General features: G+C 43.2%; 108 protein-coding genes and 1 tRNA gene (2 of these 109 running past the window's edge). 74 read left to right on the top strand and 35 right to left on the bottom strand.

All coding sequences use genetic code 11. The features are described from left to right. Positions 1-170, bottom strand: partial view of a hypothetical protein gene (locus C7Y69_RS05395; protein WP_013785205.1) — the 5' portion only. It extends 121 nt beyond the left edge of the window; only the first 170 of its 291 coding nucleotides appear in the window; it begins with the start codon at positions 168-170; its stop codon lies off the left edge, out of view. 245 nt (positions 171-415) lie between these two features. On the opposite strand from C7Y69_RS05395, the gene C7Y69_RS05390 reads away from it, so the two are divergent. The 3 genes from C7Y69_RS05390 (at position 416) to C7Y69_RS05380 (ending at position 2,081) form a co-directional block, all read left to right on the top strand. Beyond that, on the top strand, positions 416-781 hold the full coding sequence (locus tag C7Y69_RS05390) for a DUF3192 domain-containing protein (RefSeq protein WP_013785204.1): 366 nt from the start codon (positions 416-418) through the stop codon (positions 779-781). 141 nt (positions 782-922) lie between these two features. Beyond that, the gene (locus C7Y69_RS05385; protein WP_126872084.1) at positions 923-1,585 is read left to right on the top strand and encodes a GNAT family N-acetyltransferase; all 663 of its coding nucleotides are present in this window, start codon (positions 923-925) and stop codon (positions 1,583-1,585) included. Between the two features lie 67 nt (positions 1,586-1,652). Next, complete coding sequence (locus C7Y69_RS05380) at positions 1,653-2,081, top strand: GFA family protein (protein WP_126872031.1); 429 nt, start codon at positions 1,653-1,655, stop codon at positions 2,079-2,081. A 58-nt stretch (positions 2,082-2,139) separates the two neighbouring features. Here the strand turns inward: C7Y69_RS05380 and C7Y69_RS05375 are convergent, their stop codons facing one another. Next, the gene (locus C7Y69_RS05375; RefSeq protein WP_013785201.1) at positions 2,140-3,396 is read right to left on the bottom strand and encodes a Y-family DNA polymerase; all 1,257 of its coding nucleotides are present in this window, start codon (positions 3,394-3,396) and stop codon (positions 2,140-2,142) included. Continuing rightward, positions 3,396-3,809 (bottom strand): LexA family protein, encoded by a 414-nt coding sequence (locus tag C7Y69_RS05370; protein ID WP_013785200.1) that lies wholly within the window; start codon positions 3,807-3,809, stop codon positions 3,396-3,398. The genes C7Y69_RS05375 and C7Y69_RS05370 overlap by 1 nt, the downstream gene beginning before the upstream one ends. Before the next feature lie 344 nt (positions 3,810-4,153). Here C7Y69_RS05370 and C7Y69_RS21510 point away from each other — a divergent pair, with 344 nt between their 5' ends. Continuing rightward, positions 4,154-4,321 (top strand): hypothetical protein, encoded by a 168-nt coding sequence (locus tag C7Y69_RS21510; RefSeq protein WP_158306774.1) that lies wholly within the window; start codon positions 4,154-4,156, stop codon positions 4,319-4,321. A gap of 570 nt (positions 4,322-4,891) precedes the next feature. On the opposite strand, the gene C7Y69_RS05365 is transcribed toward C7Y69_RS21510, so the two are convergent. Next, a complete protein-coding gene (locus C7Y69_RS05365) occupies positions 4,892-5,197 on the bottom strand; it encodes a DUF3301 domain-containing protein (protein WP_013785197.1) in 306 nt (101 codons plus the stop codon). Between the two features lie 3 nt (positions 5,198-5,200). Then, the gene (locus C7Y69_RS05360) at positions 5,201-6,247 is read right to left on the bottom strand and encodes a DUF3549 family protein (protein ID WP_013785196.1); all 1,047 of its coding nucleotides are present in this window, start codon (positions 6,245-6,247) and stop codon (positions 5,201-5,203) included. A gap of 102 nt (positions 6,248-6,349) precedes the next feature. On the opposite strand from C7Y69_RS05360, the gene C7Y69_RS05355 reads away from it, so the two are divergent. From C7Y69_RS05355 to C7Y69_RS05345, 3 genes are all read left to right on the top strand, one after another. Beyond that, on the top strand, positions 6,350-6,733 hold the full coding sequence (locus C7Y69_RS05355) for a YqcC family protein (protein ID WP_013785195.1): 384 nt from the start codon (positions 6,350-6,352) through the stop codon (positions 6,731-6,733). A gap of 3 nt (positions 6,734-6,736) precedes the next feature. Beyond that, positions 6,737-7,534 (top strand): tRNA pseudouridine(65) synthase TruC, encoded by a 798-nt coding sequence (truC, locus tag C7Y69_RS05350; protein ID WP_013785194.1) that lies wholly within the window; start codon positions 6,737-6,739, stop codon positions 7,532-7,534. A gap of 68 nt (positions 7,535-7,602) precedes the next feature. After that, a complete protein-coding gene (locus tag C7Y69_RS05345; RefSeq protein WP_013785193.1) occupies positions 7,603-8,052 on the top strand; it encodes a flavodoxin in 450 nt (149 codons plus the stop codon). Positions 8,053-8,137: 85 nt separating this feature from the next. Here the strand turns inward: C7Y69_RS05345 and dapD are convergent, their stop codons facing one another. The 3 genes from dapD to map all read right to left on the bottom strand — a co-directional run bounded on the left by dapD (position 8,138) and on the right by map (position 12,888). Next, positions 8,138-8,962, bottom strand: coding sequence for a 2,3,4,5-tetrahydropyridine-2,6-dicarboxylate N-succinyltransferase (dapD, locus tag C7Y69_RS05340; RefSeq protein WP_013785192.1), 825 nt, complete (start codon positions 8,960-8,962; stop codon positions 8,138-8,140). Next, positions 8,959-11,610 carry a [protein-PII] uridylyltransferase gene (glnD, locus tag C7Y69_RS05335; RefSeq protein WP_013785191.1) on the bottom strand — a complete coding sequence of 884 codons (2,652 nt, stop codon included), beginning with the start codon at positions 11,608-11,610 and terminating at the stop codon, positions 8,959-8,961. Before glnD ends, dapD begins: the two co-directional genes overlap by 4 nt. Positions 11,611-12,093: 483 nt before the next feature. Continuing rightward, positions 12,094-12,888 (bottom strand): type I methionyl aminopeptidase, encoded by a 795-nt coding sequence (map, locus tag C7Y69_RS05330; RefSeq protein ID WP_013785190.1) that lies wholly within the window; start codon positions 12,886-12,888, stop codon positions 12,094-12,096. 362 nt (positions 12,889-13,250) lie between these two features. Here map and rpsB point away from each other — a divergent pair, with 362 nt between their 5' ends. The 17 genes from rpsB to tilS all read left to right on the top strand — a co-directional run bounded on the left by rpsB (position 13,251) and on the right by tilS (position 32,852). Beyond that, positions 13,251-13,982, top strand: a complete 732-nt coding sequence (gene rpsB / locus C7Y69_RS05325; protein WP_013785189.1) for a 30S ribosomal protein S2 — start codon at positions 13,251-13,253, stop codon at positions 13,980-13,982. 123 nt (positions 13,983-14,105) lie between these two features. Beyond that, on the top strand, positions 14,106-14,978 hold the full coding sequence (gene tsf / locus C7Y69_RS05320) for a translation elongation factor Ts (RefSeq protein ID WP_013785188.1): 873 nt from the start codon (positions 14,106-14,108) through the stop codon (positions 14,976-14,978). Positions 14,979-15,219: 241 nt separating this feature from the next. Then, positions 15,220-15,957 (top strand): UMP kinase, encoded by a 738-nt coding sequence (pyrH, locus tag C7Y69_RS05315; RefSeq protein ID WP_013785187.1) that lies wholly within the window; start codon positions 15,220-15,222, stop codon positions 15,955-15,957. A gap of 22 nt (positions 15,958-15,979) precedes the next feature. Further along, on the top strand, positions 15,980-16,537 hold the full coding sequence (gene frr, locus C7Y69_RS05310; protein ID WP_013785186.1) for a ribosome recycling factor: 558 nt from the start codon (positions 15,980-15,982) through the stop codon (positions 16,535-16,537). An 8-nt stretch (positions 16,538-16,545) separates the two neighbouring features. Then, a complete protein-coding gene (gene uppS / locus C7Y69_RS05305) occupies positions 16,546-17,328 on the top strand; it encodes a polyprenyl diphosphate synthase (protein ID WP_082604957.1) in 783 nt (260 codons plus the stop codon). A 54-nt stretch (positions 17,329-17,382) separates the two neighbouring features. Further along, positions 17,383-18,246, top strand: coding sequence for a phosphatidate cytidylyltransferase (locus C7Y69_RS05300; RefSeq protein ID WP_126872030.1), 864 nt, complete (start codon positions 17,383-17,385; stop codon positions 18,244-18,246). Next, positions 18,246-19,433 (top strand): 1-deoxy-D-xylulose-5-phosphate reductoisomerase, encoded by a 1,188-nt coding sequence (ispC, locus tag C7Y69_RS05295; protein WP_126872029.1) that lies wholly within the window; start codon positions 18,246-18,248, stop codon positions 19,431-19,433. The genes C7Y69_RS05300 and ispC overlap by 1 nt, the downstream gene beginning before the upstream one ends. Beyond that, positions 19,427-20,779, top strand: coding sequence for a sigma E protease regulator RseP (rseP, locus tag C7Y69_RS05290; protein WP_126872028.1), 1,353 nt, complete (start codon positions 19,427-19,429; stop codon positions 20,777-20,779). The genes ispC and rseP overlap by 7 nt, the downstream gene beginning before the upstream one ends. A 58-nt stretch (positions 20,780-20,837) precedes the next feature. Then, positions 20,838-23,315, top strand: coding sequence for an outer membrane protein assembly factor BamA (bamA, locus tag C7Y69_RS05285; protein WP_126872027.1), 2,478 nt, complete (start codon positions 20,838-20,840; stop codon positions 23,313-23,315). Positions 23,316-23,371: 56 nt separating this feature from the next. Then, a complete protein-coding gene (locus C7Y69_RS05280) occupies positions 23,372-23,887 on the top strand; it encodes an OmpH family outer membrane protein (protein ID WP_013785180.1) in 516 nt (171 codons plus the stop codon). A gap of 174 nt (positions 23,888-24,061) precedes the next feature. Continuing rightward, positions 24,062-24,511 (top strand): 3-hydroxyacyl-ACP dehydratase FabZ, encoded by a 450-nt coding sequence (fabZ, locus tag C7Y69_RS05275; RefSeq protein WP_013785179.1) that lies wholly within the window; start codon positions 24,062-24,064, stop codon positions 24,509-24,511. Position 24,512: 1 nt separating this feature from the next. Then, complete coding sequence (gene lpxA / locus C7Y69_RS05270) at positions 24,513-25,283, top strand: acyl-ACP--UDP-N-acetylglucosamine O-acyltransferase (RefSeq protein WP_126872026.1); 771 nt, start codon at positions 24,513-24,515, stop codon at positions 25,281-25,283. Between the two features lie 15 nt (positions 25,284-25,298). After that, positions 25,299-26,447, top strand: coding sequence for a lipid-A-disaccharide synthase (gene lpxB, locus C7Y69_RS05265; protein WP_013785177.1), 1,149 nt, complete (start codon positions 25,299-25,301; stop codon positions 26,445-26,447). Further along, positions 26,440-27,015 (top strand): ribonuclease HII, encoded by a 576-nt coding sequence (gene rnhB / locus C7Y69_RS05260; RefSeq protein WP_013785176.1) that lies wholly within the window; start codon positions 26,440-26,442, stop codon positions 27,013-27,015. Before lpxB ends, rnhB begins: the two co-directional genes overlap by 8 nt. A gap of 2 nt (positions 27,016-27,017) precedes the next feature. After that, positions 27,018-30,482: a DNA polymerase III subunit alpha gene (dnaE, locus tag C7Y69_RS05255; RefSeq protein ID WP_126872025.1), complete on the top strand. Its 3,465-nt coding sequence runs from the start codon at positions 27,018-27,020 to the stop codon at positions 30,480-30,482. Positions 30,483-30,550: 68 nt separating this feature from the next. Further along, entirely contained in the window at positions 30,551-31,507 is a 957-nt protein-coding gene (accA, locus tag C7Y69_RS05250) for an acetyl-CoA carboxylase carboxyl transferase subunit alpha (RefSeq protein ID WP_013785174.1), read from the top strand. A 31-nt stretch (positions 31,508-31,538) separates the two neighbouring features. Then, entirely contained in the window at positions 31,539-32,852 is a 1,314-nt protein-coding gene (gene tilS, locus C7Y69_RS05245) for a tRNA lysidine(34) synthetase TilS (protein WP_126872024.1), read from the top strand. A 331-nt stretch (positions 32,853-33,183) separates the two neighbouring features. Here the strand turns inward: tilS and C7Y69_RS05240 are convergent, their stop codons facing one another. Then, a complete protein-coding gene (locus tag C7Y69_RS05240; RefSeq protein WP_013785172.1) occupies positions 33,184-34,083 on the bottom strand; it encodes a GGDEF domain-containing protein in 900 nt (299 codons plus the stop codon). 262 nt (positions 34,084-34,345) lie between these two features. Between C7Y69_RS05240 and C7Y69_RS05235 the strand changes: the two genes are divergently transcribed. Next, positions 34,346-36,313 (top strand): cation:proton antiporter, encoded by a 1,968-nt coding sequence (locus C7Y69_RS05235; protein WP_013785171.1) that lies wholly within the window; start codon positions 34,346-34,348, stop codon positions 36,311-36,313. Between the two features lie 93 nt (positions 36,314-36,406). On the opposite strand, the gene C7Y69_RS05230 is transcribed toward C7Y69_RS05235, so the two are convergent. Further along, on the bottom strand, positions 36,407-36,640 hold the full coding sequence (locus C7Y69_RS05230) for a hypothetical protein (protein ID WP_013785170.1): 234 nt from the start codon (positions 36,638-36,640) through the stop codon (positions 36,407-36,409). A gap of 390 nt (positions 36,641-37,030) precedes the next feature. Between C7Y69_RS05230 and tadA the strand changes: the two genes are divergently transcribed. Then, a complete protein-coding gene (gene tadA / locus C7Y69_RS05225) occupies positions 37,031-37,573 on the top strand; it encodes a tRNA adenosine(34) deaminase TadA (protein ID WP_126872023.1) in 543 nt (180 codons plus the stop codon). A gap of 300 nt (positions 37,574-37,873) precedes the next feature. On the opposite strand, the gene mltF is transcribed toward tadA, so the two are convergent. Continuing rightward, the gene (gene mltF, locus C7Y69_RS05220; protein WP_013785168.1) at positions 37,874-39,241 is read right to left on the bottom strand and encodes a membrane-bound lytic murein transglycosylase MltF; all 1,368 of its coding nucleotides are present in this window, start codon (positions 39,239-39,241) and stop codon (positions 37,874-37,876) included. Positions 39,242-39,417: 176 nt separating this feature from the next. Between mltF and purL the strand changes: the two genes are divergently transcribed. Further along, a complete protein-coding gene (purL, locus tag C7Y69_RS05215) occupies positions 39,418-43,317 on the top strand; it encodes a phosphoribosylformylglycinamidine synthase (protein WP_126872022.1) in 3,900 nt (1,299 codons plus the stop codon). 235 nt (positions 43,318-43,552) lie between these two features. Continuing rightward, on the top strand, positions 43,553-43,693 hold the full coding sequence (locus C7Y69_RS21505; protein ID WP_013785166.1) for a hypothetical protein: 141 nt from the start codon (positions 43,553-43,555) through the stop codon (positions 43,691-43,693). Between the two features lie 91 nt (positions 43,694-43,784). On the opposite strand, the gene smrA is transcribed toward C7Y69_RS21505, so the two are convergent. Then, positions 43,785-44,375 carry a DNA endonuclease SmrA gene (smrA, locus tag C7Y69_RS05210; protein WP_126872021.1) on the bottom strand — a complete coding sequence of 197 codons (591 nt, stop codon included), beginning with the start codon at positions 44,373-44,375 and terminating at the stop codon, positions 43,785-43,787. Between the two features lie 307 nt (positions 44,376-44,682). On the opposite strand from smrA, the gene C7Y69_RS05205 reads away from it, so the two are divergent. After that, positions 44,683-45,759: a transporter substrate-binding domain-containing protein gene (locus C7Y69_RS05205; protein ID WP_185864140.1), complete on the top strand. Its 1,077-nt coding sequence runs from the start codon at positions 44,683-44,685 to the stop codon at positions 45,757-45,759. Positions 45,760-45,800: 41 nt separating this feature from the next. On the opposite strand, the gene C7Y69_RS05200 is transcribed toward C7Y69_RS05205, so the two are convergent. Together C7Y69_RS05200 and C7Y69_RS05195 are read right to left on the bottom strand one after the other, a co-directional pair. After that, positions 45,801-45,875: transfer RNA gene (locus tag C7Y69_RS05200), tRNA-Arg, on the bottom strand. A 137-nt stretch (positions 45,876-46,012) separates the two neighbouring features. Then, the gene (locus tag C7Y69_RS05195; RefSeq protein ID WP_260563424.1) at positions 46,013-47,146 is read right to left on the bottom strand and encodes a flagellar assembly protein FlgT; all 1,134 of its coding nucleotides are present in this window, start codon (positions 47,144-47,146) and stop codon (positions 46,013-46,015) included. Positions 47,147-47,501: 355 nt separating this feature from the next. Here C7Y69_RS05195 and C7Y69_RS05190 point away from each other — a divergent pair, with 355 nt between their 5' ends. Further along, entirely contained in the window at positions 47,502-47,954 is a 453-nt protein-coding gene (locus C7Y69_RS05190; protein WP_126872082.1) for an LPP20 family lipoprotein, read from the top strand. A gap of 97 nt (positions 47,955-48,051) precedes the next feature. Here the strand turns inward: C7Y69_RS05190 and flgN are convergent, their stop codons facing one another. From flgN to flgA, 3 genes are all read right to left on the bottom strand, one after another. Further along, on the bottom strand, positions 48,052-48,480 hold the full coding sequence (flgN, locus tag C7Y69_RS05185; RefSeq protein WP_126872018.1) for a flagellar export chaperone FlgN: 429 nt from the start codon (positions 48,478-48,480) through the stop codon (positions 48,052-48,054). Between the two features lie 10 nt (positions 48,481-48,490). After that, complete coding sequence (gene flgM / locus C7Y69_RS05180; RefSeq protein ID WP_126872017.1) at positions 48,491-48,823, bottom strand: flagellar biosynthesis anti-sigma factor FlgM; 333 nt, start codon at positions 48,821-48,823, stop codon at positions 48,491-48,493. A gap of 103 nt (positions 48,824-48,926) precedes the next feature. Further along, positions 48,927-49,649, bottom strand: a complete 723-nt coding sequence (gene flgA, locus C7Y69_RS05175; protein ID WP_013785153.1) for a flagellar basal body P-ring formation chaperone FlgA — start codon at positions 49,647-49,649, stop codon at positions 48,927-48,929. A gap of 208 nt (positions 49,650-49,857) precedes the next feature. On the opposite strand from flgA, the gene C7Y69_RS05170 reads away from it, so the two are divergent. From C7Y69_RS05170 to flgL, 13 genes are all read left to right on the top strand, one after another. After that, positions 49,858-50,787, top strand: coding sequence for a chemotaxis protein CheV (locus C7Y69_RS05170; protein WP_013785152.1), 930 nt, complete (start codon positions 49,858-49,860; stop codon positions 50,785-50,787). Positions 50,788-50,801: 14 nt separating this feature from the next. Then, positions 50,802-51,632: a CheR family methyltransferase gene (locus tag C7Y69_RS05165; RefSeq protein WP_126872016.1), complete on the top strand. Its 831-nt coding sequence runs from the start codon at positions 50,802-50,804 to the stop codon at positions 51,630-51,632. Between the two features lie 178 nt (positions 51,633-51,810). Then, positions 51,811-52,242 (top strand): flagellar basal body rod protein FlgB, encoded by a 432-nt coding sequence (gene flgB / locus C7Y69_RS05160; protein ID WP_013785150.1) that lies wholly within the window; start codon positions 51,811-51,813, stop codon positions 52,240-52,242. 2 nt (positions 52,243-52,244) lie between these two features. After that, positions 52,245-52,667, top strand: a complete 423-nt coding sequence (gene flgC / locus C7Y69_RS05155; RefSeq protein WP_126872015.1) for a flagellar basal body rod protein FlgC — start codon at positions 52,245-52,247, stop codon at positions 52,665-52,667. 31 nt (positions 52,668-52,698) lie between these two features. Continuing rightward, complete coding sequence (gene flgD, locus C7Y69_RS05150; protein WP_013785148.1) at positions 52,699-53,388, top strand: flagellar hook assembly protein FlgD; 690 nt, start codon at positions 52,699-52,701, stop codon at positions 53,386-53,388. A 14-nt stretch (positions 53,389-53,402) separates the two neighbouring features. Beyond that, positions 53,403-54,779, top strand: coding sequence for a flagellar hook protein FlgE (gene flgE / locus C7Y69_RS05145; protein WP_126872014.1), 1,377 nt, complete (start codon positions 53,403-53,405; stop codon positions 54,777-54,779). A 127-nt stretch (positions 54,780-54,906) separates the two neighbouring features. Next, positions 54,907-55,650, top strand: a complete 744-nt coding sequence (locus tag C7Y69_RS05140) for a flagellar basal body rod protein FlgF (protein WP_013785146.1) — start codon at positions 54,907-54,909, stop codon at positions 55,648-55,650. A 48-nt stretch (positions 55,651-55,698) separates the two neighbouring features. Then, positions 55,699-56,487 (top strand): flagellar basal-body rod protein FlgG, encoded by a 789-nt coding sequence (flgG, locus tag C7Y69_RS05135; RefSeq protein WP_013785145.1) that lies wholly within the window; start codon positions 55,699-55,701, stop codon positions 56,485-56,487. An 11-nt stretch (positions 56,488-56,498) separates the two neighbouring features. After that, a complete protein-coding gene (flgH, locus tag C7Y69_RS05130; protein ID WP_126872013.1) occupies positions 56,499-57,179 on the top strand; it encodes a flagellar basal body L-ring protein FlgH in 681 nt (226 codons plus the stop codon). Positions 57,180-57,199: 20 nt separating this feature from the next. Beyond that, on the top strand, positions 57,200-58,312 hold the full coding sequence (locus tag C7Y69_RS05125; RefSeq protein ID WP_057793370.1) for a flagellar basal body P-ring protein FlgI: 1,113 nt from the start codon (positions 57,200-57,202) through the stop codon (positions 58,310-58,312). After that, the gene (flgJ, locus tag C7Y69_RS05120) at positions 58,312-59,262 is read left to right on the top strand and encodes a flagellar assembly peptidoglycan hydrolase FlgJ (protein ID WP_126872012.1); all 951 of its coding nucleotides are present in this window, start codon (positions 58,312-58,314) and stop codon (positions 59,260-59,262) included. The genes C7Y69_RS05125 and flgJ overlap by 1 nt, the downstream gene beginning before the upstream one ends. Before the next feature lie 17 nt (positions 59,263-59,279). Further along, a complete protein-coding gene (flgK, locus tag C7Y69_RS05115; protein ID WP_126872011.1) occupies positions 59,280-61,409 on the top strand; it encodes a flagellar hook-associated protein FlgK in 2,130 nt (709 codons plus the stop codon). A 6-nt stretch (positions 61,410-61,415) separates the two neighbouring features. Further along, the gene (gene flgL, locus C7Y69_RS05110; protein ID WP_126872010.1) at positions 61,416-62,639 is read left to right on the top strand and encodes a flagellar hook-associated protein FlgL; all 1,224 of its coding nucleotides are present in this window, start codon (positions 61,416-61,418) and stop codon (positions 62,637-62,639) included. Here the strand turns inward: flgL and C7Y69_RS05105 are convergent. Then, the gene (locus C7Y69_RS05105) at positions 62,616-63,602 is read right to left on the bottom strand and encodes a hypothetical protein (protein ID WP_126872009.1); all 987 of its coding nucleotides are present in this window, start codon (positions 63,600-63,602) and stop codon (positions 62,616-62,618) included. The two genes, flgL and C7Y69_RS05105, sit on opposite strands and share 24 nt — an antisense overlap. Positions 63,603-63,829: 227 nt before the next feature. Between C7Y69_RS05105 and C7Y69_RS05100 the strand changes: the two genes are divergently transcribed. The 13 genes from C7Y69_RS05100 (at position 63,830) to C7Y69_RS05040 (ending at position 79,114) form a co-directional block, all read left to right on the top strand. Then, positions 63,830-64,681, top strand: coding sequence for a flagellin (locus tag C7Y69_RS05100; protein WP_126872008.1), 852 nt, complete (start codon positions 63,830-63,832; stop codon positions 64,679-64,681). Between the two features lie 660 nt (positions 64,682-65,341). Then, positions 65,342-66,193 (top strand): flagellin, encoded by an 852-nt coding sequence (locus C7Y69_RS05095; RefSeq protein ID WP_126872007.1) that lies wholly within the window; start codon positions 65,342-65,344, stop codon positions 66,191-66,193. 732 nt (positions 66,194-66,925) lie between these two features. Next, positions 66,926-67,765 (top strand): flagellin, encoded by an 840-nt coding sequence (locus C7Y69_RS05090; protein ID WP_126872006.1) that lies wholly within the window; start codon positions 66,926-66,928, stop codon positions 67,763-67,765. A gap of 89 nt (positions 67,766-67,854) precedes the next feature. Next, entirely contained in the window at positions 67,855-68,343 is a 489-nt protein-coding gene (locus tag C7Y69_RS05085) for a flagellar protein FlaG (protein ID WP_126872005.1), read from the top strand. 24 nt (positions 68,344-68,367) lie between these two features. After that, positions 68,368-69,801, top strand: coding sequence for a flagellar filament capping protein FliD (fliD, locus tag C7Y69_RS05080; protein ID WP_126872004.1), 1,434 nt, complete (start codon positions 68,368-68,370; stop codon positions 69,799-69,801). Between the two features lie 18 nt (positions 69,802-69,819). After that, entirely contained in the window at positions 69,820-70,248 is a 429-nt protein-coding gene (fliS, locus tag C7Y69_RS05075) for a flagellar export chaperone FliS (protein WP_126872003.1), read from the top strand. Between the two features lie 74 nt (positions 70,249-70,322). Then, positions 70,323-70,559, top strand: a complete 237-nt coding sequence (locus C7Y69_RS05070) for a hypothetical protein (protein WP_260563423.1) — start codon at positions 70,323-70,325, stop codon at positions 70,557-70,559. A gap of 2 nt (positions 70,560-70,561) precedes the next feature. Then, positions 70,562-73,942: a 6-hydroxymethylpterin diphosphokinase MptE-like protein gene (locus tag C7Y69_RS05065; RefSeq protein ID WP_126872001.1), complete on the top strand. Its 3,381-nt coding sequence runs from the start codon at positions 70,562-70,564 to the stop codon at positions 73,940-73,942. Then, positions 73,943-74,977, top strand: a complete 1,035-nt coding sequence (locus tag C7Y69_RS05060) for a glycosyltransferase family 2 protein (protein WP_126872000.1) — start codon at positions 73,943-73,945, stop codon at positions 74,975-74,977. A gap of 33 nt (positions 74,978-75,010) precedes the next feature. Then, entirely contained in the window at positions 75,011-76,039 is a 1,029-nt protein-coding gene (locus tag C7Y69_RS05055) for a glycosyltransferase family 2 protein (protein ID WP_126871999.1), read from the top strand. A 22-nt stretch (positions 76,040-76,061) separates the two neighbouring features. Beyond that, positions 76,062-76,991: an NAD-dependent epimerase/dehydratase family protein gene (locus tag C7Y69_RS05050; protein WP_126871998.1), complete on the top strand. Its 930-nt coding sequence runs from the start codon at positions 76,062-76,064 to the stop codon at positions 76,989-76,991. A 386-nt stretch (positions 76,992-77,377) separates the two neighbouring features. Continuing rightward, positions 77,378-78,157, top strand: a complete 780-nt coding sequence (locus C7Y69_RS05045; protein ID WP_185864139.1) for a glycosyltransferase — start codon at positions 77,378-77,380, stop codon at positions 78,155-78,157. 6 nt (positions 78,158-78,163) lie between these two features. Continuing rightward, positions 78,164-79,114 (top strand): hypothetical protein, encoded by a 951-nt coding sequence (locus C7Y69_RS05040; protein WP_126871996.1) that lies wholly within the window; start codon positions 78,164-78,166, stop codon positions 79,112-79,114. Positions 79,115-79,164: 50 nt separating this feature from the next. Here C7Y69_RS05040 and C7Y69_RS05035 read toward each other — a convergent pair whose 3' ends face one another. From C7Y69_RS05035 to pseF, 17 genes are all read right to left on the bottom strand, one after another. Continuing rightward, positions 79,165-80,124: a Gfo/Idh/MocA family protein gene (locus C7Y69_RS05035; RefSeq protein WP_126871995.1), complete on the bottom strand. Its 960-nt coding sequence runs from the start codon at positions 80,122-80,124 to the stop codon at positions 79,165-79,167. Continuing rightward, positions 80,121-80,810 (bottom strand): cytidylyltransferase domain-containing protein, encoded by a 690-nt coding sequence (locus C7Y69_RS05030; RefSeq protein WP_126871994.1) that lies wholly within the window; start codon positions 80,808-80,810, stop codon positions 80,121-80,123. Before C7Y69_RS05030 ends, C7Y69_RS05035 begins: the two co-directional genes overlap by 4 nt. After that, positions 80,803-81,849: a class I SAM-dependent methyltransferase gene (locus C7Y69_RS05025; RefSeq protein ID WP_126871993.1), complete on the bottom strand. Its 1,047-nt coding sequence runs from the start codon at positions 81,847-81,849 to the stop codon at positions 80,803-80,805. Before C7Y69_RS05025 ends, C7Y69_RS05030 begins: the two co-directional genes overlap by 8 nt. Next, the gene (locus C7Y69_RS05020) at positions 81,843-82,928 is read right to left on the bottom strand and encodes a hypothetical protein (RefSeq protein ID WP_126871992.1); all 1,086 of its coding nucleotides are present in this window, start codon (positions 82,926-82,928) and stop codon (positions 81,843-81,845) included. Before C7Y69_RS05020 ends, C7Y69_RS05025 begins: the two co-directional genes overlap by 7 nt. Before the next feature lie 9 nt (positions 82,929-82,937). After that, positions 82,938-85,319: an FAD-dependent oxidoreductase gene (locus C7Y69_RS05015; RefSeq protein WP_126871991.1), complete on the bottom strand. Its 2,382-nt coding sequence runs from the start codon at positions 85,317-85,319 to the stop codon at positions 82,938-82,940. Beyond that, a complete protein-coding gene (locus C7Y69_RS05010; protein WP_185864138.1) occupies positions 85,313-86,026 on the bottom strand; it encodes an SDR family oxidoreductase in 714 nt (237 codons plus the stop codon). Before C7Y69_RS05010 ends, C7Y69_RS05015 begins: the two co-directional genes overlap by 7 nt. Before the next feature lie 235 nt (positions 86,027-86,261). After that, a complete protein-coding gene (locus tag C7Y69_RS05005) occupies positions 86,262-87,554 on the bottom strand; it encodes a hypothetical protein (protein ID WP_126871989.1) in 1,293 nt (430 codons plus the stop codon). 73 nt (positions 87,555-87,627) lie between these two features. Continuing rightward, entirely contained in the window at positions 87,628-88,596 is a 969-nt protein-coding gene (locus C7Y69_RS05000) for a GDP-L-fucose synthase family protein (RefSeq protein WP_126871988.1), read from the bottom strand. Positions 88,597-88,598: 2 nt separating this feature from the next. Next, positions 88,599-89,726 carry a GDP-mannose 4,6-dehydratase gene (gene gmd / locus C7Y69_RS04995; protein ID WP_126871987.1) on the bottom strand — a complete coding sequence of 376 codons (1,128 nt, stop codon included), beginning with the start codon at positions 89,724-89,726 and terminating at the stop codon, positions 88,599-88,601. A gap of 110 nt (positions 89,727-89,836) precedes the next feature. Beyond that, on the bottom strand, positions 89,837-91,009 hold the full coding sequence (gene pseC, locus C7Y69_RS04990) for a UDP-4-amino-4,6-dideoxy-N-acetyl-beta-L-altrosamine transaminase (protein ID WP_126871986.1): 1,173 nt from the start codon (positions 91,007-91,009) through the stop codon (positions 89,837-89,839). Next, positions 91,006-92,007, bottom strand: a complete 1,002-nt coding sequence (gene pseB, locus C7Y69_RS04985; protein ID WP_126871985.1) for a UDP-N-acetylglucosamine 4,6-dehydratase (inverting) — start codon at positions 92,005-92,007, stop codon at positions 91,006-91,008. The genes pseC and pseB overlap by 4 nt, the downstream gene beginning before the upstream one ends. 173 nt (positions 92,008-92,180) lie before the next feature. Beyond that, entirely contained in the window at positions 92,181-92,837 is a 657-nt protein-coding gene (locus C7Y69_RS04980; RefSeq protein WP_126871984.1) for an HAD family hydrolase, read from the bottom strand. Positions 92,838-92,846: 9 nt separating this feature from the next. Further along, complete coding sequence (locus C7Y69_RS04975) at positions 92,847-93,776, bottom strand: ATP-grasp domain-containing protein (RefSeq protein WP_126871983.1); 930 nt, start codon at positions 93,774-93,776, stop codon at positions 92,847-92,849. Then, complete coding sequence (locus C7Y69_RS04970; protein ID WP_126871982.1) at positions 93,776-94,699, bottom strand: nucleoside-diphosphate sugar epimerase/dehydratase; 924 nt, start codon at positions 94,697-94,699, stop codon at positions 93,776-93,778. The genes C7Y69_RS04975 and C7Y69_RS04970 overlap by 1 nt, the downstream gene beginning before the upstream one ends. Position 94,700: 1 nt before the next feature. Continuing rightward, positions 94,701-95,750 (bottom strand): pseudaminic acid synthase, encoded by a 1,050-nt coding sequence (gene pseI / locus C7Y69_RS04965; protein WP_126871981.1) that lies wholly within the window; start codon positions 95,748-95,750, stop codon positions 94,701-94,703. Further along, on the bottom strand, positions 95,747-96,826 hold the full coding sequence (gene pseG, locus C7Y69_RS04960) for a UDP-2,4-diacetamido-2,4,6-trideoxy-beta-L-altropyranose hydrolase (protein ID WP_260563422.1): 1,080 nt from the start codon (positions 96,824-96,826) through the stop codon (positions 95,747-95,749). Before pseG ends, pseI begins: the two co-directional genes overlap by 4 nt. Next, a complete protein-coding gene (pseF, locus tag C7Y69_RS04955; protein ID WP_126871980.1) occupies positions 96,823-97,527 on the bottom strand; it encodes a pseudaminic acid cytidylyltransferase in 705 nt (234 codons plus the stop codon). Before pseF ends, pseG begins: the two co-directional genes overlap by 4 nt. Positions 97,528-97,896: 369 nt before the next feature. Here pseF and C7Y69_RS04950 point away from each other — a divergent pair, with 369 nt between their 5' ends. The 18 genes from C7Y69_RS04950 to fliR form a co-directional block, all read left to right on the top strand. Continuing rightward, entirely contained in the window at positions 97,897-98,694 is a 798-nt protein-coding gene (locus C7Y69_RS04950) for a flagellin (RefSeq protein WP_126872080.1), read from the top strand. 155 nt (positions 98,695-98,849) lie between these two features. Then, on the top strand, positions 98,850-100,301 hold the full coding sequence (locus C7Y69_RS04945) for a sigma-54 dependent transcriptional regulator (protein WP_126871979.1): 1,452 nt from the start codon (positions 98,850-98,852) through the stop codon (positions 100,299-100,301). A gap of 132 nt (positions 100,302-100,433) precedes the next feature. Continuing rightward, positions 100,434-101,597 (top strand): sensor histidine kinase, encoded by a 1,164-nt coding sequence (locus tag C7Y69_RS04940; protein WP_126871978.1) that lies wholly within the window; start codon positions 100,434-100,436, stop codon positions 101,595-101,597. Positions 101,598-101,615: 18 nt separating this feature from the next. Continuing rightward, entirely contained in the window at positions 101,616-102,956 is a 1,341-nt protein-coding gene (locus C7Y69_RS04935; RefSeq protein ID WP_126871977.1) for a sigma-54-dependent transcriptional regulator, read from the top strand. Between the two features lie 392 nt (positions 102,957-103,348). After that, the gene (gene fliE / locus C7Y69_RS04930; RefSeq protein WP_013785107.1) at positions 103,349-103,678 is read left to right on the top strand and encodes a flagellar hook-basal body complex protein FliE; all 330 of its coding nucleotides are present in this window, start codon (positions 103,349-103,351) and stop codon (positions 103,676-103,678) included. 12 nt (positions 103,679-103,690) lie between these two features. Further along, positions 103,691-105,385, top strand: coding sequence for a flagellar basal-body MS-ring/collar protein FliF (fliF, locus tag C7Y69_RS04925; protein ID WP_126871976.1), 1,695 nt, complete (start codon positions 103,691-103,693; stop codon positions 105,383-105,385). Positions 105,386-105,398: 13 nt separating this feature from the next. Beyond that, the gene (fliG, locus tag C7Y69_RS04920) at positions 105,399-106,439 is read left to right on the top strand and encodes a flagellar motor switch protein FliG (RefSeq protein ID WP_013785105.1); all 1,041 of its coding nucleotides are present in this window, start codon (positions 105,399-105,401) and stop codon (positions 106,437-106,439) included. 87 nt (positions 106,440-106,526) lie between these two features. Continuing rightward, positions 106,527-107,312: a flagellar assembly protein FliH gene (gene fliH, locus C7Y69_RS04915; RefSeq protein ID WP_126871975.1), complete on the top strand. Its 786-nt coding sequence runs from the start codon at positions 106,527-106,529 to the stop codon at positions 107,310-107,312. Then, a complete protein-coding gene (fliI, locus tag C7Y69_RS04910; protein ID WP_126871974.1) occupies positions 107,305-108,639 on the top strand; it encodes a flagellar protein export ATPase FliI in 1,335 nt (444 codons plus the stop codon). The genes fliH and fliI overlap by 8 nt, the downstream gene beginning before the upstream one ends. A 6-nt stretch (positions 108,640-108,645) precedes the next feature. After that, positions 108,646-109,092, top strand: a complete 447-nt coding sequence (gene fliJ / locus C7Y69_RS04905; protein WP_013785102.1) for a flagellar export protein FliJ — start codon at positions 108,646-108,648, stop codon at positions 109,090-109,092. A gap of 269 nt (positions 109,093-109,361) precedes the next feature. Then, positions 109,362-111,647: a flagellar hook-length control protein FliK gene (locus C7Y69_RS04900; protein WP_126871973.1), complete on the top strand. Its 2,286-nt coding sequence runs from the start codon at positions 109,362-109,364 to the stop codon at positions 111,645-111,647. Positions 111,648-111,797: 150 nt separating this feature from the next. Beyond that, the gene (gene fliL / locus C7Y69_RS04895; RefSeq protein WP_013785100.1) at positions 111,798-112,334 is read left to right on the top strand and encodes a flagellar basal body-associated protein FliL; all 537 of its coding nucleotides are present in this window, start codon (positions 111,798-111,800) and stop codon (positions 112,332-112,334) included. A 13-nt stretch (positions 112,335-112,347) separates the two neighbouring features. Further along, on the top strand, positions 112,348-113,406 hold the full coding sequence (gene fliM / locus C7Y69_RS04890) for a flagellar motor switch protein FliM (RefSeq protein WP_013785099.1): 1,059 nt from the start codon (positions 112,348-112,350) through the stop codon (positions 113,404-113,406). 17 nt (positions 113,407-113,423) lie between these two features. Further along, positions 113,424-113,825 (top strand): flagellar motor switch protein FliN, encoded by a 402-nt coding sequence (gene fliN / locus C7Y69_RS04885; RefSeq protein WP_013785098.1) that lies wholly within the window; start codon positions 113,424-113,426, stop codon positions 113,823-113,825. A gap of 28 nt (positions 113,826-113,853) precedes the next feature. After that, positions 113,854-114,273 (top strand): flagellar biosynthetic protein FliO, encoded by a 420-nt coding sequence (gene fliO, locus C7Y69_RS04880; RefSeq protein WP_013785097.1) that lies wholly within the window; start codon positions 113,854-113,856, stop codon positions 114,271-114,273. Then, the gene (gene fliP / locus C7Y69_RS04875; RefSeq protein WP_013785096.1) at positions 114,266-115,024 is read left to right on the top strand and encodes a flagellar type III secretion system pore protein FliP; all 759 of its coding nucleotides are present in this window, start codon (positions 114,266-114,268) and stop codon (positions 115,022-115,024) included. Before fliO ends, fliP begins: the two co-directional genes overlap by 8 nt. 8 nt (positions 115,025-115,032) lie before the next feature. After that, positions 115,033-115,302, top strand: coding sequence for a flagellar biosynthesis protein FliQ (fliQ, locus tag C7Y69_RS04870; RefSeq protein ID WP_013785095.1), 270 nt, complete (start codon positions 115,033-115,035; stop codon positions 115,300-115,302). Between the two features lies 1 nt (position 115,303). Then, positions 115,304-115,343, top strand: the 5' portion of a protein-coding gene (gene fliR, locus C7Y69_RS04865) for a flagellar biosynthetic protein FliR (protein ID WP_126871972.1). It continues 740 nt past the right edge of the window; 40 of the gene's 780 nt are visible here — the first part of the coding sequence; its start codon is at positions 115,304-115,306; its stop codon lies beyond the right edge, outside the window.

The raw sequence follows: 115,343 nt of genomic DNA, 5'->3' as shown, positions 1-115,343 counted from the left end.
GATGCGCCATTCGCAGCATTAAAATGTTTGATAGCTTCAATAGCCTCTGTTACCGATGCTTTAAAAGGCGCTTTTGCTCTAAGTAGTGCCACAGAAGGCGATGTCCCTTTTTGCACCATTTGCTGACATACAATCATTAATTTCTGCAGATTATTATTTTGCAGTGACATTTCATTCGCCAATAAATTACAAGACGTCCAGCTTATCCACTTAAGCTTGATTTCGCTAGGGTTTTTAACCAATAAATTGTGTCAAACTGACCACTAATTAATATAATAAACCACGTGTTATGAATTTAATAATCACTAAATTTAACTAAAGCTATTAAAATCAGAAGCTTAAACAATTGGTCTCATTCTTGATTACCTAATTGCATATAACAAAACTACAAACGATAAAAATCAGAGGAAATCACATGAAATCGATTATCTTACCACTCGCATTAGCATCATCATTCTTACTTACTGGTTGCGTGGTATCTGTAGGTGGGGGGAGTGATAGCCATTATGGTACTGATGTAGAAGACCGAGAATACAATAACCGCAAACATATCTCGAACCTTGAAACAGGAATGAGCTATGAAAGCGTATTAAGAAAAATGGGGGTGGCTGATTTCAACGAGCTTTATGAAAAGCAAGACGGTACCTATCGCGTATTGTTTTATCGTACTCAAAGAACCATGGGTGATGGCATAACAACGAAAGATGAATGTACGCCAATAGTATTTAAAGATAGTGGCCTAGTAGGGTGGGGTGATAGCGCTTACCACCTAATGAATTAAGAGTAACATTAATTTAACATCTTGGTGTTTTTGCCGTAAAGTGACCATTAATTGGTCACTTTTTGCATTCTGTGACTATTAATTTATAGATTATTGAGGGCTGCACCTATGACAAATGACACACTAACCGACGGCCAAGCGATGAATGCACAAGGGGTCAATGAAGCATTAGAGCCACTTGTGTCATCCCTTGAAGCTATCAAAGCCATTTACCTTGGTGTAGATGATTTGAAGGTTGCTGCTTCTATATTATTTAATGCGTACGTAGATGATCCACTTTTTAGCGACATATTTCAGGCTGAAAAAGAAGGTTATGAGAGTCGGTTGCGCTCTGCTATCAGAGAAGAGTTAAACGCTTTTTGGGTGGCAGAGCAACCTATTGTAGGGCTGTTCGATGGCGAGCGACTACTCGCGGTCGCATGCCTTACCGCGCCAGACGCTGCATTTGGTTCTGGGCGTTACTGGCATTGGCGTTTGCGTATGCTACTTACCGCTGGCCTTTTCGGCACAAAGCAAATGCTAGAAAAAGAAGAAAAAGTTCGCGCACTAGTCCCTGCGGTTAACTTTCATATGCTAAGTTTTATTGCCGTTCACCCTGATTATCAACACCATGGACTAGGTCATACACTATTAGGTGCTATTGACAGCGTAGTGGAAGAAGATGCTAAAAGTGAAGGGGTAGCAGTGTTTGTTACAGTAGCTAAACACAAGCCCTTTTTTAACGACGATAACTATGATGTGGTGGGAGAGCTAAGCCTATCTCACGTAAAAGGCGATGTAATGTTTAGGCGAAAGCCTGCATAAATTGTCATAAAAAATGCGTAAACTGGGTGAGGACTTTACGTTGTTTAATAAATAAGGTGGTATGCAAATGCTAAGTGCGCAAGGAAGTTGCCTGTGCGGGGCTATTACCGTAATGGCGGAGAATATTAACCCTAAATTCACTGTTTGCCATTGTGATTCTTGCAGACAGTGGGGCGGTTCGGCGCTGTTTGCATTACAATGCGGTACGCAGGTCAAATTCGAAGACACGACCTCTAGTGGTAATAACGTTAGCATTCACCGGTCGTCAGATTGGGCTTCTCGCGGTTTTTGTGGCAACTGTGGTACTCATCTATTTTACAAGCTCAATGAGACCGGTGAGTACAATATTCCTGTCGGTATATTTCAAGCACTAGATGGGTTAGAAATGGATATGCAGTACTTCAGCGATCAACGCCCGCACTACTATTGCTTTTCTAATAAAACAAAAGAAATGACCAAGGCTGAAATTCTGGCGTATTTCGCTCAACAGTCTTGAGTTACCAACAGGCAAAGCATGCACCGCTATTAACACGGGAAAGAAGCTATCCGACGTATCAACATTTAATGCGCGGGATCTCTTCCCATCGGGTAGTGGCTCTTTTCGTTAAGAAGTCTCTTTTCATGGCAAAATTTTGTTGAAAGCCCCTAGCCCCAAAATGCATCGTGTTTCTGCCATATCTAGCGTTTGTACTGTCAAGCACTGCCATTAATGCCGAGTTGTCCGTACTGGGTGTAAATAAATCGTCTTGGCGATATTTTTCGTCGCAAATGTCCAACAGACCCACACCCACTTTGTAGTAACGCACGCCTGGAATAAACAGTTTATTGAGCGCATCAGACGCTGCGTGAATAATATGTCGAGTATCATTGGTAGGAACAGCAAAGCTGGAAAGCGCCGACTGCTTAACATATCTGCTATCGTCATGAGGCGAATTTGCCGCAAAGAAGGTGGCGCTGTGAGCGAGTGAGTGTTGAGCGCGTAGTTTTTTAGTGGCTATTTCAGCGTGGGTGGCTAACGCTGCTCTCAATTCATCTTGTGTGGTAACTCTCTTTCCAAAACTACGGGTGCTGTAAATTTCTTTTTTAGCGGGTCTTATCTCATCCCACGTCATTCTTAGTTCACCCTGAAGTTCTCTCACTGTATTTTCTAGCACAATAGAAAAATACTTACGCATTTTAGCGGGGGATTGTTGTGACAGTGTATAGGCATTATTAATACCCATGGCCATCAATCGTTTTTCCAAGCGCCCACCAATACCCCATACATCTGCTACTGCCATGCGGGGTAATAATGCCTGCTTTTCTTGCTGCGTATTAATAACCGCTGAACCTCGAAAGCCGTCCAGCTTTTTTGCAGCGTGATTAGCTGCTTTAGCAAGGGTTGGAGTGGGGCCAAATCCAACGCCCACGGGAAGCTTTACCTCACGCCAAATAGTTTTTCTTATCTCATAGCCTAGGGCCAGCCATTCACTATCATGTAGGCGTGGCGAAAAGCGCATGAAAGCTTCATCAATACTGTATTCGTGCAATTCATCACAGAATTGAGACATGACAGAAAACATTTTTGAAGACACATCGGCATAAAGCTCATAGTTAGACGAGCAAACAACAACCCCTGCTTTTTTTGCTTCCTCTTTCACCTGAAAATAGGGAACGAACTTTTTAAATCCTAATCTTTTGGCAATAGGGCAGGCTGCGACCACGCAGCCATCGTTATTGCTCAACACCATAACGGGTTTGTTTCGCAGATTAGGGTTGTAGATTTTCTCGACCGATGCATACATAGAAGTGACATCTACTAGCGCAAACACTACTCACCTCCTAGTCGACGGGAGAGTTTTTTGTGAAGCCTAATGGAGCGCGTTACCACCCCTTCTATTGAAAATTCATCGCCTTCTTTTAAAAAGTAAGGTTTGTACAAGGGTGATGAAGAACGCAAGCAGCCGTGGCGTTTGTCTACACGCTTACAGACGAACTCACCGTTTAAGGTCGCCACAATAATGCACATGTCAGAAATATCTTCAGCTCTTGAGACAATCAGCAGGTCGCCGTCATGAATGCCATCGTCCATCATCGACTTGCCTTGTGCGTAGCCAATGAAGGTAGCAGCAGGTTTATCAATAAGCAGAGAATCTAGACTCAAGCCTAGTTCGGTATATTCTGCAGCAGGCGACTCGAAGCCTACGATGCCCGCTTGTGCAGTGATAGGAATAAATTTAAGCATACACTTCAAAAATACTGTTTATTTGTACAGTATTTTAGTGGGTTCATACTCATCAATCAATCTCAGTACAGAAAATACTCGTCTTAATGGCGACTGTAATGACCGGCAAAATTCGCAATTGGTCATAATGACGACAAGCTTTGTACGACATTTCCTACAAAAGTGTAGGAAATGTGGGTTTTTTTTCGTGGTTTATATCTAGACTAAAGTCTAACGTTGTTGATTTTTATAGGTTTTTCATTTTCAGATCATATTAACTCCTTATTTTCTCCTTAATTTATTGTAATTCTGCCTAGCGGGAATTCTTGGTAGGGATATTATTAATGGCGTCACAGGGAAACACGATGAGTCAGGATGATTTTAAGGACAACCTTGGACAACTTAAGGAAGAGAATCCCTTAACAGGAGTGAGGGGAGATGGAATAGCAGGAAGCATCACAGGGATGATAAGCGCACCGGACGTGCTGAAATGGAATTGCCAAAGAGACAAGCAAGGAAAGCGCAAGCGATAAGGAATCGCAACAGGAAGTAGAAAGGATTTGGCGAAGGATCGTCATAAAAAGGAAAGATATAGGATATATCGTAAAGGAAAGCTTGGAAGGCTTAAGCAAGGATAGTTTGCGCAGGATGCGCAAGAGCAAGGCAGCTCAGGAACGAACGGACCGCTTAAGGATTGAGCTAGTTGCACAGGATGTGTAATGTAGAAAGGATGAAAGGATAGGAACACTAGCTTTTGCTGGCAAGGAACAGCCTTAGGATGAGGCCCCCACGTGCAGGATAGGTGGGATGCTTAGGATAAATGGAAAGGGATTTACGCAAGGATGGGTAACTCGCACGGGAACACGCGAGAGAAGATGGAAAGGGGCGTATATGGATTTTAATCGGGAAGATTTTAGTCGCAAAGGAACGCAGAGAGGGAAACTCAAAATTCCAGGAAAAGGGGTAGCAGAGAGGCTACCCCTTTTTTTTGCGTAATTTTTGGCGTTGCCACTAAAACGCTCACGTTTAAAGACGCCCATTCCGCTCGGCATAGTCATCTCGTTCATACCTAATACTATAGCGGGCTAACGAATCCGAAGAACTTAATTAACTCTGTGAGGTGGTAAGGTAGTTCTTATAATATGTTTGCCTACTAACTCCACTTCTCCGCTGTATCTGTCTTCACCATTACCGGAAAATTCAAACACAAAGATATTATGCCAATCAGGCTTGCTGTAGTTGAAGGTAATGCGGGTTTTGGCTCTGGCAATACTGAGCAGTTGCAGTTGATTGTTTTTACAGTACTGGCGCAGGTAACTATCAGTAAATTCGGAAATACTTCGTATGCGCCAAAACTGAAAGGCGACAAAGCCTAAGCCCAACCATAAGGTTAATTCAAGAAGTGTCATTCATTACCCCTTAGTTTGTGAAAACAGCGTGCCAATTGCGCTGGCCAGTAAGTCACTGCGTTCTGGGGTTCTTAGTATGCCTAGTACTAATTCACGTAACTGGGGTACTTGAACAAGATCAGAGAAGAAGCCGCGGAATACGTCGCCATTATAGTTTTCTTGGTTATCGACCTCGGCAACCGCTTCAAAAAATAGCAGCAGTAATTTCTCGTCCATTTGCTGAAAATGGCGGGCAGCAATAACACTTAATATATCTAATCGGTTCAATTTCTTAGCTTCAAAGTGAGACACTAATTGCGTATATATAGTGTCGTTTTTGGTCTCACAAGACAAACCCCGTAGCGCGGCTAAACTTATTTCATCACCGTCTAACACTGAAAGCATGCATTGGTTAAGCCGCTCAGATACGTTCGCAACTTCGGCCATTTCCATAAAAGCCCGTTGAAATGGTTCGGCAAAAAGTGAAAAGTTACGCAGCACACTGTCTTGCACTTCTTGAGCGTTTTCCATTGAGTCTAATCTAATGACCACATCCGCAATTGCCTGTAAGGGAATGGTTTGCCAGTCAGCCACCTGCGGCGCTTTCACGTAGGCGATAACATACTGTGCGCTGACGCTAATCGGCTGATTCAGCTTCGCGCGAACCAGTGCATTAAATTGCGCAAGTAATGACTGCGCGGGCACAAATGAATAAGGATTATCTGGCAATGTGTTAGCCGCTTCAGAATCATCAGAAATTGATTGGCCTAGTGCATCGACAATAATTTGCAGAAAATGGTTTCTTGAAGCCGCTACCACTAATCCCTGCTCGTCTAGAGGGAGTTTGATAAACCAAATATAGTGCTGATTTGAGCTATTTTTATTCCAAAAAACAATGCCGAACCACGCATGTTGCTGGCGAGGGAAGGGCGCAACAGTTGAGCCATTCTCAATATCCAAAAACGCCTGATTGTCTAAAGCGGTAAGTCTTCGACCCATATCAAAAACAATATATTCTGTACCTGCATGCAATAAAAATTCGCTGATAGAGTTAATACTGTTTGCGTTCATTTCAGGCGTTCTCACTTCATAAAACTGATTTTAGGGCGCAAAGTTTAGCATATTTTAGTTGCCGACAGGCAAAGGCATTGTTCTTTTAAAGGTGCGAGCGGAATGAGTGCTGCCTCTGGTATACTGCCGTCCAGATCTATACGGCAAACCTTAAACCATGTAATGACGATGAAGTTAATAGAAGAATTCGAGTATCATTTAAATACGCTAGAAACAGCGATGCGCCAAACTAAAACGTGGCCGAACAAATCACCTAGCAAGGCGCAATTAGCCAGTACTGCCCCTTTTGCTATTGATACCCTGTCTTTTTTCGAATGGCTGGCGTATGTTTTTGTGCCTAAATGTCATTACTTAATAGCGATGGGTCAGCTACCAGGGAAGATGGCAATTTCCCCTGCAGCGCATATGTATGCACCAGACTGTCCCGAATCTATCCTAGTTCAGTTGCTTGCACTTGATAAACTTACCGAACGCAATAAGAAGTAATTTATGCCTGAAGAATTTCCATTTACCCAATGTGAAACCCCAAGTGAAAAGGCTGGCAGCAATAGTGTGCAGCCATACCCGCCGCTTAATATTTTATATCAAGATGAGCATATCGTGGCCATTGATAAACCGCCGGGTTTATTAGTGCACAGAAGTCCTATCGACAGGCATGAAACTCGCTTCGCCGTGCAGACATTAAGGGATCAGCTCAACAAGCACGTATTTCCCGCTCACCGACTAGATAGGCCCACATCCGGTGTACTATTGTTTAGTTTTGACAGTAAAACAGCGGCGCTGCTTGGCCAGCAGTTGATGAATAAGCAGGTGCAAAAGCAGTATCACGCTATTGTTCGTGGTTATGTTAAACATTCAGGGCTCATCGATTATGCGCTCAAATATCGTTACGATAAAATTGCCGATAAACATAAGCGCCCGCAGCAGGCACCTCAGCAAGCCACAACGGTATACGAAAGTTTAGCGAACTATGAATTACCTTTCGCCGTAGGTAAATATGAAACCGCCCGCTATTCATTAGTAAAACTTTTGCCCTCGACAGGACGCAAACATCAATTGCGTCGTCATATGGTACATATTAGGCACCCTATTTTGGGAGATACCACCCACGGAGACGGAAAACAGAACAAATTTTTGCAAACACACTTTAGTTTTCAGAATTTGGCCTTAAGTTGTACGCAGATGGGTTTTTATCACCCGATAACCGGAAAGTGGCTATCGGTGTTTGTTAGAATGCATTCAGAAATGCAACGAGTGTTAGATGCGTGGCAAGAATATCAGGTTTAAGGTTTGGGCTAGAAAGTGTGATGCTTAAACGGGAAACCCACACGATTTGAAAAGATAATGAGGAAGTAATGGCGACATTAAAAATTTTTGCAGGTACCGTGTATGGCAATGCGCAACATGTAGCAGAGCAAGTTGAAGAAAATCTTGCAGAGCAAGGTGTAGATTGCGAGCTTGAGAGCGATCCTTCAGTAAGCGACTTTACCGATGCCGACGCTATCTTATTGATTACTTCTACGACTGGCCAAGGCGATGTTCCACCAAACTTAGAATTTGTCTTCTCTGATTTGAAAGACGAGTTTCCATTGCTAAACGACAAGCCTTTTGCTGTTGCTGCGTTAGGTGATAGTAGTTACGGGGAAAGTTTTTGTGGAGCCGGTCGTCAATTCAATGAATTGTTATTAGAGCTGCAAGGTAAAGCAGTAGCCGACATGCTAGAAGTGGATGCCCTTGAGACCCTTGAACCTGAAACCATGGTTATTGAGTGGGTTAACGGTATTAAAGCTCAGTTAGGCGTGTAACGGGGTTCGACAATTATCTCAAAAAATAGAAAAGGGCGCTAGGCGCCCTTTTTTAATGCAAAACGTTTAATACGTGAATACAGACTTATTCAACACCACGTAGTAGGGCATTAATACCTACTTTTGCACGGGTTTTAGCATCTACTTTCTTCACGATAATGGCAGCATATAGGCTGTACTTTCCGTCTGGGCTTGGCATGTTACCTGAAACTACTACAGAGCCCGCAGGTACGCGGCCATAATGTACTTCGCCGGTTTCACGGTCGTAAATACGGGTGCTTTGGCTAATGTAAACGCCCATTGAAATAACTGCGCCTTCTTCAACAATAACACCTTCAACAATTTCAGAACGTGCGCCAATAAAGCAGTTATCTTCAATGATAGTAGGGTTCGCTTGAAGTGGCTCTAAAACACCACCAATGCCTACGCCGCCAGATAAGTGAACGTTCTTACCGATTTGTGCACAAGAACCAACCGTTGCCCATGTATCTACCATGGTGCCTTCATCAACAAATGCACCAATGTTTACGTACGAAGGCATAACAACCGCATTTTTACCAACGAAGGTACCCGTGCGGACTGCAGCAGGAGGCACAATACGCGCGCCATCATTAGCAAATTGTTCAGCAGTATAGTTGCTGTATTTCAAAGGCACTTTGTCGTAGTAACGGCTTTCAGCGCCTTCAATAACGTCGTTGTTGTGGAGGCGGAAGAAAAGCAAAACGGCTTTCTTTAACCACTGATGAACAACCCATTCGCCCGCGATTTTTTCAGCTACACGCGCTTTACCGCTATTAAGCAAAGCAATAGCATCGGCAACGGCTTGTTTCACTTCTGCTGGTGCAGAAGATGGGCTAATGTTGTCGCGGTTTTCGAAGGCGTCTTCAATAATGGCTTTCAATTCATTCATGGTATCGTGATATCTTCAAGTTGATCGAGTTTAAACAAGATACGCTTTTTCAAGCTCACTTGTTGTTCTTGGGTTAATGCTTTGCCAGCATCATTACTGACAATAAATATATCTTCTGCGCGCTCGCCGATAGTAGCAATTTTTGCCAGCTTCAAGGTGACATTAGTATCAACAAAAGCATGGCCAATTTTAGCTAAAATGCCGGGCGCGTCTAGTGCTTCTAACTCAACGAGTGTCGCTTCATCGCTCACACCGAAAAAGCGTACTTTAGTAGGCACGTCTAGCTGTTTCATTTGTCGAGGTAGTTTACGCTTATTTTCGTGTGAACGGCCTGGTTTTTCAAGCTGGGTGCTAATCGCTTTTTCTAGCGATTGAATTCGGGACTCAGATGTTAGCCTGGAACCATCATTTTCAAGCACCAACATACTGTCAAACACATAGCCATCGCGGGTTACGGTAACATGGGCATCGTGAATAGAGCAATTACGACTGTCTAAAACGGAAGCTACTTGTGCAAATAAGGCTTTTCTATCTTTACCGAAAAGAAAAATTTCCGTGCCGCCTTTTGCACTGTTGTCATTGGCTTTAACGAGAAGCTGGTCGCTATCTGGTGTTAGCCAATCATCCTGAGCCTTAACGATTTCTTCGGTATGCCATGCAATTTGGGTGGGCTTGAATCGTACAAAATAGTCATCATCTAACCGCGCCCATAATCCATCAATGGATTCAGAGCTAACCCTGCGTTCGTGCAGAATTTGTTGCGCTTGATATTTGTGAGTAGTCACTCGCTCACTTAATGTTACTTGGCACTGTAACCCGTTATCTAATGCTTTTTGCGTCATTAAATAAAGTTCTCTAAGCAGAGATGCTTTCCAATCATTCCACAAATTATCGTTGGTTGCCCGAATGTCTGCAAGGGTAAGGGTATAAAGTAAATTTAAGTGGTTGTGGCTTCTTACCGCGCCAGCAAATTCACTGATAACGTCTGGATCGTAAATGTCTCTGCGCTGCGCCACTACCGACATTAGCAGGTGGTTTTCCACTAGCCAGCTTATCATGGCCGCGTCGTTCGCCGGTACATCATGCTGTTCACAGAACTTAGCAACATCAATGGCGCCTAGCGTTGAGTGGTCGCCGTTACGACCTTTAGCGATATCGTGAAATATAGCAGCAATATACAATACTTCTGGCTTGTCTAGATTGCGACAGATACGGCCACAGCGTGGAAAATCTTTGTTCTCTTTCGAGAAAAAATAATTCACGTGCTTCACTAAGCGGTGCGTATGTTCATCCACTGTGTAGGCGTGAAACAAATCAAATTGCATCATCCCTACAATGGCATCCCACTCAGGTAAGTAAGCTTGTAAAATGCCGTACTGATGCATAATGTCCCAACCAAAATTAAAAAAGTCGGGTTGTTTTAGCAAGACCATGAGCTTTTCACGGCAAGCGGGGCGCTCAACAAAGTAAGCATTCTCAAATGTACGATGTGCGTTTCTTATTTGGCGAATACAAGTGGTGCTTAAACCTTGAACTTCAGGGGTATTAGTGACCACATTTAAAAAGTCTAAAATGGCTTCTGGCGAAGAAAAAGCATTCTCATGGCGAGGCGAAATCATATTATCGAGTAATTCGAAATCTTCGTTAATAATCGCGGTACGCTGAACACTCTGATTAAGCATGTCATACTTGAACCGTTGCAAAAGCATTTGGTTCAATTCAGAAACTCGGGCAACGGTGCGGAAGAAGTCACGCATCATCTTTTCAACTGAACTTTTTCCTTCTTCTCCATACCCCAGCATGGCGGCAACATCAGGTTGGTAATCAAAAAGAAGGCGGTTTTCACTTCGCCCTGCAACCAAATGTAAGGCACAACGCATTTTCCACAAATGCATTCTACAGGTGATTAATTCGCTGTGTTCTTGCTCGGTAAAGTAGCCGTGCCCCACTAGGTTCCAGCCGTCATATTCTTTAAAGTGTTTTTTTGCCACCCAACCAATAGACTGGATATCCCTTAAACAGCCTGGGTTTTCTTTGATGTTAGGCTCTAGGTTGTACGCTGTACCGTTAAATTTAGCGTGACGTCGCTTTTGTTCATCGTACTTGGCCGAGAAAAACGCTTTACTCGACCAAGAATTTCGCCCGTTTACTTCATCCCACAGCTTTTCAAAAATAGATTCGCTGCCGCAAAGCAATCGACTTTCTACGAGGTTAGTGGCAATGGAAATGTCGTCTTTGGCAAGGCTGACGGTTTCTTTGATGGTACGTACTGACTGACCCACATCAAGCTTAATATCCCAAAGCAGAGTAATAAAACGACTGACTTTTTCTTGGGTGTCGGGCTTAAGGGTTCGTTTGCTCACTATCAGCAAATCAATGTCGGAATAAGGTTGAAGGTGCCCGCGTCCATAGCCACCTACGGCACATAATGCTAATTCACTTTCATTGTCTAAACCGTAGAGGTGCCACAAATGGCACAAAAGGGCATCAACGAATTGTGCACGCCCAGTCACAAGTTGGTTAACAGGAATGCTATCGAATGACGCTTTTATCCATGCATAGCTATCTTCTACACACGACTTGATGGCAACTAAGTCGTCAACCGACGTTATTTGATCAATATTTTTTATTAGGGATTGCAGCGTCAAATTACACCTTCTATGCGTACAGCTTTTTGAACACACTGAACCTTACCATGAAATGAAACGAAATCGCAGTGCCGATTAGTTGCATACCCAAGGCAATATTGTGAATAAATATACGAAAATGTTATAGGTATGCTGCAAGCATAAGATGAAATATGACAGCGCTATTTTCAAGGCGGGCAATAGGACTGATAGCAATAGGGCTGATAGCAATAGGACTGATAGCAATAGGACTGAAAGTAACAGTCAATGCGATAGCTCAGAGGAATAGCGTGGTAACTAGTGTGCTGTCGTTCCTGCTAAAAACCTGTGATGTACATTCGTAACCAACAACGAAAGAAAGGAAAAAAGCATGAAGGCGTAGTAGAAGTATAAAAACATATAGCAACCAAAAAAGTTAAGCTGCTATATGTTTATATAGGCGATTCAAACACTAAATAAAGAGTGCTTATCGAAACTGACCATTATTTGTCAGTGTGCAAAACGTTAACTGTGTGAAATCACTCGCGGAAGGTCTTCTTCGTCACGCAATGTTAATACTTCCACACCGTCTTCGGTAACCAGTAAGGTATGCTCCCATTGTGCACTTAAACTTCTGTCTTTGGTTACTACCGTCCACTGGTCAGGAAGAATTTTTGAGTAACGCTTACCTGCATTCACCATAGGTTCAATGGTGAAGCACATGCCCGCCTCAAGCACATCGCCAGTGCCAGGCTTACCGTAATGCACGATTTGTGGCTCTTCGTGGAAACTCGCGCCAATACCATGACCACAGTACTCGCGCACGATTGAATAGTTATGCGCTTCTGCGTGGGTTTGGCAGATATGACCAATATCGCCCAATGTCATACCCGGTTTTACTTCTTTAATCGCTTTATATAAGCATTCTTGTGTAACTCGGCTTAAACGCTCTGCCATAATCGTTGGCTTTCCAACGGTAAACATCTTAGAAGTATCACCGTGGTAACCATCTTTAATAACAGTGACATCGATATTAATAACGTCACCATCTTTCAATTTTTTGTCCGAGGGGATGCCATGGCAGATGCAATGGTTTACAGACGTACAAATTGATTTAGGGAAAGGCGGGTGACCATAGTTTAATGGCGCAGGAATAGCTTGCTGCTCATTAACAATGTAATCATGACAAATTGTATTTAACTCATCTGTCGTTACACCCTTTTTTACATAGGGTCCAATCATAGTGAGTACATCGGCTGCTAGTTTTCCAGCCACGCGCATTTTTTCGATTTCTTCAGAGGTCTTAATAATTGCTGACACAGCGTCTCTCTATTCGTTTATTTAGGCCGTTACGCTACCGCTTGTAAAATAGGGCAGAGGTTAACGCACAGAATATATCTATATAGGTATATTTTAGCCATTAGGATTGAATGTGTATAGGGGCAGTCTTAAAGAATGCAAGTAATGGCAAAACTGGCAGTAAAACTTGAGTGGGTATGCGTAATATGGTATAAAGCGCGCGCCCTGACGGAATGCCCTTAAAAGCGTTTGGTCAAAAGGGTAAATTAAATTTAATTAAAACACACATATACCAACACTGCGTATCGGGGTGTTCTACTTATTTACTTAGGTGGGATCGATACAATGGGTATATGGAGGCCTAACCCCGAGAGGAAATTAAAATGGCAAATGTTTCAATGCGTGACATGCTGAAAGCCGGTGTGCATTTCGGTCACCAAACTCGTTACTGGAACCCTAAGATGAAACCATACATCTTTGGCGCACGTAACAAAGTTCATATCATCAACCTTGAAAAAACAGTTCCACTTTTCAACAACGCTCTTAACTACCTATCAAGCGTAGCATCTAAGAAAGGGAAAATCCTTTTCGTAGGTACTAAGCGCGCTGCTGGCGATGCGGTAAAAGATGCAGCTGTTAAATGTGACCAGTTTTACGTTAACAAGCGTTGGTTAGGTGGTATGTTGACTAACTGGAAAACAGTTCGTCAATCAATCAAGCGTTTGAAAGAACTTGAGCAGAAAAGCCAAGACGGTACTTTCGAAAAGCTGACCAAAAAAGAAGCCCTAATGCTTCAGCGTGAAATGGAAAAGCTTGAAAACAGCCTTGGCGGTATCAAAGATATGGGCGGCTTGCCAGACGCTATCTTTGTTGTCGATGCAGACCACGAGCACATTGCTATCACAGAAGCACGTAACCTGGGTATTCCAGTTGTTGGTGTTGTGGATACTAACTCTAACCCAGATGGTGTTGATTACATCATTCCTGGTAACGACGATGCAATCCGCGCAGTTCAACTTTACTTGGATGCCGCTGCTAACGCTGTGATTTCTGGTCGCGAAAGCAACCTTGAAGCACAAGCTGAGCAAGACGACTTCGTAGAAGCAGCAGAGTAATTCTGTTCGCTTTACTGTCATATCAAAAGCATATGATAGTGCAACAATACGAAACGTATTGAGAGGGGCGATAACGCCCCTTTTACCTAACCGAATTTATATTTATTGCTGAGGAATTGAAAAATGGCAGTGACTGCAGCACTAGTTAAAGAACTGCGCGAGCGTACAGGCGCAGGTATGCTGGATTGTAAGAAAGCCCTGGTTGAAACGGATGGTGACATTGAGCTAGCCATTGAAAACATGCGTAAATCAGGCCAAGCGAAAGCAGCTAAAAAAGCAGGCCGTATCGCAGCTGAAGGTGTAATCCTTACTAAAGTTCAAGACGGTCGCGCGACTATGCTTGAAATTAACTGTGAAACAGATTTCGTAGCACGTGACGAAGGTTTCCTTAAGTTTGGTAACGAGTTGCTAGAAATAGCAGCAGCGAACAACATCAACGATATCGACACGTTGAATGCGTCTGAACTTAACGGTGCTAAAGTAAGCGACGTTCGTGACACATTAGTGGCGAAAATCGGTGAAAACATCTCTCCTCGTCGCGTTATTAACGTTGAAGGCGATACACTAGGTGCATACGTGCACGGCGGTCGTATCGGCGTAATCTCAATTCTTACTGGTGGCAGCGAAGAGTTGGCTAAAGACATTGCAATGCACGTTGCAGCGGCTAGCCCTCAGTTCGTTAAGCCTGAAAATGTTCCAGCTGAAGTTGTTGAGAAAGAGAAAGAAATCCAAATCGGTATTGCAATGCAGTCTGGTAAGCCAGCTGATATCGCAGAGAAGATGGTTGCAGGCCGCATGAAGAAGTTTACTGGTGAAGTAAGCTTAACTGGTCAGCCTTTCGTTAAAGATCCTTCAATCAGCGTTGCTGAGTTGCTTAAAAACAACTCTGCTGATGTTGTTAACTTCGTACGTTTCGAAGTTGGTGAAGGTATCGAGAAGAAAACCGAAGACTTTGCAGCAGAAGTTGCAGCACAAATGGAAGCGGCCAAGAAATAATTGGGCGTTTATCTTTTGCATTGTGTTAATGTCAGATAAACTACAAGGCACCTCTTCGGAGGTGCTTTTTTATAGCTACTACCCGCGGGTTACGGTTTTGCTAAGGTAAGGTAGAGTGCAAAACGGTAAAATCTTTAAACGCTTACGAAAGCATTTTGTCCTATTCTTTTTACCTGCAAAAGCAGTGTGTAAATAATAGAAAAGCATAAGACAAAATGGGTTTACGAGGACATATCGAATAATGAGTATCACACCGAAATCAGCATATCGACGCATTCTGTTAAAGCTAAGTGGCGAAGCCCTTATGGGTGAAGAAGGCTTTGGCATCGATCCTAAAGTACTTGACCGTATGGCCCAAGAAATCAAAGAACTTGTTGAACTAGGTGTTCAAGTAGGCTTGGTTATTGGTGGCGGAAACTTGTTCCGCGGCGAAGGGCTTGCAAAAGCAGGCATGAACCGCGTTGTAGGCGACCACATGGGTATGCTTGCTACCGTAATGAACGGCTTAGCCATGCGTGATGCACTGCATCGTGCCTTTGTTAATGCGCGTATGATGTCAGCTATTCCTTTGAACGGCGTGTGCGATGCTTACAATTGGGCAGAAGCGATTAGCTTATTAAAATCTGGCCGCGTGGTTATCTTTTCTGCGGGCACTGGCAATCCTTTCTTCACGACCGATTCAGCCGCCTGTCTTCGCGGAATTGAAATTGAAGCCGATGCCGTGCTAAAAGCCACAAAAGTTGATGGCGTTTATAGCGATGATCCGGTTAAGAATCCAGATGCTACTTTGTACGATCAACTTTCTTATCAAGAAGTCCTTGAGAAAGAATTAAAAGTGATGGACCTGTCAGCGTTCACACTTGCTAGAGATCACAGCCTTCCTATTCGTGTATTTAACATGAACGAAGCAGGTTGTTTGAAACGTGTTGTTATGGGTGAGCAAGTTGGCACCCTAATTTGTCACGCTGACAATAGTTAATTAAGAAAATAGGAAATATAACGTGATTGATGAAATTGAATTAGATGCGCAAGAGCGTATGGATAAAAGCATCAGTGCACTTAAAGGCCAGTTTAGCAAAATTCGTACAGGCCGTGCTCATCCAAGCTTATTAGATGGCATTATGGTACCTTACTACGGTACAGATACACCGCTAAAGCAAGTCGCTAACGTCATTGCGGAAGACAGCCGTACATTAGCACTGACGGTTTTTGATAAAAGTGCTATTCAAGCTGTTGAAAAAGCAATTATGCAGGCAGATTTGGGATTAAACCCAATGAGCGCTGGTGGTTCTATTCGAATTCCACTTCCTCCGCTTACCGAAGAGCGTCGTAAAGACCTTATTCGCGTAGTGCGCAATGAAGCAGAAAACGGTCGAGTTTCAATTCGAAACATCCGCCGAGATGCTAACAGCGACGTAAAAGAATTACTTAAAGAGAAAGAAATCAGCGAAGATGAAAGCCGCGCAGCGGAAGAAAATATTCAGTCTTTAACGAATGACTTCATTAAGAAAGTTGACGGCATGCTTGCTGTTAAAGAAAAAGAACTGATGGAAGTGTAACAAGTATTATGATTGGGAAGCGGTCAAACGCAGCCAAAACGACTGATACAGTAGGGCCAGCAACCGTTGCTGGCCCTAAACATGTTGCCATCATTATGGATGGCAATGGTCGTTGGGCGCAAAAGAAAGGGAAAATTCGTACCTTCGGGCACAAGGCAGGTGTTGAGTCTGTTCGAGCAGTGGTGCGCTTTGCTCGTCAAACTGGCATTGATTCTTTAACCTTGTTCGCTTTTTCAAGTGAAAACTGGAAGCGGCCTGAAGAAGAAGTCAGTGTATTGATGGAACTGTTCAATTTAGTATTAAACAGTGAAGCCAAACGACTCCATAAAAATGGCGTTCGCTTAAAAGTTATAGGCGATTTAAGTGCTTTTGATAGCAAGTTGGTTGGAAAAATCCGCAAAGCGGAAGAAATGACTTCTGGTAATAACGATCTTGTCCTCAATATCGCAGCCAATTACGGCGGCAGATGGGACATTGTTAATGCCGCTAGAGAAGTGGCTGAAAAAGTCAAGCAAGGTGAAATGTCGCTTCAAGACATCGATGAGGCAGTTTTTAATCAACATACCTCTACGGCAAGCCTTCCTGAACTCGATCTTCTTATACGCACAGGTGGTGAACACCGAATCAGCAACTTTTTATTATGGCAGTGTGCGTACGCCGAATTATATTTTACCGATGTGCTATGGCCAGACTTCAATGAAGATGTTTTTCAATTAGCCGTAGATGATTTTAATGTTCGCCAACGACGATTCGGTCTTACCGGTGAACAAATTGATACTGCCAGCAGCTAATTCTATGCAGGCAGGCATCAGGGCAGGCCTGAGCACAGGAGCCGAGAGCCAATTATGCTAAAACAAAGAATAATAACAGCGTTAATTCTCGCGCCTTTGGCGCTATTTTCCATACTGTTTCTGCCTATCTTCTGGTTTGAAATTGCGATTTCCGGTGTGGTTGCCATAGGGGCTTATGAATGGGCTAATATGTCCGGCATATGTGAGCGCCCTAAAAAAATACTCTTTATGGCAGCAGCATTCGCTATCTGCATCAGCTTATCTTTTATTGTCGATACCAGCGTTATTTGGTATCAAGGCCAGCTTCACGATTTATATCACGGTATTTTAGGTGTAGCGGTAGTGTGGTGGATAGTGTCTCTATTCATGGTTATAGCCTATCCTAAATACACTAAGTTTTGGCGTGAAAGCCGCAGTGTACGTACCGTGTTCGGCTTACTGACCTTAATTCCAACTTGGGTGGCGGTGATTGCCCTTCGTACCAGCTTGCACGATGTCGACCCCTTTTATGGCGCATCACTTATCTTCTACGTGTTAGGTATTGTGTGGGCAGCAGATATAGGCGCTTTCTTTGTTGGCGTTAAATTTGGTCGCCACAAGCTGCGTCCTAATGTTTCTCCGGGTAAAAGCTTAGAAGGTCTTTTAGGTGGCATTGCTGCTTCATTTGCCATTATCGCTTTTGCTGCATTGCACTATCAAGTTGAGCCTTCTCGTATTTGGTTGCACCTCATTATCGGCGGCGTTACCGTGGCGGTTTCAGCATTAGGTGATCTTAACGAAAGCATGCTAAAACGGTGCGCTGGCATTAAAGATAGTGGAAAAATCTTGCCTGGACACGGCGGGGTTTTAGACAGAATAGATAGCTTAACCGCTGCATTTCCAGTCTTTGCGTTCTGTTATGTAACATGGATGGCGTGATGCAAACCGTTACTGTTTTAGGGGCAACCGGCTCTATTGGTTGCAATACCCTCGATGTTATTAATCGCCACCCTGAAAAATACCGCACCTTTGCCATCACCGGCAATGGCCAGCTTGAATTGCTCATGCAGCAAGCGCAAAAGTGTTGTCCTCGATTCGTAGTAGTGGCTGATGAAGCTAAGTACAAAGAGGCTTGCAGGCTGGCGGCAGAATACAACATTACCGCTGAAATACTTTGCGGCGCTAAAGCATTAGAAGACGTGTCTTGTGCAGCCGAAATCGATACCGTGATGGCTGCCATAGTGGGGGCGGCAGGTTTGCTGCCTACATTAGCGGCGGTAAAAGCGGGCAAAAAGGTATTATTAGCAAATAAAGAAGCGCTAGTGATGTCTGGTGCATTATTTATTGATGCTGCAACACAAAGCGGCGCTGAAATTTTACCTATAGACAGTGAGCATAACGCTATCTTTCAATGTCTCCCTCAAGGTTATGAGTATGGCGAATTGGAGAAGGCGGGTATTAGCAAGATTTTGCTAACAGGCTCAGGGGGACCTTTCAGAGAGCGTGAATTGAGTTCCTTTAATGCTATTACGATTGATGAAGCGAGCAGCCACCCTAATTGGTCTATGGGGCGTAAAATCACGATAGATTCGGCCACTATGATGAACAAGGGGCTTGAGTTTATCGAGGCCTGTTGGTTATTTGGTGCTTCACCAGACGACATTCAAGTGGTGGTCCACCCACAAAGTTTTATTCATTCGATGGTGCAGTATGTAGACGGTTCGGTTATAGCGCAGCTGGGTAACCCAGATATGCGTACCCCCATTGCTTATGGTCTTGCCTACCCATCTCGCATTGATGCTGGTGTTAAGCCATTAGATTTTTCCGATATGGCTAATTTTAGTTTCGAAACGCCGTGTTTCACGCGCTATCCTAATTTAAAACTCGCCATTGATGCATGTAGAGAAGGGCAGGCAGCTACCACCCGTTTAAATGCTGCAAATGAAATAGCGGTTGCCTCTTTTCTAGAGGGGAAAATAGGGTTTACGGATATTGCAGTAGTCAATGAAGAAACCCTAAACAAAATGGAACCAGTAACCGTTTCATCTATCCAACAAATCCTTGAACAGGATACTGCCGCCCGCGCGGCAGCAGACCAAGTCATTAGAGGTAAGTTCACGTGTTAGGATTTTTATGGAGCTTAGGTGCATTTATTGTCGCGTTAGGTATTTTAGTCGCGGTACATGAGTGGGGACACTTCTACATAGCGCGGCGTTGCGGCGTGCAAGTAGAGCGTTTTTCTATTGGTTTTGGCAAGCCGCTTTGGCGTAGAACCAGTAAAACAGGCACTGAGTATGTGATTGCTATGATCCCGCTTGGTGGCTATGTACGCATGCTTGATGGGCGAATTGACGATGTACCCCCAGAATTAGAACACAAAGCGTTTAACCATAAGCCAGTATTGCAGCGCATGGCCATTATTTTTGCTGGGCCTGGCGTGAATTTTATTTTTGCTGTGTTTGCATTGTGGTTGATGTTTTTAATTGGCCTACAAACCGTAAAACCCGTTATTGGTAATATTGAGCCTGAAAGTATTGCTGCTCAAGCAGGTATTGAGAAAGGCGATGAAGTCATTAAAGTAGGCTCCCGTAGTACTCCAGACTGGGAGGCGGTGAACCTTGAAGTGGTGTCTTATATTGGTCAAGAATCAGCGCTAGTTACTGTATTGACCCAAGATAAAACAGAAAAAGAAGTAACATTTACACTTGAGGGTTGGAACTTTGACCCTGATAGCGAGTCTCCTTTAAGCAGTCTAGGAATAACCCCTTTTCGTCCTAATCCAACTTTGGAAGTGGGTTTTGTTGGAGAGGACAGTGCAGCACAAAAGGCTGGTTTGCAACCAGGTGATAAATTACTCGCTTTAAATGGTGATGAATTAACCACGTGGCAGGCATTAGTTGATGTGATTGTTGAAAGCCCTGGAGATTCGGTTGTATTGTCGATTGAAAGGGATGGACAACCCCAGCAACTGCGTGCAACGATAGCGCGCCGCGATACACCAGAAGGGCAAACTGGGTATTTAGGGGTCAGTCCAACGTTTGAAGCTTGGCCTGAAGGGTATGTGTTTACCCATCAATATGGCATAGTAGAGGCCGTTGGAAGAGCGCTAGATAAAACGTGGCGCTTAATGACACTCAGTGTTGAGATGATAGGCAAATTGGTTACCGGCGATGTTTCGGTGAAAAATTTAAGTGGGCCTATATCCATCGCTCAAGGAGCAGGAACCAGTGCCGGTTACGGCTTGGCTTACTTTTTGAGCTTTCTTGCCTTAATCAGTGTGAATTTAGGCATAATTAATTTACTACCCTTGCCCATGCTAGATGGTGGTCACCTGATGTTTTACATCGTGGAATGGCTTACCGGCAAGCCTGTACCTGATGCGGTACAGGAGTGGGGTTACAGAATCGGTGGCGTGCTTCTGTTTATGATAATGGGTATCGCTATTATGAACGATATTGCTCGCATAGCCTGATGAAAGTCAGGAAACATAAAACAGCTAACATAAAACGCGGCCAGGAAAAGAAAAATAGATGAAGTTAAAACAGTTAGTAGCAGCCGGAGCCATTTTTTCCAGTGCTAGCTTTGCCAATGCTGCGGCGCAGAATAGTGAATTCGTTGTAGAAGATATTCGAGTAGAAGGTCTACAACGGGTAGCACTAGGTGCAGCCTTAACCTATTTGCCAGTTCAGGTTGGTGATGAGCTAAATACCTTCCGGGTAACTCAGCTTATCCGTTCTCTGTACTCATCAACGCATTTCGAGAACGTCGAAATTCTGCGTGACGGCAACACATTGGTAGTACGCGTAGCCGAACGGCCCACAATAAGTAACATTATTTTTGAGGGCAACGATGATATTAAAGATGAGCAGCTCCAAGAAAGCTTAGATGGCAATGGCGTACGCTTAGGCGAGCCTTTAGATAAAACCGTTCTAACGTCAATTGAAAATGGCTTGAAAGATTTCTTTTACAGCATTGGTAAATATAACGCTGACGTAACAGCGATTATTACACCGCTTCCTCGAAATCGTGTCGATTTGAAATTACTTTTTGAAGAAGGTGATGCGGCTAAAATTCAACAAATCAACATCGTTGGTAACGAGATTTTTACTGATGCAGAGTTGATGGATCAGTTCGAGCTACAGTTCGATACACCATGGTGGGATTTCTTGTCAGAAACTCGCTATCAGCAACAAACGTTGCAAGGTGATATGGAATCACTACGTAACCACTATTTAGATCGTGGTTACCTCCGCTTTAATGTTGATTCTACACAAGTATCTATGACTCCTGAAAAGTCGGGCATTTACGTTGCAATGAACGTAAGTGAAGGCGAGCAATACACTATTTCAGAAGTGGAACTAGTGGGTGATGTGCTTGGACATGAAGAATATATTCAGCGTGTATTGCCACTTACGCCAGGTGAGCTTTATAACCAAGCTGAAGTGACTTATACAGAAGAGTTTATTAGTAAGTACCTTGGTCGATTTGGTTACGCTTATCCAACAGTGACCACAGTACCAAACATCAACGATGAAGATAAAACGGTTAAGCTGACACTGTCTGTTGACCCTGGTAAACGTATCTACGTTAAACGTATTAAATTCAACGGTAACGTGGTTACTGCTGATAACGTGTTACGTCAGAACGTAAGCCAAATGGAAGGTACATGGTTATCAAATAACTTACTTGAGTCATCCAAGAACCAATTATCTCGTTTGACGTATATGGAAGAGGTTGAGTTTGAAACCATTCGAATTCCAGGCCAAGACGATCAAGTAGACGTTAACTTCAACGTTAAAGAGCAACCTTCTGGCTCATTTAACGCAGGTATCGGTTACGGTGACCAAACCAAGTTAAGCCTTCAAGCGGGTATACAGCAAGATAACTTCTTGGGTACAGGTAAGCGTGTAGGCTTGAACTTAAGTACGGTTTCTTATCAACGTTCAGCACAAATCACGTATAACGACCCGTATTTTACTATTGATGGCATAAGCTTAGGGGGTTCATTAGGGTATAGTGAATTTGATGGCTCAGACTTTAACGTTATCCAGTACAACTCTAAGCAGTGGTCTGTAGGTGCAAATGTCGGTTATCCGATAAATGAATTTAACCGAATCAACTTCGGGCTAACGTACAGCAACGTAGAGCTTTATAACCGTGGTTATTATGAGCAAACGGAACAGTTTTATAATCAGTTCCTTGACGGAGATGATCCTGATGCGCCCATTAAATACCATAGCTATCTTGCCAGCGTAAGTTGGAGTCGTAGTACATTAAACCGTGGTTTATTCCCTACGGCTGGCTCGTCACAGCGTGCCTCATTTAGTATCACTACACCTAATTCAGATGTAAACTACTTCAAAACCTTGTTTGATGGGAAGTGGTATTTCCCACTGTCTAGAAATCAGCGTTGGTCAGTACTTGCAAGAATTAGAATGGGTTACGGTAACGGCTATGGCGATGTAGACGGTAACGAGCAAATATTGCCATTTACCGAAAACTTCACCGCAGGTGGTTCGGATTCACTTCGTGGATTTGAAAACAACACCGTAGGTCCGCGTGGTATCATTCGCTCGCCAAGTGGCTCTTTAACAGGCCCTGATGGCGAAGTGTACCCAACCGACCCTATTGATGATGTAATTACATTATCAAGCCGCAGCCTTGGTGGTAACGCCATGGCACTAGGTGGTCTTGAGTTAATTGTTCCCACACCTTTTGTGGAAGCAGATATGGATAACTCGGTACGAACCAGTCTATTTGTGGATGTGGGCAACGTGTGGGATACTGAGTTCGATTACGACCAATATAAAGACTTTAGTCAATCTAGTACTCAGTATGGTTCATTGGTAGACTATTCTGATTGGTCACTGTATCGTAGTTCTGCTGGTATTTCGGTACAATGGATTTCACCAATGGGACCGATGGTATTTAGCTTCTCAAGAGCTATTCAAGAACGTGAGGGTGATGATGCTAAATTCTTCACCTTTAATATCGGTCAGACATTCTAAAATATTAAACGGGGCCATTGGCACCCAGATAAAAAGATGGATAAAAGGAGTTCCTTTTGAAACAGTTGGTTAAACATATTGTTGCAGGTGCAATGCTTGGTAGCGCACTAGTTAGTACTTCAGTAATGGCAGAGCAAAAAATTGCTGTTGTTGATGTTCAGGGCATTTTTCAAGCTATGCCTCAGGCTGCTGAAATCCAAAACGCCATTCAGGTGGAGTTTAAAGACCGCATCGAAGAAGTTAATCAACTTCAACGTGATGGTCAGTTCTTCGCAGAACGTCTTCAACGCGACGCAGCAACAATGAGCGCTCAAGAAAAGAAAGAGCTTGAGCAAAAAATGTTGGCTGTACGTGAAGAGTTAGCAGAAAAAGCACAACCGCTTAAGCAAAACATTCAGCGTCGTAGCAACGAAGAACAAAACAAATTATTCAGCCTTATCAAGCAAGCAATTGATTCAGTTGCCGCTAAACAAGGTTATGACATTGTACTTAACGCAACGGCAACGCCTTTCGTAAAAGAACAATACGACATGTCAGAGCAAGTATTAGAACAGGTTAGCAAAGTAAACTAAGGCAGAAATGCTTACAGTTTGTCGCTAATTTCATCAGACCAACGCCCGAAAGGGGTTGGTCTGATTTGTTTTTTGCGCCTAACAGCGTATGGTTGCCGCCGTTTTAGTAATTTACGGCGAGTTTGTGACCATGAAACAGTTTTTAGGTCATGCTTGCACTATAGGAGATAGTTTTTGACCACTTCACTCAATACCATAGAAATCCAGGAAATTCTGTCGTTACTTCCTCACAGATACCCGTTCCTGTTGGTTGATCGAGTAACAGACTACGTTCTGGGTGAATCAATTAAAGCGTATAAAAATATCACTTTTAACGAGCCTTGCTTTACCGGGCACTTCCCAGGCCGCCCTATATTTCCAGGCGTGCTGATTCTAGAAGCCATGGCACAAGCCGCGGGCGTTCTTGGTTTTAAGACCATGGGCCAAAATGATAAATTGTATTTATATGCAGGAATTGACAACGCTCGATTTAAGCGTCCTGTTGTACCTGGAGACAAACTAGAGTTTGATGTTGCCTTGGTAAAAGAAAGACGGGGCATCTGGAAGTTTAAAGGCGTTGCAACTGTTGATGGCGAAAATGTATGTGTTGCAGAGTTTATGTGTGCAATGAGAGAGATGACCTAACGTGATCCATCCTACTGCGGTAATTTCAGATAAAGCATCTATTGGCGAAAACGTCACTATTGGTCCATTTTGCGTGATTGATGATGATGTGACGATTGGCGATGGCTGTGTATTGAAGTCCCATGTGGTCGTTCGCGGCACCACCCGCATTGGCAAGAATAATACTTTCTATCAATTTTCATCTATTGGTGAAGATTGCCAAGACAAAAAATATGCTGGTGAACCCACAAATTTAATTATTGGTGATGACAACGAGTTCCGTGAAGGCGTGACTGTGCATCGTGGCACCATTCAAGATAACAGCGAAACTATTATTGGTTCACGATGCTTGTTTATGGTTAATTCACACATTGCCCATGATTGTGTGTTAGGTAATGATATTATTTTAGCCAATAACGTTGCCGTTGCCGGGCATGTTCATATTGATGATTTCGTTATTGTGGGCGGTGCGGTTGGTATTCACCAATTTTGTAAAGTGGGTGCACATGCGTTCTTAGGCGCTGGCGGTATTATTCTTCGCGATACACCTCCTTTTGTGATGGTCAGCGGTACAAAAAATATTCCTCAGGGCATCAACTCTGAAGGTTTACGTCGTCGCGGTTTCGATAAAGATGAAATAATGGCGATTAAACGTGCCTATAAAGTTATTTACCGTGAAGGTAACACGGTGGCCGAAGCGGTAGAGGTTCTTTCTTCGCAAGAAGCAGGTTCTAGCGGTGTTGCACTTATGACTGCGTTTTTAAAGAACGCAGAGCGCGGTATCATTAGATAACATGAGCCCGCTATCATGAGTAAACCTTTGCGTATCGCCATGGTGGCAGGCGAGCCATCAGGCGATGTACTCGCCGCTGGTATGGTTGGCGAATTAAAACGCTTATACCCTGATGCAATTATTGAGGGGATAGGCGGGCCTAATATGCAGGCTCAAGGTTTTCATAGCTTATTTGATATGGAAACCTTATCTGTAATGGGCTTAGTGGAAGTACTGTCCCATTTACCCGCTATTTTAAAAGTCAAAAAAGCGCTGCTCGCCCATTTCTCTAATAACCCGCCTGATATTTTTGTTGGCATAGATGCTCCTGATTTTAACCTTCGGGTAGAAAAAGAACTTAAAGCGAAGGGTATTAAAACCATTCATTACGTTAGCCCAACTATTTGGGCGTGGCGTGAAAAGCGGGTACATAAAATTGCCAAGGCGGCAGGGCGAGTGCTGGGTTTGTTTCCTTTCGAGCAGCAAGTTTATGATAAGTACGATGTACCTTATACCTTTGTTGGTCACACTATGGCAGATAGCATAGCGTTAACACCTGACCAACAAGCGTCTCGCAAAATGCTCAATCTACCTATCGATAAAGCGGTTTTGGCGGTACTACCAGGTTCTCGCCGTGGTGAAGTTGATACGCTTCTGCCTATTTTTATTAAGACGATGGAAAAAATTGCCGCGCAGAGACCGGATATTGAATTTGTGATCCCCGCTGCCAATATGCATCGTCTAGAACAAATTAATAGCATGTTGAAAGAGGCTAAAAACGTAACTGAAAGGCTGCCTATTCACGTTACTGAGGGGACGTCTCGCGATGCCATGATTGCCAGTGATGTCATATTGCTCGCATCTGGCACGGCTACATTAGAAGCTATGCTGTGTAAACGCCCCATGGTAGTGGCGTATAAATTGTCGCCAATAACCTATAAAATTATGCAGCGTTTGTATAAAGCGCCTTTTTTCGCCTTACCTAATTTATTGGCTAATGAAGCGTTAGTACCAGAACTGCTTCAAGACGACGTCAACCCAGACACATTAAGCCAGCAAGCCCTAACTTATTTCGACAGTGACAACACTGACTTAATTTCCCGTTTCACCGACCTCCACCATACGCTAAAATGCAATGCTGATAAAACAGCAGCACAAGCTGTAGTGGAGGAATTGTTTGCATAAGTTAATAGCCGGCGTAGATGAAGTTGGAAGAGGCCCACTTGTTGGGGATGTGGTAACCGCCGCCGTTATACTCGACCCTGCCAACCCCATAGTAGGGTTAACCGACTCTAAAAAGCTCAGCGAAAAAAAACGTATTGCGTTAGCCGCTGAAATAAAAGCGAAAGCGCTTTATTGGCATATAGGGCGCGCCACACCAGAAGAAATCGACACCCTCAATATTCTCCATGCTACCATGTTAGCCATGAAGCGTGCTGTGGAAGGTTTAGCGGTAACGCCAGACTTTGTTCGGGTTGATGGTAATCGATTACCTGATTGGCCTTATGCTGCAGAAGCTGTGGTTAAGGGCGATAGTCTATACGCTGAAATTTCTGCCGCTTCCATCATTGCCAAAGTAGAACGTGACAACGATATGCTGGCATTGGATGAATTACATCCAGAATATGGTTTTGCTGGCCATAAAGGTTATCCTACAAAAGCGCATTTTGAAGCACTCGCCACCCACGGCGTGATTGATGGTTATCGCAAAAGCTTTAAACCAGTTAAGGCACTACTACAAGAGATTCAATAATTATGTCCTCGCCTTTTATTCATTTACGCGTACACAGCGATTACTCCATGATGGATGGGCTTAATAAGGTTAAGCCCATACTTGGCAAAGTATCCGAGTACAACATGCCTGCTGTGGCGATTACCGACCAAATGAATATGTGTGGTTTGGTAAAGTTTTATTCTGGCGCACATGGGCTTGGCATTAAACCTATTATTGGTACCGATTTCTGGGTGACCAATGAAGCCTTCGGCGATGAGCCGTTCCGTCTTACCTTGCTTGCGATGAATAACGAGGGCTATAAGAACATTACGGTTCTTATTTCTAAGGCCTACTTGCGAGGTCACGTTGCGCATAGAGCGGTAATCGATCAAGACTGGCTTATTGAACATGCAGAAGGCGTAATCATACTCTCTGGTGCTCAACTGGGGGATGTTGGTGTTGCACTGACTAAAAATAACACCAGCTTGTTGGCAGAATCATTGGCCTTCTATAAAACCCATTTCCCAGACCGTTTTTATCTTGAGCTAATTCGTACTGGTCGCCCTGGTGAAGAAGATTACTTACATCGCGCGGTAGAATGTGCCGAGCGAGAAGGCTTGCCTGTAGTGGCAACCAATGAAGTGTGCTTCATTAATAAAGAAGGTTTTGACGCGCATGAAATACGAGTATGTATTCATGATGGCTACACCTTAGATGATACTCGCCGACCTAAACGTTACAGCGACCAGCAATATCTTCGTACCAGCGAAGAAATGGTGGAGCTGTTCAGTGATATTCCTGAGGCCATAGAAAATACGGTTGAAATCGCTAAGCGATGCAACGTTACAGTACGATTAGACGAATACTTTTTGCCCCAGTTTCCTACTGGTGGCATGACCACTGAAGATTTCTTAGTCAAAGTGTCGGAAGAAGGGCTTGAGCGCAGGTTAGCGTTTCTGTTTCCTGATGAACAAGTACGGGCAGAAAAACGCCCCGAGTACGACGACAGGCTCCGTATCGAGTTAGAAGTAATCAACCAAATGGGTTTCCCTGGCTACTTCCTTATCGTAATGGAGTTCATTCAGTGGAGTAAGGACAACAATATTCCAGTAGGCCCAGGTCGTGGTTCTGGTGCGGGCTCTCTAGTGGCTTACGCATTAGATATTACCGACCTCGACCCGCTTGAATTCGACTTGCTATTCGAACGATTCCTTAACCCAGAACGGGTATCAATGCCGGATTTCGATGTTGATTTCTGTATGGATAGACGAGATGAAGTTATCGACCACGTTGCCGAGCTTTATGGTCGTCAGGCGGTATCGCAGATTATTACCTTTGGTACCATGGCGGCAAAAGCCGTGGTGCGCGATGTGGGCCGAGTACTAGGTCACCCTTACGGTTTTGTGGACCGTATTTCAAAGCTTATTCCACCAGACCCTGGTATGACCCTTGAAAAAGCGTTTGCTGCCGAGCCTCGTTTGCCCGAAGTGTACGACCAAGACGAGGAGGTTAAAGATCTCATCGATATGGCGCGCATTTTAGAAGGCGTAACGCGAAATGCAGGTAAACACGCTGGTGGTGTAGTTATTGCGCCAACCACTATTACCGATTTTGCGCCGCTATACTGCGACGATGAAGGTAATAACCCTGTTACTCAGTTCGATAAAAACGATGTTGAAACCGCAGGGCTAGTCAAGTTCGACTTCCTTGGATTACGTACGCTAACCATTATCCAGTGGGCCATTGATATGGTGAAGGAAGGGAAGGGTATTGACATTGATATTACCTCTATTCCTTTGGCGGATGCAAAAAGCTTTCGTACCCTGCTAAATGCGGAAACTACCGCGGTGTTCCAGTTGGAATCCCGAGGTATGAAAGAGCTAATAAAACGTCTTAAGCCAGATAGTTTTGAAGATATTATCGCATTGGTAGCCCTATTTAGACCGGGTCCTTTGCAGTCGGGCATGGTAGATAACTTTATCGACCGTAAGCATGGCCGTGAAGCTATTTCTTATCCCGATGCTGAATACCAACACGAATGTTTGCAAGAAATTCTGGAGCCTACCTACGGCATTATCTTGTATCAAGAACAAGTTATGCAAATAGCGCAGGAAATGGCGGGCTATTCCCTAGGTGGCGCCGATTTATTACGTCGAGCTATGGGTAAGAAAAAGCCTGAGGAAATGGCAAAGCAACGTGGCGCGTTCGCAGAAGGGTCGAAGAACAACAACATCGATCCAGACTTGGCGATGAAAATTTTCGACTTGGTAGAAAAATTCGCAGGTTATGGTTTCAACAAATCTCACTCTGCTGCGTATGCTTTGGTGTCTTATCAAACCTTATGGTTAAAAGCCCATTATCCTGCAGAATTCATGGCGGCGGTAATGTCGGCCGATATGGATAACACCGATAAAATCGTTACCTTGGTTGATGAATGCAGTCGAATGGGTCTTGAATTATTACCCCCTGACTTAAATGCAGGTAAGCATAAGTTCACCGTCGATGAAAAAGGCAGAATTGTTTACGGCATTGGCGCCATTAAAGGGGTAGGTGAAGGCCCCATTGAAGCCATTATCGAAGCCAGAGAAAACCAAGGTGCGTTTAAAGATTTATTCGATTTTTGTGCAAAAATTGATATTAAGCGCGTTAATAAACGGGTATTGGAAAAACTAGTACTTGCCGGCGCGTTAGACAATTTAGGGCCTCACAGGGCTGCACTCATGGCATCTTTACCTGATGCTATCGCAGCCGCAGGGCAGCATGCCAAAGCGGAATCCTTTGGGCAGTCAGACATGTTCGGATTGCTAACGACTGAGCCTGATGAAGTAGAGCAAGCTTTTGCCGATGTTCCGTTGTGGCCAGAAAAAGTATGGTTGGAAGGTGAAAAAGATACCTTAGGTTTATACCTTACAGGGCACCCTATTAATCAATACGTAGAAGAAATTAGGCATTACACTGATGGAAGGTTGGTTGACTTAAAACCCACAGGCAAGGAGCAAATGGCGAATGCAGTTGGCCTAGTGCTTGGGGTTAGGGTAATGACCAATAAACGGGGAAGACGCTGGGCTATTGTCACACTTGATGATAAAAGCGCGCGAATAGACGCTCGTTTTTTCCCAGATACCTTCGAACAGTATGAATCTATGCTAGAAACTGACAAAATATTGCTTATAAAGGGACAGGTCAGCTTTGATGATTTCTCTGGGGGCAATACAATCACCGCCCGTGATGTAATGGACATTGTTCAAGCACGGGAGAAAAACGCGAGAGCATTGGCGTTAAATGTTGAGACCCAGTTGCTTGAACCGAAAAAGATTAATCAAATGCAATCTATCTTGCAGGCCTTTAAAGGCGGAAGTTGCCCGGTGCATTTATTAGTAACCCATCCTGATGCTGAAGCACTGATTACGTGCGGTGCACGGTGGTTTGTTACACCAGAAGATCAACTTTTGCACGATCTCAAACAATGTTTGGGAGAAAAAGCCGTTTCAATCCTCTACCATTAATGGGTAGAGTTCGATAGATTGACTATCTCGCGTTGGCATTGACAAGCGCAGTACGAATAGGACATACAATGAGTATACAGTTTTTGGACTTTGAACAGCCGATAGCCGAATTAGAAGCAAAAATTGAAGAGCTTAGGTTAGTAAATCAAGGCGGTGAATTCGATGTTGGTATTGAAGAAGATATTAACAAGCTGCGTGGTAAAAGCGCAGAGCTAACAAAAAAGATTTTTTCTGACTTAGGCGCGTGGCAAGTATCACAACTGGCCCGTCACCCTATGCGCCCTTATACGCTAGATTACATTCCGCGTATTTTTACCGACTTCGATGAATTAGCGGGTGATAGAGCTTTCGCTGACGACAAAGCCATTCTTGGCGGCCCAGCTATGTTAGATGGGCAACCTGTGATGGTGATTGGGCATCAAAAAGGGCGCGACACCAACGAAAAAATTAAACGTAACTTTGGTATGCCTAAACCTGAAGGTTATCGTAAAGCACTCCGTTTGATGAAAATGGCAGAGCGTTTCAATTTACCAATTATTACTTTCATCGATACCCCCGGGGCTTACCCAGGTGTGGGCGCTGAAGAGCGCGGTCAAAGTGAGGCTATCGCGAAAAATCTGTTTGAAATGGCAGAACTTACGGTGCCCATCATTTGTACCGTTATTGGTGAAGGTGGTTCTGGTGGTGCTTTAGCGATAGGTGTGGGTGATCGTGTGAATATGCTTCAGTATTCCACGTACTCGGTTATTTCGCCGGAAGGTTGTGCGTCAATTTTGTGGAAAAGTGCAGAAAAAGCACCATTAGCCGCAGAAGCAATGGGCGTAAGTGCAGGCCAGATTAAAGAGCTTGGCTTAATTAATAGTATTGTTGAAGAGCCGTTAGGCGGCGCTCACCGAGACCATACTAGTATGGCTGCGAACTTAAAAGCCGTGCTTAAACAGCAATTAAGTCAACTTAAGAGCTTAGATACCGCCGACTTGATGGAAGAGCGTTATCAACGCCTTATGTCTTTCGGCTACTGCTAGTTAAACGAAGCGAGTAGAATGAGCCTAGCAAGTGAGTGAGATTGTAAATCACATCTGCGAGTCTATCACCGCAGCACTTGCTGATACTTCATTTAGAGCGCCACCTCTTCTCGTTGTTGCTTACAGCGGAGGGGTGGACTCCTCTTTATTACTTCACGCCTTGCATGTCTTTCGCAAGCAAACTTCTACACCAGTGCATGCCGTTCATATACATCATGGGTTGAGCAATAATGCCGATACGTGGTTACGCCACTGCCAATCTGAATGCGACAAATTATCGATTCCGCTTACGCATTACCACGTTGCCGTTGATAATGGCGCTCGTAAGAGTCTTGAAGCTGAAGCCAGAGATGCACGCTATAAAGTGCTTCATGAGTTTTGCCATACCCACAATGGGGTACTCTTATTAGGACAACACGCTGAAGATCAACTAGAAACTGTACTGTTGCAGTTAAAGCGCGGTGCGGGGCCACAAGGGTTGTCAGGCATGGGAGCGCAACAATGGCGAAATGGGGTACTTACCCTTCGTCCCATGTTAGCACTTCAGAAAAGCGATATTGTTGATGCCGCGAATCGCCTTGATTTGCAGTGGGTCAATGATGAGTCAAATGCCGATGATCGCTACGATCGTAATTTCCTCCGCAATCAGATTATCCCTGCGTTATCTGAGCGATGGCCTCAATTATCCAATACTGCACTAAGAAGTGCCCAGCTATGTGCAGAGCAAACGGCCTTAGTAACAGAGCAGGCTGAAATATATCTTAGTCAGTGCTTAGTGACAGATACTCAGTTAAAAGGCGCAGAGCTGCTTACCTTATCTAAAAACTGGCAACGAGCCGTATTGCGCCAATGGTTTTCAAAACAATCAGCGTTGCTTCCCTCTCAAGCGCAACTAATGCAAATAGAAAATATGCTAATGGCGAAACAAGATGCTGCGCCAGAAGTGTCGTTTTCTTGGGGCAAGCTCGCCAGGTTCAATAATGACCTATACTGGCTATCAAAGCGCAACACTCAAGTACCGCAAGCCATGGACATAACAGATAGTGTCGACACCGAACTGTATTGGTTGAGAGAACCACTAACATTAAGGGTGGTCCATAACGCATTGGGCGCAGTAATGATTAAAACTGGCGTGAAGGGGCTTCGCGTAAAACCCAAAAGTGCACAGGTATCGAAGTTACTTAAAGATTGGTTTAAGCAATGGAAAGTCCCTACGTGGGAGAGAGCCGAAGTGCCTCTACTCTTTTTAGATGATGAGGTGGTTGCGTTGGTCGTAAATCAGAAAGTTGTTACTTTGAACACCATGCCATCGACAATAACCGTTGAACTAGTGAATATAGACTAAAGTCTATATTCGTGAGTAATAAGGTGGCAGAGTCGGCAAATATTTGCCAGTGGGCAAAGATGTGAATTTATTAAATAACCACCGTGCCAAAACACGCTTATTTGCTTAGATATATTTGTTATAGCTAATATATGTTAAAACGCATGCAGCCTCTGCCGCAATAAACACTCAATTAGCTACCAATATTCCGATGAGGTACTTGCCGTAGTTTTTTGCAGGGTGCTAACACTAACATCGCCCCGCTATGAACATCGCCCTCGCTATGACTGCTACTATCGTTTTCATCGAACGCGCAATAAGCGTCATTAACGGGGTATACGACCCCCGTGGCTTAAGCGGCTAAGTAGTTATTTTTACCAGATTGCTTCACTTTGTATAACGCAGCATCGGCGCGGTCAAAAAGCTTACCGGTATCGTCACCCTCACGGTAAATAGCGCCACCTAAACTGCACGATACATTCATGCGTCTTAAGTAACTTGATTGGTTGATACTAAGCTGAATACGCGATGCGGCACATTCTAACTGAAATTGTGTTTGGCAATCTAAAAGGCAGCAGAACTCGTCGCCACCAAATCGAAATGCTTCATCTTCATCTCTTAGTACTTGTTGTAACTGAGACGCTACATGGACTAAAACGTTATCACCTTCTCGGTGACCGTGGCTGTCATTAACCGATTTGAAATTATCTAAGTCTATGACAAGCAATGAAAAGCCTTCCTCGTGACGCTGAGCCCATCCTAACTGACGTATTAGTGCCTGATCGAAGCCTGAGCGATTCCCCAAGCCAGTTAGCACGTCTTTAGTCGTCATCTGGTGTAGGCGTAAAAAAGATTGTGCTTGAGCGACTTGTTTAGCAAATAGTTCATGAAGTTGCTCTAGTGCATTACGTTCAGAAAGGGAAAGCGGTACTGCGAAATAATAATGCGCAGTTGCGGGTTTACCTTCCTGAGAGGTAACACCTGGCAATGGTATCGCCACAAGTGTTGACGATAGTTTGGCATTTCCGTATACCCAACGGGTGTCTAAATCCGATAAGCTTAAACCGGTCAATGAGAAAAAACCATTCAATTGGCGAAAGTAAATTTCACCAAGCTTTTCCAATTCCAACGTAGACAAAATCTCGCTGATGAAGGAGGTTATTTCACTGGCAGATAACGCCTGACCCGTGCTAGCAGGAGGATAAAAATTGTCATGTTGTGTGCTATCGTAGATAGTAGTAGAGAAATCCACGGAAATGCCCCTTTAGCAATACGGAAAAATATACATAAGTGGAAAGTGTCAAAATTTGCCGCTTATGCTAATTTGTTAGTAGGTATTAGCAAGCTTAATGCCAATTCCTGCAATATTGCTTTGCGATATAGGCTATTAAAAATGTAGGGTCGCTAGGGCTGCTGTAATACTTTGATGTTCAGTCGTATTTTAATTTAGATGTGCGTAAGTTTTAACCAGCGCGGAACATTAAAGCCTCAAATTAACGGTAGGGAGATGTGAAGTGAGTGCCGGTTTTTTGAACGTGATCGCGTTAATGTTTATTGCCGTTTGTAGTGTGGCTATTTTTAAGCGCATCCATTTACCGCCAATTTTAGCGTATTTATTTGCAGGTATATTAGCGGGCCCACAGCTCTTTGCGCTTTTCGCTCACCCTCAAGAAATGCATTTGCTGGCTGAAACCGGCATCGTTTTTTTGCTCTTCTCACTAGGGCTGGAATTTTCCCTACCAAAGCTAGTGGCCATGCGCTCATTAGTATTTGGCGTTGGGGGTGGTCAAATGCTGCTGACCACCGCTGTATTTACCAGCATTCCTTATTTATTCGGGTTACCTATCAAAGCTTCCATTATTATTGGTGGAGCGCTGGCACTAAGCTCTACCGCTATAGTCATCAAACAAGCAACTGAAATGGGTATTCTCAATAACAGAAGAACCCAGCTGGCTGTTAGTATTCTGCTATTTCAAGACCTTGCCGTTGTTCCATTCCTTATTGCTATTCCCTTGCTTGCTCAAAGCGGCGAGGTGAGCATTGCGTTTGCCTTAGGTGAAGCCTTGTTAAAAGGTATATTTGTCATCGCGTTTTTAATGTCGGTAGGCAAGTGGGTGTTGCCTTGGGTCTTTAGAGAAATAGCCAAAACCCGCACCGATGAGCTCTTTGTTCTTACCACAATTTTAATCGCGCTATTGGCTGGCGGCCTAACCTATTACTTTGGGTTATCGATGGCGCTAGGGGCTTTCCTTGCGGGAATGATGCTAGGGGAGAGCCAATACAAATACCAACTTGAAGCCGATATTCGCCCCTTTCGCGATATTTTAATGGGATTGTTTTTCGTTACCGTTGGCATGCAGCTCGATATAAATGTGCTGTGGAGTAACTTCTTTACCATTGTTCTTGGCGTTGTTGGGCTGATGATTATCAAAATTCTTATGGTAAGAATGGCCGCTGCGTTTGTGAAAACTAATCCTCTGGATGCATGGTCGGCGGGTATTAAGTTATGTCAAATTGGCGAGTTTAGTTTCGTTATTGCTGCATTGGCGACCACTTATGGTGTGCTTACCACTGGGCAATCTTCTCTCATTGTGAGCATGGGGGTATTGAGCATGGCGCTAACGCCTTGGTTAATGAACAACAGTTTGGTATTTGCAAAGCGTATTGTGGCCAATAAGAGTGAAGACAATGCGCACAATACGTTAATAGTGGATAACGATTTAACCAACCATGTTGTGATTTGTGGCTTTGGCAGGGTGGGGCAATCGGTAGCTCGCATGCTGAAGATGGAAGGCATTGCATTTATAGCGATTGATATGGACCCAGTTCGTGTGCATGAAAGTAGGAACGCTGGTGAGCCAGTGCTGTTTGGCGATGCCAGTAAAAAAGACATTCTTAGTAGCGCCAATGTTGAAAAAGCAAAGCTTATCTTAGTCACCTTTGACCAACCTGATAAAGCAAAACAAGTTATTAGTGGCACCCATCAAATAGATAACACCGCAGATGTTATGGTGCGAACTAAGCGAGACTATCAGTTAGATGGTTTATATTCTGCGGGGGCAAATCAAGTCGTACCCGAGTTGCAAGAAGGTAGTTTGATGCTTATTTCTCAAGTACTGCATTACGCCGGTGTGCCCATGTCTCGAATCTTAAAGCGTGTTCGCGCGGAACGAAAAGGACGCTACGATCACTTGCATGGATTCTACCCAGGGGAAACGACTGAAATTAGCTACGGCACTGAGGATAAACTCGAATTCATACACGCTGTGGTGCTTTCAGAACATGCTGCATGCATGGGAAGCAAAATTAAAGATATCGACTTTGCCAAAATGCGGGTTCGTGTACGGGGATTAAGAAGAAATGGCACCGAGGTAAAAGATCCCGACCATGAAGCTGTGTTGCAACCCCATGATGTGCTGGTTATTGCCGGCAAACCTCGGCGCGTAGAACGCGCTGAGAGAAAACTACTGGAAGGCAGCTAGCCGACAACAGAATGCTTTAGACCGTTCTGATAAAAATTCGAAGTACGAACACGCTTTCAAAAAGGCACTTAGGAAAAGCGTTTTACAAAAAGCCTATGCAACTTTGTCTTTTTCCAAGTCGGCAAACTGTTTTTTCAGGTCGTATTTTTCATCGGTTACAATTTTTTCAAGCACAGAAACCCGTTCTTTGAGTGATGCGATTTCGGCTTCATAAGCTTTCGATGCCTTGTCAGATACTTTATTCGACTTTTTTGTTTTTACTGAGTCTGTGATGCTCACAATAGCCCAAGCGATAATAGCAACAATAGCAATGGCGGTCATATTCATGGAACTTTCCCTTCAGTTTGTTTTGAATTGTTCTGCACTCAGTGTAGGTGAAAAATTGTATTCTTTCCTACAAGCCAAGCTTACAAAGCGACTACGCTAAACCCACTTTTTTCGTTACTATAGCGCTTATAAATACGCTTTTTGGGAAAAAAGTGTAAATAAATACGTAACTGTACATTAAAGCTTTTGAGCTACTTCATATAGAATAAGCCGATGGACAAGTTTGTATTTACGTTATCACTCTGTAATTCGCAAGTATGTCTATAACAAAGATAGCAAGATGGCTGCCATTGTTATAAATTAACTATAAATCAATTGTTTATAGTAATTTCTATTAATTGGATTATGTTGGTGAAAATCTAATTCACAAAAAATTAGTTAAATTAACGAATGAATGACGAAATTAACAACTCTAAACGCATGGTAAAGCATACAAAGTGGATGCAGCACGCCCTTAGCCTAGCGGATAAAGCAGAAGCAATGGGAGAGGTGCCGGTAGGGGCTTGTGTTGTACACAATGGTGAATTAATTGGTGAAGGGTGGAATACGCCTATCACAGATAGCGATCCTTCCGCTCACGCAGAAATGAATGCGGTAAGAATGGCGGCAAAGCACTTACAAAACTACCGTACTACCGATGCCACGCTTTATGTCACTTTAGAGCCATGTTCAATGTGCGCAGGAATGTTGGTTCACGCCAGAATTAAGCGAGTGGTATATGGTGCCAGCGATGCTAAGACTGGGGCGGCAGGGTCAGTGATGAATATTTTGAACCATCCATCACTCAATCATCAGGTAGATGTCATATCAGGGGTGTTGGCCGACGACTGTGCTGATAAGATTTCAGCATTTTTTAAACGTCGTCGAGCGCAGATAAAACTAGATAAAAAAGCCAAACAAGCGGCGCTTAAGAATTGCGGGTCAACTGAGTAAACATCTCACTGGTGACAAACAGTTTGCGGCGTTGTAGTACTTTTTGATGCATTCTTTTTAGCATCACTCTACGTCTATTATTATTTTTCAATTTTATTCCTTTCCTAAATAATTTGTTTCTTTTCATTTTGCCCTCCTTGTTAATACAAATTGGGAAATTGAATAAGGCATGATTTCATTTCATCATTTCATCATTTCATCATTTCTGCACTTATGCCTTAGCTAGCCGAAAAGGCTAGGTACATTCGATATTACTTATCTTAGATGACATCATAATGACAAAATTCAATATGGCGCCAGCTAAATTCTTCCTTGTTCATCTAGCCAAAGAAGACTGTCGTAATATCGGCGAATATTGTCTACATACTGAAGCGCTTCATCGCCCCGAGCGTACCCATAACGTGTTGTTCTGTAGTACTTCTTTTGCCTTAGCTGTGGAAGCCGTTGTTTTACATCTACCCACAAATCTGGATTGCCGCCCTGACGCTCTGTAAGAATTCGGGCATCTTCTAAATGACCTAGGCCAAGGTTATACGCCGCCATTGCCATCCAAGTTCTATCCGGGTCGCCAATTCTTGCAGGAATTCGTCCTAATAAGCTGGCGAAGTAGCGAGAGCCACCGCGAATACTTTGTTCTGCGTCGGTACGATCTTCAACATCCCAGTCATTAGCCGTGTCCATGGTCAGCATCATTAAACCGCGAACGCCAGTACGAGAGATTGCATCAGGATCCCAGTGGCTTTCTTGATAACTCATTGCGGCTAATAGGCGCCAATCCAAATCACCTGCATATTGCTGAAACATACTTTTGTAATCTTTTAACAGCGACTCGGCGGATTGATTAAATGCACGGCTGTCTACGTAGTCAAATTGCCTAATGTGACCAAAATACTTTTCTTCTAATACGGTAAACCACCCTGATTGATGCACGGTACCAAAATATTCAATAATGGCGGCTTTAATAGAATCATCTAATTCAGGGTTTAGCGCCCATGCCATTGGCATTTCTTCTCGTACGGTTAGGCCTACGGCCAAATTAGGGTGTCGTCTTCGTTGCAGCGCAAGACGGTTACTATCTGCAAGGGTATAGGCAATTTCACCTGTAGCCACTTTTTGTAGCAGTTCCTCGGCATCAGAATCTTCTGTAGTGACTAACAGGGATTCACTAGCGCCGTTTAATACTGCAAGTAGCTGCGCTTGACTGCTTCCCGACACTGCTACAACAGGGTCGACAAGGCTATCAAGTTCTCGAGGTCGTGTGGTGCCCGCGCGGTATACCAAGTGTTGCGCAACAGTTTGATATGCAGGACCATAGGTGAAGCGCATCAGTAAGGCATCGGTAACCGCGTCACCTGTGGCCACAATATCTAGGTTGCCTTCAGCAAGTTGCTCTAGCATCGCGTCGTAACTGTAGAAAGGATATAAGTCGAGCGTTACCCCGACATAATCTGAAAAGCCGGCAAGTAATTCATATTCAAAACCTTGCGGACCTTCGGCGCCATTATAATAAGTCGCCGCGCCATAAAGCGTGCCTACCTTTATTGAACCGCGCTCAATTAATGACAACAGAGCGTTCGGAACGGTAGGAGAGCCACAACTTGAAGCGAAAAAGCATAATGCGATAAAAAAAGTTGTTTTTAATCGCTTTTTGTATTGTTGTAACGGCATAAACCTTTTCTTATTGTTGTAAATTGGGTTTTGAGAAAAAAAACTGCAACATAGCCTATGTTGAAGGTTACCAATAGAACATAAATCCTCTATAATCCGCGCCGAAATATTCATCAATTACAGAGGCAACGCGTCCCATTGATGGTCGTTGTTTCTGAACAACCAGGTAAAGCAATATGTTGGTCCTTCGAGGCGCTCCCGCACTATCAGAGTTTCACCAAACTAAACTGATTGCAAAGCTGGGTCAATCCGGCATTAAGGTGAAAAACCTATATAGCGAATATATTCACCTTATCGATTCAGAAGGTGAACTCTCGCAGCAGCAATTAGAAATACTTAAAAAGCTGCTTACCTACGGGCCTGCCCGACAAACCCAAACGCCAACTGGCAATCTCTTCGTGGTAACACCCCGACCAGGCACCATCTCTCCTTGGTCTACCAAAGCAACTGATATCGCAAACAATTGTAGTCTGAACACGATTAATCGTATAGAGCGAGGCTGTGCTTTTTATATAGAAGCAGCGCAACCGCTTAGCGATGCTGACTATAGTCTTCTTGCTACCCACTTGCATGATCGCATGACGGAAACTGTTTTTCCTAATACAGCAGCGGCAGAAGTATTGTTTGCACATACTAAGGCGAAAACCTTTACATCAGTAGCGATACTCGAAGATGGCAAGCAAGCGCTTGTGGATGCCAATATTCAACTTGGTTTAGCACTGGCTGATGATGAAATAGAGTATTTATTCGAAAGCTTTACGCGTTTGGCGCGCAATCCTACCGACGTAGAGCTTTACATGTTTGCGCAAGCGAACTCTGAACATTGCCGCCATAAGATTTTCAACGCCAGTTGGACCATCGACGGTCAAGAGCAAGAAAAATCCTTGTTCAAAATGATCAAGAACACATTTGAAGTGTTACCCGATCATGTTTATTCGGCCTATAAAGACAACGCTGCTGTTATGTCTGGATGGGAAGCAGGGCGTTTCTTCCCGAACCCACAAACTCATCAATATGAATACCATCATGAGAATATCGATATTCTGATGAAGGTAGAAACCCATAACCACCCAACCGCTATTTCACCTTTCCCAGGTGCGGCAACAGGCTCAGGTGGTGAAATTCGTGATGAAGGTGCTACCGGTCGTGGTTCTAAGCCAAAAGCAGGTTTGGGTGGTTTTAGTGTGTCTAACTTACGTATTCCAGGGTTAGAACAGCCGTGGGAAAAAGACTACGGTAAACCACAACGTATCGTGAGCGCGTTAGATATTATGCTAGATGGCCCACTAGGTGGCGCTGCATTTAATAATGAATTTGGTCGTCCGAATTTGCTTGGTTATTTCCGTACCTACGAGCAAGAAGTGAATAGCTTTAATGGCGTTGAAGTACGTGGTTACCACAAGCCTATTATGCTTGCTGGTGGCTTAGGTAATATTCGCCGTGAGCATATTGAAAAAGGCGAAATTACCGTAGGTGCCAAACTTATCGTACTTGGCGGCCCTGCAATGAACATTGGCCTTGGTGGGGGCGCAGCTTCTTCCATGGCATCAGGTCAGTCAAATGAAGATTTAGACTTTGCTTCGGTACAGCGTGAAAACCCAGAAATGGAGCGTCGTTGCCAAGAAGTTATTGATGCGTGCTGGCAGTTAGGTGATAACAATCCTATCCAGTTTATTCACGATGTGGGCGCGGGTGGTTTATCGAACGCGCTGCCTGAATTAGTTAACGATGGCGGACGTGGCGGTAAGTTTGAACTGCGTAATGTATTATCTGACGAACCAGGTATGACACCACTAGAATTATGGTGTAACGAATCACAAGAACGTTACGTGATGTCAGTAGCACCAGAAAACATGCCGGTGTTTGAGGCGATTTGCGCCCGTGAACGCGCACCTTACGTTGTAGTAGGGGAAGCCACTGCTGAACAAGAATTGAATGTAAACGACAGCCAATTCGATAACCAGCCTATAGACATGCCCCTTGATGTGTTACTTGGCAAACCGCCTAAAATGCATCGCGATGTGACAAGTAAACCATTAGAAACCACAAGCTTTAATGAAAGCGACATTACATTGGCCGATGCGGCATCACGTATATTGTCGCTACCTACTGTGGCGGAAAAAACTTTCCTTATTACTATTGGCGATCGCTCGGTAACAGGTTTGGTTAACCGAGATCAAATGGTTGGCCCTTGGCAAGTACCTGTAGCCGATGTGGCGGTTACCGCCACTGCTTTTGATACTTACCACGGTGAAGCCATGGCGATGGGTGAAAGAACCCCCGTTGCCTTGTTATCTCATGGTGCGTCAGCGCGTTTAGCCGTAGGTGAAGCGTTAACCAATATTGCCGCAGCGAACATTGGCGATTTAACCCGTATTAAGCTTTCAGCAAACTGGATGGCAGCGGCAGGTCACCCTGGTGAAGACGCTGGGTTGTATGAAGCGGTAAAGGCCGTGGGTGAAGAGCTTTGTCCTGAATTGGGATTAACCATTCCGGTAGGCAAAGACTCCATGTCGATGAAAACTGCATGGCAAGAGGAAGGCGAAGATAAAGCGGTAACATCACCGTTATCGTTAGTGATTTCTGCTTTCGGTGCAGTAAAAGATATTCGTAAAACGGTCACACCAGAGCTTCGCACCGATAAGGGTGACAGCCAACTATTACTCATCGATTTAGGTGAAGGCAAAAACCGCCTTGGCGCGAGTTGTCTTTCACAAGTGTACGAGCAATTAGGTGATGCTCCTGCAGATGTGGTTTGTGCGCAACGTTTGAAAGCCTTCTTCAATGCGGTACAAACGCTAATAGAGAAACAACTGGTAGTGGCTTACCACGACCGTTCTGATGGTGGACTATTCACCACGGTAGCTGAAATGGCCTTTGCCGGTAAAACCGGTGTAAGTGTTGCGCTAGACGGCATTTCAGGTTCAGAAGCGAGTTCAGACTTATCTGTGTTGTTTAACGAAGAGCTTGGTGGCGTACTTCAAGTGTTAGACAAAGACATAGAGGAGATTAATGCGGTACTCGCGTCTTTCGATTTAACGGATATTAGTCATTACATCGGTACGTTAAATACCACCGACACCATTGAATTTACCCGTGACAACGTGGCAGTGCTAAACGATAGCCGCGTAGCCATGCGTACCACGTGGGCCCAAACCACTTTGGCAATGCAAAAACTTCGCGATAACCCAGTATGTGCTGAACAAGAACATGCCGCTAAGCAAGATGCTGCCGATCCAGGTTTACATGCTGCGCTAACCTATAACGTAAATGAAGATATTGCTGCGCCATATATCGCGAAAGGTGTGCAGCCTAAAGTCGCCATCTTACGTGAACAAGGCGTAAACTCGCACCTTGAAATGGCTGCTGCATTTAATCGCGCTGGTTTTAACGCTGTTGATGTACACATGAGCGATATCTTAGCCGGTAAAGTCACTCTTGATGACTTCGCCGGTTTAGCTGCTTGTGGTGGTTTTTCTTACGGTGATGTACTTGGAGCCGGTGAAGGGTGGGCGAAATCAATCTTGTTCAACGAGCTTGCACGGGATCAATTCGCTGCCTTCTTCGACCGTAACAGTACCTTTAGTTTAGGGGTTTGTAACGGTTGCCAAATGCTGTCTAACTTGAAGTCACTTATTCCTGGTACTGAACATTGGCCGCACTTTGTTGCTAACCAATCGGCACGTTTCGAAGCCCGTGTAGCCATGGTAGAAGTGACTAAATCTGCCTCTGTGTTGTTGCAAGACATGGCCGGTTCACGCATGCCAATTGCTGTATCACACGGTGAAGGGCAAGCAGAGTTTGCAAGCGACAGCGCGCTTTCGTCTGTAGCATCGCAAGTGGCACTTCGTTATGTTGATAACTACGGCCAACCTACTATGCAATACCCAGCTAACCCGAATGGTTCGCCTGAAGGTATCACTGGGCTAACCTCTAGTGATGGACGAAGCACCATAATGATGCCGCACCCTGAGCGCGTGTTCAGAGCGGTGGCAAACTCATGGCGTCCAGACGATTGGCAAGAAGATGGTGCGTGGATGCGCATCTTTAGAAATGCCCGTCGTTTTGTAGGATAAAAACGCGCTTAAGCTTAGTAGAGGTAAGATGTTCTTATCTCTACTTTTTACTTAAATGAGCGTAAAGCGTGTCAATAGATTGGCAAAGTGTCAAAAAATTGTACTGAGGGCTTGTCTTCGATAAGTCACTGATCTATTGTAGTGCAATGCAGGGATTGCAGACAGGTTACAGGAGTTTGTTTTAAGGGTTGTACCAACAAAAAATATTGTTGGTGTTGATAACAAGAGACGACGAATGAATCGTTCATCAAAAGGGTTTGGCTTAACCGGAGTAGCCATAGCGGTTGTGCTGATGTTTGTTACTGCTGTTTTCAGCAGTTCAGCTAAATCTGCCGACGTTACTTCAACGCTAGTTGTGCAGTCTTCAGTTAAGTAGTCTGAAAGTGAAATTCTAACGCCAGTATCTGTTGTCAGATACTGGCGTTAATCACTCAGCTTTACCAATTCATTTTACCTATCTTGCGCTATTAGCCTTTTCTATTTTTCTCTCTGTTGATCAATTTCTGATCGGGATGTTTCTTCAACAATACATACGTAGCTGCAAACCCACCGTGCATAGGCTGCGCCGTGTGGTAGGCAATGACCTCTTCTAACTCAAGCAACCAGTGATTAACAAAGCTTTTCTTGTAAGCAGGAAAAGGTTTACTCTCTTCACCCTTGCCGTGCTTAATCAATAATGCCCTTACACCCCGTTTATGTGAGTCGGTTATCGCTTTGTATAGTGCATCTCTACTTTGCTCAATCGTCATGCCACTGAGAGAAAGGGTTTCTTCTAATGGGTATTTACCCATGCGTAATTTTTTGAACACACCGTCTTGAATACCCGGTTGTTGGAACAAAATGAAATCGTCAGGCTTTACCGGTGTTATCCCTTCTAAGCTTAGCGGGCTTTTCAGCTTTTCCCGTTCACTGCGTTGACGCGCAGCACGCCTCTTTTTTTCAGCTATCGCACTCTCTGTATCATGCAATAACGCTTTATTTGAAGGTTTAATGGGTTTTACATCCTGCATCTCATTAAAGAACGAATGTAAATCATCATTTTTTTTAAAATCAGTCATAGTTTTCTCCCACACTCAGCGAAGCGTTATTTTCATGAATGTATTCGCTACGCCAATACTACTTTTCAACGTTGACCTAAATAAGCACTGTTTTACTAAGAATCAATATGGGGCTGTTTGTTGAATATTCTACTCTCGTATACCATGGGTTTATTCTAAAAGTAGCATCATTTTAAAAGCCAAAATCGAAATAGTTTTTTTTAATTATTGACGACTGAATCTTATACGTAGCTAATTTGACGATGGCTTACTATTAGTGAAAGTGGCTTAAATGCAGTTTAAAAGTAAACAAATCACAAGGACAAGTATGAAAACAATGTGTCGAATAATCACTATCTTAGTGTTTAGCTTGAGTGTCATGCTGCCAAGTATGGCGCAAACCAATGATAATGAGCCAAAACAGGTTATTGCTACGAAGGTCGCGCCGCCGTTTGTCATTAAAAATGAAGACGGTTCTTTTGAAGGTATAAGTATTGCACTTTGGGAACAAATTGCAGAATTAACGTCTACCGATTATGTGTTGACCGAAGCTTCACTGGTTGAGCTGGTGGAGGGAGTAGAAAATGGTCGTTTTGATGCATCTGTTGCTGCGCTTACCGTCAATGCGCAACGAGAATCGGTTATTGATTTTACGCACCCCTTTTATACTACGGGATTAGCTATCGCCGTGCCTAGCGAAGGAAATCGGTGGATGTCAGCCGTTAAAGGTTTTTTCAGCTGGGAATTTTTAGTTGCACTATCAGCTTTGTGCGGGTTGCTACTGGCGGTAGGTGCGTTACTGTGGCTGTTTGAAAGAAAGCGCAACGCCGAGATGTTTGGCGGCTCGACGCAACAAGGCCTTGGTGCTAGCTTTTGGTGGGCGGCGGTGACCATGACCACAGTAGGGTATGGCGATAAGGCCCCTGTTACCTTTGGGGGGAGGGTAATCGGTTTCATTTGGATGTTTGCAGCCATCATTTTAATCAGTAGCTTTACCGCAGCCATTGCCACAAGCCTTACCGTAAGTCAGCTATCTTCAAGTGTTAAAGGGCTTGAGGACCTACCTAATGTGCGGGTGGGCACCTTGGCTAACTCTGCAAGTAGCGCATTTTTACAAAAAGAAAATATCGGATTTAAGCGGCTTGAAAGCGTTGAAGAAGGTTTGTCGCAATTGGCATCAGGCAAGCTAGATGCATTGGTTTACGATAAACCCATTTTACAGTACTTAACTAAAAACAGCTTTGGTGACAGTATTCTTATTTTACCTGAAGTCATTGAGCGTCAGGATTATGCTATTGCACTACCAGAAAACAGTGCGCAAAGAGAAAAGATTAATACTGCGTTACTTAGAGTGATAGAGACTGACGAGTGGCAAGAGATAGTAGACCACTATCTTGGGAAATAGCGTTAGGTAAGATTACATTCCGTGACTGCGGTTAAGATTGATGGCGTCCCCAGCTGGAATCGAACCAACATCTAAGCCTTAGGAGGGCCTTGTTTTATCCATTAAACTATGGGGACCTACAAGGCTATTATACGAACTTAATCCGCGAACGGAACCCTTTGGTTTAAAAACCTTTATCTAAGTTTTGTACCCTGCTATAAAGGGTGAGCGGTTGTTTAGTTCTTCTATGTAATTAGTAGACGCTGTAACCGAACTATCGTTTGATAACGAAATCACTCTCTTGAATATTCGCAATAATACCACTGTCTTTATGAATCAATCTTGCAGTATTGCCATAAGCATTTTCAACAACAAATGCACCGGGGTAAATATGGTACTGCAAATAGGCTTTACCGTGTCTGTCGATAATTTCGCTGGTTTGATAGACAAAAAGCTCATCACCATTTTGTATGCCATTATCGCGGCCCAATGATACTGAAATATGCGAACCGGCAACATTAAGCACTCTGCCAGTCATAGGCTGACAGGCAATAGTCTCGTTAATATCAGCGGTTAACTGCTGCATCTGCTTTCTAATTGCATTGCCGTAATCTGTCCGCCAAAAGGTTGACGAAAATTCGTCTACATCGGTAAACCGGTCAAAAGGCCAATTTGCTTCAGTTATGTAATCTTGCTGCAGCAGCAAGCCGCTATTTATACCGTCGAAAACCTTAATGCTTAGCGAAAAGTAACGGGTGGCTTTTTCTTCTTTCCAGAATGCAATCGAAGAAGGGCGTTGTCTTTCAACACTAACGTCATTAATGCTGCCGATTAAAACAAACTGTGCATTTGATTGTTGTGATAATGCGCGCACATTTTCTTCAAGCCCATTAACTCCCCATCGTGTGGTGTGTGGAGCAATGTACGCTAAATTCAAATTCTGCGCCTGCGCCGACATTTCGGTAGCCAGCTTTCTTGTGACTGCCTCGGAAAAGTTAGGGATTTTTCCTTCAACTAAATGATTGCGGTTTTCTACCATGAAGTAACTGGTGGCAATATTTTTATCATACTCAACTGCGGTACATTGTTTAGCCGCAGGAAAGATATCCGCCCTGACGCTTACGGTAACATAGTCGCTATGCCATACTTCATCAGTGAGTTCGAGATGATCCACTTCACCTGAACTACTAATGGTAATGTCTTCACTTTCAAGTAACCCATTTGTGAGCTGCTGAACACTGCTTATCGAGGCACCTGCGAATAACAATGCTTGTTTGAGGGCTTCTTCTGTGGCGTCTCTACGTGCTTTTTCTTTATTACCGTTCACGATAACTGCTTGGCCTTTGGCTTCATACCAAGCGGCATGGCTTTGCCCTGTTGACACTAAAGCAAGGCAAAACAGCGCCATAAAAAAGGCGACCTTGGCGTATCTAGCTTGATATCTTCTTTTCACAGAAGACACGCTAGTTAACGTTAGTTTAGCGAATGTTTGTATGCCAAGCACAGTCTTGTCCTTTTGTTGCAGTGCGATAAGAGGGCACTACATCAGTTAATTTAAGTCAGTATTCTTTTGTATCAGATTCTTTAATCGGTTTTTTTCGACTTTATGTCAATTTTTGCTCCAACTTATAATAAGCGAAATAGATGCCAATGTTTCAAATTTAAAATTTAGGCGTAAACATTGCTTATCCACTAATAGAAAAATTGAGAATGAGGTTTCTCTAATGGTGTTTTTTGAAAAATTGATTCGTAGCCGAGCATGGATGACGATGGCTTTATTTGCTGCACTAACAGGTTTATCAGGATGTAGTCTATTTGTAGACAAACATGTGGAGTGGGAGACGGTTGAGCCAGACAGTTACCCTGTGCTAAGTGCCGTTGGATATGCCCCAATTATGTCGCAACGGGGTGAAAGCGAAACCGTGAAAACCTTGATGGCAATTAAAGCATCAAAACTAGAGGCTTACAGAGAACTTGCAGAGCAGGTGTACGGACAGCGTATTGAAGGTAATCAATCACTGTCTAGCCTTGTGGTGGATAATGAAACCTTGCGGGCTTCTGTAGAGGGCGTTATTAGAGGGGCTAGGGTAATAAAAAGTTACCCCGTGGGTGAAGACACCTATGCCACCGAACTTGAGCTAGATATGCATCGCGTGTACGACATTTATTTGACGACAGCGAAGCCACAAAGAATAAAAGACATCAAATACTATTAAGTATTTCGATGTATGGCTAAATAGCACCCACAAAAAAGCGCGTATTAAACGCGCTTTTTTGTGCTTTTATTGGGGCTTTCGGTAACGAGTGCATTACTTAGGCGCTAATACCTGAACCTAAACGGCCTGCATTTGGCTTACCTTTCTTATCGTAGGTTAACGACTCTTTAGCGCGAACTTCCAACATCAGATTCCGTAAGTGTGTGAGGCGAAGCTGTCCTTGCTCTACGGCTTTCTGATTGATTTGGGTTTTATACTTACAGTCTTCTAACAGACTTTTCGCATTATCCATTAACCCTTGTTCATCTGCACTAATCGTTTCGTCTGTAGTTTGGCGATATAACGCCTCGACTTTTTGGTCCGTAGATTGAATAGACTCTAGTAATTTAGACTTATCTTCTAAAAGACTCATCAAGGTTTCTGCATCTCGTGAGCTAATTAAATGTAATTCTTTTTCCAGCATCAAGCACAGGCCCTCTAAGTTAGTGACCTGTTGTGATAACGCTGAATAAAGATGACTAGTCATAGAAACCTAATTATTTTTGGCCAAAAATCTCACCCTCAAGCTTAGCGATTTTATTCGCTAACACTTCAGGGTTAACTTTGTATTCACCACTTGATATCGCTTTTTTAAGACGATCGACTTTTTCCTGATTTACAGGCGCTTCAGAACCTTTCTTCTGAACTTGATTCAACTGCTGTGCAGACTGAGTCAAGGATACTGAATCTTGTCGTGGTGCTTGAGCAACAGATGCATTGTTAGACGTCGCTTGTTGCTGTTGCGACTGCTGTGCCTGATTCTGTTGCGAAATTTTTGTATTATCAACGGGTGTTTTGGGTAACCCATTGTTTACATTGTTAATTGCCATAATATTTCTCCACTACCTTTTCGCCTCTGTACAAGTTATCGGCACAAACCTTCTTTTCTTTAGGTTTTTATACAACGAAAACGTAGTTTTTTAGCACGCTGAACTACAAGTGTACCACGACTTCTTGAGCGCTGGCGACTTCCGCTATCACGGGCTTTTGGCTACTGGCATTGAGCACCTTTATGGTATCGCCAATAACACCATCTTGTTGTGCTATTCCAGATGTTTTAACCGCCATCCCACCCAATGATGCACGAATGGTAATTCTATCGCCCTTGCACACAAAGCATAGCATATTTGATTGCACAGCTTGGCCATCAACAATTCGACGTTTCATTCGAGCGCCAATCAATGCATCTACATCAGTAAATGCACTGTATCGAAGACGCTTTATATCCACCGATGCCAACGTCAGATTAGATGCAGAAAGCACAGTGCCAGGGCTAACCGCGCCAGAAGTAACCACAATTTCTTTCGTTCTGGTCACTTGGGCGCTGGTAAACAAGTACCAGTCATTATTTGTGCAACTTACCCGTACCGAAACATACGATTGGTTCAAAGATTCATCAGACGCGTGAAATTGAAATCCGGTTGGACACTGAGGAATATTAATTCTTTCGTCTACTTCAGCAATGCTCACAGCAATATCGGTGTTTTCATCGTGTATACTAAGCGCCGACAGCAGGTATTCTTCTGCGCCCTTATTCACTACATCGTGCATTGTTTCAGCGTAACTGTAAGGCGCTAAAGCAACGGTCACCACAACAGTGAAAAGTGGCAGACGAACTCCTGTAAGCCAAGATTTTACGTTTTTTAAATTTTTCATAGTCACTTTTCGTGTTCACTTACTGAGTTATTGTCTATGCTTATAAGACAAATTAGGTTGAGACAATAACTTGCGTACGTCCGTGATTAAGTTGTACATGCAGCGAAACCGTCATTTTTCTGTCGTTTGACCTGCATACATTTAGTGATATTGTCTATTCTCTTTAGTGAAGGCAATGATCATGCCCAGTATTAAAAAGAGGTGAGATATGTCGGGAATTTTAGACTCGGTTAACCAACGAACCCAATTAGTTGGTCAAAACCGTCTTGAGTTATTGTTGTTCAGGCTTAATGGCCGTCAACGCTTTGGTATCAACGTGTTTAAAGTACGTGAAGTGCTCCAGTGTCCACCACTGACTTCAATGCCAAAGTTGAACTCGTTAGTTCGCGGAGTAGCACATATTCGTGGGCAAACTATTTCTGTCATCGATTTAAGCATGGCGACGGGTGGCAAGCGTATTGAAGATTTATCAAATGCGTTTATCGTTATTGCTGAATACAACCGTTCTGTACAAGGCTTTTTAGTGGGCGCTGTTGAGCGCATCATTAATACCAACTGGGATGCCATCATGCCGCCTCCCCAAGGGACAGGCCGAGCAAGTTACTTAACCGCTGTTACTGAAGTAGAAAACGAATTAATTGAAATTCTCGACGTAGAAAAAATCCTCAATGAAATTTCACCGCTAAATGCAGAAGTAAGCGCAGATGTTGCCGAAGGGCTAACTACGGAAGGTAAGGAAGATAAAATTATCTTCATTGCTGATGATTCAGCTGTGGCAAGAAATCAAGTTAAAAAAGCGCTAACCTCACTTGGGTTAGAAATTGAGCTGGCAAAGAATGGTTTAGAAGCGTTAAACCGCTTGAAGGAAATCGCTGAAGAATATGGTGATATTACCAAGCGAATTGGGGTGCTAGTGTCTGACATAGAAATGCCAGAGATGGACGGTTACACCCTTACGGCGGAAATTAAAAATACACCAGAACTTCAAAAGCTTCATGTTGTACTTCACACATCTTTAAGTGGCGTATTCAATCAAGCCATGGTTCAGAAAGTGGGAGCGGACGACTTTATTGCGAAATTTCACCCCGATGAACTAGCAACAGCAGTTCAGAAGTGGTTAATGACGGATTGTGAATAACGGAGCGGTAGGGGTTGGATAATAAAAGTGTGTCGCCGGCAAGCTATGAAAAGTTTCGGCACTTCCTCGAGAAACAATGTGGAATAGTACTCGGGGAAAACAAGCAATACCTTGTAAGAAGCAGGCTTGCGTCGTTGTTATATAAGCATGACTATGACAGTACTGATGCGCTTATTGATGTAGTAGTAAAAGGTTACGATCGTAACCTTTTACAAAGCGTCATTGATGCGATGACCACAAACGAAACGTTGTGGTTTAGAGATACTTATCCGTTTGAGTTGCTACAACGCGATTTACTTCCTCAACTTGCAACGAAAAATCAAAAGCTAAGAATTTGGAGTGCAGCTTGTTCGTCTGGACAAGAGCCTTATTCTATTGCTATGTCGATATTAGAGTTTCAAAAACAGCGACCCGGATTGCTTAGGCAAGGGGTTGAAATTATAGCCACTGACCTTTCTTCTGAAATGCTCAGCAAGTGTAGCCAAGGGCTATACGATGAACTTTCGCTTGCTAGAGGGTTATCGCCACAACGTAGGGCTATGTTTTTCCAACCTCATGAAAGTGGGCAGATGCAGGTTAAGCCAGAAGTGCGCAACATGGTTTCATTCAGAAGTTTGAATTTGTTAACTTCCTATGCAGCACTTGGCCGCTTCGACATCGTTTTTTGCCGCAATGTGCTGATTTATTTTTCGGCAGATGTGAAACAAAAGATACTGCAACAAATTGCCGGACAGCTGCAACCTGCCGGTGTCCTTTTCCTTGGCGCGTCTGAATCTATCAGTGCGGCAAGCGATACGTATGCCATGATTAAATGTAATCCTGGCTTGTACTATCAAAAGAAATAAATACCTAAAATACTGAATTTATTAAAATATTTAAATTCCCCTCTATTTCTTTTCTCATTTTTATACAGTGCCAATCTTCAGGTTGGCATCTGCCTTGCTAGTAAAATCCTATAACAGATAATTCGTCATTATTTACTGATGGCGTATTTCCGGAATTTCGCAGCGAGGAGTTTTCAATATGGCCATAAATCTCGACAAGTTAGTCGGGTTTCATCAGTCGGCGTTAGCAATACGCACCGACAGGATGGAAGTCATCTCTGGAAACCTAGCGAACGCCAATACCCCTGGTTATAAGGCGAAAGACATCGACTTTAATAAAGCGATGGAGTCAGCCATGAGCGCCCAAGATGGGCAGCACAAATTGGGCGGTGGAAGCTTAGTAAGAACTCACGATAAACACATAGGTGGCGATGTATCGTCGGTTGCATCAAATTTTGAAATGCAATACCGCATACCCACTCAACCGGATACCGGAGACGGCAATACGGTTGAAGTACAGGCAGAACGTAACCGCTTTTTAGATAACGGTTTACGTTACCAAGCCACACTTGAGTTTATTAACGGTAAAGTTAAAGGTATGAAAAAAGCCCTTAGTTCTGGAGGCCAGTAATCATGAGCTTATTTAATGTGATGTCAATTTCCAGTACCGGTATGGAAGCTGAAAATGTTCGTTTAAACACCACCGCTAGTAACATTGCTAACGCGAATTCGGTAAGCAGTAGTTATGACGAAACGTATCGTGCAAGACACCCAGTGTTTGCCGCTGAGTTGCAGCGCGCCATGGGCGACCAAAGCAAGGGTGTGGGTGTTGAAGTTAAGGGAATTGTAGAAAGCGATGCGCCATTGCAAGTGGAGTATGCTCCGCATAACCCAATGGCTGACGAAGAGGGTTATATCTATAAGCCTAACGTCAACATCGTGGAAGAAATGGCAAATATGATGTCGGCATCAAAAGCCTATGAAACCAACGTTCAGGTTGCAGATACCACGAAAAAGATATTTCGTCGGGTTCTGCAGCTAGGGCAAGGGCAATAAGTTGCCGCGTAGGTAATGTGAGGAAAATACTGTGACCACAATTAACAACACTACTGGCCTGAACAACGAACTCTACTGGCAAGAAGAGACGGTTCCGGTTGTCGATGGAACAGAGCAACAGCTTTCGCAAGAAGACTTTTTTGCCATGTTAACCGAGCAATTAGCGAATCAGGATCCTACTAAACCCGTAGATAACGATCAGATGGTGGCGCAAATGACGTCATTCACTATGGCTGATGGTATTTCTCAGTTGAATGATAAATTTGAGTCATTCGCCGCCTCGATGACATCTAACCAGGCATTACAAGCATCTAGCTTGATAGGTCAGAACGTATTGGTGCAGGGCAACGTAGGGCACATGTCTAGCGACGCTGCAGGCGTATCGGGTGTTGTGGTCAATGAGCAAAGTGTACAAAACATGACGATCACTGTTGAAAATCAATACGGTGAAGTGATTAAGACCATTGATGCTGGCACACAAGCCGCTGGCAACATTCAATTTGAATGGGATGGCAAGGATACTCAAGGCAACGATATGCCAGCGGGTGACTACGTAATTAGCGCTACAGGCGAATTAAACGGTGAAGGCGTTCAATTGAATACTGCCATTAACCGTCATGTAGGAAGTGTTAGTTTGGCCGGCAGTGGTCAGGGCGTAATTTTAAATTTAGATGGCGAAGTCAGCATTAGTCTTGATGACGTTATTCAAATCGGCAGTTAGCAGGAGAAAGAAGCATGTCTTTTAATATTGCACTAAGTGGCGTAGCTGCCGCACAAAAAGATTTAGATGTAACCGCGAATAACATCGCAAACGTAAATACGGTTGGCTTTAAAGAGTCTCGCGCTGAATTCGGCGACGTGTACGCCACATCACTATTGGCTGGAAGTAAAACCAAAGTGGGCGACGGTGTTTTGACACAAGATGTGGCCCAGCAGTTTTCGCAAGGTAGCTTGCAGTTCACCAATACTGCACTTGATTTGGCGATTACTGGGAATGGTTTCTTTGCCACCGTGCCTGATGAAACCTCACGAGACTTCTCGTTTACCCGTGCCGGTCAATTCAAGTTAGATGACGACAACTACGTGGTTAACAGTAACGGCGACTTACTTTTAGGTTTCCCTGTTAATTCAGACTCTACCAGTTCATCGGTTGCATTGAGTACTACAGAGCCAGTGCAAATCCCAGATTCATCAGGTTCTCCAGCACAAACCTCAGAAGTTGATATCCGTATGAACTTACCTGCTAGTGAGCAGGGGTTAGATCCAGCCGCATTTGATCCACAAGATCCACTTACCTACAACGCGGCAACCTCGGTAACGGTTTATGACTCACTAGGCGACAGCCACGTGATGACTTATTACTTCGTTAAAGATGTGGCGGCAGACAATGAATGGTATGTGGCGACAGCGGTAGACGATCAACTTACTGATTTAGTGAATTCTACCGGTACTGATTCCGATCCAACTACAGCGGTAAACTCGCTGGGTACTAACACGGGTAACGGCGTTACAGCAGCTAAGCTTGTGTTTTCTCAAGGTGGTGACTTTATTGGTATTGAATCACCAGATGGCATTCAAACTACCGATTACAAGTTAACGACTGAAGCGCTAGGTTCTGCATTATCAAATGGGGCGGATGCGACTCAACAAATAGGGATCGATTTTAACTTAGACCCTTCAAATGCTACCACGGTGGAACCTACGCAATACGCATCAGCATTCGAAGTGACGTCATTAGAGCAAGATGGTTTGCCTGTTGGTCGTTTGACGGGTATTGATATTGGCCCAGACGGCTTGGTTCGAGCGACGTTCTCAAACGGTACGTCAGAACCTATCGTGCGTGTGGCCTTAGTGAGATTTGCTAATGAGCAGGGCTTAACGCAGCAAAGCAGCACTGAGTGGAAAGAAAGTATCCTATCTGGTGAAGCATTGGCGGGTGAAGCGACGACGGGGACTTTCGGTGAAATTAACTCATCAGCCCTTGAACAAGCCAACGTTAACCTAACCACTGAGCTTATCGATATGATTATTGCACAGCGGAACTTCCAGGCTAACTCTCGAGCACTCGAAGTGAATAACTCGCTTAACCAGACTATCCTGAACATCCGATAAACATTGACGTTTAACTAGCAAAAACCGCAACTTTAGTTGCGGTTTTTTTGTATCCACTTCTATTTGTGCATGTTGGCACTGGGATTGCAAAACCTGTATATGGTTTAACCAGAGTCAAAAGTCAGTCATGGACAAACTTCTCTACATTGCTGCCAGTGGTGCATCTCAAGACCTTTTAGGTACTGGGCTTCGTGCCAATAACTTGGCTAACGCGCAAACAACTGGGTTTAGAGCTCAGTTAGAACAGGCAAGGTCAATGCCTGCCTACGGCGAAGGTTTGCCGTCTCGCGTTTTTTCAATGACCGAAAGTCCGTCAAACAACTATGAATCAGGTCCTATGATTCAAACGGGTCGTGATTTAGACGTTGCGATACAAGGCGATGGCTGGTTTGCCGTTCAAGATGACAATGGGCAAGAAGCCTATTCTCGTGACGGTAACTTTAAGCTTGGTGACGACGGTATTTTGACAGATGTGCACAATCGCCCCGTTTTAGGCGATAACGGTCCAATTTTCCTTCCTGTGCCGCTAGATAATTTAGATATCGGTATGGACGGCACGTTGTCAATGAGACAGCTTGGCGCGCCAGAAAATGTAATTGAAGATGTTGGCCGGTTGAAACTGGTTAAGCCGAACTATGCCGATATGGAACGAGGCACTGATGGTTTATTTAGAATGGAAGACGGCACGGTAGCCCCAGCAAGTGCTGGTGTGAAAGTAATGTCTGGCATGTTGGAAGGCTCGAACGTGAATGCCGTTGACGAAATGGTCAATATGATAAGCCTTCAGCGCCACTATGAGCTTCAAGTGAAGATGATGAAGCAAGCTGATGAGCTAGATGCTCGCGGCAACCAATTACTGCGCATTCTATAGAATAGTTAACAATTTTGTTATACGAACTTTAAAGGTTAGGAGGTCGCCATGCACCCAGCATTGTGGATAAGTAAAACAGGTCTTGATGCCGCACAAACAGATGTCGCGGTGGTATCGAACAACCTGGCTAACGCATCAACGGTAGGCTTTAAAAAAGACAGAGCAATTTTTGAAGATTTGCTTTATCAGAATATAAACCAACCTGGTGGCCGCTCATCAGCTGATACCGAATTACCTTCTGGCCTTATGTTAGGTTCTGGTTCAAAGGTGGTATCAACACAAAAAGCACATACCCAAGGCAACTTGCTAACCACGGATAATGCGTTAGATATGTCTATTCAGGGGCGCGGTTATTTTGAAATATTGCAGCCTGACGGCACCATTGCCTACTCAAGAAATGGTCAGTTTTCAATGAACGATCAAGGTCAGATAGTGACTTCTGGCGCGGGTTTTTTACTCCAACCTGAAGTGGCAATTCCAGAGGATGCGCAGCAAATTACCATTTCACAAGACGGTGAAATTAGCGTGTCAATTCGTGGTCAAGCCGAGCCGCAAGTGCTTGGCCAAATGAACCTATCAGACTTCATTAACCCAACTGGCCTTCAGCCTATAGGACAGAACCTCTACGTTGAAACCGCATCAAGTGGCGCACCTATTCAAGGTGTGCCAGGCCTTCAAGGTATAGGCACTATTGCACAAGGTACGCTAGAAACCAGTAACGTGAATGTGACCGAAGAGCTGGTTAATTTGATTGAAAGTCAACGTTTGTACGAGATGAACTCGAAAGTGATTTCGTCGGTGGATCAGATGCTTGGGCAAGTCATTCAGCAACTTTAGTGAGTAATGTTATGCGAATTCTCGGACTCTTTCTTTCAGTGACAATAATGGCAGGTTGTGCAAGCACTAACCAGCCACCGGTTCAAGCAAACGACCCGTCGTTTGCCCCAGTGGTACCTGATTATCCTCGCGAGAAGATTGTAGAAGATGGTTCGCTGTTCCGCTCTTATATGGCTAATAGCTTATACTCAGATATGACGGCTAGACGGGTTGGCGACATTATTACCATTACGTTAAGTGAAAATACCAACGCGAGTAAATCAGCGGGTACATCTACATCAAAAGACACCACGGTTGATTTAGATACAATCACCGGATTAGGCGGGCAAGCGTTAAATATTGGCGGCCAATCTGTTCAGCTTGGCGTTAGTTCTTCAAACGACTTCGCAGGTGATGCCGCAACAAATCAAAGCAATAGTTTATCGGGAAATATCTCGGTCACCGTAGTGGAAGTGCTGCCCAATGACAATTTGGTTATTCGCGGCGAAAAGTGGCTTACCTTAAATCATGGCGATGAATATATTCGTTTAACGGGCATTATTCGCTTATCTGACATTAGCCCCGAAAATGAAGTGCTATCGACCAAAATCGCCAACGCCAGAATTCAGTACAGCGGAACGGGCTCATTTGCCAGTGCGCAAGAGAAAGGCTGGCTAACGAAGTTTTTCACATCATCATGGTGGCCGCTTTAAGCGGGGCTAGGAGAATCATTATGCGTTTGTTTTCAGTGGTACTTATCGCATTAACATTGGTGTTGTCTAACAATGCTAATGCACAACGCATCAAAGACTTGGCAAGTATCCAAGGGGTGAGAAGTAACCAATTAGTAGGTTATGGTCTAGTGGTAGGTTTACCTGGCACCGGCGAGCAAAGTCCTTTCACCGAGCAAAGCTTCCGTACCATGTTAAGTAACTTCGGTATTAGCTTAGACTCCAACACCAAACCGAAAATTAAGAACGTGGCAGCCGTGGCTGTTCACGCAGAATTGCCGGCTTTTACTAAGCCAGGGCAAACCATTGATATTACCGTGTCGTCAGTAGGTGAAGCGAGTAGTTTGCAAGGCGGCACGCTTCTACAAACGTTTCTTCGCGGGGTAGATGGCAAAGTGTATGCAGTAGCGCAAGGTAGCTTGGTAGTGAGTGGCTTTGGTGCTCAAGGTGGCGATGGTTCGCGAATTGTGGTGAATACGCCTACTGTTGGTCGTATTCCAAATGGTGCCATGGTTGAGCAAACCGTACCAAGCGGTTTTGCCAATGGCGATTCATTAACACTGAACTTGCATTACCCTGATTTTTCAACAGCAAAGGCATTAGCTGATGTGATTAATGAGCGATTAGGCGCACAGCCAGAAAAAGGGTATTCCATAGCAACGCCCATTGATGCCGCGTCAGTACGTGTATCAGCGCCACGAGATGTTGGTCAGCGAGTGGGCTTTTTGGCCACACTAGAAAATTTTGAATTCACGCCGGCTGATGCGCCTGCGCGGGTTGTCATCAATAGTCGTACCGGTACGATTGTGATTGGTCGAGACGTGCGTCTACTGCCAGCCGCTATTACCCATGGTGGATTAACGGTGACAATTTCAGAAAACCAACAAGTTACCCAACCTAATGCGTTTGCAGATGGTGAAACGGTGGTAACGACACAGTCGATTGTAGATGTGGATTTATCAGACAGTCGCATGTTTTCTTTTGAACCGGGAGTGACACTTGATCAGCTAGTGCGAGCGGTTAATGAAGTGGGTGCTGCACCTGGTGATTTAATGGCGATTTTAGAAGCATTAAGGCAGGCCGGTGCGTTACATGGTGAATTGGTGATCATCTAATGGAAGCATTCAGCTCAAAAAATCAGCTTGATATGGCACGCAATGTTCACGATCTTGGCAGTATTAATAAAATGCGCGAGGCCATTGCTTCGGGTGATGAAAGTGTATTGCAAGAAGCGGCTGAACAATTTGAAGCCATATTTGTGCAAATGATGCTGAAGTCGATGCGTAAAGCGCAAGACGCCCTAGCAGATGAAGACAGCCCGTTCAATTCTCAACAAGTTAAATTTTATCGCGACATGCACGACCAACAGCTTGCAACCGATTTAACGGCAGGTGGCGGTATGGGGTTGGCTGACATTATCGTTAAACAAATGGGCCAATCCGAAGACAGTTATTTACCTGCCAGCGTTATTCGTAGTGATGGTAACTTGAATTCGTTGAACCGCGACCGTGTTGTCGCTGTAGAGCAAGCGCAAGAAACCGTGCTCGCTTCTGAATCTAAAGGGGTGAAATCAGCCGCAAAAGACAGCATGTTCGATACCCCTGAAGATTTTGTTGAAACTCTGCGCCCCTACGCTGAACAAGTGGCTGAAAAGTACGGTATGGATGCTAAAGCCATTATCGCGCAGGCTGCGGTCGAAACAGGTTGGGGTAAGTTCGTTATTCACAATGCCGACGGTGAAAGTTCGCACAATCTTTTTGGTATTAAAGCGAACTCGAAGTGGGAAGGCGAGCAAGCGGTTGTCGACACACTTGAATTTAATAGCGGTATTCCACAAAAGCAAAAAGCAGCTTTTCGTTCTTATGCGTCATTGGAAGAGGCGGTTAATGACTACGGTCGTTTTATTACCACTCAGCCCCGTTATCAGCAAGCGGTGGAACGAGCCTCAGATGCACACAGTTATACGCGAGAACTACAAAGCGCTGGATATGCTACGGATCCTAACTACGCCAGTAAAATCATGGCGGTTTACCACAGCGATAGGCTTAACGGCTTAATGCCGTAAGAAGAGGGGTTTAATATATGAGCGCAGTTGATTTATTTTCCCTAGCCACCAGTGGTGTAAACGCCAGTAGTAAGCTTTTACAAACTACCAGTAATAATATTGCCAATGTAAATACGCCTGGGTACGTACGTGAACGCACCGAGCTGGTTAACAGTGATGTATTCGGTGTTGAAATCGGAAATACAGAGCGAATTATAAATGTATTTGCGCAAAACCAGCTTCGCCGCGATATAACTTCGGTAGGTGAGCTAGAGGCTTTTTCTTCCAAAACTTCAGCGATTGATACCCTTTTAGCCAGTGAGGCAAACTCTTTATCTAAAGGCATTAGTGACTATTTTGCAGCGGTACAAACTGCCTCAGACGACCCCACAAACTTAGCGTCTCGTGAACAGGTATTAGGGAAATCAGAGTCGCTGTATCAACGTATGAAAACCCTGTCAGATTACATGGTGGAAAAGGAAGAAGAGTTTAACCTTGAAGTCACCTCTTTGGTGAACAGAACCAATAGCTTGATTAGCTCTATTGGCGAACTCAACAAAAACATCGTGATTGCCAAAGGAAACAACACTAGCGACGAACCCAGCGCATTAATGAATAAACGAGATGCCGCCGTCGAAGAGCTTGCCTCTATTATGGCTATCGATGTGAAAGACAGTCAAAGTCAAAACGGTGCGATTACCGTGAATTTGACCACCGGCGAATCGCTAATACTAGAAAACGGTGCATTTAATTTATTTGAAGTGAGCACCAGTGCAGACCTAACCACTAAAGAACTGAAGTTAGAAACAGATTTTGGTTCGCAAACAAAGAACGATGCCACTATTCGTGTTGTAGAAAGTGACTTAGGTGGCAGTTTAGGTGGGTTATTTCGCTACAGAAATGAAGTGCTTGGCAGCGCAATGCGTGATGTAGGCCAGCTTTCTGTTGCTTTTGCTGATGCCGTGAATGCTCAAAATAAGCTGGGAATGGATTTAGATGGTCAGCTAGGCAGTAACATTTTTGATATTCCTACTTTCAGAGGCTTAGAAACAGAGGATACCAGCGGAGACTATCAAGTAGTCGGACAGCTTATAGCTGGAAAGGGCGCAGAGCTCACCGATGCTGATTATCAAATTGAGGTTACTGCAGTAGCGGGTGGTGTTCCCAGCGAGATAGAAGTTACTTTCTTAAACCCAGACGGAACCCCTAAAAAAGATGGCTCTGGAAATGATCTTGTCTATTCAAACTATACGGTGACGAGTGGGTTCAATGAATTACCAGGGGGCATTGAAGTAGAGTTTGGTGGTACAGCAACTTATGCTGTTGGCGATGAATTTTTGATGCGACCTACAAAAACGATTGCATCGTCCATTGAGTTAGCTACCAATAGACCTGAAGATCTGGCGTTCGCTGCTCCGGTAAGAGCACAAGCGGATGCAACAAATTTAGGTAGTGCTAATGTTAGTGCAATAGCAATAACTAACACAGAAGTCGGCGGTGGTACTGAACAATCTGCATTTGACGGTGCAGGTGGAATACATAATTTATCAAGTTCTCCTAGTGGTACTGTTGGAGCACCATCACAAATCGTCTTTACCGCAGAAGATAGTTACCAAGTGCTTGACGGAGAAACCCCTCCAAATGTGATCACAAATGTCACAGGTGCAACTAACTTAAACAATTTATTAGCACAGGCTGAATCTAGCGGGAGCGGCCCCGCTTGGCCTGCAGCGTTTTCGGCACTGGATGACTACCCAGGTTATGACATTAGTTTAGATGGCGTACCTAAAGCAGGTGATAGTTTTACTATTAGTTACAACACTGATGGTTTCAACGACAACAGTAATGCACTTGAGATCGCAGCGTTGCAGAATGAGAACCTCGTGCAAGTGAGCAGTGAATCAACCAACCAGCAACGTACTTTTCAAGATGCCTATGCATCTATGGTAGGGCGGATTGGTGAAGACGCAGCCATGGCTGACATTTCGTTAACTGCAGCAGAGGCAATGAAAACCCAATCAGAAAATTGGTTTGAGTCAGTATCTGGAGTAAGTCTAGATGAAGAGGCGGCAAACCTGGTTAAGTTTCAGCAGTCTTATTCTGCCGCAGCACGAATTTTAAGTACAGCGCAAGAGTTGTTTGATACTATTCTAAGTGCGGCGAGGTAACAGATTATGCGTATATCGACGAGTCAAGTTTACGACCAAAGCATTCGCTCCATTATGGAAAACCAAGAAAATTTGGTTAAAACGCAAGAGCAGTTAGCGACGGGTAAGCGGATCATTACGCCGGCAGACGATCCTGTGGGCGCTGCAAAGGTACTGCGCTTGACCGAAGAGCTTGATGGGCTGACGCAATTTCAACGAAATAATGATTTGGTAACAGGCTCTTTAGAACAGCAAGAAGCAGTGCTAACGAATATTACTAATTCGATTAACCGTGCTAGAACATTAGTCGTTCAAGCAGGCTCGGGTATTCTTGATGACCCTGACAAACGCGCTATCGGGGCTGAGTTAGAACAAATTAAGTTGGAAATATTCGACTTAATGAATACGCAAGATGCCGATGGCAATTACATGTATGCAGGTTATCAATCTGCGAACCAAGCCTTTACCTACAACCCCGCATCATCAGGAAATGCCATTACATTTTCAGGTGATGCAGGTGTAAGTTTTATTCAGTTATCGTCTAGCTCAAAGATACAATCTACCAGCAACGGTTATGAAGTTTTTGAGAACGTACTATCCCGTTTTGATTTCTCAGTAACCGGCAGTACAGTAGCCGATTTACAAAACACAGTGGTAAAAGAACAAGGTACGTTTGATACCTTTTTCAATAAGAATTATGACCCAGTGACCAGTGCTAATAATGACTATCAAGTGGAGTTTTTAGCATCGGGAGAAGCACAGTTAACTAATACAGGCACAGGTGCAGTTGTGGGAACGGTTGGCTACACTTCCGGTAGCCCATTTACTATCAAGGGTATGCAGTTTGAAGCGAGTGCTGCCGTTGGCGATACCATTAATTTTTCTTTGGATGCGCCTGAGAAAAAGAGTATGGCTCAATCGCTTCATGAAATTCAAACCATACTTATGGATAGCACCATTGATGATAGTGCGCTGCAAGAAGCCATTGCCGACTCATTAGTTGGGTTAGATAATGGGTTAGAAAAAATATCTCTAGAACGCGCCTCTATAGGTAGCCGTCTAAATATCGCTGAATCGACTTACGAAAGTAACCTTGATATGGAAATTGCAGCAAAGGCATCCCGTTCATCAATCCAAGATGTTGATTATGCAGAGGCCTCTACGGAATTTGCCAAACAAGAAACGGCACTCAATGCGGCATTGGCTACTTTTCCGCAAGTGTCTAATTTATCCCTGTTTAACTTCATTTAATAGGCTATTCATCCCTGACAATGTAGCAAGATATACTCGGGTTTGGTTATCGATATGATCTGAGTAATAAGAGACATACAGCGTGTCGTCTTGCCATACTAACCCCGGGTAACTATTGTCTCCTTTACTCGGTAAGGTCATCAGAAGTTTCAGCGAATAGTCAGTTGATGAAAGTAACCAAATTGCCGTTGTCAGACTTTTACCATCCCAGTTTCTGCCTGCTACCACATACGTATTTTCGGTAAGTGATAACATAACCGGCCCTCCAACGTACTGTTTCAAATCGTGCCATTTCCAATTGGTATAGGGCGGAGATGAGACACCTAGTTTGGCGCTGAAACTATCAGCATCTCGGCGTACAATCGCCGTTGCTTTATCAGTATCATCAAACAATATATGACTTTCATTTGGGTAGCCAAATGAGTGCTTCTCAAAAGAAATAGCGCCTTTCTTTTGAAGGTAAAGTTGTTTGCGTGGGTTGCCTACATACAAATCAATTCTTTGACTTTTGCGGTTATAGGCAAAACCATAAGCTTTGTCCTTGTTCCATGTGATGCGCCAAAGCCACCAACCGGAATGCCCAAAAAAATGAGGTGTTGACCAAGAATCTCCCGTGGTAGAAAAGTAACTCACCATTTTAGTAGTTACCGCGCCCGTATTTGCGTCTTTGTGCTTAGCGTAGGCTGTGATGATTAACTTTCGTCCATCAAAACAAAATTTTGGATCGCGTAAATCCCAAGAGGGTAGTGCCAGTCGCTGGTAAGTTTTCGCCCCTGAATCAATATTCTCTTTGCAGACAATTACAACGCCATCTGGGCTTATATGGTTCAAGGCTCGTCGATAGCAGCACAGTAGTGATTTGCGACTATTGTCGAAGGGATTTTCGATTAAATCAGTAAACGCGCAGTGCTCACCTTCCGATGAAATTCGCTCAACCGCGTTAATCTTCAAATTTATATTCACGCTAATACCCTTTTAAAAACCGTCTGTTATGTAATTTTAAACGGCAATTTTATACCGCACTACGGCAATTTTTGTAAATAATTCTAAAGGGAACTGCTGTTATGTCGATACAAACACTGAGAGAGCCAGTTCATCATTACCCCTCAGGTATTGGTGACTATTAAAATTGTAATAGCCGGATCCCCGGCAGCCAGCTCACGCTGGACTGAGAGTGTAGGAGAGACTTTATGTCTATGTTCGTCAATACCAATGTTTCCTCATTGAATGCTCAGCGTCAATTATTTGATGTAAGCAATTCTTTGGGTACGTCTTTTGAGCGTCTGTCTTCGGGTTTCCGTATAAACAGTGCTGCAGATGACGCCGCAGGTCTACAAATCACCGACCGAATGACTTCACAAGTTCAAGGTCTTAACCAAGCGGTACGTAACGCTAACGATGCGATCTCACTATCGCAAACTGCTGAAGGTGCGTTGTCTGAAACGACGACTTCTCTTCAACGTATTCGTACACTAGCAATTCAATCACAGAACGGTATCAACAGCTCTGCTGACCGTGTAGCACTTCAAAAAGAAGTATCTGCATTAAGAACTGAAATATCGCGTATTTCAACAACGACTCAGTTCGCTGGTGTAAATATATTGTCAGGTGACTTCTCTGCCAAGTTCTTGGTAGGTGCAAACGCTGGTCAAACGATTTCTGTAAACCTCTCATCGCAACCATTGGCAAATGCTGGTGTTAACGGTTTCAGTGCGACTGGCTTGGGAATTACAGGTGGCACCAATAACGTACTTACCAGTGAAAACGCATCAAGCATGCTAGCTAGTGTAGATACGGCTATTTCAGCGGTAGGTGGCCTTCGTGCTGACCTAGGTGCGCTTCAAAACCGTTTCCAGTCTACTATTCGTAACTTAAGTAACATCTCTGAAAACGTATCTGCGGCACGTTCGCAAATCAAAGATACTGATTTTGCCACAGAGACTGCTAACTTGACCCGTAACCAGATTCTACAGCAGGCGAGCACTACCGTGTTGTCTCAGGCGAATCAGCGTCCACAGGCGGCACTACAGCTTCTAGGTTAATACTCTAGTTGATAATAGTGAGAGAATGGGGCCAGGAGGTAGTGAACCTTTAACCTCAGTTGTTCCACAGTGATTTAATTTCAAAAAGGCCGATTTTTTAATCGGCCTTTTTTTATTTCAGCGAATTAAGTTATTGAACTAAATAGGTTTATCAAAAAGATCAAAAAAACCTAAAGTAAATGGATAACCGGTACGATAACTATAACAAAGGGAAGGTAAACATTACTTCCTCTCTTTAAGACCTATAACAATTAATAAAAGTAATACGTTTATGGTGTTTTAAAGAGTGTTAATTGACTGCTAGGTTTTAGTTATTGTCAGGAGATCAATAGCTTAAAATCATAAAAATTATTTTCATAAAGTTCTAAAGGAAATAGTGAGGTAAGTCGATAAAGAGTTAAGTTTGCTGATTGGGCTGCTGACTGGCGAGAATGAAGCCAGGAGGTAGTGAGAGGTTTGAGGTCTGGAACAACAAACCCGACAGTCAGCAAAAGAGAAGTTTCCTTCTCTGTGTAACAAGCTTCACCGGGAGTGACCCGCTAAAGCGTCAGAATAAAATCCTGACAATTATGTGAAGCACAAGATATGCCAAAATATTTAATTAACTCGCGCAAATAATAAAATCAATAGCGCAAAACTTAAACTGTTAGGAGACCTCTCATGAGTCTATTTGTAAATACTAATGTGTCATCGCTTAATGCGCAGCGCCAGTTGTTTTCAACAGGCAATAACTTAGATACTGCATTTGAACGTTTATCATCTGGTTTTAGAATTAACAGCGCCGCTGATGATGCTGCAGGTCTGCAAATTACTGACCGTATGACCTCGCAAGTTCAAGGCCTAAACCAAGCGGTACGTAATGCAAACGATGCGATTTCATTATCGCAAACTGCTGAAGGCGCAATGCAAGAAACAACGACTGCCTTACAACGAATTCGTACCCTTGCCATCCAATCGCAAAATGGTATTAACTCTTCTGCGGATAGACTTGCGCTTCAAAAAGAAGTGTCGGCACTTCGTACTGAAATTTCACGTATTGCTACCACAACACAGTTTGCTGGCGTAGACGTGCTATCTGGCGCATTTTCAGCTCGCTTCTTAGTTGGCGCCAACGCAGGACAAACCATATCTGTTAACTTGTCGACACAAGCATTGGGCCGCGCAGGCATTGACGGCTTTAGTGCAACAGGTTTGGGGATCACTGGTGGAATTAATGACGTATTAACAGAAACGAATGCATCGGCACTACTTGGGTCAGTGGATAATGCGATATCTGCAATAGGTGGTCTTCGCGCAGACTTGGGTGCGCTTCAAAACCGCTTCCAGTCAACAATCAGAAACTTAAGTAATATTTCTGAGAACGTATCAGCGGCAAGATCACGAATTAAAGATACAGATTTTGCCACCGAAACGGCAGAGTTGAGCCGTAACCAGATTCTTCAACAAGCAAGTACAACTATCCTTGCCCAGGCAAACCAACGTCCACAAGCGGCATTGTCACTACTAGGGTAAGAAGTAAATAAGGCGTTTTAATTGGGAAGGAGTTGAGAGGCCATCCCCTAATGAAGGAATGGCGGCCATTTAAGGCCGCCCCCTTTGATAAAGCGCCGACTAACAGGACTGAGAGTGTAGAAGTGTTGGTTGAGAGGCCAGTTTATCCTACTAAAACCCTGCCAGCCGACTGAAACAGTATTTGCTCAATCTCCTAACGTGAGCAGATTGGCCGAGATTTAATGTCTCGGCCTTTTTTTTATTCTAAGCCGAAACACCCTGCCAAACTAAAATCATTAACTTGAGCAAAATTAATGATTCACAAATACAAATGCACCTTCCATGCCAAGTGTATTCATTTAATATGTCAAACCTACGAATCATTGTTAAACCTAACGATGCCGCATTACCTTCAAAATAAATGTTGTCAGCCAAAATGTGAATCGATTTATCACTAATTGATTAGCATCTGTGTCTATTTAATGGCTAAAAAGACAAAAAGACTTAAAAATAAAAAGATAATTAATTTTTATAAATCAATAGCTTAAATATTCTTTGAATTTATTTGAAAAAAAAATCAAAAAAAATCAAAAAAAAACTAAAGAAGCTAAAGACTTGGCCGATACCTATTGTTGAGGGGTAATGTAATTTACTTTGCAAGAGGAAGTTAGTCGGGAGTAGTGACCCAGCTAATTTGAACTGGAAGGGTTTGATGATAGCACAGGCATCATTGAATCCCTAGGAGGTAATCTAATGTCTTTATTTGTAAATACTAATGTGTCATCAATTAACGCTCAACGTCAGCTTTTTGACGTAAGTGATAAATTGAACACGTCATTTGAGAGATTGTCATCGGGGTTTCGTATCAACAGTGCGGCTGATGATGCTGCTGGTCTTCAAATTTCTGACCGTCTAACGTCCCAAGTTGAAGGTTTGAACCAAGCTGTTCGTAACGCTAACGATGCTATCTCATTATCACAGACTGCTGAAGGTGCGCTAAGCGAAGTAACGTCTAGCTTACAGCGTATTCGTCAATTAGCAGTTCAATCACAAAATGGAATTAACTCTTCAGCTGACCGCTTAGCACTTCAAAAAGAAGTGTCGGCGCTTAGAACTGAAATTTCACGCATTGCGACAGATACGCAGTTCGGAAGTGTAAATTTATTGGATGGAAATTTTTCTGCATCTTTCTTAGTGGGTGCAAACGCGGGCCAAACTATCTCTGTTAATTTATCAAGCGGTAATTTAGGTTCTATCAATGGATTTAGTGCGACTGGATTGGGCATTACTACTAACAGTGTTGCCACAGCTGATGGTGCGTCTTCGCTTCTATCTGACGTAGACGCTGCAATATCAGGTATTGGGGCGGTTCGAGCTGACCTGGGTGCGCTTCAAAACCGTTTCCAATCAACTATTCGTAACCTAAGCAATATCAGTGAGAACTTGTCATCTGCACGTTCTCAGATTCGTGATACAGATTTTGCATCTGAAACTGCAGATCTGACACGTAATCAGATTATTCAGCAGGCATCTATTTCTGTACTAAGTCAAGCAAACCAGCGCCCTCAAACTGCGCTATCTTTGCTTGGATAAGCTATAATTTAATACCTTAGTTGGAATGTAACGGGTGCTTGCTTACTTGCAAGGGCCCGTTTTGTCGTTTCAAAAGGGGGGTGAAATAAGTGGAAATTGTAAATAATCAAACTGGTCAGGCTTTTGCATTAGCTTCTGAGTCAGCACCTGTGTCTAAAGTAGCACCAAACGAGAGCTCAGCGAAAGCGAGCAACGACAGCGAAAACAATAGTGCTGGCCAACAGCAAGCGAACAGTAGTCAAACCAATTCTGCACTAAAAAATGATGTATCTAGTGTACAAAATTTGCCTCAAGGTTCTAATGCTCCGGCCGATAAAGAGTCTGGAATAGAGAATCAAGCTTCGCTAGAGAATGCAGTTCAAGAGGTAGAATCATTCTTGCAAACGCAAAATAGGAATTTGGCGTTTTCTATTGATGACGAAACTAAGCGCTCGGTTGTTACGGTAAAAGATTCTGAGTCTGGTGATGTAATAAGACAAATACCCTCTGAAGAAGTATTAGCGCTTGCTGAACGTATTCAAGATTTGCAGCAAGACGTTGGCGACAGTGTAGGGGTATTTATTAACAATCGCGTCTAGCAACCGTGTTTAACGAGGTAAAGTATGACAATTCAATCATTAGGGGTAGGTTCAGGTTTAGCACTTGACGACCTAGTTCAACAGCTTCTTACTGCTGAACGTCAGCCGAAAGAAGATCGGTTGAATGCAAAAGAAGAACAGATTGAAGCGGAAATCTCAGGCTTAGGTCAGATCAAATCCAAATTTTCTGATTTTAAAGATGCGGTTGATGATCTACGAAGCGATAACGACATTAACGGTCGTGAACCTACGATTACTAATCCTTCTGAAGACGATGATGTACTGTCTGCAGAAGCATCTAATTCGGCCCTTCGTGGCTCGTACGATATTGTGGTTGAGCAATTAGCCCAAGGCAGCCGAATTACTACCGACGATGGTGCGTTTACCGCCAGTTCTGATCCCGTTTTAACGTCGGGAACAGGCTCACTTACGTTTGATGTAGGCGGAAGCGACAGCTTCACGATTGATATTACTGCTGGTACCTCTTTAACCGCGCTCAGAGAAAAAATTAATAACGCAGATGATAACTTCGGTGTAACTGCCAACATTATCGATACCGGCACAGCTGCCGGCCCTCGTTTAGTATTTAGTTCTAGCGAAACGGGTACAGGCAACGATTTGGTGATTACTAATGATAATGGTAACGCGGAGTTAGATAGGCTTTCCACCACTGGTGGTGCAGGTAGCATCGACCCTGCGAACATCGAATCTGCACAAAATGCGATTGCCTATATAGACGGTATCGCGGTTGAAAGTGAATCGAATGAGTTTGAAAATACGATTCAAAACGTGTCTTTTGAAGTTAACGAAATTTCGCCCAAAGACGCTGTTGGCGATTTCCTTTCTACAAAATTAGAGATTGGTTACGACAAAGAAGGCCTCGATAAAAAAATTCGTGATTTCGTAGACAACTATAATAGTTTGATTGACGAAATAGGCGTACTAACAAAATACGGTGAGTCAGAGTTAGAAGATGATGGTGCATTGGCGGGTGATTCGCTACTTCGTGGCATTCAATCAGGCTTAGCCAGCATTGTGGGTGATAGTAACAGCGCATCTGCACTTGGAGGCTTGTTCCAATTAGGTATTGAATTTGATGACGATGGTAAATTAGAAATCGGGACCACTGATTATGGATTGGGGTCAGGTGAAGATCGTCTTGCTGATGCCCTTGAAGATAGCTTTGATGAAATAGCATCGCTATTTACTGATGACGATGAAGGTGTTGCGGTTAGACTTTATGAATTTGCTAATCAATATACCTCATACAGCGGTTTAATTAGCTTACGCGAAACTGCAGCGAAAGATGATAGAGATGATTTGTACGACGAGCGCGAGACGTTGGAACTGAGAATGCTTAGCTATGAAGAAATTCTTCGTGATAAGTATCTAAATTTAGATCAAACTGTCGCTCAGCTAAACCAGACTAGTTCAGCATTACTTGCCTCGCTAGGCTAAGAAGTTTTCGGAGATATTATGGCACTTAAAGGCATAAACGCTTACCGCAAAGGTAACTTAAAACAAGATATAGCATCTGCGGACCCGCATAAGCTGACTCTTATGCTGCTTCAAGGCGCATTAGATCGTATCGCCTACGCCAAAGGTGCAATGGAACGAAAAGAGTTAATTGTTAAAGCTGAGTATATTTCTAAAGCGAGTGCAATCATCATACACCTTCGAGATACGCTTGACGTAGAGGTTGGAGGTGAGGTCGCAGAAAACTTATTTGCACTTTATAACTACATGGTCGAGCGACTCGGTGATGCGCACGTCAATAATGACTTGAAAATGTTAGATGAAGTGTCTAGCCTAATAACTCCTATTCGTGACGCATGGGTGCAGATTCCTGAAGAAGCTAAACAGGAAGCTTACGAAACTCAACGTCAAAAACGTCAAGCTGTGTGAAGCATTCGATACTTAATCACAATAAAACCCCGCTTTTTCTTAAGGTAGTCAATTCCAAGTTGGCTGCCTGTCTCATGTTGAACGGTGAAGAGTTTTCTACAACTGATTTTCAAACACTCATTTCACTCCGCCACAAGGTCGTTACCCGCTTCTTATGCCGTCTTAACTCTGAAGAAAAAAAAGCATTCGCTAAAAAAGAAATATTTATCAATAAAAAGCTCGAAGAGCTGGCGCGTGGTTTGCTTGAGAATGCTAAAGACGACGCCGTCAAATTTTCGAGAGGCCGTACCGCCGTGAAGAAATATAAATAATCATGCTAGATCAAATTCAATTTCACGTTCATCAGGATGAAATACAGCAGCAAGCCATCGAGCACTCGCTAGCTCGAAATATCAAAGAGAATTACAGGCTAAGTCTTGGTGCATTTGAACGTATTATACCTACACTTGCGAAGCTTGCTAAAGAGAGTGAATCAAGAGTATCTACGCTTTTATGCAATAAATTTAGCGAGTTAAATATTGTAAATTATAACAGCGGGAAGGTGCTCTATGGGATGCACCCAAGATCGGATGTACTGCAACATTTAAAGCAATACACTTCAATTTCTCCATCGATAGACTTACCAAGCAATAACACGATCGAGACGACAGCATTGATCTGTTTCGGTCTAGGACTTGGGTATCATATTGAATATATTATCAACAAAGGTGAGCACAAGCACTTAGTCGTGTACGAGCCTAATATTGATTACTTTATTTGCTCTCTATCTAGCATTAATTGGAGAGATATCCTTAAGCAAGCGAAGGATAAAAACATCGCTTTATATCTTCAAATTGGTTCCGATGTGACCCATTTTTCAAAAGATATGATGGAGCTTTCGCATCACGTAGGAGTGAATAAGTTAGTTTTTTATAAGCATTTAAATTTAAATTTATTTAATAGCTTGGAAGCAAAGCTGAATTCAGGTGAGTGGAGCGAAGTAGAGCGTTGGCTACCGAATAGACAAACAAAATCACTAAACGAAAGCTATCTGCCTCTATGGGCACCTTTGCAGCCTCACTGTGAGTCTGATGACGCACTGCTGGATGAAAACAAAAAAAAGGCTAACCTAACAGCGCTAAAAAAGTACTTCCCCAATCTCTATGAAGAGTTTTCACATTACAGACCGCAAAATTGGCGACCTATTGTGGGCGCAGACGGTGCAGTAAGTGTTGTACATATAGAAACTGGCTCATTGTTCTCGAATTCCCCGAAGGATGATGCTGTAACCAGTTTTAGTGCTTTTACCAAAAAACCAAACAAAGATGGCTTACTACTGAGCTATAAAGGAAAAAAGCTAAAGGGTTATTTGCACTATCAGCTCGTTGAAGCCTGTAACGCAATGATTCAGAATATTACTGAAGTGCAGAGTACGCTCCCTGAAAAGGTGAAATCTCTCATTATGTTCGGTGTTGGCATCGGATACTCTGTAGAAGCATTAATGAAAAATCACGATACAGAGATGCTTTTCATTTGTGAACCCAACAAAGATTTTTTTTACGCGTCACTCTATGCTATCGACTGGTCTGAGATAATTCAGTCGTTCGACGAGGGTAAAAAACGTCTTTACCTCAATATTGGTGATGATGGCTCGAATTTAACTAACGACTTGCTTGTTCAATTTCAGTCGGTTGGCCCCTATGTACTTGCGAACACATTCTTTTATCAAGCTTACATCAACGAAAAACTAACGGATGCCGTTGCGCAGTTGCGCGAACAACTCCTTGTTATAATTGCAATGGGTGATTATTTTGACAACGCGAAGTATGGTATAGCACATACGCGTTGGGCTCTTGAAAGTAATATTCCCTTTCTACTATCAGATGAAAAGCGTCGACTGACGTCTAAATTTCTTGATGTGCCAGTATTTATCGTAGGTAATGGCCCTTCTTTAGACGATTTACTTGAAACGCTAAAAGCTGAATGTTCACGCGCAATTGTTATTTCTTGTGGAACAGCATTATACGCGCTTCACAAAAATGGAATAACACCAGATTTTCATGCAGAGATAGAAACAAACCGCTCAACGTTTGATTGGCTATCTCGCATTGATGATACCAACTATCTTCAAAGTATTACGCTATTAAGTTGCAATGGAATACACCCTGATTCTGCACGCTTATTTGGGAATACATTACTTGCATTTAAACAAGGCGAAGCTTCGACAGTTTCTTTTACTGAAGTATATAAAAAACACCCATTTAAACTACTTAATTTTTCTTATCCAACAGTGCTAAATTTTGCAGCCGATTTAGTTACTACGATAGGCTTTAAAGATGTTTACCTATTTGGTACAGACTTAGGTTTTGTAAGCGATGATTACCATCATTCCAAGTCGTCGGGTTACTATGATAATGAAGGTCAAGAGCTCTACAGCTACGCATCTAATCATCAGATATCACTCGTAGTAAAAGGTAACTTTAAGCCATGGGTGAAAACAAAATATGAATTTAAAGTTTCTAAAAACGTTTTAGAGCAGATATTTGCAAGTAAAAGCTCCTATATTTATAACTTGAGTAATGGTGCTCAGATTAAAGGCGCCGAAGCCCTTTTCGCTGATGACGTGCTCATAGTGTCTACAGCAGAACAAAAACAACAAGCCTTATCAAAGATCTCTAGCGATATTTTTTCGCCAGCCGAAAACGAGGTTTTACTTTCGAAGTTCGATGCTCGCTATGATTTGGAGTTTTTATTCGAAGAACTTACCGTTTTGGAAAAATTGTTGGCAAAACCTATTGTCGCTAAGTCCGATATTGAAGAGCTTGTTAGTGAGCAAAGAGAGTTCATCGTATCTTCTTTACTTCGTAATAAGAGCCTAGTTTTTTACTACTTGAATGGAACCTTTAATTACATTAACAGTATTTTTAGTAACCTACTCAATGTCATGGACGAAGAACTTGTTGTAGAAACTGGAAATAGTCTAAGAGAGACTTGGAAAGGGTTTGCAAGTGACTTTTTAACGCTCTTGGAATATTCTCAGTACGAGCTAGATGCTGTTTCTCCGCATACTAGCCTTAGAAGAAATAAAGTGTTAGCAGAGTTGTGGGACAAGACCCCCTTTTCTGTTCAGCACAGAAACCTTACTTTCGTACCAAAAACACGACTAACAGAACTCGCAACAAAAAATACTAATAATTCTTTACCGGTAGTCATTAATTGGGTAGAAAATGATGAACACTCTACTATTGATGCAGATAACACCTGCAACATAGTAAAGTTGAGAGATATAGACAGTATCGCTCCCCCAAGTAAGGGTATTACATTGCTGTCACTCGGTGAAATCAAAGATGACAAAGTACCCTATCAGAATAATTATCTCACCTTATTCGAAGCTGCTATGGTTGCAATGTCAAGTCGAATTAAGGGAGTGATATTTCTGCAAAAAGTTAGCTTCCATCCTTCGCTAGCACAAGATTATTTCGACAAGTTAATTACTCTTAGTCGTGGGTATTTTTGTTACGCAGGTCCTGACTTCCTTATATTGAACCGAACTACTTTGCAAAGTGACAAACTTCTGCTTCCAACCGGAGATCGCCTAGTTTTTATTCCAAGGCTAAAGAAAAATGATTTCAGGAAAGAATCAATATCTCAGGAAGAGTATATAGGCCGAGTAAAAGGAGTGGATAATTTGCTCGACACTCTATCGGAAGAATAAATGGAAGACAAAAAAGTCACCGCATTGCTTACGACGTACAACGCATCGAGCTGGGTAGAAAGCGCGATTGACTCGGTGTTAGCCCAGACACTTTTGAATTTTGACTTCCTCGTTATTGATGATGGTTCCACAGATAGCACAGTCCAAAAGATACAGCAGTATTCTGATTCAAGAATAATACTGATTACCCATGATGAGAACAAAGGCGTTGGATGTCGTTTGGATGAAGCACTTGATCTAGTCAAAACACCTTACATTGCGAAGGTTGACGCTGATGACATTAGTGTGCCGAACAGATTCGAGACACAACTTGAATTTATAGAGAAACATAATGCCGACATCATTAAATCTCATTTTAGCTATTTTTCTGATAATGAAGATGTTGCCGGCTCTTCACGTTTCACTTCATTTAAAAACGACAAAGAACGTGCAATTAATGGAATTGCGAGTCCTGACGATATAAATGTATTCTTACCGCAATGGCCCTGTTTTCCACATACTACATACTTCGCTAAAACCGATGTCATCAAAAGCGTACGCTATCCTCATCTAAGAATGTTTGAAGACTACGTTCTTTTTTTGAGATTGCATAAGCAAGGCGCTCGGTTCGATTGTGTAGAGAAAACGCTAGTTCATATGCGAGTAAGCGATACATCAACAACCGCAACGCTTTCGCAAAGGAACTTTGATGAAGGGCTTGCTGCTGTTATTAACGAAAAAATCGAACGTTTAACAACGTGTGTTAGCGGTAAAGAAGTTTATGTTTTCGGCTCGGGACAAATGGGGCGCTCATTTTGTAAGCACTCAAGTAAGATAAATATAGAGGTTAGCGGCTTTGTTGAGAGAGAAGAAAGTAATAGCTCTATAATGATCGATGTCGCGACGCATATTCCAGTACTATCTCTTAGTCATTTTTTATCGCGAAAAGCGAATAAAGTGTTGATCATAGCTGCGCAACCGGTGCGCGCTGAGATTACTGCTAAGTTAGCGTCCCTGAATATGAAAGAAGGTCTCGATTTTTTTATTTTAGCCTAATGTTCAAGATGCCTTAGAATTCGTGAGAAAAAAGTGAAATTATCAATAATAACTGCAACCTACAACTGCGATAGCTTTCTTGGAGATTGTTTAGATAGCGTCGCAGCTCAAGACGCCATCGAGAATATTGAACACATTATCGTTGATGGTGGTTCTAGTGATTCTACGCTTTCTGTTGCCGCTCGATATCCTCATGTTAGAAAAATTTACTCTAGTCCAGACAGAGGTATCTATCATGCATTCAATCGCGGTGTTGAAATGGCAGAGGGTGATATTATTTACTTTCTTGGAGCTGACGATACTTTGTACGACACTTCTACATTGTCTAAAGTTTTATCTACCTTCTCTAATGATATGGTTGATTATGTATCGACTCGAGTTCGCTGTTTCGATGAAAAAACAGAGCAAGTTTGGTTCACGCATGCGAGCGAGAGCGAGGGTACCAATGTTTGCCATCAAGGTTTCTTCTGCCGCAAAAGCTTGTTTCAAAAAATCGGTCCTTTCAATGAGTGCTTTAGGCTTTATGCCGATAGTTTTTTTATGAAAACGGCAATACGGCAATTTAATGGAATATGCCTTGATGTCATCTCGGCAAATTTCAGGCAGGGAGGAAGTAGCTCGTTAAGTGCTAATAGATCGACATTGCAATTGGAAGCTAAGGCAGTGTCACTATTATTAGGTGAAAGTGCGCCTAGTACAGAACATCAACTAGATTTAAACGTAATTGACTTAAAAGGGTTATTGGAAAAAATCCTGTGCAAAGAAGATAGCCTTGAGCGATATCACGGTATGTCTGTAGCCATTTTTGGAACTAGACAGCTCTCTGTCATCATAGCGCAAGCATTGCAAAGCGTTGGCGCTAACCTCGAATGTTTCGTCACTTCTGAAGAGCAAAGGTTATTAAATTTAAAGAATATTTCTGTAAAATCATTGTACTCTCTAGAGCGGTTACCAATTGATTTCGTCATAAACTGCATTGAAGGAAAACACGAACATGCCATTGCTGAGGATATTCGGCGTCACGTTAAATGCGCCGAAATTGTAAGCTGGCGAAATTTGTAAACATACATGTAGTTTTAGCGCTATGTTACGAGATGCAGTAGTTATTGAACCGGGAGATAAGATGCTGCAAAAATTTTTAGTATTAGGTGGCGAAGGGTTTGTTGGTCTTCACTTATATAACGAACTTAAATCACGTGGGTTCAATGTAGAGAGAACGGTCCGTAGTGAATTATCGTCCCCTCTATCGGGTGATATTGATGAAAAGCTTCTTGGGAATTGCGAGGAGCCAGACGTTATTTTTCATGTGGCGGGAGGAGCGTCTGTAGTGGCCTCAATCTCTTCGCCATCAGAAGATTTTACTAAAACTTTGCCAAATTTGAATACTCTTCTCAATAAGATGAAAAACGATTGGCGTAAAAGCAAATTGATATATGTATCGAGTGCGGCAGTGTACGGGAGTAATGCAAGTAGTAATACGTCAGTTTCTACTGCTCTAAAGCCTATCTCCCCGTACGGTTTTCACAAGAAATTAGCAGAAGAAATGCTTTCTTTTTATGCCCAGACATACGATTTACAGCTAAAGATTATCAGACCTTTTTCTCTATATGGCCCTGGTTTAAAGAAGCAATTGTTTTGGGATGTACTAAACAAAGCCCGTAGAGGAAATTTTTCTTTTTCTGGCACCGGGAATCAGTTGAGAGACTGGATGTATATCGACGACTTTGTGCGTTTTCTTTTATTTTCTTCTCAAACACAATGGGAACAAAGGCAGCGAATATTCAATGTAGGCACAGGACATCCAATAAGCGTATCTTCTGCAATCACGTCTGTATTGTCAGCAGCTGGGTATGACAATATCCCTAAGTTTATCGCAACAGAAGATAGGAAAGGTGATCCCTGCGATTTAGTTGCAGCTAGAGTTGAATTGAATACCGAATTATTAAATACACTTACCAATTTTGATGAAGGTCTTTTGCGCTACATAACTTGGTTCAACGAGGTGTCAAAATGATAAGGGTCGGGATTCCTGTCGTGATAAAGGGGGATACATGGCTAGGGGGAAGGAATTATTTTTTGAGTTTGTTGGATGTGTTGAATTGTTATGCCCCAGATCACTATCATTTCTTTTGTCTTACAAATAGAAGTGACCTTTTTCCCAATTCTTACTCGAAGAGAGTTGAGGTCATTCAGTGTGACCATTTGACAGCCACCTCCCCAAGAATAAGGAGGCTGAGTAAGTATTTCAAAACAGATATCCGGTTGTCATACTACGCGCGTCAATTGAAGCTTTCAGTGCTAACTCATGCGCCACCTGGCGTTCGATTTACTCCGCCAACACTTTACTGGATGCCTGACTTCCAACACTGTCATTTACCTCACCTCTTTTCTCAGGAGGAATTGAAATCAAGAAATCGTCTTATTTCAATGGCAGCAGAGCGAACGGGACATTTGCTATTAAGCAGCTATGCAGCTGCAGAGGATTTTAGACGTTTTTTCCCCGAATACGAATCAACAGAAACACATGTAGTGCCGTTTTCACCCTATATAACGCCAGAAGATTTTAAACATGTAGAGCGAAGTTTAGCCAATAAGGTTACAGGTAAGTCCGTGGCAAGCTCCGAATATTTCTATTTACCAAATCAATTTTGGACGCATAAAAACCATATTGTAGTGCTAAACGCATTAAAAAACGCTACCACAGACATTAAGGTAATTGCTACTGGGCATACAGAAGATCATCGCAATAGCGAACACTTCAGCAATTTGCTTGAATTCATTGAACAGAATGACCTTCAAAATAAGTTTGTCATTCGAGGGCTCGTCTCTCGAGAAGAGGTTATAGAATTGATGGCTGGCGCAATCGCGGTGATTAACCCTTCATATTTTGAAGGGTGGAGTACAACGGTTGAAGAGGCGAAAGCGTTAGGGAAAAAAATGATACTGTCTGATATACCCGTCCATCGGGAACAATGCCACTCAAGCGCAGTTTATTTTGATCCGGACGATGCAAATGCATTGTCTGCTTTGCTTGAACAAATGTACGCGTCAAAAATAGAGTCTTTAGCCTCAAAATATCGCATAAATAATAAAAATTACGAATTATCGCGCAAACGGTTTGCGAATTCCTACGTTAAAACGTTAGACCGATTATGTGAAGCAATACCTTACAAGGAGTGACTTCTAATGACCAAAGAACAAACAGAAAAAAAAGAACAAGATAAAATAGTTTCTTCACAGGCCAGTGCTATCGGCGGAATGCATAAACGTCTCAATGATCTTTTTGTTTTGCAGGGACGTTCGATTGCTAACCTTAATAAAGAATTGGTTATCGATTCTCTACAAGATGCCGAATTTAAAGTGTTTTCACAATTTGGTGAAGATGGAATTATTCAATATCTGCAGCAGCACGTTATACGAAAAGAAAGCGAAAGAACATTTATCGAGTTTGGTGTTGAAAACTACCTCGAATCTAATACGCGCTTTTTGTTGATGAATAATAATTGGAAAGGCTTGGTCATGGATGGTGATGGGAAGAATATTGAAAGCATTATAAAACAAGACATTTACTGGCGTCATGATTTAACTGCCAAAGCGGCATGGATACATCGGGAAAATATCAACGATTTGATAAAGAGCGAAGGGTTCGAGGGCGAAGTAGGCTTGTTAAGTATCGATGTGGATGGCAATGATTTCTGGATTTGGAAAGCCCTTGAAGTAGTTAACCCCATAATTGTCGTTGTAGAATGGAACAGTTTATTTGGTGCCGAAGCGGCTGTTACTGTGCCATATTCACCTACATTTCAGCGAAGTGAAGCTCATTATTCTAACTTGTATTATGGTGCCTCTATTGCGGCTTTTCACCATCTTGGTGAAGAAAAAGGCTATAAATTGGTAGGTACAAATAGTGCAGGTAATAACTTATTCTTCGTACGAAATGATCGTGTGGGAAATTTAAAGCCTCTCTCCCCAGCTGAATGTTATGTAGAGTCCAAAATTAGAGAATCCCGGGACAAAGAGGGGAAACTGAGTTTTGTATCAGGAACGGATCGCACTAAACTTATAGAAAAGTTACTTGTAGTTGACGTAAGAACGGGGGAAAGTGCCCCTTTAAGTCAGTACTCACAAAGCGAGTAGCTAGCCTAATGGCGTGGAGTAGGTAGATTACTCCAACGCCATCAAAAAATCTATTCGCAAGCACGAAGGAGCTTGGAAAGCTCCTTCGTCGCATCTTCAACAGTGAATGCACTTTGTCGTCCCGTCTTAACACAGTCTATAAAGTGTTCAAGCATAGACAAAAACATGTCATTTCTTTCAAAGTTTTCGTTGGGGAAATCAATTTTCTTTGCGGCATGGTCGATGAAATACAACTCGTTAGCGTGGCAGTCCCAAGAAAACCTACCCTTATTCGTCAATACGGTAAGTGTATGGACTCTAGGTTTTTGAAGGTAATCGATGTGAATATTCGCAGTGATATTTCGCTTAAAGCGAACTTGAATATCGGCAAGATCTTCTACGTTTATACCTAAATAACCGCTTGATTGACTTTGAACCGTTACGTCTTCAATTTCACCTAAAATGAATGCTAAGTAATTAAGAGGGTGTATCTGTGTTCTAACAACACCACCCCCTAGATCTTTTCTTGCACTGTATCCCTGAGTGTAATCTTCCCACGGGTGCCAGTCAGGAAGGTATTCTGACCACTCAGCTCTTGCCCAAATAGCTTCACCATATGACTCATTCTGATTTAACAAATTACGTAGCAACATGATATGGGGGTGAAACCGGAACTGATAAGTTACGAAAGAAATAAGGTTATTTTTTTTAATAAGTTCGTCAAGTTCACCTAAGTTAGCTAGCGTGTGTGAAAGCGGTTTTTCAATATATAGGTGACAGCCTTGTTTTGCAGCCTCTATGGCTGTCTCTACGTGTAATGACGTGGGGTTAGTTATCACGCATACATCAGGTTTCTGGGCTAGCGCAACGCTAAAAGAGTTGAAGACTTTTGACCCATCCATGATTTCCTCTATTTGAGGGTAAGTACTTTTGCCACTGCTGTAAAAGACAATATCGTTGATACCAAGCTTTTTTAAGTTGGTGAAATGGCGAACGCCGATAGAGCCCATACCACAAATTAAAATTTTCATAACATTCTGCTCTGAGCTTCTTTAAAATCAACTTCTGAGTCAATATCTACCATTTCACCGTGCTCTATTATGAGAGGTAAAACTTTATTGCCACTGACTGAGCCTGAAAGAAGCGTACTTGCTTTGACTATTTCAATATCGCCAGTTTGAAATAGTAATGGAGGCAGTTTTTGTCTCGGTAAGTTATAGGGTTCCTTTACAAAAGGTACAAAGCCTTCAATGCTGCCATCCTCTTTTTTACTCCAAATTCTATAAGGGTGCTCTGTAACTGGCGCTACTGAGCGAACGGAGGTTGCAATCGGATCTGCGAGAATTATTTTCACACCCCGCTCAATTAAACCAGGTGGGCGAACAGGCGAGGTAGGTCTTAGCAATATGAGTAAGTCGAAACTTTCTCCATGGTCAAGATAATACTCCAAAGCATGCTTCATAAACTCGTAATCGGGACTGTCATCTCGTGAATATTCAGGTGGCCTTAAAAAAGGAACACTGGCCCCATACTCTACTGCAATCTTGGCGTAATCCTCATTATCTGTTGAAACAATTGTCTTTGAAATCAGAGAACTTTGGTTCGCATATTCAATTGAATAGGCAAGGAGTGGTTTTCCATTAAGGTTTTTAATGTTTTTGTGGGGAAGTGACTTACTTCCTGAGCGAGCTGGGATGACAGCGAGAATTTTAGGCATTACTTTTTCTTAGTAGTAGGTGAACTTCAGATGATTCTTTTTGTTTGTCTATTTCGAGTTGTGCACTGTCCAAGAACGTTAAAAAGCGCTTGCTGAAGTCATCTTTGACATATGAAGAGACCGCATTTTTCTCTAATTTAATATGCAGCTGACGATATAAGTCGACCAAGTCTGTTCCAAACCACCATTGCCCTATAATCTCCAAATTAAATTCGTTGCACATGTAATCTAGCGAATCATTTGTATATAAATGCGTATGTCCTCCATGGAGCTGTCGGTGAAAAACGTTGTCATCAAGCATCTCTAAATACACAGACAAACTGAATGTTGGTACGGAAATAAAAATGTACTCCACACTCGTATTTTCAACAAGGCGCTTCAATGCCAATCGGGGAGATTGTAGGTGCTCTAAGACACCAATCATTGATACTACTTGAGACTTCGTCGTTGCGAGCTTTTCATGTCCATCGTATATTGAGTGGCATGATAGTCTTGGCGTAGAAAAGAGAGTGTTGGCTAAGTCAACTTGGGATTTTGATACATCGGAACCTGTAACATCATTTAACCCCAATTTAAGTAAAGCAGAAACAAAATAACCCGACCCAGCACCATAATCAAAATAAGTATGATCATGAGGATCGATACCAAGAGATTTCAGTGCGGTGAACAAAAACTCTGCTTTGGGTACGTAAATACTTGCAGTTCTATACTCGTACTCACTTTTGTCTTTTGAATTGTAATTTTGCGCATATTCCGAATCATCAACAGCATAGACTGTTTCACAGAATTCGGAAGTATCCTCGTGCGCTCCATTCAAATGAGAACATGTTCGACATATCTTGTAGGGAATAGTATCTTTTGTGAAATCGACTTGGGAGCCTAGTTGAGAGTCGCAATTTTTACACTTATTCCGTTCAGGTTGCGACACATACAAGTGTGCTATTTTTCTCTGCTTTTCCACGTGTGTTTCATTTTCTTCAAAAAACGACTTTTTTTGAAGCAATAGGGCAGAGGCATTCTTTCCAAATTGATTTAACATTGGCAAACTTCTTTTTTTAACTTAGCGATAATTTCGTTCTCGTATGAACTTAGCGATTTTTTTATAGAGCCATACCCATTAGCTATGCCATATATCACTCGAGGGGTTGAAATGTTGTCCACAATAACGTCTCCATCTTCGCCCAAATACCCACCAGAGACAATATTGCAAAGAGGTAACGTTTTTTTTCCGTAGGAAGAGTTCAGTACTTCTCGCATTTTAAGCATTTCATATATAAAGCCTTCTAGAGCCGCTGTAACATCGACCCTATATATTTCTAGCTTATTTTCAATGGCTAATTTAATCGCGTCAGGCGTAATATTATTTTTTCCGAGATCAACGACTAAGGCATCTCTCTTTATCGTCTGGATCACGTCACTGTCAATTATAGGTACGCCATTCGTACATCCGATGACAACATCAGCATTAAATGATGTCGAAAGTAAACTATTGTGAAATGTAATATTAGAAACGGTATTTTCATGTTTTATTAGATTGAGACCATTTGTGATTTGATGACCTACATATGCTTGTTGGCGACAAGTGTGTACGTCAGCTCCACACTCGACAAGCTTGAGAGCCAACTTACTACCAATGTTCCCTACGCCAAGAATAGCAATTTTCTTTCCACTTAAAATGCCCAATCTTTGACTTAGAAATGACCAAGCGCTGTTTACTGTTAAGTCATTAGGTTTAAATTCAAACGTCTCGCTTTTTGATATTTTCTGAAAGCATATTTTTGACAAGTTGCCCGTTTCTACAGGCCCAATCGTATTTCTTTTTAGGTATATACTGTCATTATCAAGTTGTTCTTGCGTATTTATCGAAAGGGGAATTTTCTTTTCTGTATCCACTAATACTATATCGACTGCACCGTCGACAAGCTCAATTATTTGAAGCAGACACTCTTGTTTGAAAATAACACAACCCGCTACCGCGAAGTCTCTCGTCACTCTAAGAGGCGTAAGATATGGATCTTCTTCACCTTTCGAAGTTGTGGCTATGGTAAATATTCGACTGACAGGTTGCGCCGACAAATCTTCGATAAGAGAACTGACTTTTTGTATAAACGAGCTCATGAATGCCTCCTAAGAACTGATAAGATCCCATGTAATAGGTGTATCTACTGGAATGTCACTTTTGGTAACACAACCCACTACTAAGTCTTCATACTTTGCGTACAAGCCATAGGCTGGCCCTTTATAAGTGATGTGCTCTGTTCTTATTGTTGTACCTTTTGGTATATCGACACTTGAATACATGGTTTTTCGAAAGCGAATGAGTGTACTGACCTCATTGGTAGAGGGTTGCTTTATCCCGTCTCCTAAACTTTCTTCAATTTGTCTGATACTAAATATCATATTCTTTAATTCGTTGGGTTCTAGAGAAAGCACATGGTCCGGACCTTCCATTTTTTTATCCATTGTAAAATGCTTTTCTATCACGTCAGCTCCTCGACTGACTGCTGCAAGGCTCACAACATCACCAATGACATGATCTGATAAACCGACAGGCAAAAGGTTGAATGCTTGTTTCATTGTATCAATCGCGCGAATATTCATAGATGCGGGTGGGCAAGGGTAGGAGGAGGTACATTGAAGCAATATAACTTGTCGATTTCCGGTATAGGAAACAATACGAAGGGCATCTTCGACCTCAGAAAGCAATGCCATACCTGTTGATAGGATAATGGGTTTACCTGTCAGCGCCACTTTCTCAATTAGACGTAAATTGACCAAGTCAAAGGAGGCTATTTTATAACAATCTACCCCTAGCTCTTCAAGTTCATCGACGCTTTCAATATCAAAAGGAGCTGAGAATAGGGTGATGCCTTTCGCCTTAGCGTAACTAAATAACTCTTTTGTTTGCGCTACAGATAATTCGTTTTTCTTAAACATCTCATAGTCAGTTTCTTGGGTACTTAACACTTTTTCAACGTAGCGAGATGTTTTTCCTTCAGAAGCAACGCGAAGATGACTTTTGTAGCTTTGTAATTTTACAGCATTTGCACCAGCGCTAACCGCTTCATCAATCAATTTTTTTGCGATGTGCATACTTCCATTATGATTTAAGCCGATTTCTGCTATTACATATGCGGGCTCTCCCTCCCCAACAAAGCTATTTCCTAATAAAAAACGCTTCTCAAAATCAAGTCTCGGCGCGGCTTTGTCTATTTTATTGATTTTAAATGTCGAGCTGGTTAAAATTTCCGCTAAATCAATGGCTTTACTGAACAGAACTTGAAGATCTGAATATGCGTATTCTGCGAGGCTTCCAAGCGTGTATAAATTCTCAATAGCATCTATGCTGGCTTTTGTTTTAGCGAGTTCATTCTCGTAGCCAAGGAAAAACATGGGATAGACTTCAGGAAGTTTGACTATCTTTGCATCTACAATAAGTGAACGATCAGAAATCAAATTAAGTGAAAGAAACTGATGTTTTACTTTTTCTACTAATAACTCTGGCTCCATTATGTCTATCTGATCATTTTTGCTATATGTAATTTCAAAGCAAAGAATTGTTGAGTTTGATTCGGGCCTTTTTACGAAAGAGTTTTGGTCAGAAATTCTGTTGAAATAGATATCTGGATCATCAATGTAAACGAAGTCTACACCATCGGGGAAAACATCAGCCGTTTCAACGGCTAGGTAAATTAAGGTGACGCCTCGGTATTGTAAATTTGTTGTCTGGCCCAAAAATTCACATGCTGTACAATATGAAGTTGTATTGATGACAACATCATTGCTAGCAACGCTAATATTGCTTTTATCTGTAGATATAACACTAATTCTTTGGTTGCTTAATAATACCCGCTCAATCGTCTCATTTAGTCGAATTACACCGCCTAGTTCGAGGACTTTTTCTTTGAGGCTTTCTAAAATAGTGCCGCTGCCTTGATTCCCTACAGCACTCCATTGCCCCTCAAAAAACGGTCCAGCTTTATCTCTAATTTTTATCCGTTTCGGAGCCCAATTCGCATCTAGTTCCTTCACAGACATGCCCCAAAGTTTCTCTGGGTACTTAATGAAAAACATTTCTTGGAGCGTCTCTCCCGCTAGTGCTCTTATATATTCATAATAGTTGTTAGCGCTAGCTACCTTATCGGCATCGACATTTTCTAGTTCGTACTTAATTTTGCTTTGTATCTCATCAGGAAGACTGTCAATGAATTGTCTATTGACAGGGTAGTCAAAAAACGTGTTGTCTTTTAAGTTCTTCGACCAGTGATGTCGCTCGTAAAAAAGCTCAGGAAATTCTTCCTTCCAATAATCTTCGATGTCTTGATCTGGGGTATGATAGATATGAGGGCCTAAATCTATTTGTCGACCATGCCAAGAAAGGCTTTTAGCCAAGCCACCTACCGTCTCTGACTTTTCTATAAGAACTACGGTTTGGCCTTTTTTTAGCAATTCATAGGCGAGACTGAGGCCGGTTACTCCAGCTCCTAAAATATAATGATGATTTACCATGCAGTAAATCCTCCATCTACAACAATATTTTGTCCATTGGTATAGCTATTGTTTTCATCAAGCAAAAAGCGCATGGCAGCATCAAAATCAGCAGGGCGAGCCATCCTTCCAGAGGGCGTTTTGGAATTATAGTTATCAATAAAATCGTCGGTTTGATGGTTGAAAACGCCACCTGGCGATATACAGTTAGTCTGAATATTATACTTCCCGAAATGCGCAGCCATATATTTAGATAGCTGAATAACCCCTGCTTTTGTAACTGAATAAACCTCTGAGTTATTGCGTTTGCTTTGCCCGTAAATTCGTTCATCACTGCTCACAACACCATAGATGGAACCAATATTTACAATTTTTCCAATTTGATTGTTTTTCATGATTTTTACGGCGCCTTGGGCCATGAGAAAAGTCCCGAGTAAATTAACCTCTACAACAGACATAAACTCTTCTGCTGTCCTTTCTTCAAATGGAGTAAACACGGCAGTACCCGCATTGTTAATAAGGCCATAAATATCCTTTAGCTCGCTATAGAAATCATTGACATCTTGGCTATTGGTAATATCAAGCTTAACTAAGTTTAATTCTTTAGTAGCTGTTAAATTATCAATATTCTTGTCAACAGCGATAACCTGAAAGCCTTGTTTTACTAGCATGCTAGCGAAGCTCTGTCCTAGTTGACCATTGGCACCGGTTAATATGACTTTTTTCAATTGAAATTCCTGTTGCTCTATACAAGTATAAACTTGGTAATTATCTTATTTATCCGCTGCAGTGGAAGAAACTTTAGCTGAATGCGAAGAGAGTTAAGATTTGTATGGTGGCATTTTTTTATCAGTGATGTGCAATTAGATTGGACTGTATGCGTCTTCAAGGCGATGGTGTCAAATCATTATATGCCTGATTGTTTTTAATTAAATCAAAGGTATTACAAAAAGTAAAAACGCTTCAATCTGACGACCAAATTTCTATGTCGGGGCGCATTGTATAAATATTTTCACGAATTTCTCTTTGATGAGTAAAAGAAGCGATCAAAATTAAAGAGGCGCCCGTGGTCGAAATGTCTTGAGGGTCACATACTTTAATTCCGTTGAGCTCTTTTAAGCTTTCAAAGTTCTGATCAAATATACAATGCGGCCTATGACCGTTAGCAACTAGCAGGTTAAGTATCAAAGAACCTACTTTCCCGCCTCCGTAAAGTGCAAAGCTTCTACCTCCGACCGTGTTGAAGACTTCAACTAAACTGTCGAGTAAACGCTCTTTCGATTTACATTTAACAATATCATTGTATCTTTTAGCACTGTTAAGTTGAAAAGCCGCATTATTCCACCCAAGTAACTCCGCTATTTCATGTGAAGGTTTTTTGTGAGATTGCCCCAATTCTTTTTGGGCCCACTCAGTATGAAAACTCGCTTCTTTGGGGTGTTGGCAAAATATAAAAGGCATCGCCTCTCTAACCGGCTTCTCTGTTGAACGTTCTACAATATAGTCCCATAGTTCTGGGTTTGCTTGAGCTTGTGGATCATTTTCATAGTTAAACTGGGTAAGGTCACAGAACGTACCATAAAACGAAACCTTAGCGCCGCAATACGCCGCATAGGGAATATGAGATCCGACAATGTTAGATGTAACGTACTCGAAACTTGAAAATAACTTCTGTAGCCTTACCAACGCGTTCGATTGATGTGCGCTGGCACCAATAATCATGGGGTAGTTATATTTCTTTATGAGTTCAGGCCAGACTCCACGTTCATAGCAAGAGTGGTGCACACAAAAAACAACCGCATCAAATTCGTCGCGTATGTTTTCAATCTCTAATATATAGCTTTCTTCGTTACCAACAGCGGGTACATAAGGCAAAGTATGTGGCGGCATGACCAGTAACGTATTCGGAACTCTTAGAGACTCATCGATTGCATCGGCATAAATAAATGGCATACCTACAGCTGTTGAATCAATGTTAAAAGATTTAAGAAAGTCGACATGCTCCTGCTGAGCTAATAAGTACTGTGACTCTTGCTGCCCCCAGACGGTGAGTTGTGAGATGAACTTAGCTCGGTAGTACATCCAACCGTGACGCCATCCACTATCACTGAAAGGAGCATGAGGTAAACCAAGCTGATGAGCAATATTCGTTGAGGCACCATAATAATCAGCTTCCACAAATAGGGGGGGATCGTCATAATATTGGGGCGGAGGTATTTTTGCTAATATCGCCCTTGCGACGTCATTACTCTTCATATGTTTCTAACTATTGTTTGGTTAAATACTAAATTTTCTTGGTGGTAGACTAAAAAGAGTGGAACAAACACTATCAACAGCTAAATGAATCATTTAGCTGGTGGCAATACCAATCCCAAACTTGTTGAAGGCCTTCTTCTAAGCTATGTGAGGCTTGCCATTTTAGCCCGTTAATTTTCTCTACGTTTAGGCGCTTCACGGGTGTTCCTTCAGGTTTAGTCTCGTCAAATTTTAGACTTCCTTTGAAATTCGAGATTCGTTGAATCATTTCAGCTAATGTTCTTATTGAGCAATCAGTACCTGTTCCAACATTGATGTGGGAACAATGAGTATCAAGGCTATCCCAGAACGTGAGTTCATCTTGATTCATCAAATGTTGACATGCCTCAGCCAAATCATCTACGTGAAGAAACTCTCTCCTTACTTTTCCGCTACCCCAAATCTCAACATAGGGAGCATCATCGCGTATTGCTTGGTAAAATTTATGAAACAACGCTGGAATAACGTGACCATTTTGAGGGTGAAAGTTATCGTACGGTCCGTACAAATTTGTAGGCATAACACTACGATAATCTCTACCATATTGCCGCCGGTAGCTTTCACAAAGCTTGATACCTGCAATTTTTGCCACTGCATAAGCTTCATTGGTGGATTCTAATTGCCCTGTTAACAGCGCGTCCTCACGTATAGGCTGGCTTGCAAACTTGGGGTATATACAACTTGAACCAAGGAACAATAGTTTTTGCACATTATTCAGATGAGCAGAATGAATTACGTTTGTCTGAATCATTAAGTTTTGATAAATGAACTCACCTGAAAAGGCATTGTTAGCATGTATGCCTCCAACTCGCGCTGCCGCAAGGTAAACTTCGTCAATTTGATTATTTTCGAAAAATGAAATAACGCTTTCTTGATGAGTGAGATCTAGCTCATCCTTACTTGCAGTAACAATGGTTGCACCATCCATACTATCTAGCTTTCTGCAAAGTGCGCGCCCTACCATACCTCGGTGACCCGCGACGAAGATATTTTTAGAGACCATTTCTATTCTTCTCTCAATGCGTCGAAGTGAAAACCATTCAGCTTTAAGAATGCTTGGCGCTTTGCTTCAGTCAAATCGTGCTGCGTCATTTCTTTGCATAGTGTGTATGCGTCAATTTCTGGTTTCCAACCAAGCTTTGTTCGCGCTTTACTGGCATCACCAAGCAAGGTTTCAACCTCTGCGGGTCTAAAGTACTTAGGGTTAATTCGCATGATGATGTCACCCACTTTCACTGCTGGTGCATCTTCGCCATTAACATTAGTTACTATAGCAATTTCGTCTATACCTTCGCCTCTAAACGCTATTTCAATACCAAGTTCATTGGCGGTCCACTGAATAAAATCACGCACTGTATACTGGTGCCCTGTGGCAATCACAAAATCTTCTGGTTGGGATTGCTGTAACATGAGCCATTGCATATACACGTAGTCTTTAGCATGTCCCCAATCTCGAAGCGCGTCGATATTTCCCATATGAAGACATGACTCTAGACCTTGTGCAATGTTAGCTAAGCCTCTGGTAATTTTTCGGGTAACGAAAGTTTCCCCCCGTCTTGGTGATTCATGATTAAACAAAATTCCGTTGCAGGCATATATACCGTACGATTCTCTATAATTCACTGTTATCCAATAAGCATACAGTTTAGCGACCGCATAGGGAGAGCGTGGATAAAACGGTGTACTTTCTTTTTGAGGTGATTCTTGTACTAACCCGTATAGCTCAGAGGTAGATGCTTGATAAAAGCGCGTCTTTTTTTCTAAGCCCAAAAGCCTTATAGCCTCTAGTATTCTTAAGGCACCCAGAGCATCAACGTCGGCTGTGTATTCTGGTGATTCAAAGCTAACCGCGACATGACTTTGAGCGCCTAGGTTATAAATTTCATCTGGTTGAATTTGTTGAATGAGTCGGACAAGATTGGAGCTATCGCTTAAATCGCCATAATGTAAGATGAAATCTCTATTTTGTTTTTGAGGTCCTTGGTAAATATGGTCTATTCGTTGAGTATTAAAAAGCGATGAACGGCGTTTGATTCCATGTACTTTATAGCCTTTTTCAAGTAACAACTCTGCGAGGTAGGAGCCGTCTTGACCCGTTATGCCTGTGATAAACGCTACCTTTTGCAAGTTCATCCTTTCACCTTATTAAAACTCATCAGTATTTTGCCTTTTTACTTACGTTGAATATTGATTTTACTATCGTTATGAAAAGTTGAAGCTTTACTAGATAATCCAATACATTTTTAACGGCTATAAATGTTGTCTACATACTTAGTAATTGTATCGACGATATAGGTTAAATCATTAAGGGATAATTCAGGAAACAATGGAAGCGTGATAGCTTGCTCATAATAACGTTCTGCATTAGGGAAGTCTCTCTGACTGAAACCTAAGTTCTGGTAGTAAGGCTGCAAATGAATTGGGATATAGTGCACGTGTGCGAAAATTTCTGCTGCCCTGAGTTGAGACACAAGAACCGCTTTTTCTTCATCGTTGAGGCCAAGTATTCTTACTACATAGAGATGGTAGCTACTGTCAACATCGCTGCGCTGCTTTAATGGGACTATATTGTCATGGGCAGAAAAAAGTTCATCGTATTGCTGCGCTAATGCGTTGCGTTTTTCTAGAAAGCTAGGCAGCTTTTTTAATTGACTTAGGCCCAATGCTGCTTCTACATCGGTCATGCGATAATTGAAACCCAAGTCCACTTGTTGATAATACCATGGGCCGTGACTGGGCTCTGTCATCAAAGTCGGATTATTAGTAATACCGTGACTCCGTAACATACGCATTTTCTCAGCGATTTCGGTGTTATTGGTCAGCGCCATTCCGCCTTCCATCGTAGTAATAATCTTTACCGGATGAAAGCTAAACACACAGATGTCAGCATATTTACCGCACCCTACAAAATCACCTTTGTATTTCGCACCAACAGCATGTGAGGCGTCTTCAATAATATGAAACCCATAGGATTCAGATAGCGCATGAATCTGAGCCATGTCGCATGGTTGACCCGCAAAATGCACAGGAATTATGACTTTTGGGACAGTACCATTAATTTTTGCTTTTTCGAGTTTAGTCTCTAAAGCGTCAATACTCATGTTGCCTGATTCAAGGTCAATGTCGACAAAGTCAACGCTGGCGCCGCAATAAAGAGCACAATTAGATGAAGCAACAAAAGAGTTAGGCGATGTCCAAACGCTATCGCCCTCACCAACGCCTAACGCCAAACAGGCAATATGTAAGGCCGACGTAGCACTATTAACCGCTATGCCATAATTTGCGCCACAGTAATTAGCTAACGCCTCTTCAAATCTAGGTATTGTAGGGCCTTGTGTTAGCCAATCAGACTTAAGCGTATCTAAAACTGCGTTGATATCATCGTCATCAAGTTGCTGACGCCCATAAGGTATCAAAGCTTAGCTTCCTCGTTGAATTGGGCGACTTCTTCAATACTAAGGAAGTGACCGTTGGTATCAGAAACGTACTCAAAACCCGACTCCACCGGCCTCCCTTGTTCATCTAGTGCATTGCTGGTGAAGTTGTTACTTCTATGGAAAAATTTAATTGCCGGCGCGATAACATAGTGGTCATTAAACTCGAACGTGTGAAGTGACATATCTCCAGGACACATCATCTCGTGTAGTTTCTCTCCGGGGCGAATACCGACATATTTTATCGGCGTATCTGGTGCCATCGCTTTAGCAAGATCAACAATTCGAATAGATGGAATTTTAGGGACAAAAATCTCTCCTCCTAACATTCGCTCAAAGTTTTTAAGTACAAAATCGACACCTTGCTGTAAGGTTATCCAAAATCGCGTCATATCTTTGTGTGTTACAGGTATGTGGTCGTTACCTTCCGCAATAAGTTTATCAAAAAACGGCACTACAGAGCCTCTCGAGCCTACCACGTTGCCATATCTAACTACTGAAAATCGCGAAGAACCTTCGCCCACAATATTGTTTGCGGCAACAAAAAGTTTGTCTGATGCGAGTTTTGTTGCGCCGTATAAATTAACGGGGTTGGCAGCTTTATCTGTAGACAAGGCGATGACTTTGCCAACGTTGTTATCAATGGCTGCATTTATAACGTTTTCAGCGCCATCGATATTGGTACGGATACACTCGGTGGGATTATATTCAGCCGCAGGCACCTGTTTCATGGCCGCAGCATGAATAACAAAATCTACACCTTGCATTGCACGATTGAGTCGCTCTCTATCACGCACATCGCCAATGAAGTAACGCATACATGGTGCATTAAATTTCTGCTGCATCTCGAACTGTTTTAGCTCGTCTCGAGAATAAATGATTAGACGTTTTGGTTTGTGTTTCGCTAACAAGGTTTCAGTGTATTTATGGCCGAATGAACCCGTTCCACCTGTAATGAGAATCGATTTTCCGTCGAACATGGCTTGCTCGCTGTTTTTATGGTTATAAATACAATATATCACTTGTCGGCACGAATGCCATAAAGCTTTAGGAAGTATAGACTTATACGAGTAATAAACCGTCTAAAGTTCTATATTACGGTCAAAATCGTAGATATTTAAGGCGATAATTAATGTAACGGAGAGTCTATCCGTTAGACCTCTAGCGACCTGAGGTCGGTGATGTGTTTAACCGTGTAATGTGCATCATAAAGGGGTTTAGCTACGGCGCTTCTATGCACTCCAGTAAGCACTCTTACTGTGTGCATCCCAAGTCGATTCAAATTTACGAAGTCTTTTGCGGGATTATCTCCCACGTAAACCATATCATTCCAGTCACAGGCCTCAGCGAGCCTAATTTTCTCAAAGCAGTAAGTTGAAGGCTTAGCGTGCTTTACGCCAAACCGATGAGTAATAAAAATACGCTTAAAAAGGTGACGAATATTCAAGGCTTCGACTTTATTCGCTTGCACCACTTTATTCCCATCTGTAACAAGATAGAGTGGCTTGGGTAGCTCGTGCAACAATTGCAAGTGTTGCTGCGCCATGGATAACACCGGTTTGTGAAGGCGGTAAACTGTTACGCACTCCTTTACGTTCTTTTTAGTCGCAGGAATGTTGTTTTTGGCTAAGTAATCGTTAAATATTCGGCCCCTACCATTCCTATCTAGCAAGTTGATGAGTTGATCGAACCCTGCTATTTTTTCGACTTGCCACTTATATTCGACATAATTTGCCACAGCACGAAGCCCTGATTCCACATATTGGCGTTCGTCGTATAAGGTGTCATCCAGATCAAAAATATAAATCATACAGTTTATTCATAAATAAAAATCCACAGCAACTCTAACTTGCCTGACGCTTTTGGTAGCCATTTTAACCTCAATGTCTGTAATATTTATTCCAGACGATTCGCATAGGCTCCAATACAAGCTATCTACCCCAGCTTGAATTCCTAAGGTAGATGCTCCACCAAATCGAGAGTTACACTCTATGATCCAGGCCGTGTTTTCACTGATTATTGCTTGAAGTACTACCGGGCCTGTCAGCTTTAACGCCTCTAAAATGTCAGTAAATACATCTTCAAATGGGCAATCGGGCAGGGTGTAAGTCACTTGAGATTCACCATTGACCACAATGTCTCTGACGCGACAAACCAATGCTTTTACTTTACTGTCGTGGGTGAGCCACCCATCAATGCTTATTTCCTGGCCATTATAATAAGGCTGGAATATCGGGTTGGTTAGCTCATTTGCGTGGGCTAAGGCATTGTTGGTAGCAAGTTTTATCCCTAAGCTTTGACTGCCTGCACCATATCGTTCTTTAACAACCCATTCTGAGTTGTCGCCTTCTGGTAGTCTATCGTAAGTGGGAATGACTGACGATATAGGCAGTTGGCCAAAAGCCAACTTATCTAAACATACTTCGACAACGCTAGGGTCGGATACCAGAACTGCGATATTCAAGGTTTTGAGTTTGGGCTTCAATCTCGCCCAAAACAATAACTCACCATCGCGAGTAGGTAACACATGGGTAATGTTTAAGCGTACGAGTTCCGAAATAATATGAGAAACGTTGCTTTCAGTAGTACTAGGCATATGCCAAAAAGCATCACTAAAATAACGCGTCAATACTTTTGCGTTTATATCTCCCGCAGTGACTATGCCGTCTGGGACAATTCGTTTGACAGCATTTTGCAAAGCCTTTAACAAAGGGACTTTGTTATTTGCGCTGCTTAATAAAACATTCACTAGCGTCGTTCGCCATTTAGACAAAAAATGCGTTTTTCTACCTTAATACCACCTTTCGGGCTAGGTAAAGACGCGCGTCTATTTTCATACTCAGTAATTTGCGTTGTTTTTTTAGGTGTCTTCCAGTTTCCGTACATAAATGTCAGAAACGACGACGGGTCGTGGGGAACGAAAAACTCTTCATTAAGAAATAGAATAGTATCTAGATTATCAAAATGACGGGCTGGCGCAAAAAATAATCCACCGGATGATATTAGTTCTGAAGATCCGTTAATTGATTCTCGTAATTGAATACTTAAATCGAAGGGGATGAACGCCGTACCCTCACTATTTAAAAACTCTACATTAATACATGATTGTCTTCCGTTTACAGTAATCACAATTACTTGCCATTCAACATCAAATTTAGTGCTCAGTTTTTCAATCATTTCAGGGAGGTGATTGATTAAAACACTAAAGCTAAAGGGGTCAATTGCAAGGTCGATATCATCATCCCAAGAAATCAGGTCGCCGTCTCTCATTGCGCCCAAGAGTGTTCCCGAGTCTAAACACGCTGGGGCTCCTTTTTCTCTACAATATTGATTAATAAACTTCAGCAAATCTTGCGCAAACACTTTCGTTTGTTTGTCTTGGAAGGGAAGTTCGGCCTTTACTGCTTGTTTGTTTGGAATGGTAATAAGAGATGCTGAGAAACCTAAATCGTTGGTGAGCTGTCGGTAAACTTGGTCAACCCATTGGCTTGTAATGATAATGCTCTCAACGTTTTCATTTTGGATTTCTACAGGTGATATGACGGGAATACGCAGTACGGTTTTTCCATGCTTACTTTCATCGTTATCAGCAATGGCAACAATATTCATTTGAGGATGCTGTAAGATGAAGTTCTCACCACCTTTACCTGCACCAAACAAAATAACCTTCATGCTAAAGAAGCTCCCAGCTCATTGGTGTGCCCTTTGCAGCATCTTTGTTAATTTTTTTGCCTAACAATAAAGGTAAGTATTTGGGTGGTAAGCCTAGTCCAGGACGTACAGAGCGTAAATTTTCATCGTTTAGCGTATCACCTGCTTTTAAATCTTCAGCAATGTAAAGAGAGCGTCTATGCACTAACGATGCTTTCTCTCTCTCTGTTGCGCCGTAACTTACCCCCCCTATTGCTACGGCGGCGCGAGCAGTTTCCTCTACCAAAAGCCTTAATTCATGGGGTTCTAAAGAGAACTCAGCATCCACTTCACCTCCAGTTCGGTCTAGAACGAAATGTTTTTCAACCACTGTAGCCCCAAGAGCCACTGCAGCAACCGCTACTCCAACCCCCGGTGTGTGGTCGGAAAGTCCAACCTGGCAATCAAAAAGCTCGCTTAGGTGAGGAATGGTTTTAAGATTTGCATCAACTGGGTTGGCAGGATAGTTACTCGTGCACTTAAGCAGTATGAGATCGCGACATCCATTATTTTTGAGTACATCTACCGATTCAGCAATTTCTGCTTGGCTTGCCATACCCGTTGAGACTATTACGGGCTTACCGGTTTTTGCCACAGCGGCTAAAATAGCATGGTCAGTATTTTCAAATGAGGCTACCTTGTAGCAAGGTGGGTTTAATGTTTCGAGAAAATCCACGGCAGTTAAATCGAAGGGAGTACTAAATGCCATCAACCCTTTTTCTTTGGCATAGTCAAAAAGCTCTTTATGCCATTCCCAGGGTGTCATGGCTTCTTTATAAAGATTATATAGCGAATTTCCTTTCCATAAACTATTAGGATCTTCGATGAAAAACTCACCCTCGTGGCAATCTAGTGTGATGGTGTCTGGAGTGTAGGTTTGAAATTTAATCGCGTGTGCGCCAGCTTCAGCTGCGGCGTCTATTAACTTGTAAGCTTTTTCAAGAGATTGGCCATGGTTACCTGACATTTCCGCAATGACAAAAGGCGCTAGCCCTCGACCAATTTGAAAGTCACCGATAGAGATTGGCTTCATGAATACCTCTTAACTATTTCTAATATTGTGTCCACCACAAAGGATGGAGATTGATTTGGTTCAACGAGTTTAGCAGCATTGGATGCTAAGTAGCGCATTTGGTCAGGTGAGTGCAACGCTTTTTCAATTGCTTTACATATATGATCATCTGCTAATTCATTCTCACCGCCGAGCCATAAACAGCAATCGCTGTCATGTAATGCGCGAGTCGTTTCTATCTGATTGTCTGCAAGGGTTATTATAAGCCCAGCTACACCCGATTTTGCTCGTTCCCAGTGCATACTTCCGCCAGCGCCAAGCATAAAACTGGCCCCCTGCATTAACGAACTCATGTACGTACAATTTTGGTGAAGGTTTACACCAACAAGGCTTTGAATTTTAAGCCGCAGACTGTTGATGTGCTTATATCCCGGACCTACAATGATATCGGCAGTGAAGGGGGATGACTTTAATGTTGTTAAAATATCGACCACTCGCTCGGTCAAATTAATAGGATCACTCCCTCCAAAACAGACTAAAAAATGATTGTTTGCGCGTATTCTATTGTCAATGCAGAAAAATTCGCTTCGTAAGAAAGCATACGTTGGACCAAGTAGGGTATGACAATGAGACGGAATTAATCCGTTATAGCGTGTTTGATAATCGTGATAGAAATTTGTATCAATAAGTACGTCGCAGTTGTGAACGCGATTGGCCAAATCATCTATTACAACAATCGTATTTATTTTTGAGCGCATAATATAGCAAAAGGGGGCTGACAACTGATAATGGTCGACGAATAATAAATCCAGTTGTTCATTGAAGTCTGCTAAACAATCTTTTGCGTGCAGCTTCTGCATGGCTTCTAATTGTTCGTTGTCAGCGTCATCAATAGCACCAAAATCTACATTTTCAATGTTAACCGAAATTAATGTGGCTCCCGCAGCATCTATTTGTGCGGTGACATTTAAGGGAAGTGCGCTGGATAAAATATAAACGTCGTGCTCTTGCTTTAGTTGTTTTACCAAAGCTAAACAGCGCATGATATGGCCGAATCCCATTGTAGTAGACCCGTCCACACGAAATGCTATTTTCACTGGGCATTCTCGTCGTTAATTAGCTTGTAGAGTAATTCTGCTCTCTTCCAATCTTCTGGTGTATCAATATCTTGAACAAGGTGGTCTGGCATTACTACCATTTTTGAATTAGCACCGAAAATATGCTTGTTAGTATTGAGCCATGTCGAATAATGACCCCAGTAGAGCTGGCCGGCATCGTGAAAAGCGGGTGGTAAATCTTGAGATCGTTGAGTAATCCCAAACGAATCATAAGGTTTTACACCACCATTTTCAGTTTGTAATATCGCCCGTTGAATGGGAAACGAAAATCTTGCAGCAGTAAATACATAATCCACTTCTGGCGTATTAATGAGTGTTTTGTAGCTAGAGTTTATTATTGAGGGTGAAAGCAAAGGAGAAGTAGCATAAATGCATGCGCAATTATTAATGGGCCACGTTAAATCCATTAGCATTGAAATCGCATGTCTTACAACGGGGCTTGTGCCAGTATAATCGTCGGCTAGTTCTTTCGGACGTAGAAATGGAACTTCAGCGCCATGCTGCAACGCAACATCGGCGATATTATCATCATCGGTGGAGACCACAACCTTATCAATGAATTGGCTAGTAAGTGCGTTCTCAATAGCGTGAGCGATCATAGGTTTACCGCAAAAATTTTTGATATTCTTACGAGGAATTCGCTTACTGCCGCCTCGAGCCGGAATGACTGCAACATTCATACTTTTTCACCATCTTTTTTAACAAATCTGCGCCCATTTTCTCTTTGAGCGGAACAAACCTGTATTTACATCGGCCGAGTACTGTTTAACTTTACGATTTACACGTTGCAAAAAGTTGAATTTGTTTATACTAACAGACATGTTAACACGTCAGAATTCAAATTAGTGTTGATTGGACCTCCATTTTACGTAATTGGTAATTATAAAAAATAGTGTGTTTGCTGTCCATTTAAGCGTTTGTCGCGAAAAGAATTGACGTTACGATTATCTAATTCCACATACAGGTATGTTTGGTAATACTTTTGAATCGGTTAGATGTTGACCGTTTCTATGCTATTATCTATGCAAGAGATCATTGGAGACGACTTTATGCAAATCGTAGATGGCGGTGTAAGTTCTTTGCTGAACCAAGTACAAGAAAAGCAAAATACGCTTTTGGAAAAACTTGCGTCCGGCAAAGAAATTAATAGCGCTTCAGACGGCGCAGCTGCCCAGCAAATTATCGACCGCCTCACCTCTGAAGTAGAGGGTAATCGCCAAGCGGTGAACAACGTTTATGATGGCATTTCGTTAGCTCAAGTCGCTGAAGGCGGTTTAAGCACCATTAACGATGATGTAAATCGTATACGCGAGCTTACTATTCAGTCTGGTAACGGTGTGTTAAGCGACGGCGACCGTCAAGCACTGCAATCTGAAATATCACAGCTTCAAGAGAACATCAGCTTTACCATTGAACAAACCAATTTTGCTGGTAAACCCTTGTTGTCTGACAATGGCGCGTTGAGTTTTCAAGTTGGGGCGAATGGTGGCAACTCAGTTGATGTTAAAACCCAAGATATTGGTAGCCAACTATCGGACGTACTTTCTATCGATTTAACTTCTGGTAGCAGTATTGATGATGCGTTAAATGCTACCGACGAAGCGATTGAAATTTTGGGTGGCGCACGTGGTGATTTAGGCGCTACGCAAAATAGTTTGGCTAGTACTGCTCGAAATTTAACCCAATCCAATGTGAACACCGCAGAAGCACGTAGTCGAATTCAAGATTTAGATTACGCTCAAGCTAGCTCTCAACAAGCGGCAAATGATGTGCAAGGACAAGCTGCTTTAACGGTTCAAGCCCAAGCGAATCAGCAGCAAGGGCAGGTTTTAGCGTTGCTCAGTTAAACATTAAATTTGAGTGAGTTATTCGAAAGAAGCAGGGAATCCTGCTTTTTTTATTGCTACATTTCCGAAAACACCAGTTGCGCTGCGATCTTTTGTCGTTACAATTTACAAATGCGCTAAACTGTAAATAATAACAAAGCGTTCTCGGGGATTTGATGAAGGATATTTTGCTGGTTAGTGATAGCCAGGAACTAATTCATAGCTTAGAAACCATAGTCACCTTTTTGGGAGAGTCGTGTCAGTCACGAGGGCTTTCTGACTGTGAAAGTTACCTGAAAGAAAAGGGCGCAGATGCGGTACTTATTGAGTACGCGTCACCGTCAGTGGTGAATTCACTGGTTGCTCGTTTTCCACACATACCATTTGTTGCCATTTTACATTCAAATGGCGAAGTGGCCGCGTCGTGCAATTTAGTCAGCGTGATCACCTTACCGCTTACTTACCCAGTACTTACGCAATCAATTCACCGATGCCAAGAATACAGCCGCAGAAAGCCGGGTAAAACCCGCGCTGGTGGGTCTAAAACTCGCCTGTTTAGAAGTTTGGTGGGTAAAAGCGACGAAATTCAGATTGTGCGTAGGTTGGTAGAGCAAGTGGCTCCAACAGAGGCAACAGTGCTAATTTTGGGGGAGTCTGGTACAGGTAAGGAAGTGGTGGCACGTAATGTACATTTCTTGTCAGAACGTAAAGATGGCCCCTTTATTCCTGTTAACTGCGGTGCTATTCCCGGCGAGCTTCTTGAAAGTGAATTGTTTGGTCATGAAAAAGGCGCGTTTACTGGGGCTATAAGTGCTCGAAAAGGCCGTTTTGAATTAGCCGAGGGTGGAACATTATTTCTAGATGAAATTGGCGACATGCCGTTGCAGATGCAAGTCAAACTGCTTCGGGTACTGCAAGAGCGTATTTACGAGCGAGTAGGTGGTAGCAAGCCTCAACAATGCAATGTTCGTATTATTGCGGCTACCCATCGTCATCTAGAAACTATGATCAAAGAAGATAAGTTTCGTGAAGATCTCTACTACCGCTTAAACGTGTTCCCTATCGATAGCCCTGCATTACGTCAACGAAAAGACGACATCCCGTTACTGCTGCAAGAACTCAACAGCCGTATTCAAGGGGATGGTGTAGATAGTGTGAGGTTCACAGAACGCGCAATAGAATCTTTAATGGAGCATAATTGGGCGGGTAATGTTCGTGAGCTATCGAATCTAGTTGAGCGCCTGAGTATACTTTATCCCGGTCAAATCGTTGATGTGGCCGACCTTCCAGAGAAATACCAGTACGGTGAAATTCAAGCGTACGAACCGGATTACCCTGAAGAGTTGCTAGAGCGAGACGCATTTAATGCGCTTTTCGCAGAATCAGCTTCGCAAGACCCGTATGATGAACCACAAGAAGAGTCTAGCTTGCCAATTTCCTCCTCACTTCCAGAAGAAGGGGTTAATCTAAAAGAGTATCTTTCTGAGCTTGAAATCACCCTCATTCGCCAAGCCTTAGAACAACAAGAGTGGGTCGTAGCTCGCGCTGCAGATAAGCTCGGAATGCGCAGAACTACCCTTGTTGAGAAAATGCGTAAGTACGATATTCAGCGTATGGAAGAAGTTTAACGTCAATTACCTGACGTTAAACTTCTGCCTTAATTTATCGTAACTATCTGATAAATATAATCTAAAAAACTGGCATGGCTTCTGCTATATAAAATCATATACACAAACCGTCTTTAAATTGACGAGAGCCATATGATTTTTGATAGCACACACGACAGCAGTACTTCATCTTCTGAACAATTCACTTCATCTTATGATGTGCCTAGTGTCGAGCATGCGCTTGAGGCTACAACGCCGTCGTATGTGAGTGAAGCAGAAGTGAGCTCACTTCGTCGCCAAGCCAGTCGTTTGGAAAACTTGCTTCAAGTCATGCCGGCAGGCGTCATCGTTATTGACGGTAAAGGGGTTGTACGTCAAGCCAATGACTTAGCTAAGGCATTGCTGGGTGAGCCGTTAGAAGAACAAATATGGCGTAGCATCATTGCTCGCTCATTTAATCCTCGTGCAGACGATGGTCATGAAGTGTCATTGGTAGATGGTCGTCGCGTTAAACTTTCTATAACGCCACTTGAAGACGAGCCAGGGCAGTTGATTGTTATTACAGATTTGACGGAAACACGTCGGCTTCAAGCCAGTGTCAGCCATATGCAGCGTTTATCTTCATTAGGCAAAATGGTGGCATCCCTTGCGCATCAGATTCGAACGCCTTTATCCGCCGCTATGCTTTATGCCTCCAATTTAACGCGAAAAGATTTGCCCCAGCATGCATCTGAGCAATTTGCTCGAAAGATGACAGACAGACTGAAAGAGTTAGAAAGCCAAGTTAATGACATGCTGTTGTTCGCCAAGTCTGGTGAGCAACAAGTTGTGAATACCTTGTCGCTTGCCAGCTTGCGAGAAGCCATAGAGCCTAATGCGCAAACCATCACTGCGCAGCAAGCACAAAAAATTGCTTTTAATGGCTTCGATTCAACAGATGCACTTATCACTGGGAATCTCACCGCGCTGCAAGGTGCTGTGCTGAACCTTATTCAAAATGCGAGTCAAGTTACGCCTAAGGGCTACACGGTTTCAGTTAATGCAGTAGTACATGAAGATAGGGTGCTACTTTGCGTTAATGATAAGGGACCAGGTGTACCCAATACCCTAATCAATAAAATATTCGAGCCGTTCTTTACCACCAAAACCCATGGCACAGGGCTGGGGTTAGCCGTGGTGAAATCGGTAGCTAAAGCACATAACGGTTCGCTTAGCGTGGTAAATCTTAATGAAGGAGGTGCTTGCTTTACGCTTGCATTGCCTTGTAACACTCAGGCTATCGGGCAACACAATAAGCCTCACTCAAATGTCGCTTAATTGCTAGGAGAATTAGAAATGTCTAAAACAACTATTCTTATCGTGGAAGACGATGCTGGATTACGCGAAGCGTTGTACGACACTTTATTACTAGGCGATTACGATGTTGTAGATGCCGACTGTGCCGAAGCTGCGTTAATGGTCTTAGCGGGGCGCAAGATAGACCTCGTGGTAAGTGACATTCAAATGGGTGGAATGAGTGGTCTAGCATTATTAAAAAGCATTAAGGCGAAATACCCTCAACTTCCGGTGTTATTAATGACAGCGTACGCCACCATCGATGATGCCGTGCAGGCCATGCGAGATGGGGCTACTGATTATCTGTCCAAACCATTCGCGCCTGAAGTGCTACTTAATCTTGTTGGACGCTATGCGCCTGCACAAAAAGTCGAATCTTGCACGCCTATCGTGGCTGACCCTTCTAGTTTAAAATTACTCGAATTATCAAGAAAAGTGGCGAAGTCAGAAGCGACCGTGATGGTGCTTGGGCCAAGTGGTTCTGGTAAGGAAGTACTTTCCCGCTATATACACGACCAGTCTTCTCGCGCAGATGCACCTTTTGTGGCAATCAACTGCGCAGCTATTCCTGAAAATATGCTTGAAGCGACATTGTTTGGTTATGAAAAAGGCGCGTTTACCGGCGCTATTCAAGCTTGCCCAGGTAAGTTTGAACAAGCCCAAGGTGGTACACTGCTATTAGATGAAATTACTGAAATGGATTTAGCACTTCAGGCAAAGCTACTTCGTGTTATTCAAGAGCGTGAAGTAGAGCGGCTTGGTGGACGTAAAACGATTAAATTAGATGTACGGGTGATTGCAACCAGTAACCGAGATTTACGTAAAGCGGTAGAGCTTGGAAACTTTCGAGAAGATTTATATTACCGCCTAAATGTTTTCCCTATCACATGGCGCCCGCTCGCAGAGCGTCCAGGTGATATTGTACCGTTAGCGGAACACCTTATTAATCGTCACACAAGTGTGCAAGGCCTAGGCAATGTACGTCTCAGTGCAGCTGCACGAAACAAATTGGCGCAATATACATGGCCAGGTAACGTGCGAGAGCTTGAAAACGTTATTCAGCGGGCACTTATACTGTGTGAAGACGGCAGTATAGAGTCTGGTGACTTAATGATTGATATGGCTGTGCATGATGAGATGGAAGTAAAGCAGGATGAGCCAGAAGACAATAGTCGCTTAGGCTCAGAGCTTCGCCAGCAGGAGCATCAAATCATTCTTGATACACTTACTCTATGTAATGGTAAGCGTAAAGATGTGGCGGAAAAATTGGGTATCAGCCCTCGAACCTTACGCTATAAGTTAGCCAGAATGCGTGAAGACGGGATTGAATTACCGGCCTAACATCTCAAACTAGTTTGATAATGAGGGGCGATTAGCCCCTTATTTTTAACGCTTTAGCTGCTGTGCTTTTAGTATTGTACTTGCAGTTGTGCTTGTATTTATACTGGCTTGGACTGGGCGTCACGGCAACGTGCGAGACCTTCTGCGCTGCCACCGAGCATTTTTGCATCGCGTATTTACATAATCTTACGTCCATTCACTTTCTTGACGCTATTCTCCCCTCTCTGTCATAAAATTGGCAATTCCCTTGAAAAACCACATAACTCATTGTTTTTAAATTGATTTCAGATGGTTTTTAAAGTTGGCTTGCCGCTTGCTTATAGTTAAGCATAAGTAATTAAAGCGCATTGTCGTTAAGCGGCAATTCCCCACCGACATTCGAAGGAGTGGTTATGGACGTTAAAGCCAATAGTTTATACCAAGAAATGCAGAGCATGATTGGGCAAACTCGTATGCCTGCAAACGAACTTCAACCATCAAACGAGATTAATCCCTCGGCCAACGAGTTCTCTACCATGCTTAAGCAAGCGGTAGATGGGGTTAATGGCATGCAATTAGAATCTAAAGATTTACAGCAGCGGTTTGAAATGGGTGATAAGTCACTAAGCCTTGCCGAAGTTATGCTTACAAAAGAGAAAGCAGGCATAGCCTTTGAGGCCACAGTTCAAGTACGAAATAAAGTGCTTGAAGCGTATAAAACCATTATGAACATGCCGGTGTAGTTGGAGTAAGTCATGGCTGAAGCAACAGGCACAAATTTAACCGTTAACGACCCTTCCATGGGGAACGATAACGAGCCTGAGAATAAATCAGGATTCATGGATACCTTAGGCAGTGCTGACATGATGCGCCAGATGGCGCTAGTGGTAGTGCTTGTTATTTGTGTCGCGATTGCAGTTTTTATATTAATTTGGGCGCAAGAGCCTGATTTTCGTCCGTTAGCAAAAATGGAAACCCAAGAGCTTATTGAAACCTTGGATTATATGGACGCCAATCAAATTGAATATCGTTTAGAGGGAAACACGGTATACGTTCGAAGTGACGAATTTCAAACTATACGCTTGGGTATGACACGTCAGGGCTTAACCGGCTCTTCTGATGCTGGTACCGATATTATCATGCAGGACATGGGATTCGGAGTAAGTCAGCGGGTAGAGATGGAACGCTTGAAACATGCCCGTGAACAACAAATAGCCGCCACTATTGAAGATATCTCAAGTATACAAAAAGCACGCGTTTTGTTGGCTATGCCAAAAGAGAACGTATTTGCTCGCCGAGAGAAAAAAGCCTCGGCTACGGTAGTACTTACCGCTAAGCGCGGCAAAGTGATTGCGGGAGAGGAAGTTGACTCAGTTATCGATATTGTGGCGTCAGCGGTACAAAACATGGAGCCATCTGCGGTAACGGTGACCGATAGCAATGGCCGATTACTAAATTCGGGTTCACAAGACTCGCTAAGTGCTCGAGCACGAAAAGAATATGAAATTGAAAGACAGCGCGAACAAGAATACCTAGAAAAAATTGACGCTATTCTTATTCCTGTTTTGGGAATTGGTAACTACACCGCGCAAGCGGATGTGAGTATGGACTTTACTGCACTAGAGCAAACTCAGCGTAGCTATAACCCCGATTTGCCAGCTGTTCGCAGCGAAATGATCAATGAACAAAATAGTGTGGGTGGTGGTGCTATGGGCATTCCCGGCGCGCTAAGCAATCAACCACCGTTAGACTCGAATATTCCTGAAAATCCAGAAGCAGGCGCACAAGCTACTTTGCCAGGAAGCACATCGAAAGTATCTACTCGTAACTACGAACTAGACACCACCATTAGTCATACCAAAAAACAAAGTGGCGTAATCCGTAGGTTAAGTGTATCGGTGGCGGTAGACTATCTTCAAGTTGCTGGTGAAGATGGTACTACCTCGGCAGAGCCTCGCAATCAAGAAGCGTTATTAAACATTCGCCGTTTACTACAAGGTGGTGTTGGGTTTGATGTGACTCGTGGCGACTCGCTAGAAGTGGTGAGTGTTCCGTTCACTCGTATGGATGATGGTGTTATTGAAGATGCGCCAATATGGGAACAGCCCGCATTTTTGCCTATACTCAAGCTAGTCATTGGTGGTTTGGTTATTATCGTGCTTATCATCTTTGTGATAAGACCCATGCTACGTCGCTTGATTAACCCTGATGAGTCGAAAGAAGCTGACGACTTTGATGCAGATGAAGGCCTAGATCTTGGTGACGAAACTATTAGTATGCTATCTACTGACTTCGATGAAGGTCAGGTGGGCTTCGCGGCAGATGGCTCACTAATGTTGCCAGATTTACATAAAGATGAAGATGTATTAAAAGCGGTTCGTGCACTGGTTGCGAACGAACCTGAATTGTCAGCCCAAGTTGTTAAGGGCTGGCTGATGCAAGATGAGTAAGTGAGAGCGTATTATGGCTGAAGAACTTGCCACTACTGAAGAAGCGTCCTATGACGTCAGTAAGCTAGAAGGGGTTGAAAAAGCCGCTATTTTGCTTCTGAGTTTGTCTGAAGAAGACGCTGCACAAATATTAAAACATCTTGAGCCAAAGCAAGTTCAAAAGCTGGGCTCTGAGATGGCAAAAGTGGATGATATGACGCAGACAAAGATTACGTCTGTGCATAAACACTTTATTGAAGAGATTCAAAACTACAGTACCATCGGCTTCCAGAGCCAAGACTTTGTTAAGCGAGCGCTTACTGCTGCATTAGGTGAAGATAAAGCGGCTAACTTAATTGACCAAATTCTGATGGGAAGTGGGGCGAAAGGCCTAGATTCGTTGAAGTGGATGGACTCGAAGCAAGTGGCCAGTATCATTCGAAACGAGCATCCTCAGATTCAAACCATTGTATTGTCGTATTTAGAGCCAGAGCAGAGTGCCGAAATATTGGCGCAGTTCCCAGAAAAAGTGCGCCTAGACTTGTTAATGCGTATTGCTAACCTTGAAGAAGTTCAGCCTGCTGCACTGCAAGAGCTTAACGAAATCATGGAGAAACAGTTCGCCGGTCAAGCGGGTACGCAAGCGGCTAAAATGGGCGGCCTGAAATCTGCCGCGAACATCATGAACTACCTTGATACCGCTATTGAAGGTCAGTTGATGGATGCCATCCGTGAACAAGACGAAGAGATGAGCCAGCAAATTCAAGATCTCATGTTTGTTTTCGACAACTTAGTCGATGTAGACGACAAAGGTATTCAAGCTATCTTGCGCGAAGTGCAACAAGATGCGCTGCTTAAGTCAATTAAAGGCGCCGATGAAGAGCTTAAGAACAAGATCATGAAGAATATGTCGAAGCGTGCAGCAGAAATGCTTAACGACGACCTTGAAGCCTTGGGGCCTGTACGTATATCTGAAGTTGAAACCGCACAGAAAGAAATTCTCTCTGTTGCCAGAAGACTGTCCGATTCAGGTGAGATTATGCTGGGCGGCGGAGGCGGTGAAGAGTTCTTATAACCCTTCATTAATTATTCGCCATTGTGGTTAAAATAGGCCTTTGCGTTAATTTTCCAAAGGCCTCATAAACGTTACCTGGGTAGATTGATGTCATCAAATAAAGGCTTCAGCGACGACGAATTAAATGATGCAAAACCTTGGGATTTGCCCTTCGTTGAACAGCCCGAAAAGCCACAAGATAAAGACAAAACCAATGCGCTGAATTTCCGTTCAGATTGGAAATACGAGCCACCGGAAGAGGAAGAAGCTGAAATTCTTCCTCCTACTGCGCAAGAAATTGAAGCGATTAGACAAGCTGCTCATGATGAAGGCTACGGACAAGGCAAAGCGCAAGGTTTCGAAGAAGGAAAAGCCGAAGGCCTAGAGTTGGGGCTTAGTGAAGGGCGTGAGTCTGGACACGCTGAGGGTCTTGAACAAGGGTTAGAAGAAGGTAAGGGCTTAATTTCTGCGCAAGTTGAAGTCTGGCAGCAACTTATCGAAAAGCTTCATACACCATTATCACAAGCCAACGACGAAACCCGCGACCAGCTAGTAAAGCTTGCAGTGACCCTTGCTAAATCGGTGATTAAAACCGAAATTACGTCGAATCATCAAGTGATTTTACAAGCCCTTAGCGAAGGAATGAAAGCTCTGCCGGTTAATCAAACTCGGTATCAAATTCATATGCATCCTGATGATATAGCGCTAGTAACCGAACATTATTCTGAAGCTACGTTGAAAGAGAAAGAGTGGCAATTCATTGAAGCGCCTACCATGGAGCGCGGTGGCTGTGACATTGCCACTGAACAAAACGCTGTAGATGTTTCCATTGAACGCCGCTGTCGCGATGTCATTGATAAATTCATGGTGAATCAGGGTTTATCAGATGACTAGCCCTTGGCATGCGCATTTCGACAGCTTGCAGAAGCAAGTGTCATCGCCGCCTATTGTGGCGGCAGGTAAACTGGTCAGAGGCATAGGCCTTACACTGGAAGCTGTTGGGTGCCAACTACCAGTCGGTAGCCAGTGCCTTGTGCAAACCATTGAAGGTGAAATTGAGGCTGAGGTGGTGGGGTTTGGCGCCGATATTACTTACCTCATGCCCACCGAAGCCGTACGGGGCATAGTGCCAGGAAGTCGGGTAATGCCGCTAAATCGACAAAGTGGTCTTGCTGTGGGTATGGGGCTGTTGGGCCGTGTGGTTGATGGTAACGGCAACCCGCTGGATGGCCTTGGCGAAATTCAAACTGAAACCCGCGTACCTACTACGCGGCCTCCTATTAACCCCTTAATTCGCCGCGCTATTACCCAACCTATGGATGTCGGTGTTCGCGCCATTAATGCATTGAATACCGTTGGCGTAGGTCAACGTATGGGGCTCTTTGCAGGCAGTGGCGTGGGGAAAAGTGTTTTACTCGGTATGATGACCCGGGGCTGCGAAGCCGACGTGGTTGTGGTTGGCTTGGTGGGAGAGCGGGGCCGAGAAGTAAAAGAATTTATCCACGATATCTTAACCGAAGAAGAGCGTGCCCGTGCGGTAGTGGTAGCAGCGCCTGCTGATACTTCACCGTTAATGCGCTTAAAGGGCTGCGAAACGGCAGTTACCATTGCTGAATACTTTCGCGATCGAGGTTTAAAAGTATTACTGCTTATCGACTCTCTTACTCGTTATGCCATGGCCCAACGTGAAATTGCATTAGCGGTGGGTGAGCCTCCCGCCACAAAAGGGTATCCGCCCTCGGTATTTGCCCGATTACCTGCATTGGTAGAAAGGGCGGGTAACGGAAGTGAGAAACAAGGTTCTATCACCGCCTTTTACACGGTACTTACCGAAGGTGACGATTTACAAGATCCCATTGCCGATGCCGCACGGGCTATTTTAGATGGCCACGTTGTGTTATCACGGACCCTCGCCGATAGCGGTCATTACCCCGCCATCGATATTGAAGCTTCTATTAGCCGTGTTATGCCTATGGTGGTCAGCGATGAACATCAACAAATGGCACGCAGAGTAAGGCAAGTTTATTCAAACTATAAACAAAACCAAGACCTCATTTCTATTGGTGCTTATGCCAAAGGTTCAGACCCTCGTATCGACTTAGCCATACGAGCGGAGCCTGCAATTAACGCGTTCCTGCAGCAAGGTATGAAGAACGTGTTGCCTTATGATGAATGTTTAGAGGGCATGGCTGCATTAGCGAAAGGCTTAGGACAAGGGTAATTAATTATGTCTAAACAACTAGAGCGTCTGGCTGAGTTTGAACGAGAAAGAGAGCAACGCATTGCGCAAATGTTCCAACAAGCGCAGCAAAATGTGATGCAGCAGAAACAAAAGCTCACCAGCCTCGAGCAATATAGAATTGATTACTTAAAAGGCATTCAGCAAACGGGAAAGGCGGGTGTGACTGCTACCCATTACCAACAGCATTTATCGTTTGTAGGCAAATTAGATAAAGCCTGTGAACAGCAAATGAATGTGATAGCACAAGCGAATATGGCTGCCGATCAACGCAAGCAGCTTTGGCTTAAGCAGCAGCAAAAAGTGAAAGCGGTAGAGTTGCTTCTTAATAAACGCCATTTAGCTAAAGTGGCAAAAGAGGCGAGGGCTGAGCAAGCTATGATGGACGAATTTGCCACACAGAAATTTTTTAGAAGCGGAAAAACATTCTTCTAGTCAGTTTGTCCAATTTGCTACTTACCCCAAGTCGTTCAATCCTTTCGATTTTTTAAATACCTCGTCGTTTAATCTCCACAATGGAACACTCTTTGCAAATTCGTTAGTCATTAATGTGTTTATTCGCCTAATTTGAATACTGATACGGAAGCTTTTTTAAAGTTAAGTGTCGGCCTACAGCCCACGGACACTGGGGATGTAGAGATAAAACGATTCAATCTGGGTTTTCATGGTTCTGACTTTTAAAGTCATAGCAGGACGGTAAAAATATGATGCAACAAGTTGCCGCACAAAAAACAGACATTGCCGCATTGCCTTTTTCAGCTTCATCAACGGCAAAAGCCGTAGAAGCTGGCATGGGCGCAGATGATTCATCGCAGAATAACAACGCGTTTGAAGCTGCGTATATTCAAGCTAAAGAATCGAGTGCAAAGTCTCTCGAGGCCCAGAACAAAAGTCATTCCTCGCGACACACCAGCGCCTCAGTCAGCGACAGTGCAAACCCTGCTATCGATAAGAAATCGGCTAATAACCGCTCGGTTGACCCAGAGGAAGGAAATGTTGACTTACCTCCGGTAAAAGATGATGAAGCGCAAGCGCGAAATGGCGATCAAGCGGACCAAACAGGCAATAAAGGCGAAGTGGGGGATGTAACCCCACCTGGCGAAGACACGGATGAATCGGCAAATACTGACATTGCTGATGCGCAGGCACGTCGAATTGACGCTGATGCAAACAAAGGCGGTAAAGACGATGGCCTAAATAACGGTGAAAATAACGATAATAAGAAAGACTTCTTTGGCGGCCATATCGATTTACCACCCGAAGAGTTAACGAGTATTGGAAGCGGGGATAGCGAAAGCTCCACAGACTGGATTGAGTATGTAACATCAATGATAGGCGCTTCTAGTGACGCTGAGGTTTCTTCAGATGCCGAAGCTAGCAGTAACACGGCCAGTATCGATGATTTATTAAACGCTGGCGAGATAGAGGATGCCGAATTAGCTGCGAAGCAATCAGCACAAGCTTTGCTAGCGGGTGATGAGTTGATGAGCGAAGACGTACTAAGTGCGTTGGCGTTAAATAACGGCAGCAACGAAAGCGATGCAGCAGTAAACGATACATTAACCTCAACGAGTCTTCCTGAGGATGTTGATACAAGCTCAGCAACAGAAATAACCGCTTATTTAATGAACTTGCTAGAGAATCAAGCCGGTGAGGAACTTGGTCAAGATGCAGGCGAAGGGCTTAGTAGGGAAACCTTAGAAGTAGTAAAAGCACTCACCGCGGCCTTATTGGCTAAAGCAAATGATAACGCTGCAACAAGCGATGTCGATGCAGGGCAGTCTGAAAAAGTCGATCCCTTAGCTAACCTGCTTGCGCAGTTTTTAGGTGATGCTAGCGAAAATGGCGAAGAAAGTTCTGATGCTCAAACACAGAACTCAGAGCACGCGCTATTAGTCGAACAAGAAGCCGCAGATGAACCAGCCTTGAGTGCCGATGAGGCGTTAGTATTAAGTCTTCTTCAAGAGCAAATTACTGCGCAAACTGACACCAAAGAGACGCTAAATGCAGCGCTAGCCAACGGTGTTTCAAGCCAATCTACTGCATCAACGCAAACGAATAGCAATCCTATCGATACAGTCTCCACAGAAGCTAGCGATATACTTACCGATAGCCAAGGCGAGTCTTTATTGCAGTCAATTGCGATGATGTCACCAGAAAGTGCGCAAAAGGCGGCTGAAGCATTTGCCGAACGCGTAGCGGCATCATTACCTACTGCGACAACCGCAGCCCAACAGCAAGCGGTTAAGTCTAACTTGATTGCTGGCATAAACGAGTTTCAGCAACAAGTCGCTCAAGGGCGTGAGCCAGGAATAGATCTTTCGGCACTTGTAGCCCATGCAGCGTCTGAAGCAGGGTTAACACAAACACAAATGCAAAATGTAGCGGGGCAAACTGATGCGCTCGCAGGCCAATTTATGCAATTGGTAAACGGCACCCAGCAAAGCGCTCATCAAGCATTGCAAAGTGAGCTCGTCAGTATCGATTCTCACATGAATGAAAACAACCAAGTTCGCGCGGAGTCGACCAAAGCTCAGCTTCAATTTGAGGGCGCTGACAAACCGGTCAATATTTTAAAGCCTGAAGGTCAGCAACAATTGCATGAGAAAATTCGCTGGATGGTGAATGCGCGAAACAGTATGGCAGAAATTAGGCTCGATCCGCCTGAACTGGGCAGTATGCAGGTACGAGTGAATGTATCGGGTGATGCAGCCAGTGTGAGCTTCATTGTGCAGTCACAGCACGCTAAAGATGCACTAGCCGATGCCATGCCTAGGTTAAAAGATATGCTAGCAGAGCAAGGCATTAATTTAGGTGAATCAGAAGTGCGTAAAGATAACTCATCACAAAATGGTGATGGAAGTGGCCAGCAACTTGCAGGTAACGGTGTACCTAGCCAAGATATCGACGGTGAGTTCGACGAGGGTTCCACGGTGATAGAGCAGTCTGTCACAAGGGAAGCGAAAGGCGGTATAGACTATTACGCTTAGTAGGTTGATAGCGAAGGCAAAGACTTAAGTAGGGTTGATGTACAATTGCGCTATCTGCTATAAGAACTGCAAATTTATGCAGGCTTACGTTGCCATTTGCGTCGTAAGCCTGATAATACGAGTTCCTCGTGGGATATTGACGGATTAGACATGGCTGAAGAAGAGTTACAGATTGAAGAAGGTGGTAAAAAGAAAGGCAAAATGATGCTGATTATTATTATCGCCGTAGTGTTAGTTGGCGGTGGTGCAGCAGCCTATTTTCTTTTATTCGCTGGTGGTGAAGAGCCTGTAGCTGCAGAGCAACTTGCCGAAACCGACGAGCAAGCCGCCACTGAAGCCGCGGCCCCAGGCGGAAGCGCAGAAGTAGGTACCGCCTTGTACGTTGCTATGCCGCGCCCTTTCGTTTTTAACGTTCCGGGTACAGGTCGAGACCGATTAGTACAAATTAAAGTGCAGCTTCTAGTGCGGGGCTCAGACAATGAAGAGTTGGCTAAAACCCACATACCGTTGATTGAAGGCACTTTGCTGCAAGTCTTTAGTACATCAAATGCCGATGATTTGGTGACTGAAGCAGGAAAAATTGAACTGCGTGAACAAGCGGTGACTGAAGTACAAAAAGTGCTTAAAGACATCGCGGGAAGTGATGTGGTTGAGCGTGTGCTCTTCACTGGTTTTGTGATGCAATAACAGGTAGATAACTGTGAGTGATTTATTATCTCAAGATGAAATCGATGCCCTTCTACACGGGGTAGACGATGTAGAAGAAGACGAGGTTGGCGATGCCGACTCCGATGCTTCTACGCTAGAGTACGACTTCTCGTCACAGGATAGGATTGTTCGTGGGCGTATGCCTACGCTGGAAATCGTTAATGAACGCTTTGCCCGTCACATGCGGGTGAGTTTGTTCAACATGATGCGCCGTTCTGCGGAAGTGTCAATTAACGGTATTCAAATGATTAAGTTCGGTGAATACATTCATACCTTGTTTGTACCCACTAGCTTGAACATGGTGCGGTTTCGCCCGCTTAAGGGCACTGGCCTTATTACCATGGAAGCCCGCTTGGTTTTCATTCTGGTAGATAACTTCTTTGGTGGTGATGGCCGCTATCATGCAAAAATTGAAGGGCGGGAATTTACGCCAACAGAGCGGCGTATTATTCAAATGCTGCTTAAAATTATTTTTGAAGATTATAAAGAAGCGTGGGCGCCAGTAATGGACGTGTCTTTTGAGTATTTAGACTCAGAAGTAAACCCCGCGATGGCGAACATTGTGAGCCCCACTGAAGTGGTGGTGATTAGCTCGTTTCATATAGAGCTTGACGGTGGTGGTGGTGATTTCCACGTGTCACTTCCATACTCAATGCTAGAGCCTATCCGCGAATTGCTAGATGCGGGTGTGCAAAGTGATAAAGAAGACACTGATTTACGTTGGAGTAAAGCACTTCGCGATGAAATCATGGACGTAAAAGTGGCACTGACAACCCACATGCTTGATGTGGATGTGTCATTACGCCAAGTAATGGAATTTAAGCCAGGAGAAATTATTCCTGTGGAAATGCCAGAAACCATTACTGTGCTAATTGAAGATTTACCTACGTTCAGAGCTAAGCTAGGTCGCTCACGAGATAACTTAGCCCTGAAGATAGTAGAAAAGATTGCAAGACCGACTTCTGTGAAGTCTGAGCTACAATTATTAACCCGCGGCGGGCGCATTATAGATAATGATGCCGAGCTGCAAGTACTCGAAGAAGACCTGTAAGGTGAGGGGAATATCCCATGAGTGAAGACGGTATGGACGATTGGGCTGCCGCCATGGCGGAGCAAGCCGATTCTGAGGCTGACGATCAGGAAAATGATGATGTTCAGGTTGCAGAACTCGACGAATTAACCGACGACACACCCATAACCCAAGAAGAGAAAAAGAAGCTGGATACCATTTTGGATATTCCAGTCACTATCTCGATGGAAGTAGGGCGTAGTCAAATAAGTATCCGAAATCTGCTACAGTTGAACCAGGGATCTGTGGTGGAGCTGGACCGAGTTGCTGGTGAGCCATTAGATGTATTGGTAAATGGCACGTTGATTGCTCATGGTGAAGTAGTAGTGGTCAACGATAAATTCGGTATTCGGTTAACGGATGTTATTAGTCAAATCGAGAGAATCAAGAAGCTTCGATAAATCTTCTTACATAGCAAGGGGTTGCGCAATGCTGCCCCTTATATTTACGCAAGTAGTGAATGCGCAATCTACCCAATCAATCACTAACCCCACCTCTGTAGTGTCAATTTTTCTATCACTTCTTTTAGTGGTTGGAATTATTTTTGCGCTTGCTTACCTCATGCGTCGGTTTAATGTCGGTAACATGGGTAGTGGGCAAATGAAGGTGGTCGCCAGTATGGTGGCAGGCACTAAAGAAAAAATAATGGTTATTCAGGTGGGCGATGAACAGCACCTAGTGGGCGTGACCAGTCATAATATTTCCCATTTAAGTAAACTTGAAAAGCACTTGGACACACCAGTGGCAAATGGGCAGCAAGGCAGCGGTGACGCATTTAAACAAAAGCTGGTTGCCGCCATGGCAGGTAAGCTGAACCCTTCAATAAAGGAAGATAAAAACGATGCGTAAGTTTTGGACCGCATTTTTTGTAGTGTTAGCTTCTTGGGTGATTGCTGAGCCTGCACTGGCACAGCAAGGCATTTCAGCCGTGACCGTTGTGACTAATGACGATGGGTCGCAAGATTACACTATGACGTTACAAGCGCTGTTTATCATGACAGCGCTCAGTCTTATTCCTGCATTCATCATGATGATGACCTCGTTCACCCGCATCATAGTGGTGTTATCAATTTTGCGCCAAGCGATTGGTTTGCAGCAATCTCCTTCTAACCAAATTTTGGTTGGGGTGAGTTTGTTTTTGTCTATGTTTATTATGGCACCGGTGTTTGAAGAAATTAATGAACGCGCATTGCAGCCTTATCTGTCGGAACAAATGACAAGTTTGGATGCCATAGAGCAAGCTAAAGGGCCTATGCGCGCCTTTATGCTGTCGCAAACTCGGGTGAAAGATTTAGAAACCTTTGTGCGTATTGCTGGTGATGAGGGGAAATATGCAGATACAGACGAAGTACCGCTAACTATCCTTATTCCTGCGTTCGTGACCAGCGAGCTAAAAACCGCGTTCCAAATCGGATTTATGTTGTTTATTCCGTTTCTTATTATCGACCTTGTAGTGGCCTCAATATTGATGGCCATGGGTATGATGATGTTGTCGCCCATGATTGTTTCACTGCCATTTAAGCTCATGTTGTTTGTGTTAGTTGATGGCTGGAATCTAATATTTGGCACACTGGCTACCAGCTTCGGTATGGGTGTGTAGGAGGGCTTATGTCACCAGAAGTCTTTGTTGAAATACTCCGCGAAGCCATGTTTATGGTTATCGTTCTGGTGTCTGCGGTTATTGTTCCAAGTCTTATTGTAGGGTTAGTGGTAGCCGTGTTTCAGGCTGCTACCTCAATTAACGAGCAGACCATGAGTTTCTTGCCGCGCTTACTTGTTACCTTACTAGCGCTTAGCTGGGGTGGTAACTGGCTAGTACAAAAGTTAATGGACTTCACTTTCCACATGGTAGAAATGATACCTCAGGTTGTCGGTTAATATGGTCGTTGAACTGGCTACCATCAATCAGTTTCTTGCTG

Origin of the sequence: Alteromonas sp. KS69, from assembly GCF_003989595.1 — a bacterium.
GTDB lineage: Bacteria > Pseudomonadota > Gammaproteobacteria > Enterobacterales > Alteromonadaceae > Alteromonas > Alteromonas naphthalenivorans.
The sequence above is the reverse complement of the archived record's forward strand: the minus strand, read 5'-3'. Positions and strand labels throughout refer to the sequence as shown.

What these genes read in the sequence shown, in the direction of transcription:
- C7Y69_RS05390 (WP_013785204.1), top strand. Translation starts at nt 416, where the DNA reads ATGAAATCGATTATCTTACCACTCGCATTAGCATCATCATTCTTACTT.
- C7Y69_RS05385 (WP_126872084.1), top strand. Translation starts at nt 923, where the DNA reads ATGAATGCACAAGGGGTCAATGAAGCATTAGAGCCACTTGTGTCATCC.
- C7Y69_RS05380 (WP_126872031.1), top strand. Translation starts at nt 1,653, where the DNA reads ATGCTAAGTGCGCAAGGAAGTTGCCTGTGCGGGGCTATTACCGTAATG.
- C7Y69_RS05370 (WP_013785200.1), bottom strand. Translation starts at nt 3,809, where the DNA reads ATGCTTAAATTTATTCCTATCACTGCACAAGCGGGCATCGTAGGCTTC.
- C7Y69_RS21510 (WP_158306774.1), top strand. Translation starts at nt 4,154, where the DNA reads ATGAGTCAGGATGATTTTAAGGACAACCTTGGACAACTTAAGGAAGAG.
- C7Y69_RS05365 (WP_013785197.1), bottom strand. Translation starts at nt 5,197, where the DNA reads ATGACACTTCTTGAATTAACCTTATGGTTGGGCTTAGGCTTTGTCGCC.
- C7Y69_RS05360 (WP_013785196.1), bottom strand. Translation starts at nt 6,247, where the DNA reads ATGAACGCAAACAGTATTAACTCTATCAGCGAATTTTTATTGCATGCA.
- C7Y69_RS05355 (WP_013785195.1), top strand. Translation starts at nt 6,350, where the DNA reads ATGAGTGCTGCCTCTGGTATACTGCCGTCCAGATCTATACGGCAAACC.
- truC (WP_013785194.1), top strand. Translation starts at nt 6,737, where the DNA reads ATGCCTGAAGAATTTCCATTTACCCAATGTGAAACCCCAAGTGAAAAG.
- C7Y69_RS05345 (WP_013785193.1), top strand. Translation starts at nt 7,603, where the DNA reads ATGGCGACATTAAAAATTTTTGCAGGTACCGTGTATGGCAATGCGCAA.
- dapD (WP_013785192.1), bottom strand. Translation starts at nt 8,962, where the DNA reads ATGAATGAATTGAAAGCCATTATTGAAGACGCCTTCGAAAACCGCGAC.
- rpsB (WP_013785189.1), top strand. Translation starts at nt 13,251, where the DNA reads ATGGCAAATGTTTCAATGCGTGACATGCTGAAAGCCGGTGTGCATTTC.
- tsf (WP_013785188.1), top strand. Translation starts at nt 14,106, where the DNA reads ATGGCAGTGACTGCAGCACTAGTTAAAGAACTGCGCGAGCGTACAGGC.
- pyrH (WP_013785187.1), top strand. Translation starts at nt 15,220, where the DNA reads ATGAGTATCACACCGAAATCAGCATATCGACGCATTCTGTTAAAGCTA.
- uppS (WP_082604957.1), top strand. Translation starts at nt 16,546, where the DNA reads ATGATTGGGAAGCGGTCAAACGCAGCCAAAACGACTGATACAGTAGGG.
- C7Y69_RS05300 (WP_126872030.1), top strand. Translation starts at nt 17,383, where the DNA reads ATGCTAAAACAAAGAATAATAACAGCGTTAATTCTCGCGCCTTTGGCG.
- ispC (WP_126872029.1), top strand. Translation starts at nt 18,246, where the DNA reads ATGCAAACCGTTACTGTTTTAGGGGCAACCGGCTCTATTGGTTGCAAT.
- bamA (WP_126872027.1), top strand. Translation starts at nt 20,838, where the DNA reads ATGAAGTTAAAACAGTTAGTAGCAGCCGGAGCCATTTTTTCCAGTGCT.
- lpxB (WP_013785177.1), top strand. Translation starts at nt 25,299, where the DNA reads ATGAGTAAACCTTTGCGTATCGCCATGGTGGCAGGCGAGCCATCAGGC.
- dnaE (WP_126872025.1), top strand. Translation starts at nt 27,018, where the DNA reads ATGTCCTCGCCTTTTATTCATTTACGCGTACACAGCGATTACTCCATG.
- accA (WP_013785174.1), top strand. Translation starts at nt 30,551, where the DNA reads ATGAGTATACAGTTTTTGGACTTTGAACAGCCGATAGCCGAATTAGAA.
- C7Y69_RS05230 (WP_013785170.1), bottom strand. Translation starts at nt 36,640, where the DNA reads ATGAATATGACCGCCATTGCTATTGTTGCTATTATCGCTTGGGCTATT.
- tadA (WP_126872023.1), top strand. Translation starts at nt 37,031, where the DNA reads ATGAATGACGAAATTAACAACTCTAAACGCATGGTAAAGCATACAAAG.
- mltF (WP_013785168.1), bottom strand. Translation starts at nt 39,241, where the DNA reads ATGCCGTTACAACAATACAAAAAGCGATTAAAAACAACTTTTTTTATC.
- purL (WP_126872022.1), top strand. Translation starts at nt 39,418, where the DNA reads ATGTTGGTCCTTCGAGGCGCTCCCGCACTATCAGAGTTTCACCAAACT.
- C7Y69_RS21505 (WP_013785166.1), top strand. Translation starts at nt 43,553, where the DNA reads ATGAATCGTTCATCAAAAGGGTTTGGCTTAACCGGAGTAGCCATAGCG.
- smrA (WP_126872021.1), bottom strand. Translation starts at nt 44,375, where the DNA reads ATGACTGATTTTAAAAAAAATGATGATTTACATTCGTTCTTTAATGAG.
- C7Y69_RS05205 (WP_185864140.1), top strand. Translation starts at nt 44,683, where the DNA reads ATGAAAACAATGTGTCGAATAATCACTATCTTAGTGTTTAGCTTGAGT.
- C7Y69_RS05195 (WP_260563424.1), bottom strand. Translation starts at nt 47,146, where the DNA reads ATGGCGCTGTTTTGCCTTGCTTTAGTGTCAACAGGGCAAAGCCATGCC.
- C7Y69_RS05190 (WP_126872082.1), top strand. Translation starts at nt 47,502, where the DNA reads ATGACGATGGCTTTATTTGCTGCACTAACAGGTTTATCAGGATGTAGT.
- flgN (WP_126872018.1), bottom strand. Translation starts at nt 48,480, where the DNA reads ATGACTAGTCATCTTTATTCAGCGTTATCACAACAGGTCACTAACTTA.
- flgM (WP_126872017.1), bottom strand. Translation starts at nt 48,823, where the DNA reads ATGGCAATTAACAATGTAAACAATGGGTTACCCAAAACACCCGTTGAT.
- flgA (WP_013785153.1), bottom strand. Translation starts at nt 49,649, where the DNA reads ATGAAAAATTTAAAAAACGTAAAATCTTGGCTTACAGGAGTTCGTCTG.
- C7Y69_RS05170 (WP_013785152.1), top strand. Translation starts at nt 49,858, where the DNA reads ATGTCGGGAATTTTAGACTCGGTTAACCAACGAACCCAATTAGTTGGT.
- flgB (WP_013785150.1), top strand. Translation starts at nt 51,811, where the DNA reads ATGGCCATAAATCTCGACAAGTTAGTCGGGTTTCATCAGTCGGCGTTA.
- flgC (WP_126872015.1), top strand. Translation starts at nt 52,245, where the DNA reads ATGAGCTTATTTAATGTGATGTCAATTTCCAGTACCGGTATGGAAGCT.
- flgE (WP_126872014.1), top strand. Translation starts at nt 53,403, where the DNA reads ATGTCTTTTAATATTGCACTAAGTGGCGTAGCTGCCGCACAAAAAGAT.
- C7Y69_RS05140 (WP_013785146.1), top strand. Translation starts at nt 54,907, where the DNA reads ATGGACAAACTTCTCTACATTGCTGCCAGTGGTGCATCTCAAGACCTT.
- flgG (WP_013785145.1), top strand. Translation starts at nt 55,699, where the DNA reads ATGCACCCAGCATTGTGGATAAGTAAAACAGGTCTTGATGCCGCACAA.
- flgH (WP_126872013.1), top strand. Translation starts at nt 56,499, where the DNA reads ATGCGAATTCTCGGACTCTTTCTTTCAGTGACAATAATGGCAGGTTGT.
- C7Y69_RS05125 (WP_057793370.1), top strand. Translation starts at nt 57,200, where the DNA reads ATGCGTTTGTTTTCAGTGGTACTTATCGCATTAACATTGGTGTTGTCT.
- flgJ (WP_126872012.1), top strand. Translation starts at nt 58,312, where the DNA reads ATGGAAGCATTCAGCTCAAAAAATCAGCTTGATATGGCACGCAATGTT.
- flgK (WP_126872011.1), top strand. Translation starts at nt 59,280, where the DNA reads ATGAGCGCAGTTGATTTATTTTCCCTAGCCACCAGTGGTGTAAACGCC.
- flgL (WP_126872010.1), top strand. Translation starts at nt 61,416, where the DNA reads ATGCGTATATCGACGAGTCAAGTTTACGACCAAAGCATTCGCTCCATT.
- C7Y69_RS05100 (WP_126872008.1), top strand. Translation starts at nt 63,830, where the DNA reads ATGTCTATGTTCGTCAATACCAATGTTTCCTCATTGAATGCTCAGCGT.
- C7Y69_RS05095 (WP_126872007.1), top strand. Translation starts at nt 65,342, where the DNA reads ATGAGTCTATTTGTAAATACTAATGTGTCATCGCTTAATGCGCAGCGC.
- C7Y69_RS05090 (WP_126872006.1), top strand. Translation starts at nt 66,926, where the DNA reads ATGTCTTTATTTGTAAATACTAATGTGTCATCAATTAACGCTCAACGT.
- fliD (WP_126872004.1), top strand. Translation starts at nt 68,368, where the DNA reads ATGACAATTCAATCATTAGGGGTAGGTTCAGGTTTAGCACTTGACGAC.
- fliS (WP_126872003.1), top strand. Translation starts at nt 69,820, where the DNA reads ATGGCACTTAAAGGCATAAACGCTTACCGCAAAGGTAACTTAAAACAA.
- C7Y69_RS05070 (WP_260563423.1), top strand. Translation starts at nt 70,323, where the DNA reads ATGTTGAACGGTGAAGAGTTTTCTACAACTGATTTTCAAACACTCATT.
- C7Y69_RS05065 (WP_126872001.1), top strand. Translation starts at nt 70,562, where the DNA reads ATGCTAGATCAAATTCAATTTCACGTTCATCAGGATGAAATACAGCAG.
- C7Y69_RS05060 (WP_126872000.1), top strand. Translation starts at nt 73,943, where the DNA reads ATGGAAGACAAAAAAGTCACCGCATTGCTTACGACGTACAACGCATCG.
- C7Y69_RS05050 (WP_126871998.1), top strand. Translation starts at nt 76,062, where the DNA reads ATGTTACGAGATGCAGTAGTTATTGAACCGGGAGATAAGATGCTGCAA.
- C7Y69_RS05040 (WP_126871996.1), top strand. Translation starts at nt 78,164, where the DNA reads ATGACCAAAGAACAAACAGAAAAAAAAGAACAAGATAAAATAGTTTCT.
- C7Y69_RS05035 (WP_126871995.1), bottom strand. Translation starts at nt 80,124, where the DNA reads ATGAAAATTTTAATTTGTGGTATGGGCTCTATCGGCGTTCGCCATTTC.
- C7Y69_RS05030 (WP_126871994.1), bottom strand. Translation starts at nt 80,810, where the DNA reads ATGCCTAAAATTCTCGCTGTCATCCCAGCTCGCTCAGGAAGTAAGTCA.
- C7Y69_RS05025 (WP_126871993.1), bottom strand. Translation starts at nt 81,849, where the DNA reads ATGTTAAATCAATTTGGAAAGAATGCCTCTGCCCTATTGCTTCAAAAA.
- C7Y69_RS05020 (WP_126871992.1), bottom strand. Translation starts at nt 82,928, where the DNA reads ATGAGCTCGTTTATACAAAAAGTCAGTTCTCTTATCGAAGATTTGTCG.
- C7Y69_RS05015 (WP_126871991.1), bottom strand. Translation starts at nt 85,319, where the DNA reads ATGGTAAATCATCATTATATTTTAGGAGCTGGAGTAACCGGCCTCAGT.
- C7Y69_RS05005 (WP_126871989.1), bottom strand. Translation starts at nt 87,554, where the DNA reads ATGAAGAGTAATGACGTCGCAAGGGCGATATTAGCAAAAATACCTCCG.
- C7Y69_RS05000 (WP_126871988.1), bottom strand. Translation starts at nt 88,596, where the DNA reads ATGGTCTCTAAAAATATCTTCGTCGCGGGTCACCGAGGTATGGTAGGG.
- gmd (WP_126871987.1), bottom strand. Translation starts at nt 89,726, where the DNA reads ATGAACTTGCAAAAGGTAGCGTTTATCACAGGCATAACGGGTCAAGAC.
- pseB (WP_126871985.1), bottom strand. Translation starts at nt 92,007, where the DNA reads ATGTTCGACGGAAAATCGATTCTCATTACAGGTGGAACGGGTTCATTC.
- C7Y69_RS04980 (WP_126871984.1), bottom strand. Translation starts at nt 92,837, where the DNA reads ATGATTTATATTTTTGATCTGGATGACACCTTATACGACGAACGCCAA.
- C7Y69_RS04970 (WP_126871982.1), bottom strand. Translation starts at nt 94,699, where the DNA reads ATGAAGGTTATTTTGTTTGGTGCAGGTAAAGGTGGTGAGAACTTCATC.
- pseI (WP_126871981.1), bottom strand. Translation starts at nt 95,750, where the DNA reads ATGAAGCCAATCTCTATCGGTGACTTTCAAATTGGTCGAGGGCTAGCG.
- pseF (WP_126871980.1), bottom strand. Translation starts at nt 97,527, where the DNA reads ATGAATGTTGCAGTCATTCCGGCTCGAGGCGGCAGTAAGCGAATTCCT.
- C7Y69_RS04950 (WP_126872080.1), top strand. Translation starts at nt 97,897, where the DNA reads ATGCAAATCGTAGATGGCGGTGTAAGTTCTTTGCTGAACCAAGTACAA.
- C7Y69_RS04945 (WP_126871979.1), top strand. Translation starts at nt 98,850, where the DNA reads ATGAAGGATATTTTGCTGGTTAGTGATAGCCAGGAACTAATTCATAGC.
- C7Y69_RS04940 (WP_126871978.1), top strand. Translation starts at nt 100,434, where the DNA reads ATGATTTTTGATAGCACACACGACAGCAGTACTTCATCTTCTGAACAA.
- C7Y69_RS04935 (WP_126871977.1), top strand. Translation starts at nt 101,616, where the DNA reads ATGTCTAAAACAACTATTCTTATCGTGGAAGACGATGCTGGATTACGC.
- fliE (WP_013785107.1), top strand. Translation starts at nt 103,349, where the DNA reads ATGGACGTTAAAGCCAATAGTTTATACCAAGAAATGCAGAGCATGATT.
- fliF (WP_126871976.1), top strand. Translation starts at nt 103,691, where the DNA reads ATGGCTGAAGCAACAGGCACAAATTTAACCGTTAACGACCCTTCCATG.
- fliG (WP_013785105.1), top strand. Translation starts at nt 105,399, where the DNA reads ATGGCTGAAGAACTTGCCACTACTGAAGAAGCGTCCTATGACGTCAGT.
- fliH (WP_126871975.1), top strand. Translation starts at nt 106,527, where the DNA reads ATGTCATCAAATAAAGGCTTCAGCGACGACGAATTAAATGATGCAAAA.
- fliI (WP_126871974.1), top strand. Translation starts at nt 107,305, where the DNA reads ATGACTAGCCCTTGGCATGCGCATTTCGACAGCTTGCAGAAGCAAGTG.
- fliJ (WP_013785102.1), top strand. Translation starts at nt 108,646, where the DNA reads ATGTCTAAACAACTAGAGCGTCTGGCTGAGTTTGAACGAGAAAGAGAG.
- C7Y69_RS04900 (WP_126871973.1), top strand. Translation starts at nt 109,362, where the DNA reads ATGATGCAACAAGTTGCCGCACAAAAAACAGACATTGCCGCATTGCCT.
- fliL (WP_013785100.1), top strand. Translation starts at nt 111,798, where the DNA reads ATGGCTGAAGAAGAGTTACAGATTGAAGAAGGTGGTAAAAAGAAAGGC.
- fliN (WP_013785098.1), top strand. Translation starts at nt 113,424, where the DNA reads ATGAGTGAAGACGGTATGGACGATTGGGCTGCCGCCATGGCGGAGCAA.
- fliO (WP_013785097.1), top strand. Translation starts at nt 113,854, where the DNA reads ATGCTGCCCCTTATATTTACGCAAGTAGTGAATGCGCAATCTACCCAA.
- fliP (WP_013785096.1), top strand. Translation starts at nt 114,266, where the DNA reads ATGCGTAAGTTTTGGACCGCATTTTTTGTAGTGTTAGCTTCTTGGGTG.
- fliQ (WP_013785095.1), top strand. Translation starts at nt 115,033, where the DNA reads ATGTCACCAGAAGTCTTTGTTGAAATACTCCGCGAAGCCATGTTTATG.